Source organism: Sphaerotilus hippei (genome assembly GCF_003201595.1).
Lineage (GTDB): Bacteria > Pseudomonadota > Gammaproteobacteria > Burkholderiales > Burkholderiaceae_C > Sphaerotilus > Sphaerotilus hippei.
In genome coordinates this window covers 269,143-370,029 of record NZ_QJJS01000002.1, presented here as the reverse complement: position 1 = coordinate 370,029, position 100,887 = coordinate 269,143, and the positions used below count along the sequence as shown (strand labels likewise).

The following is a 100,887-nucleotide window of genomic DNA, read 5'->3' as shown; positions in this document are numbered from 1 at the left end:
GTCGCCAGGGCGCTCCCGCGCGCGCCAGCCAGCGCAGCGCGTTGAACACCTCGCGCAGGTCGTGGCGGCGCTGCGGCGCGTTCACATCCATCAGCGTCAGGTACGGCGCCACAAAATGCCACTCTTCTTCGCTGATGTCGCTCGGGTAGGGTTTTCTGGTCACGATTTCAGGCTAGCTCTGGCCCACCACGGCCCGGGGGAAAGTTCATAACACGCTCTAGCATGGCGACGTCATCCATCACCGGACCCTCGCCCCATGCAGCTCTACATCGGCAACAAGAACTATTCGTCCTGGTCCATGCGCCCCTGGGTGCTGATGCGCCACTTCGGCCTGCCCTTCGAGGAGGTGATGGTGCGCTTCGACGGCTTCGAGCCGGACTCGGCCTTCAAGACCACGATCGCCCGCACCTCGCCGACCGGCAAGGTGCCGGTGCTGGTCGACGACGACGGCCTGGTGGTGTGGGACACGCTGGCCATCGCCGAATACCTGGCCGAACGTCACCCGGAGCAGCCGCTGTGGCCTCAGGAGCGCCGCGCCCGCGCGCGGGCCCGCTCGTACTGCGCGGAGATGCACTCGGGTTTCGGCGCGCTGCGCCAGCACTGCAGCCAGAACCTCGAGGCCAGCCTGCCGGAGGTCGGCGCGCACCTGCTGGCCACGCAGCCTGGCCTCCAGGCCGACCTGGACCGGCTGGACACGCTGTGGAGCGAGGCGCTGCAGGCCAGCGGCGGGCCCTTCCTGTTCGGCGGCTTCGGCATCGTCGACGCCTACTTCGCGCCGGTGGTCGGCCGGCTGCGCACCTATGCGCTGCCGATGTCGCCGACGATGGCCGCCTATGCCGACGCGGTCTGGGCCTCGCCGGGCATGCAGGCCTGGGTCGCCGACGCGCTGGCGGAGCAGGACTTCATCGCCTTCGAGGAGCCGTACCGGACCGGGCGCTGAGCCCGGCGCCGCCGGCTCGACCGCGGCTCAGCGCCGCCCGCCCTCGACCAGCTGCCGCGCCAGCCGGTCGTGGCGCTCCAGCAGCGGCCCCAGCGCCAGCGTCGTGAGCTGCCCCTCGCGCACCAGCACCCGGCCGTCGACCAGGCTCCAGGCCACCTGCGGGCTGGCGCACAGCAGCAGCGCGGCCAGCGGGTCGTGCACCGCGCCCCCGGCCATGGCCAGCGTGTCCAGCGGCCACAGCACCAGGTCAGCGGCCATGCCCGGCGCCAGGTGGCCGATGTCGTCACGCCCCAGCACCCGGGCGCCGCCGCGCGTGGCGAGCTCGAGCGCATCGCGGGCGGTCATCTCCGCCGGACCGAGGTCGCAGCCGTAGCGCAGCCGGCCTTCGCCGTCGGCCTGCGGAGGCTGCATCGCCCGGCCCACGCGGGCCAGCAGCAGCGCCTGGCGCGCCTCGTTGAGCAGGTGGGCGGCGTCGTTGCTGGCGCTGCCGTCCACGCCGATGCCCACCGGCACGCCGGCGTCGAGCATGCGCCGCACCGGCGCGATGCCCGAGGCCAGCCGCATGTTGCTGCACGGGCAGTGCGCCACGCCGGTGCCGGTGGCGGCGAAGCGTGCCAGCCCGTGGGCATCGAGCTTGACGCAGTGGGCATGCCAGACGTCCTCGCCCAGCCAGCCCACGCTCTCGGCGTATTCGGTCGGCGTCATGCCGAACCTGGACTGGCTGTAGGCCAGGTCGTGGTCGTTCTCCGCCAGATGGGTGTGCAGGCGCGCGCCCAGGCTGCGCGCCAGCACGGCCGAGTCCCGCATCAGCTCGCGGCTGACCGAGAACGGCGAGCACGGCGCGGCCACCACCCGCAGCCGGCTGTAGCGGCCCGGGTCGTCGTAGGTCTCGATCAGGCGCTGGGTGTCGGTCAGGATGTCGACCTCGCGCTCGACCAGCGAGTCCGGCGGCAGGCCGCCCGCGCTCTCGCCCACGCTCATGCTGCCGCGCGCGGCATGCAGCCGCATGCCGATCGGCGCGGCCGCCTCGATCTGGTCGTCCAGCCGCACGCCGCCCGGAAAGAGGTAGTGGTGATCGGCCGTGGTGGTGCAGCCCGACAGCAGCAGCTCGGCCATCGCCACCTGGGTCGACACCCGCACCATCTCCGGCGTCAGCCCGCTCCAGATCGGGTAGAGCGTCTTCAGCCAGCCGAACAGCTCGGCGTCCTGCGCGGCCGGCACCGCCCGCGTCAGCGACTGGTACATGTGGTGGTGGGTGTTGACCAGACCCGGCGTGACGGTGTGGCGCCGCGCGTCGATCAGCTCGCCGCGGGCGCGCACCTCGTCGAGCACCTCCGGGGGCACCTCGCCGGCGGCGTAGACGGCGGCCACCGCTCGCCCGCGCACCAGCAGGCTGCCTCCGCGCAGCTCGCGGCGCTGCGCATCGAAGGTGGCGATCAGTTCGGCCTGGTGGATCAGCACCAGGGTGTCGCAGGCATCGGGGGCGGTCGGGTTCATGGCGCCAGCATGCAGCAAGGGCCGCGCCATGGTCGGGCACGCGGCCCCGCCCGGCCTCACAGGCGCGGCTGCAGCCCGTCGGCCAGCGCCAGCCGACAGGCCCGCCAGCCCGGCACCAGGCTGGCCAGCAGACCGGCCGCCAGCACCGCGCCCATCAGCAGCCACTCCTCGGGCCGCGGCGCCTCCGGCACGAAGCCGATGCCGGTCCACTGCGCCAGCAGCGGCGCCCCCAGCAGCAGCAGCGCGGCGGTCGCCAGCGCACCGAGCAGCACGCCGCAGGCGGTGACCAGGCCCCCCTCGAGGCACAGCAGCAGCAGGATCTGCCGCGGCCCGGCCCCCACCGCCCGCAGGATGGCCAGCTCGCGCCGGCGCTGCTCGAGTCCGGCCAGGATCACCGCCACCAGGCCGGCCAGGCTGACCAGCGCGACCAGGGCGCTCATCACCTGCAGCCCCTGCTCGCCGGCACCGACCACCTCCCACAGCTCGTCGAGCGCCACGCCGGGCATCACCGCCATCAGCGGCTCGGCCTCGAACTCCGCCACCGCCCGCTGCACGCCGAACACCCGGCCGCGCGACTTCAGCCCCACCAGCACGGCGGTGACCTGGCGCGGGGCCAGGTCCTGCAGCAGCGCCTGCTCGGCCGGCACCGCCCGGCCCGGCAGCGGCGCACCGGCCATCCAGTCCAGGTGCAGCGCCTGCATGCCCGCGAGGTTGATGTGCACCGTGCGGTCCACCGGCGTGCCGGTGGGCGCGAGGATGCCCACCACGGTGAAGGGCTTGTCCGCGTGGTCGTTGGCGGCGATCGCCCCGTCGCCATGGCTGAGCACGAGGCGCTGGCCCAGCCGGTAGCCCAGCGAGCGGGCCACCTCGGCGCCCAGCACGGCGTCGAACACGCCCGGCACGCCGTCCTCGAAGCGCCGCCCCTCGGCCAGCTGCAGCGGCTGCTGGCGACCGTGGCGGAAATGCTCGAAGAACGCCGCCGTCGTCGCCACGACCGCGCGGCCGCGGTGGCTGTCGCCCAGCGAGAGCGGCACCACCCAGGCCACCGAACGGTGCTCGGCCAGCGCCTGCACGCTGCTCCAGCGCATGTTGCTGGTGGCGCTGCCCACGTGGAAGACGGCGTGCAGCAGCAGCTGGACCGAGCCGGTGCGCGCGCCCACGATCAGGTCCGTGCCCGAGACCGTCTGCGCGAAGCTGTCGCGCACCTGGTGGCGGATGCGCTCGATGCCCAGCAGCAGCAGCGTCGACAGCGCGATGGACAGCACCACCAGCACCAGCGTGTAGCGGCGATTCCAGGCGCTGCGCGTGGCCAGCGACAGCAGCGCCTTCACCGCGCGCTCCCGCCCAGGTCGCGCAGGTCGACCACCCGGTCGAACGACGCCGCCAGGCTGCGGTCATGGCTGACGAACAGCAGCGCGCTGCCGGCCGCCTCGCAGGCCTGGTGCAGCAGGGCCATGAACCGGTCGCGGGCCTCGGCATCGAGCGCGGAGGTCGGCTCGTCGGCGATCACCAGCGCCGGGCGGCCGATCAGCGCCCGAGCCGCGGCCACACGCTGCTGCTGGCCCACCGACAGCACCGAGGCCGCACGCGACCACAGCGCAGGCTCGAGCCCGACCTGGGCCAGCAGCGCCTGCGCCTGCTCGCGCCAGGCCGCCTCGCCCGCGCCACAGCGTTGCGCGCGCACCGCGGAAAAACGGCAAGGCAGCATCACGTTCTCCAGCACCGGGCAATAGGACAGCAGGTTGAACTGCTGGAACAGGTAACCGGCGTGATCGGCCCGCCAGCGGTCGCGCCGGGTGGCCGACAGCTCGCGCCAGTCCTGCCCCAGCAGCGCCACGCGGCCCTGCGGCGCCACCAGCACGCCGGCGCACAGCGACAGCAGCGTGCTCTTGCCACAGCCGCTCGGGCCATGCAGGAACAGCGACTCGCCGGCGGCCAGGCTCAGCTCGCCCACCTCCAGCGCCTGCGCGGCGCCCGGCCAGCGGAAGACCAGATCACGGATCTCCAGCACCGGCGCCGGCACGGCCCCGGCCCCAGTCACGGACGACACGGCACCGGCCATCGCCTCAGCGACCCCAGGTCAGCTGGCGGGCGGCGCCGCGCGCGAGCGTGCGCTTGAACTGCCCCTGCGGCGCGACGATGCCGGCCTCGATCTGGCGGATGCGGCTGTAGCGGTCCAGCAGGCCGCCGACATCGACCGCACGCAGCGCCTGCGTGGTGGTGCAGCGGAACTCGAAACGGGCGTCGACGTCGGCGTGTTCCACCGTGCGGGCGGCGCCGGCCGGCGGCTCGAGCGCCTCGGACGTGGCGCTGGCGCCCTGCAGGAGGCAGCCGGCCGCCGGATCGAAGGCGAACAGGCCCTGGCCCGAACGCAGCGCCTGCAGCAGCGCCTGGGCGGCCTGCTTCTCGGCGGCGCTGCGGGGCGCACGCTCGAAGCCGAGCAGGCTGTCCAGCGGGGCTTCCATGCCGATGGTCACGACCCCCGGCTCGACCACGATCTCCAGCGGCACCAGACCATGCACATGGGCGGCGGCGTGGCCCTGCCCGCCGGCCTGGGCCGTCAGCGCCAGCACGCCGAGCAGGCCGGCGAGCAGCCCCCCGCGCGCACCACGACGCCGCACCGGGGCCGAGCCCGCGGGCACGACACGATCACCATCAGAAGAACGGGACATCCAGGTTTCCTGCAAAGCACCGCCACGGCGGCATGGACCTTAATGATAAACGGTTCGCAATAAAGCACCAGACCCTGCGGAGCATCGGCCGCACCTCGGCGACCTGAATGAGGCGGCACAATCCGGTCATGGAACGATCTACCCGCCAGCGCTCGGCCATCCGCGACGCCATCACCGCTGCACAGCGGCCCCTGTCGCCCCAGGAGGTGCTCGACGCGGCCAAGCAGCAGGTCCCGGCCCTCGGCCTGGCGACGGTCTACCGCAACCTCAAGCTGCTGGTCGACGAGGGCGAGGTGCACGCGGTCACGCTGCCCGGCGACAGCCCGCGCTACCAGCCGGCCCGCCACGAGCACCACCACCACTTCCGCTGCACCGGTTGCCACAAGGTCTTCGTCGTGCACGGCTGCCCGGGCAACCTGGGCCACCTGGTGCCCCCGGGCTTTCGCCTCGAGCAGCACGACATCACGCTCTACGGCCTGTGCAGCGACTGCGCCGCGGCCTGAACGGCCCGGCGGCCCCGCCCGCTCAGCGCGCGGCGGGCGGCCCGCCCAGGGCCCGCACCAGCATGTCGACGTTGTGTGCGTACATCTTCAGGAAGGTGTCGGCCGCGGTGCCCGGTGCCGACAGCGCATCCGAGTAGAGCGTGCCGCCGACGGTGGCACCGGCCTCCCGGGCCAGGCGCCGGGCCAGGCGCGGATCGCTGATGTTCTCGATGAAGACGGCGCGGGCGTGCTGGCGGCGGATCTGCGCGATCAGCCGGGCGATGTCGGCCGCGGACGCCTCGCTGTGCGTGTCCCAGCCCTGGGCGGCGAGGAACTCGATGTCCTGCGCCCGGGCCAGGTAGCCGAAGGCGTCGTGCGTGGTCACGACCCGGCGATCGGCCACCGGGATCGTGGCCAGGCGCGCGCGGGTGTCCCGATCGAGGGCATCGACCTGCGCCAGGTAGGCGCGGGTGCGCTGCTGCATCAGCGCCGCCGATTCCGGTCGCAGCCGGGCGAAGCCGGCCTGCAGGTTCAGCAGGTAGCGGCGCACATGGGCCAGGTCCTGCCAGGCGTGCGGGTCGACGGACGGGCCCAGCCGGCGGGGCGTGATGCCCTCGCTGGCGACGATGACCGGGCCGCGGAAGCCGCTGGCGCGGATCAGGCGGTCGATCCAGCCCTCGAAGAACAGGCCGTTGACGACCACCGCGTCGGCACGCGCCAGCCGCATCACGTCCTGCGGGGTGGGCTCGAAGACATGGGCATCGGCATCGGGGCCGACCAGCGCATGCACCTCGCTGTCCGGTGGCGCCACCTGGCGTGCCAGGTCGGCCAGGATGGAGAAGGTCGCGACCACGCGCAGCGGCGGCGAGGCCGCCCGGGCGGCTCCAGCGACCCCCAGGCCGCACGCGGCAGCCGCCGCGATCAGGCAGTCCCGGCGGGACCGCCACCGAGCACCGACCATGTCAGGCCTCCCGATGCAGACGCTGGCGCAGCCAGACCCAGAGCAGGCCCTCGCGTGCGCCGAAGAACACGGACAGGGCGTAGAGCGCCCCGGCCACCAGCACGATGGCCGGCCCGGACGGCCAGCGCACATGGAAGGACAGCAGCAGCCCGCCGAGCGCCGAGACCACCGCCATCAGCATCGCCGCGGCCATCATCGTCACGACCTGGCCGGCCCAGAAGCGGGCGGCGGTGGCCGGCAGCATCATCAGCCCGACGGCCATCAGCGTGCCCATGGCCTGGAAGCCGACCACCAGATTGGCCACGGTCAGCACCAGCAGCAGCGTGTGCATGGCCGCGCCGCCGCCCTTGACCGCCCGCAGGAAGCCGGGGTCGAAGCTCTCGACGACCATCGGGCGAAAGCACAGCGCCACCAGCAGCAGCGTGACCGAGCTGACCCCGGCGATCAGCAGCAGCGCCGGCTCGTCGACCGCCAGGATGCTGCCGAACAGCACGTGCATCAGGTCGACGCTGTTGCCGCTGCTGGAGATCATCAGCACGCCCAGCGCCAGCGCGATCAGGTAGAAGGCCGCGAAGCTGGCGTCCTCGCGCTGGCCGGTCGAGCGCGTCACCGCGCCGGCCAGCACGGCCACCAGCAGCGCGGCGGCAAAACCGCCCAGGCTCATCGCGGTCAGCGAGAAGCCCGCCACCATGAACCCCAGCGCGGCGCCGGGCAGCAGCGCGTGCGCCATCGCGTCGCCCATCAGGCTCATGCGGCGCAGCACCATGAACACGCCCAGCGGCGCGCTGCCGATGCCCAGCGCCAGGCTGGCGACCAGCGCGCGGCGCATGAACGGGAATTCGGCGAACGGAAGGATCAGGCCCTGCAGGGCCGGCCACGGCGACTCCATCGCTGGCGGCTCAGGCGGGCTCGACGCAGCGTGGCGCGGCCTCGTCCCAGGTCTGGGACATCTGGCGCGCGGCGAACAGGTGCTCGGCGCGCAGCACCTCGGCCGTCGGCCCCCAGGCGACGCAGCGGCGCGCCAGCAGCAGCGTGCGCTCGAAATGCGTGCGCACCTGGTCGAGGTCGTGCAGCACCGCGATCACCGTGCGGGCCTCGGCGTGCCAGCGGTGCACCACGCCGAGCAGGTCGGCGGTGGTGCGGGCGTCGATCGCGTTGAAGGGCTCGTCGAGCAGGATCACGTCGGCCTGCTGCAGCAGCACCCGGGCGAACAGCACCCGCTGGAACTGGCCCACCGAGATCTCGCCGATCAGCCGGCGCTCGAAGCCCTGCAGACCCACCGCCGCCAGCGCGGCCCGGACCTGCTCGCGCTGGGCCGCATCGAGCCCGCGCCAGCGCCCCAGCTGCGACCACAGGCCCAGCGCGACCACGTCCATCACCTGGACCGGGAAGCTGCGGTCGATCTGCGACTGCTGCGGCAGGTAGGCCAGGCGCAGGCCGGCGGCGCGCGTCACCTCGCCTTCGGCCGGACGCAGCTCGCCCGTCAGCGCCCCGAGCAGGCTGCTCTTGCCCGCGCCGTTGGGGCCGACGATGGCGGTCATCGAACCGCGCTCGAAGGCGCCGTCGAGGTGATGCACGGCCGGGTGGCCGCGGTAGGCCACGGTGAGGTTCTTCAGCGCCAGCGCCTCGCCGTGGGTCAGGCGATGGGTGGCGACATGGTGGTGCGGATGGGCGCTCATCGGCGGATCAGCCCAGCGCCCAGAACACGGCCAGCCAGATCAGTCCGACCAGCCCGCCCGCCCAGCCCAGGCGTTGCCACGCGCTGTTCAGCACGTCGGCCTCGCGGCGGCAGGGACATCACGGGCGGCAGGGCGGAGGCATTTCATGGCTTCATGATAAAGCAATATCAATATCGGCCCATATCCCGAAAACCGTCAGGGCCTTGTGCCCGGATCGGCTTAAGCTCGTGAACTCCATCACAGCCGAGCACCTGCCGAGCCGACACCATGGTTGAACCGCATCGCGCCCATGCCGAGATCCACGAGCGGGCCCACCTGCTGAGCGTCGAGGCGGTGGCCGCCGGCCTGGGCGTCGATCCGGGCACCGGGCTGAGGCCGGCCGAGCACGAGGAACGACTGGCCCGCCACGGCCCCAACGCGCTGCCGACGGCACGCCCCCGCAGCCTGCCGGCCCGGCTGCTCGAGCCTTTTCTCGACGTGATGGTGCTGGTGCTGCTGGCCGCCGCCGGGGTGGCCTTCGCGCTGGGCGAGCGCACCGATGCGGTGGTGATCCTGGTGATCGTCGTGCTCAACGCGCTGATCGGCCTGGTGCAGGAATGGAAGGCCGACCGGGCCCTGCTCGCGCTGCAGCAGCTGGCCGCCCCCCAGGCCTGCGTGCGGCGGGACGGCCAGCCGCAGCAGGTGCAGGCCCACGACCTGGTGCCGGGCGACCTGGTGCTGCTGGAGGCCGGCAACCTGGTGCCGGCCGACCTGAGGCTGAGCAGCGTCGCGCAGCTGCGGGTGGACGAGTCCACGCTCACCGGCGAGTCGGTGACGGTGGACAAGCATGCGCAGGCGCTGTCCCCGCCCCCGGGCAGCGACGGCGCCAGCCTCGCGCTGGGCGACCGTCTGAACATGGCCTTCAAGGGCACGATGATCACGCACGGCCGCGCCGAAGGGCTGGTGGTGGCCACCGGCGCCGGCACGCAGCTCGGCCAGGTCGCCTCGCTGCTGGGCTCGAGCGGTCGGCGCAGCACGCCGCTGCAGCGCCGCCTGGCCGCCTTCGGCCGGCGGCTGTCGGTGGTGGTGCTGGGCATCTGCGTGGTGGTGTTCTTCACCGGCGTGCTGCTGCGCGACGAATCGCCCTGGACCATGGCGCTGACGGCGATCAGCCTGGCGGTGGCCGCGATCCCCGAGGCGCTGCCGGCGGTGGTGACCGTGCTGCTGGCCCTGGGCGCGCGGCGCATGGTGCAGGGCCAGGCGCTGGTGCGGCGGCTGCCGGCGGTGGAGACGCTGGGCTCGGTCAGCACCATCTGCTCGGACAAGACCGGCACGCTGACGCTCAACCGCATGCAGGTCAGCGCCGCGCTGACCTCGCTGGACGAGGCGCCGGCCAGCCGCACGGCCGACGCCGCGCTGTGGCGCGCGGCCGTGCTGTGCAACGACGCGCAGCCGGCGCCGCACCGCCGGGCCGGCGCCGAGCGCTGGTCCGAGCACACGCCCAGCGCCTGGATCGGCGACCCGACCGAGACCGCGCTGCTCGACGGCGCCGCGGCCCGCGACCTGCCCATCGAGCCGCTGCGGGCCCGCCTGCCCCGGGCGCACGAGTGGCCCTTCGACGCCGACCGCAAGCGCATGAGCACGCTGCACCGCACCGGACACGGCTGGCTCGCCCTGACCAAGGGCGCCCCGGAGGCCGTGCTGCCGCGCTGCATCGCGACCGACACCGGTGGCGAGGTCGAGCTGCAGGCCTGGCTGGAACGCGCCCGGCAGCTGGCGGGCCAGGGCCTGCGGGTGCTGGCCCTGGCGCAGCGGCGCCATGAGGCCGACCGGCATCCGCAGGACGAGAGCGCCGACCAGGCCGAGCGGCAGCTCGAGCTGCTGGGGCTGATCGCGCTGATCGACCCGCCACGCCCGGAGGCGCGCGCGGCCGTGGCCGAATGCCTGGCCGCCGGCATCACGCCGGTGATGATCACCGGCGACCACCCGGCCACCGCGCTGGCCATCGCGGCGCAGCTGGGCCTGCTCGATCCGGGCCAGCAGCCGCCCCAGGTGCTGACCGGGGCCGACCTGGGCCGCATGGACGAGGCCGAGCTGGGCGCGCGGGTCGAGGACGTGCGGGTGTATGCGCGGGTCGACCCGGCGCAGAAGATCCGCATCGTGCAGGCGCTGCAGGCGCGGGGCCGGCATGTCGCGATGACCGGCGACGGGGTCAACGACGCCCCGGCACTGAAGGCCGCCGACATCGGCGTGGCGATGGGCCGCAACGGCACCGACGTCGCCCGCGAGGCCGCCTCGCTGGTGCTGCTGGACGACCACTTCGCCACCATCGTCACCGCGGTGCGTGAAGGCCGGCGCATCTTCGACAACATCCGCAAGTTCATCCGCTACGCGATGACCGGCAATTCGGGCGAGATCTGGACCATCTTCCTCGCGCCGCTGCTCGGGCTGCCCATCCCGCTGCTGCCCATCCACATCCTGTGGATCAACCTGGTGACCGACGGCCTGCCGGGCCTGGCGCTGGCGGCCGAGGCGGCCGAGCCCGGCGTGATGCGCCGCCCGCCGCGCCCGCCCGGCGAGAGCCTGTTCGCCCACGGGCTGTGGCAGCACGCGCTGTGGGTGGGCCTGCTGATCGCCGCGCTGTGCCTGGGGGTGCACGCCTGGGCGATCCACGACGGCCAGGCCCACGGCCAGACGATGGTCTTCACCGTGCTGACGCTGGCGCAGATGGCCCATGTGCTGGCCATCCGCTCCGAGAGCGTGCCGATGTGGCGACTGGGCTGGCGCAGCAACCTGCCGCTGCACGGCGCGGTGGCACTGACCTTCGTGATGCAGATGGCCACGCTCTACGTGCCCTGGCTGCAGGACATCTTCCACACCGAGGCGCTGTCGGCCGCGGAGCTGCTGATCTGCCTGGGCTGTGCCGCCACGGTCGCGGTGGCGGTCGAGGCCGAGAAGGCCTGGCGGCGGCGCTGAAGGATCGCGGCTCATGCATCTTTTCGCCCGGCTGCGCGCCGAACTCGACGCCAGCGCCGCACCGCACCACCAGCAGGCCGCGCTGAGGGCCCATCTGGCCGCGGCGGAGCCCGCCGACGCAGCCTGGGCGCTGTACCTGCTGGCCGGCGGCAGGACACGCCGCAGCCTGGCCCCGGCCGCGCTGCTGCGGATCGCCCGGCAGGCTTCGGGCCTGCCGGGATGGCTGTTCGACGCCTGTCACGCCACGGTGGGCGAGGTCGCGCAGACCGTCGCCCTGGTGTGGCCGGATCCGCCCCCGGCGGCGGCGGAAGGTCAAGGGGACCGGACCGAGGCCCGGGCCGCCCCCGGCCTGGCCGTCTGGATGGACGAGCGGCTGCCACGGCTGCGCGAGCAGACCGAGCCGGAGCAGCAGGCCACGCTGTGCCGCTGGTGGAACGAGCTGGACCTGGACGGGCGCCTGCTGCTGAACCGGCTGGTGGCCGGCGGCCTGCGCCCGGGCGTCAGCCCCGGGCTGCTGCAGCAGGCGGTCGCGGCCCACGCCGGGCTGGACCCCACGCTGGTCGCCCAGCGGCTGGCCCGCCACCTCCAGGGCCCCGGGCGACGGCCGGCGGCCGCCGACCTGATCGCGCTGCTGGCTCCGCCACCCGCGGCCTGCGCACCGACCGGCCAGCCCTATGCCTTCGAGGCCTTCCCGGTGCTGACCCCGGCCGACACCGAGGCGCCGGACACGCGCCTGGGCGCGCCGGCGGACTGGCGGGCCGACGGCACCCACGACGGCCTGCCGGTGCAGGTGGTCCGGCGCGCCGGCCAGGTCTGGATCTGGTCCCCCGCGCAGGCGCTGGTGACCACGCACCATCCGGACGTGGCCGGACAGGCGATGCAGTTGCCCGACGGCACGGTGCTCAGCGGCGAGCTGCTGGTCTGGCGGCCCGGCGCGCCGGCACCCGAGTCGGCACTGCTGCTGCAGCCCCGCACCCGGCGCCCACCCGGGCGACGCCTGCTCGAGCAGGCACCGGCGATGGTGCTGGTCCACGACCTGCTCGAGCTCGACGGCCTCGACCGGCGTGCACAGCCGCTGCAGCAGCGCCTCGCGGCGCTCGAGCGCCTGGCGCTGCCGGCGACCTGGCGGCGTTCGGCGCCGATCCGCTTCGAGCACTGGGCCGGGCTGCAGCAGCAGCGCATGGACCTGCGCCGGCACGGCATGACCGGGCTGCTGCTGCGCCGTGGCCACCCCTCGGCCGGCGACGGCCCGGGCCGGACCTGGCCGGCCGATCCGATGCGCGCGACCGCGGTGCTGGTGCACGCCCAGGCCGATGCCAGCGGCCTGACGGACTGCAGCTTCGCCGTCTGGAGCCACCGGCCGACCACCAGCGAGCAGGTCCGGGTCGTGCTCGAGCAGATCGAGCGGCGTGAACCCGCCGCGCCCGGGGCGCTGCAGCTGGTGACCGTCGCCAAGGTGACCGAAGGGCTGGACGAGGTCCGGCGCCGGGAGATCCAGCGTGTCGTCAAGGCCACCACGCTGGAGCGCTTCGGCCCGGTGCGCAGCGTGCGCCCCGGTCTGGTGGCCGAGCTGGGCTTCGAGTCCATCGGCCCGAGTGCGCGCCACCGCAGCGGGCTGGCCGTGGCGGGCGCACGCCTGCTGCGCCTGTGCGGCGAGCGTTCGCTGCTCGACCTCGACACGCTCGATGACCTGCGGGCGCTGGCCGGCCCTGGCATGGATTGAACGAGCGGTCCACGATTTCACGTGCAAGCGGAACTCCGTCCATTGACGCCGGCCTGAACTGTGGGGACATTCGGGACATCGTCCCGGGAGCAGAGCGTCCGCCAGCGCCGATGGAAGACCACCACGACATGCCTTCGTCCCCCGACCCGGCCTCCCCCCAGCACACGGCGGCGGCACGCCCGCCGCTGCACCTGGCCATCTTCCACGCGCTGCACGATGCCGTGCTGCTCTACGACACCGAGCTGCGCATCGTCTCGGCCAACCGGGCGGCCGAGCGCCTGTTCCACCGCCCCGGCCAGCAGATGCTGGGCCGCAACGCCGAATCGATGGGCCTGCGGCGCTTCCGGCGCGACGGCAGCGTGATGCCGGTGGAGGACCGGGCGGTCTGGCAGGCGCTGCGGGGCCGCTGCGCCGTGCCGCCCCAGATCAGCGGATTCGAGGGGCCGGGCCTGCCGCGGCGCTGGATCGAGGTGTCGGCCACCTTCGTCGAGGACATCGCCCCCGAGGTGCCCGAGGGGGTGGTCTGCACCATCAGCGACGTGACCGCCCGCATCGAGGCCGAGGACGCGCTGCGCGAGTCCGAGCAGCGGCTGCGGCTGTTCACCGAGCACAGCCGCGACATGGTCTGGATCGCCGACCGCCAGCACCACGGCCTGCTCTACGTCAGCCCGGCCTGCACGGCGCTGTGGGGATGCACGGTCGAGGCGCTGCAGCAGACGCCGCAGGCCTGGCTGGACGCGGTGCACGAGGACGATCGCCCGCGCGTGCTGCAGGGCTTCGTCCCGCTGGCCCAGGGCCGGGCGGAGGACATCGAATACCGGGTCGTGCGGCCGGACGGCTCGATGATCTGGGTGCGCAACCGCGCCTTTCCCATCCGCGACGAGCTCGGCGAGCTGATCTGCATCGGCGGCATCACCGAGGACATCACGCTGCCCCGCATGGCCGAGGCCGCACGCCGCGCGCGCCGGGAGGCTGACGCCCGGCTGGCCCGCTTCATCGAGGCCTCGCCCGCGGCGCCCTGCGTGCTCAGGCGCGACGAGCAGCGGCGCTGGCGCTTCGTGTTCATCACCGCGGCCATGGCCACGCTCTGCGGCCGCCCGACCGGCGAGCTGCTCGGGCCCGCGATGCACCTGGGCTCGCTGACCCATCCGGACGACGTCGCGGCCGTCGAGCAGGCGCTCGCGACGATGCAGGACGACCTGCAACCCTGGCGCCACGAGTTCCGCCTCATCCATCCGGAGCGCGGCGCCGTCTGGGTCGAGGCACGCGCGGTGCCGATGCGCGATGCCGACGACGCCGTCGTGATCAACGGCTACCTGCTCGACATCTCCGAGCGCAAGGCCGCCGACGACGAGGTGCGCCGGCTCAATGCCGAGCTGGAGCAGCGGGTGCGCGAGCGCACCGCCGACCTCGAGGCCAAGCGTCGCGAGCTCGAGTCCTTCACCTACTCCGTCTCGCACGACCTGAAGGCGCCGCTGCGCGGCATCGACGGCTACAGCCGCCTGCTGCTCGACGACAAGAGCCACCTGCTCGACGACGAGGGTCGCGAGTTCGTCGGCACGATCCGGCGGGCCACCGAGCACATGGCCCGGCTGATCGACGACCTGCTGGCCTATTCGCGCATCGAGCGCAGCCGCCCGGCGCTGGCCCCGGTCGCGCTGGCCGGGCTGGTGCAGGCCTGCGTGGGCGAACGGCAGGACGAGCTCCAGCGGCGGGGCGTGCGGCTGACGCTGGCGCTGGGCCCGGAGAGGGTCGTGGCCGACACCCGCGGGCTGCAGCTGGTGCTGCGCAACCTGCTCGACAACGCCCTGAAGTTCACCACCTCGCAGGCGCAGCCGAGCGTGGAGATCGGCTGCTGCACGCAGGCCGGCCACGTGCGCCTGTGGGTGCGCGACAACGGCTCGGGCTTCGACATGCGCTACCACGACCGCATCTTCGAGATCTTCCAGCGCCTGCACCGGGCCGAGGACTACCCGGGCACGGGCGTGGGCCTGGCGATCGTGCGCAAGGCGCTCGAACGCATGCACGGCCGGGTCTGGGCCCAGTCCTCCCCGGGCCAGGGGGCGACCTTCCTGATCGAGCTGCCATGCAGCGCAGACACCGGCGACAGGTACCACGAGGAACCTGTCCAGGCCTCGGCACAATAGGCTTCGACCCCATTTCCCGAAGCCTCGCCGCGCTGCACATTCCGGTCATGAACTCACAACGCCCGATCCTGCTGGTCGAAGACAACCCGATGGATGTCGACCTGACGCTGCGTGCCTTCGCCCGGCGCCACATCGTCAACCCGATGCAGATCGCCCGCGACGGCGAGGAGGCGCTGGACCTGGTCAACGCCTGGCGGGAGGGCGACCCGCTGCCAGCGGTCATCCTGCTCGACCTGAAGCTGCCGCGCATCGACGGGCTGGAGGTGCTGCGCCACCTGAAGAATCACCCGGTCTACCAGAAAATACCGGTGGTGATGCTGACCACCTCGCGCGAAGATGCGGACGTGGCCACCGCCTACACGCTGGGGGCCAATTCCTACATCGTCAAGCCCGTGGACTTCGAGAAGTTCATGGATGTGGCCACGCAGATCCAGCTGTACTGGTGCGTGCTGAACGAGCGTGCGCTCTGACCGATTCCGATCCACCGCCCCGCATGGTTGTCCACTCCCCTCCCCCCACCGGCTCGCCCCACCCGCTGCGGGTGCTCTATGTCGAGGACAACCGACACGATGCCGATCTGACCCGCCGGGCCCTGAAGGCCCATGGCGAGCACGTGGCCCTGAGCGTCGAGCCCACGCTGGCCGATGCACGCCGCGCCCTCGGGCGCAGCCGCTGGGACCTGCTGCTGCTGGACATGCACCTGCCCGATGGCAGCGGCCTGGAGCTGCTGTCCGAGCTCATGCAGGACCATCCGGACACCGCCGTGATCGTGCTGACCGGCTCGGGTGACGAGCAGTCGGCCGTGGCCGCGCTGCGGGCCGGCGCCGACGACTACGTGGTCAAGCACAACGACTACCTGCAGCGGCTGCCGGCGCTGGTGCAGGCCGTCATGGAACAGCACCGCAAGCGCCTGAACCGGCGCGAGCAGCCGCTGCGGGTGCTCTATGCCGAGAGCAACGACGTCGACATCGACCTGCTGCGCCGCCACATCCAGCGGCACGCCCCGCAGCTGCGGCTCGAGACGGTGCACAGCGCCGAGCAGGTGCTGCTGCGCCTGGACCGCTGCACCGACGCACAGGCGCTGCCCGATGTCGACGTGCTGCTGCTGGACTTCCAGCTGCCCGGCATGAACGCGCTGGAGCTGACCAAGGAGCTGCGCCAGACCCGGCGCGTCGACCTGCCCATCGTCATCCTGACCGGCCAGGGCGACGAGGAGGCGGCGATCCAGACCCTCAAGCTCGGCGCCACCGACTACCTGGTCAAGCACAGCAGCGGCTGGCAGCGCCTGCCGGTGGCGCTCGAGTCGGCCCACCTGCGGGTGCAGCTCGAACGCGAGCGGCGCGCGCTGCGCGAGAGCGAGCAGCGTTTCCGCGAGATGGCCGAGGCGCTGACCGACGTGTTCTGGCTCACCGATCCGGCCCGCCAGCGCGTGCTCTACGTCAGCCCGGCCTACGAGCGGGTCTGGGGCGGCGACGCGGCCGCGCTCTACCGGGACTGGAGCGTCTGGCTGAAGTGGGTGCATCCGGAGGACCTGTCGGTGGTGCGCGAGCATTTTTCCGAGGTGCCCTCGACGCGCGACTACGACCTGAGCTTCCGGGTGCTGCGCCGCGACGGCCAGCTGCGCCATGTGCGCATGCGCGCCTACGCGGTGCTCGACGAGCAGGGCCAGGCGGTGCGCCGGGTCGGCATCGCCCACGACATCACGCAGCAGAAGGTCCAGGAAGACCGCATCCAGCACCTGGCCTACCACGACACGCTCACCGGCCTGCCCAACCGCATGCTGGTGCTCGACCGGCTCAACCAGGGCCTGGCCCACGCCCAGCGCAGCCGCTCGGACCTGGCGGTGATCTTCCTCGACCTCGACCGCTTCAAGACCATCAACGACACGCTCGGCCACCTCGCCGGGGACACGCTGCTGCGCCAGACCGCGCTGCGACTGCGGGCGGCGCTGCGCGAGCAGGACACGGTGGCCCGGCTGGGTGGCGACGAGTTCCTGGTCGTGCTGGAGGACACGGGCGATCCGGCCAGCGTGGCGCTGGTGGCCGACAAGCTGCTCGGCACGCTGTCGCGGCCCTTCGAGCTGGCCGGCCAGGAGATCCACGTCACCGCCAGCCTGGGGCTGAGCGTCTACCCGCGCGACGCGACCGACGCCGGCAGCCTGCTGAAGTACGCCGACACCGCGCTCTACAAGGCCAAGGCCGCGGGCCGCAACACCTACCGTTTCTTCAGCCCGGGCATGGACGCCCAGGCCCACGCGCAGCTGCGCCTGGAGAACGACCTGCGCCGTGCGCTCGACCGCCAGGAACTGCTGCTGCACTACCAGCCCCAGATCAATGCGCAGGGCCGGCTGACGGGCTTCGAGGCGCTGGTGCGCTGGATGCATCCGCAGCGCGGGCTGGTGCCCCCGGGCGACTTCATCGGCCTGGCCGAGGACACCGGGCTGATCCTGCCGATCGGCGAGTGGGTGCTGCGCCAGGCCTGCCTGCAGGCCCGGATCTGGGCGCTGCACTGCGCCGCCCGGGGCCGCCCGCCGCTGCGCATGGCCGTCAACCTGTCGGCCCGCCAGCTGCAACGCCCGGGGCTCGAGGCCGTGGTGCGGCAGGCGCTGCTCGACAGCGGCCTGGACGCCGGCCTGCTCGAGCTGGAGATCACCGAGTCGAGCGTGATGGACGATCCGCTCTACACGCTGGACGTGCTCAAGGGCCTGCGCCAGCTGGGCGTGCAGCTGTCGGTGGACGACTTCGGCACCGGCTATTCGAGCCTGGCCTACCTGAAGCGTTTTCCGCTGCAGCGCCTGAAGATCGACCGCTCCTTCGTCGACGGCATCCCGCACGACGAGGACGATGTCGCGATCGTCGAGGCCATCATCGCGCTGGCGCGCAAGCTCAAGCTGCAGGTGGTCGCCGAAGGGGTCGAGACCGAGCAGCAGAGTGCGGTGCTGCAGCGCCTGGGCTGCGACGAGCTGCAGGGTTACGCCTTCGGGCGCCCCCAGGCGAGCGGGCTGATCGACCGGCTGCTCGACACCACCTGGCGGGACGGCCTGGTGAGCGCGCCGGGACTGCAGACGCCAGCAGGCCCGGCGACGGCAGGTTTATCGCTGCACTGATAGCATCCGGCGACATGACGTGATCGCCTTCCCTCCTTCGCGTCCCCTTTTCCCTGACCTCAGCATCCCATGAGCACTGTCCCCCCCTCCGTCATCGACGGTCCGGTCGTCGATGATGCGGGCGTTCCGGTCTCGCGCAAGATCCGCGAACGCATCAAGGCAGCCCAGCAGCGTTTCCACGCCAACGACAACATCTCGGCCTTCATCCGGCCCGGTGAACTCGAGGCCCTGCTCGACGAGGTGCAGGGCAAGATGGCCGGCGTGCTCGACAGCCTGGTGATCGACACCGACAGCGACCACAACACCCAGGACACCGCCCGGCGCGTGGCCAAGATGTACCTGCAGGAGGTGTTCCGCGGCCGCTACGTGCCCCAGCCGCCGGTGACCGAGTTCCCCAACGTCGAGCACCTCAGCGAGCTGATGATCGTCGGCCCGATCACCGTGCGCAGCGCCTGCTCCCACCACCTGTGCCCGATCATCGGCAAGCTGTGGATCGGCATCATGCCCAACGAGCATTCGGCGCTGATCGGGCTGTCCAAGTACGTGCGCCTGGCCGACTGGATCATGAGCCGCCCGCAGATCCAGGAGGAGGCGGTGACCCAGGTCGCCGACCTGCTCAACGACAAGATGCAGCCCGACGGCCTGGCGGTGATCATGGAAGCCGACCACTTCTGCATGGGCTGGCGCGGGGTCAAGGACATGGACTCGAAGATGATCAACAGTGTCATGCGCGGCTCCTTCCTGAAGGATTCCGACCTGCGGCGCGAATTCCTCGCGCTGCTCAGCCAGCGCAAGAGCTGACCCACGGAGAAACTCATGCTCGTCAGATTGCTTTATGCCAGCCGGGCCGACGGCGTGACCGGCGAGATGATCGACCACATCCTCGCCCAGTCGCGCAGCAGGAACCCGCAGATGGGCATCACCGGCATCCTCTGCCACAGCGGGGACGTGTTCATGCAGGTGCTCGAGGGCGGACGGGCCGTGGTCAACGGCCTGTACAACCAGATCGTGCGCGACAACCGCCACAGCGGCGTCACGCTGCTGCATTTCGAGGAGATCAGCGAACGCCGCTTCTCGAGCTGGACCATGGGCCAGGTCAACCTGCAGCGCATCAACCCGTCGCTGGTGCTCAAGTACAGCGACAAGCCGATGCTCGATCCTTTCGTCACCTCGGGCCGGGCCTCGATGGCGCTGCTCGAGGAGCTGATCGCCACCGCCTCCATCGTTGGCCGCGCCGGCTGATCGCCCGGCCCCGGGCGGCACCGACGCGCCGGCCCCGCCCGGCCTGTCGCTGCGCGGGGTCGATTTCTCCAGCCGCCCGAGCCGCCGCAAGGCCATCACGATGGCCATCGGACAGCGCTGCGGCACGCGGGTCCTGGTGGACCGGCTGCGGCGTTTCCACCACCTCGACGACTGGGCCGCCAGCCTGGACGAGCCCGGCCCGTGGCGAGCCGGCATGGACCTGCCCTTCGGCCTGCCCCGCGAGCTGGTCACCACGCTGGGCTGGCCGACCGACTGGAGCGCGCTGATGCGGCACTACGCCGCGCTCGACCGGGCCGTGATCCGCGACCGGTTCAAGACCTTCTGCGCGGCCCGGCCGGTGGGCGGCAAGTTCGCCCACCGGGCCTGCGACGGTCCGGCCGGCGCGTCCCCGTCGATGAAATGGGTGAACCCGCCGGTGGCCTGGATGCTGCACGCGGGCGTGCCGCGGCTGATCGCCGCGGGCTGCGACCTGCCCGGGCTGCGGGCGGGGGATGGACGGCGCCAGGCGCTGGAGGCCTACCCGGGGCTGCTGGCGCGCGAGCTGATCGGCCGCACGTCCTACAAGAGCGACGACCGCCAGGCCTGGACCGAGGCACGGCGCCAGGCCCGCATCACGCTGGTCAAGCGGCTCGAACAGGGCGCCGGGCGGCTGGCGCTGCAGCTGGTCGCCGAGCCGGCCCTGCGGGCCGAGCTGATCGATGACGCCAGCGGCGATGCCCTCGACGCCGTGCTGTGCCTGGTGCAGGTGGCCTGGTCGGTCACGCGGCCCGGCCATGGCTGGCCGGCCGGGGTCGATCCGCTCGAGGGCTGGATCCTCACCGCCTGAGCGGCATCTCCCGGCTCAGGCCGGCTGCTCGCAGCGCAGGCCCTGGACGACACCGCTGCGCTTGTAGGCCACCACGTGGTCGAGGTCGAGCCGGATGCCGATGCGCTCGCCCAGCGCGTGGTTGTGGTGGGACGGCACCAGCGACAGCACCAGCGCGCCGCTGCCCAGGCGCAGCGTGTAGAGGATGTCGGCGCCGCGGAAGGCCTTGCTGACCACCTCGGCCTGGATCGGACTGGCATCGTCGTGCACCACGTCGTCGGGACGCAGCAGCACGTCGACCTGGCAGCCGCTGGCGCAGAGGTCACCATGTTCGGTGCAGCGGATCGGCTGGCCGCTGTGTACCGTGCCCAGCTCCAGCCACACCTGCGACCCCTGCCCGACCTCACCCGGCAGGAACACGCCCTGGCCGACGAAGTCGGCGACCAGGCGATTGGCCGGCCGGTGGTAGAGGTTGTAGGCGCTGTCCCACTGCTGGATGTGCCCACCCGACATGATGCCGATCTGGTCGGCCACCGCGAAGGCCTCGTGCTGGTCGTGCGTGACCAGGATGGCGGTCGTGCCATGGGACTTGATGATCTCGCGCACCTCGGCGGCCAGGCGCTCGCGCAGCTCGACGTCGAGGTTGGAGAACGGCTCGTCCATCAGCAGCAGCGCGGGCTGCATGACCAGCGCGCGCGCCAGCGCCACCCGCTGCTGCTGGCCGCCGGAGAGCTCGTGCGGGTACTTGCCGCCGGACTGGGCCAGGCCCACGGTGGCCAGCATCTTGGCCACCCGCAGGTCGGCGTCGGCCACGCCGCGCAGGCCGAAGGCGACGTTGCGCTGCACGCTCAGGTGCGGGAACAGCGCGTAGTCCTGGAACACCATGCCGATGCGGCGCTGCTCGGGCGGCACATGCACCGCGGCCGAGCTGACCACCCGCCCGTCGAGCAGGATCTGCCCGCCCGACACCGGCTCGAAACCGGCGATCGCGCGCAGCACCGTCGTCTTGCCGCAGCCCGACGGACCCAGCAGGCAGCCGATGCTGCCGCGCGAGAGCTGCAGGTCCAGCCCGTCCACGATGGTCTGCGTGCCGTAGCGCAGGCTCAGGTGCTCGAGGCTCAACCAGATGTCGTTCGTGGAGGGCATGGGAGAGAGTCCGACGGCTCAGGTAATTCAATGATAATGATTATCATCCATGCACCGGCGACATCGCGCTGATTCCCGACTGTTTCGAGCCCATCCATGTCCAGCACCCCCCACGCGAAGGTCCCCGCCCTGGCTCCCCTGGAACCGGATCCGCCGGCGACCGTGACCCCGGCCCGCCGCCCTGCAGCCCCGGGCGCGCAGCGGCGACCCGGCCAGCACGGCCGCTGGCTGCTGGCGGTGACGGTGCTGATCGCGCTGATGGTGGGCGCCCCGGTGCTGTCGGTGGCCACCCACCTGCTGAGCCCGGGCACCGCCGAGACCTGGCGCCACCTGCTCGACACCGTGCTGCCCGACTACGTGCTGACCACGCTGCAGCTGTGCCTGGGCGTGGCGCTCGGCTCGGCCAGCGTGGGCGTGGGCGCCGCCTGGCTGGTCACGCGCTACCACTTCCCCGGCCGGCGCCACCTCGAGTGGGCGCTGGTGCTGCCGCTGGCCATGCCGGCCTACGTGCTGGCCTACACCTACACCGACCTGCTGCAGTTCGTCGGACCGGTGCAGACGGCGCTGCGCCACACCTTCGGCTGGACCCGCGCCGACTACTGGTTTCCCGAGGTGCGCAGCACCGGCGGCGCGGTGCTGATGTTCACGCTGGCGCTCTACCCCTACGTCTACCTGATGGCCCGCACCACCTTCCTCGAACGTGCCGCGGGCATGCTCGAGGTGGGCCGCTCGCTGGGCCTGGGGCCGTGGGCCAGCTTCTGGCGGGTGTCGCTGCCGATGGCCCGCCCGGCGATCGCCGGGGGCGTGGCGCTGGTGCTGATGGAGACGCTGGCCGACTACGGCACGGTGGCCTACTTCTCGGTGCAGACCTTCACCACCGGCATCTACCGCGCCTGGTTCTCGCTGGGTGACCGGCCGGCCGCCGCCCAGCTGGCGGTGGCCCTGCTGGCCTTCGTGGCGGTGATCCTGACGCTCGAGCGCGCCTCGCGTGGCCGCGCCCGCTTCCACGACACCACGCTGCGCCGCCTGACGCCGCTGTCGCGGCCGCTGCGCGGCTGGCGGGCCGCCGTGCTGATCGGCGCCTGCCTGGTGCCGCTGACCGGCGGCTTCCTGCTGCCGGGCGGGCTGCTGCTGCACATGGCGCTCACCGAAGGGGACGCGCAGTGGGGCTGGCGCTTCGTCGAGCTGGCGCGCAACAGCTTCCTGGTCGCGGGGCTGACCGCGCTGGCCTGCGTCGCGCTGGCCGTGCTGATCGCCTACGCCGCGCGCCAGCACCGCGGCTGGCTGCTGCGCATCGCCCAGCGCATCGTCGGGCTGGGTTATGCGGTGCCGGGCTCGGTCATCGCCGTGGGGGTGCTGATCCCGGTGGCCCGGCTCGACAACCTGCTGGCCGAGCTGATCCAGTCCAGCTTCGGCTGGAACCCGGGCCTGCTGCTGACCGGCAGCATCACCGCGCTGGTCTACGCCTGCGTGGCGCGTTTCCTGACGGCGGCGGTCCAGGCGGTGGACTCGGGCCTGCTGAAGATCACGCCGAGCATGGACGACGCGGCACGCAGCATGGGCCTGACGCCCCCCCAGGTGCTGCGCCGGGTGCACCTGCCGCTGCTGCGCGGCAGCCTGCTGACCGCCGCGCTGCTGGTGTTCATCGACGTGATGAAGGAACTGCCGGCCACGCTGGTGATGCGCCCCTTCAACTTCGACACGCTGGCCACGCAGGTCTACACCCTCGCCTCCGACGAACGCCTGGCCGAGGCCTCGACGGCCGCGCTGGCCATCGTGGCCGTCGGGCTGATCCCGATCGTGCTGCTGAGCCGCCAGATCGCCGGCAGCCGCATCGGCCACGGGTCGCGCTGACCGGGCGCCTCCCCGGCGCACGACCGGTCCGGCCCGTGCCTGCCGAGGCCCTGGCCGCGCTCAGCTCAGCCGCTTGCGGGCCATCTCGTCGAGCAGGCCTTCGAGCCGCTGCGCGGACCAGCCCGCCTACAGCGCCTGCAACACCACCGCCGGCTGGGGCCGGGGCCAAGCCGCCCACCAGCGGATCGCGGTCCAGGTTGGTCGGGAAGGCATACCCCTCGGCCGACGCCGCCACGACCCGCTCGATCCCGGGCCGGCTCAGCAGCCCGCCCTGATGCAGGGCCAGCAGGTGCGGATACAGGCGCCGCAGCATGCGGTCGCGGTCCACCGTTTCCATCGCACGACCGATCCGGGCGTTCACGCAGGCGCTGGCGCAGTGGCGACCCGACTGGCAGGTGCACGTCGAACTCGACGGCAAGGGCCTGCCGGAATCCACCGGCCGGGTCGTGTCGGCCCGGCTGGCCCGCTCACCGGGCGTGACGGCGGTGTACTCGGTCGGCGGCGCCAACCTCGCGGTGGCCCGGGCCTTCGCGGACGCGGGGCGACCGTGCCGGGCCTTCATCGGCCATGACCTGGACGCCGACAACATCGGCATGCTGCGACAGCGCCAGCTCTGCGCCGTGCTGCACCACGATCTGCGGCACGACCTGCACAGCGCCTGCCTGCAGTTCATGCAGGCTCACGGCCTGAACGTGACGGCTCCGCCACCGGCGCTGTCGCGCCCGGAGGTGATCACGCCGTTCAACCTGCCGGCGCCGTGGGCCGACGCCTGAGCGACGGCCCCGTCCGCCGCCACCTCACTTCCAGCCGGCGCGGTCGAACACCTTCTGGGCGGTGACCGCTCCCTTGGAGAGCTCGCCGATCGGCAGGCTGTCGCTCTTGAACGGACCCAGGGCGTCGAGCGCCGGGTTCTTGGGCTTCACGCCCTTGGCCGCGGGCCATTCGTTGTTGCCGTCGGCGAAGTAGGTCTGGGCCTCGTCGCCGGCCAGGTATTCCATGAACTTCACCGCCGCGGCCTTGTGCGGCGCGTGCTTGAGCACGCCGGCGCCCGAGACGTTGATGTGCGTGCCCCAGGTCTGCTGGTTGGGCCACACCACGCCCAGCGAGCGCATCACCGCCTGGTCGTCGGCGTTGCTCGAACGCATCATGCGGGCGATGTAGTAGCTGTTGGAGATCGCCACGCTGCACTCGCCGGCCGCCACGGCCTTGAGCTGGTCGACGTCACCGCCCTTGGGCGAGCGGGCGAAGTTGGCCACCAGGCCACGCGCCCATTCTTCCGCCTTGGCCTCGCCGAGGTGATGGATCACGGCCGCGCCCAGGCTCAGGTTGTACGGGTGGTTGCCGCTGCGCACGCAGATCTGGCCCTTCAGGCGCGGGTTGGCCAGGTCCTCGTAGGTCTGGACCCATTCCTTCTTCATCGACAGCTTGTTGTAGACGATGGCGCGGGCCCGGGTCGAGAAGGCGATCCAGGTCGGCGTGCGCAGCGTGTCGGGGATGCGCGCCTCCAGCAGCTTCGACTGGATGGGCTGGAACACGCCGCGGCTGTCGGCCATCTCCAGGCGGGCCGCGTCGACGGTGATCAGGATGTCGGCCGGGCTGTTGGCCCCCTCGTTGCGGATGCGCTCGAGCAGCTCGTCCTCCTTGCCGTCCAGCCGGTTGATCTTGATGCCGGTGGCCTTGGTGAAGTTGGCGTAGAGCGACTCGTCCGTCTGGTAGTGACGGGCCGAGTAGATGTTCAGGACCTGTTCCTGGGCCTGTGCGGGCCAGGCGACCACCAGGGCAGCGCTCAGGGCCAGCAGCGACGGCAGGGAAGAACGGCGATTCATCAGGGACTCCAGGGAAGAAGCGGCCACATGGCCTGATGAGGAGATGTTAACAGCAATCATTCTTATTGACGAAAAGCCGGATCCGGCTGATGCGTGCCACGCCTGCCACAATCGACGCTTCGCCACCGGGAAGTCCGCATGATCGCCACCGCTGCCGAGCTCAACGATCCCGCAGCCATGCGCACGGCCGGGCCGGAGCTGCTGTCCCTGGCCCTGATGGATGCACGCAACCGCTCGCTCGCGCTGCTGGCCGCGTTCGAGGAGGCCGGGCGGGACCACTGCGGCCATGACGAGGAGCAAGCCTCGCCGGCCTGGCTGGTCGGCGAGCTGGCCTGGTTCCAGGAGGCCTGGATCGCGCGCAACGTGCAGCGCCGCCGGGGCCGGGGCTGCGATCCACGGGTGGCCAGGCTGTCGTCGATCGAGCCGCAGGCCGATCGCTGGTGGGATCCACGCGAGGCCCCCGCCCGGCGCCTGGACCCCGGCCCGCTGCCCGACAACGGCTTCATCCGCCAGTACCTGGTCGACACCCTCGAGGTGACGCTCGACCTGCTGCACGGCAGCCCGGCCGATGACGATGCGCTGCACTTCTTCCGCGCGGCGCTGTTCCACGAGGACCTGCGCCACGAGACGCTGATCGAGGCGGCCCAGAACGCCGGTGTCGCGCTGCCCGACGGCCTGCTGCGCCCGGACGTGCCGCTGCCGCACGCCGGCACCACCTTCAGCCTCGAGCAGGGCCGCTGGACGCTGGGCGAGCCGCCCGGCGACGGCTACCGCTTCGAGGCCGAGCTGGGCCAGCGCACCGAGCTGCTGCCGCCGGGCGAGATCGACGCCCAGCCGGTGAACTGGCAGCGGTTCCTCGAGTTCATCGCCGACGGCGGTTATCGGCAGCGGCGCTGGTGGACCCCCGAAGGCTGGCAGTGGCTCAGCCAGCGGCAGCGCAAGGCGCCGCGGGCGATCGAGCGCACCGAGCCGCCGGCGGCGATGAACCGCTTCGGCCGCCTGGTGCGGGTCCGCCCGCTCGAGGCGGTGCAGCAGATCAGCCTGCACGAGGCGCTGGCCTGGTGCCGCTGGGCGGGGCGCCGCCTGCCCGGTGAGGCCGAATGGGAGCGTGCGGTCAGCCGCTTCGGCCGCCGCGGCCTGCGCCACGGCATGGTGTGGGAATGGACCGCCGACGTGCTGGCCCCGCTGGACCCGACCCAGCCCTGCGGCTGGCCCGGCTCGGTCAGCGACAGCGGCCCGTTCCGCCCGGCCTGCGGCCGCCATCAGGTCGTGCGGGGGGGCTCGCGGGCCACCCGGGAGCGGCTGGGCGGACTGCACCGCCGCCGCCACCTCGACCCGGACGACGACCAGGCCTTCTGCGGCTTTCGCACCTGCTCGCTCTGAGCACCAGGGCGGGCGGCGGCACAGGTGTCGCGTTTTGACGCACCGGCGGTGCTCCAGCGGGTTTGTGCCGACTGGCCCGGGGTGCCTGCGGCGCGGTACACCTCGAGACATGCCGTCCGGTGCGCCTTCGCCGCCGGAGCTCCCAGCGACACCGCCCAAGCAGATGACCGACTCCTCCTCCCGCCTTCCGGTGCGCCGCGCCATCGCGCTGGCCTGCAGCCTCACGCTGTGCGGTCTCACCCTGCCCGCCGTGGCCCAGTCCGGCGCGCCCCCGGCCGCCGAGGCACCGGCGCTCGATGGCGTGATCGTCTCGGGCAGCGCCCGGGCCCGGCGCCAGGCCGAGGCGCCCTACGCCATCAGCCAGGTCGGCAGCACCGAGCTGCGCGACAGCGGCCCGATGCTCAACCTGTCCGAGTCGTTGGCACGGGTGCCCGGCCTGAACGTCGCCAACCGCAACAACTACGCCCAGGACCTGCAGATCAGCTCCCGCGGCTTCGGGGCGCGGGCCGGCTTCGGCGTGCGCGGCCTGAGGCTCTACAGCGACGGCATCCCCGCCTCGATGCCCGATGGCCAGGGTCAGGTCGGCCACATGGACCTGGCCGGCGCCGACCGCGTCGAGGTGCTGCGCGGGCCGTTCTCGGCCCTCTACGGCAACAGCTCGGGCGGCGTGATCGCGCTGTTCTCCCGACCGGTGCGCCAGGCCGAGGCCGAGCTGGCGCTCGACCGCGGCAGCGACGGCCTGTCGCAGTGGCGCGCCCGGGTGGCCACGCCGCTGGGCCAGGGCATGGACCTGAGCGCCAGCCTGGGCGACACCCACCTCGACGGCAGCCGGGCCCAGAGCGAGGCGCGCCGCAGCCTGGTCAACCTGCGCCTGGGCTGGCGGGGCGAGCAGGACCGGCTGACGCTGACCTACAGCGACCAGCAGCAGCGCGCCGACGACCCGCTGGGGCTGGACCGCAGCCAGCTGAACCAGGATCCGGAGCAGACCACGTCGCAGGCCCGGCTCTACGACACCCGCAAGTTCATCCGCCAGGACCAGGTCGGCGCCAGCTGGGAGCATGACCTGGCCGACGGCGGGGCGCTGAGCGAGCTGCGGGTGGCCGCCTACGCCGGCACCCGGGGCGTGATGCAGTCCCAGGCGATCGCACCCTCCACGCAGGCCAATGCACGGCACGGCGGCGGGCTGGTCGATTTCGACCGCAGCTACCACGGCATCGACGGCCGGCTGCTGTGGCGCTGGAGCGCGGTCGACCTGGTGACCGGCCTCAACGTCGAGCGCCAGAAGGACGACCGCCAGGGCTACGAGAACTACACCGGCACCGGCACGGCCCAGGTGCTGGGCGTGCAGGGCCGGCTGCGCCGTGACGAGCTCAACACCGCCCTCACCCAGGAGGCCTACGCCCAGGCGGAGTGGCGCCTGGCCCCGGCCTGGCGGGCCAGCGCAGGCGTGCGCACCGGGGTGGTCGGCATGGAGGTCGAGGACCGCTACCTGGCCAACGGCAACGACTCCGGCTCCCGCGACTTCCGCTACACCAGCCCGGTGCTGGGCCTGAGCTGGCAGCCGGCGCGGGAGGTGACGCTGCACGGCGCCTTCTCCCGCGGCCATGAGACGCCCACGCTGGGCGAGCTGGCCTACCGGTCCGATGGCACCGGCGGTCTCAACACCGAGCTGCAGGCCCAGACCAGTCGCCAGATCGAGCTGGGCGCCAAGTGGCGCCAGGCCGACTGGGCGCTGGACGCGACGGTGTTCCGCATCCGCACCGACGACGAGATCGGCGTGGCGACCAATTCCGGCGGCCGGGCCAGCTACCGCAACGTCGGGCGCACCCGCCGCGACGGCGCCGAGCTCGGTGCGACCTGGCAGGCCCTGCCCGGCCTGAAGGCGCAGGTGGCGCTGACCTGGCTGCGCGCCCGTTATGCCGACGATTTCCTGGTCTGCGCCGGCATCCCCTGCAGCGCGCCGACCGTGCCGGTGGCCGCAGGCAACCAGATCGCCGGCACCCAGGACCGCAGCGCCTACGCCGAGCTGGCGTGGACCCCGGCCTGGAGCGCACGCGCCCAGGCCGCCATCGAATGGCGCGGCCAGGGCCGCACGGCGGTCAACGACACCAACAGCGACTTCGCGGACGGCTACGGACTGGTCAACCTGCGCTACCGCCAGCGCTTCGCGCTCGACCGCGACGGGGACATCGAGGTGCTGGCCCGCATCGACAACCTGGCCGATCGTCGGGTCGTCGGCAGCGTCATCGTCAACGACGCCAACGGGCGTTATTTCGAACCGGCCACCGGCCGCAGCGCGCTGCTGTCGCTGCGTTACCTGCGCCGCCTCTGACCCCCTGGCGCAGGAGCCTGCCCATGCCTGATTCCCCTTCCCGCCGGCGGCTGCTGGGCGGCGGCCTGGCGCTGCTGGGCTCGGCCCTGGGCACGCCGCTGCACGCGGGCGACGACTTCGAGGGTGACCCCTTCCAGTCGCTGCCCTGGCCCGGCATGCGCCGCGAGTTCCTCGGCACCGGCACGGTGGTGTTCGACGAACGGGTGCAGGTGCGCGGCCCCGCCTTCGCCGAGGACCCGATGAACGTGCCGATCACGGTGTCGGTGCGGGCGCTCGACGCGGTCGACCGCATCCTCGTGCTGGTCGACCGCAACCCGATCCGCCGGGTGCTGGAATACCGGCCGCGGCAGGCGCTGCCGGCGGTGTCCTTCCGATTCAAGCTGGAACAGGCCAGCCCGGTGCGGGCCGCGGTGCGCACCGCCGATGGCGTCTGGCACGTCGGCGGCACCTGGGTCGACTCGGCCGGCGGCGGCTGCACCGTCAGCGGCGCCACCCGCAAGGACGGCAGCTGGTCACAGACGCTGGGCCTGGTCAGCGCCCGCGTGTTCGAGGCCAGCCCCGACCCCTCGGGCACCGGCGCGTTCGACACCACCGGCGGTCAGGCACGGGTGCGCGTGCGGGTGATGCACCCGATGGACACCGGGCTGGTCAACGGCATCCCCGCGTTCTACGTCAGCCGCCTCGTGCTGCGTGACGGCGACGACCACGAGCTGATGCAGCTCCAGCCCTACGAGCCGGTCAGCGAGAACCCGGTGTTCTCCTTCGATTTCACCCGGCGTCCGGTCGGGCCGCTGCGGCTGACCGGGATCGACAACAACGGCAACCGCATCGACAGCCGCATCGATTGACGACCGCAGGAGCTCCCGATGAGTGAACGCCCCCACCCGCGCCGGGCCCGCCCGCGGCGCTGCATGGCCCTGGCCGTCGGCCTGTCCTGCCTGGTCCTTGCCGGCCCCCTGACGGCCCAGCAGCCGCCCGGCCACGACCAGCCGGCCGGCCCGCGGACACAGCCGGCCCGGCTCGACCACGGGCTGTCGGCCCGGCCGCTCGCGCCCGGGGTGTACGTGGTCGAGGGCCACAACGCGGACTTCTCGCCGGCCAACGGCTGCAACATCATCAACACCGCCTTCGTGACCACCGGCGAGGGCGTCGTGGTCATCAACACCGGACCGAACCGGCGCTACGGCGAGCAGCTGCGCGCGCTGATCGCGCGGACCACGCCGGAGCCGATCCGCCAGGTGCTGCACCTGAACCTGCATCCGGACTACTTCCTGGGCAACCAGGCGTTCGCCGACGTGCCGCGCCTGGCCACCCGCGACACCCGGGCCGGCATGGCCCGCGAGGCGGCGGCCTACGAGGACAACCTCTACCGCCTCTGCGGCGACTGGATGCGGGGCACCGAGGCGCTGCTGCCCGACCAGGCCGTGGAGTCGCTGGGCGTGCCCGTGCCGGCGACGGCCGGCCGTCCCGCGCTGCGGCGCTGGACGCTCGGCCAGCGCCAGTTCGACCTGATCGAGCTGTCGGGCCACACCGACTCCGACCTGGTGCTGATCGAGCGCGGCAGCGGCACGGTCTTCGCCGGTGGCCTGGTGTTCGTCGACCGCATCCCGACGACGCCCCATGCCCGCATCCCCGCCTGGCTGGACAGCCTGGATCGCCTGCAGGCGCTGCTCGATGCGGGCCCGCCCGGCGTGCTGGTGCCCAGCCACGGCCCGGTCGAGGCCGGCGTCGGCGGGCGAGGCATCGAGCAGACCCGCCGCTACCTGCGCTGGCTGCACGGCCATTTCAGCCAGGCCGCCCGCCGGGGCTGGGACATGGGCGAGCTGCTCGCCGCCGACGTGCCGGCCGAGTTCCGCGACTGGGCCGCGAGGCGGACCGAATACACCCGCAACGTCGCCCACCTGTATCCGCGCTACGAGCGTGAAGCGCTGGAAAAGCCGCCGGCAACACCGGCAGGCGCGCCACGGTGACTACCCTGCCTGTGTCGCGCAGGCACACGCGACAGCCCCGCGCAGGCACGGGAACACCCTCCGTCCCCGCTGTGCGAGCCTGGAACACCATGCCCTCCGAAACCCTGACGAAACAAGGGGAAAACGGCCTCCGGAGGCGCTTCTTCACATGGCATGCAGCTTGCCGGGAATAGTTCCCGACAGCGCCCACCCGCTGCTTCGTGTGACAGCCTTTCCCCCCATAAGGAGACATTCCATGCGTTTGAAACTGCTGGCTCTGATGATGAGCCTGGGCCTCGGCTCCGCTGCCCACGCGGTCGTGACCGACCAGATGATCAAGAACGACGCCAAGTCCACCGGCGACGTGCTCAGCTGGGGCCTCGGCACCGACGGACAGCGTTACTCGCCGCTCAAGCAGATCAACCCGTCGACCGTCAGCAAGCTGGTGCCGGCGTGGTCGTTCTCGTTCGGCGGCGAGAAGCAGCGCGGGCAGGAATCGCAGCCGGTGATCCACAACGGCAAGATGTTCGTGACGGGCTCCTATTCGCGCATCTACGCGCTGGACGCCAAGACCGGCGCCAAGCTGTGGAAGTACGAGCACCGCCTGCCCGAAGGCATCATGCCCTGCTGCGACGTGATCAACCGCGGCGCGGCGCTGTTCGACAACCTGGTCATCTTCGCCACGCTGGACGCGCAACTGGTCGCCCTGAACCAGGACACCGGCGACGTGGTCTGGAAGGAGAAGATCGACGACTACAAGGCCGGCTACTCCGCATCCGCCGCACCGCTGATCGCCGAAGGGCTGCTGCTGACCGGCGTGTCGGGTGGCGAGTTCGGCGTGGTCGGCCGCGTCGAGGCACGGGACCCGAAGACCGGTGCGATGGTCTGGTCGCGTCCGACCGTCGAAGGCCACATGGGCTACAAGTACGACAAGGACGGCAACAAGACCGAGAACGGCGTCTCGGGCACGCAAGGCCAGACCTGGCCGGGCGACCTGTGGAAGACCGGTGGCGCGGCCACCTGGCTGGGCGGCACCTACAACGCCAAGACCGGCCTGGCCTACTTCGGCGCCGGCAACCCCGCACCGTGGAACAGCCACCTGCGCAAGGGCGACAACCTGTTCTCCTGCTCGACGGTCGCCATCGACGTCAAGACCGGCCAGATCAAGTGGCACTACCAGAACACGCCCAACGACGGCTGGGACTTCGACGGTGTCAACGAGTTCGTGACCTATGAGGACGGCGGCAAGGTCCTGGGCGGCAAGGCCGACCGCAACGGCTTCTTCTACGTCAACGACGCCAAGACGGGCCAGCTGCTCAACGCCTTCCCCTTCGTCAAGAAGATCACCTGGGCCACCGGCATCGACTTGAAGACCGGCAAGCCGAACCTGATCCCCGAAGGCCGCCCGGGCGACCCGACCGCCGGCGCCGACGGCAAGAAGGGCCAGAGCGTGTTCTCCGCCCCCAGCTTCCTGGGTGGCAAGAACCAGATGCCGATGGCCTACAGCCCGGAGACCAAGCTGTTCTACGTGCCGGCCAACGAATGGGGCATGGAGATCTGGAACGAGCCGATCACCTACAAGAAGGGTGCGGCCTACCTGGGCGCGGGCTTCACCATCAAGACGCTGCACGACGACCACATCGGCGCCCTGCGTGCGATCGATCCGAAGACCGGCAAGATCGCCTGGGAAGTCAAGAACGGTGCCCCGCTGTGGGGTGGCGTGCTGACCACCGGCGGCAACCTGGTGTTCTGGGGCACGCCGGAAGGTTATCTGCAGGCCGCCGACGCCAAGACCGGCAAGGTGGTCTGGAAGTTCCAGACCGGCTCGGGCGTGGTCGCTCCCCCGGTCTCGTGGGAAGAGAACGGCGAGCAGTACATCTCCGTGGTCTCGGGCTGGGGCGGCGCCGTCCCGCTGTGGGGTGGCGAAGTCGCCAAGAAAGTCAACTACCTCGAACAGGGGGGGTCGGTCTGGGTGTTCAAGCTCGCCAAGTGAGCCTGGATCCCGCGCAATGAAAAGGCCCCGCGATGCGGGGCCTTTTTCGTGCGGGGCCGGGAGACGGCCGCCAGGGGCATGACGGTGGCGGTGTCAGGCCGCCTGGCGCTGCTCGATGCCGGCCGCGGACGTCGCCGCGCCCCCCTGTGCAGCCGCCGGCGAACGCCCCAGCAGCAGATTCGTGATCGGTGCACCCAGAACGGGGCGCAGCTGCTCGGGCCGGTAACCGGCCTTCGTGAACATGCGGATCAGCATCGCCACCCCCATGCGGGCCGTGTTCAAGGGCAGCTTGGACTTGCGGACCATGCCGAACAGCTGCAGCCCGTTGCGCAGTTGCGCCTCGAAGCCACCGACCTTGCGACCGTTGGCCAGCACGCCGCCGTAGACCAGCATCGCGCCGGGCATGTTCTCGAAACTGGCCGTCAGCGTCGCCAGTTCATTGCGGGGATCAACCCCTTCCTGATAGCTGGAATAGAGCGGCCCGCTGTAGAGCGGCCGGGTGTGGGTCATCACCACGTCGTCGATCACGGCCGCCTGGTAGGAAGGATCCTCCATCAGCATGGTCCAGATCATGTCCGTGCCCCAGCCGGTGTAGTGCTGCTCGAACATCGGCAGCAGCTTCTTCAGGTAGGACGACTTGATGCAGCAGGCCATCGACTCGACGAAATTCACGTAGCGGAGCTTGAACTGCGAACTGCGCAGCAGCACCGGCCACGAGATGTAGCTCTCGATCGACAAGGCCGGCTGGGCCATCGTCAGGCCGTTTTCCACGACGATGTCGAACAGGCGGTTGATATCCCGGGCGGTCATCAGCAGATCGTCGTCGGGCAGCATCACATACTCGTAGCGATCGAGCAGTTCGGGCTGGGCATTGAAATGCCGGGCGATGCTGTCCCACTTGGTGCCGCGGTCGATGACCGGTGGCAGATCACCATCCTGGATGCGGCTCTCGTCCTTGCCGTAGGCATTGAGCTGCAGATCCCAGTTGCGATCGCAGGACTGATCCTCGATCCAGCTCTTGTGCAGGGACTTGTCGCCGACACGTCCCAGCACGAGAAATCGCCGTGATGACTGTTCCATGGTATCTCCCTTGAAACGGCATCCGGTCGAATCCCCGACCGCATGCCGCCCTGTACAACAACGGATGATCAGAAGATCGGCGGGGCACCGGCTTCGAGGAAAGGCCAGGCGGCGTCCTTGTCGGAGATTCCACTGACCGGCAGCGGCCAGGTGATGCCGAGCAGCGGATCGCAATACCGCAGGCCACCTTCCGCCGACGGGGTATAAGGCGACGACACCAGATAACTGACCTCGACGTCATCCGTCAGGGTCTGGAACGAATGCGCGAAACCCGGCGGCACATACAGGTGGCGACGGCTCTGGTCATCCAGCTCGAACGCCTCGTGTTTCATGTAGGTCGGCGAATCACCGCGCAGGTCGACGATGATGTCGACGATCCTGCCACGCAGGCAGCGCACCAGCTTGGCTTCGGCGGCATCACCGCGCTGGAAATGCATGCCACGCAAGGTGCCCTTGTCGGCGGAAAACGAGGTGTTCTGCTGCACGAACGTCGTCACGAGGCCGTGCGCGGCAAATTCCTTGGTGCACATCGTGCGCGCGAAAAAACCGCGCGAATCGCCACGTTTCTCGAGATCGAGCAACCAGGCGTCTTTCAGGGTGGTCGGGGTGAAGATCATGTCGGGTTATCTCCTGTGGATCCTGCGATTCAGGCGACGGCCTGCGGGGCGAACACGCGCTCCTGCTCGGCATACAGTGCATCGATGATGCGGCCCTCGGGAATGATCAGGTCGTCGAAAGTCAGCGGGGTGTCCTTGGCCACCGGTCGACGCACGACACAACCCAGCGCCAGGCCGATCGGAATCAGCGATTCCTCGCGGATGGCCTCGATGTTGTCGGCCACGCCATAAGCCTCGTAACCGCCGAATTCCTCGATCACGTCGCCCGGCACCAGGTCCTTCTTGGCCACGGCGATGACTCCGACCTCGGGGCCGGCCTTGGGCGCCAGCACGGCGTCCTGGAACAGCACGGCACGCGCCACCGACGTCGGCACCTCGAAATGGCAGAGGTGATAGGGCGTGTAGAAGCAGTAGTAGGGTCCGGTGCCCAGCTTGTAGAGGTTCAGGTAGTGCTGCTGGCGCGGGTTGTCGATGGTGCCCAGCACGAACACGCCCGGACCCGGCCGGGCGCCGACGACGTAGTCGACGATCGGCGGGCCGCCACGGTCCAGGTGCTCGGCGAACGCCGCCACCGTCTCTTCCAGCGGCACCAGCGGCGCCCCCGGATTGCCGCCCGAGAAATCCGGGCCCAGCATGCCGCGACGCGCCACCTTCATGCCGGTGCCGTTGGCGACGATCGCCTGCTCGAAGGAGATCTTCGTGCCGTCGGCGAACGAGGCGACCATGGCCGCCTTCTGGCCCCACTTCTCGGCAAAGGCCTTCTGGGTGGTCGGGTTGCGGTAGGGGTCGTGCAGCCCCTTGATGTTGCCGCACAGCACCGGCGTCACGCCCAGGCCCTTGACGAAGCGGTACAGGTTCATCTCCACGCCGGGCTGGTCGCCGTCGGAGAAGGTGTAGACCACGCCACGCTGGTCGGCCTTGTGCTTGAGGATCGGGCCGACCGTGCCGTCGAGCTCGGCATTCATCTGCACGACGTGCTTGCCGGCCTCGATGGCGGCGAGCACCGCGGCGGCGGCGTACTCGAGCGAGCCGGTGACCTCGATGATGGCATCGAGCCCCTCGGCACGGGCCAGCGCGATCGCGTCCGTCGTCACGGCCGGCTGGCCGGCGGCGATCGCGGCCTCGAGGGCCTGCTGGTCGTCACAGGACACCGGCTCGACCCCGGCGTCGGCATAGACCCGCCGGGCAGGCTCGATGTTGCGGTTGGCCACCGCGCACAGGCGCATGCCCGGCGTGGCCGTCAGGATCTTCAGCGCGATGCCGCTGCCCTGGAAACCGGCTCCGATCATGCCCACCTTGATGGGCCGGCCTTCTGCTTCGCGCTTCTCGAGCGCGGTATCGACGATGATCATCTTGATTGCTTTCGTGTTGTTCTTGTGGGGTGACGGTGCTCAGTCGGACCAGACTTTCCAGGGCGCGTTGCCCTTGGCCCAGATGCCCTCGAGCATCTGCTTGTCACGCAGGGAATCCATGCTCTGCCAATAACCGGTGTGGTGGTAGCTGGAGAGTTTTCCCTTCTCGACCAGCCGGGCCATCGGCTCTTCTTCCCACATCTGGTGGTCACCATCGATGACGTCGAAGATCTCCGGCTCGCAGACGAAGAAGCCGCCGTTGATCAGGCCGCCATCGGTCGCGCCCTTTTCACGGAAACCACGCACCTGGCGACCGTCATCGGTCAGGTGCAGCGCACCATAACGCCCGGGCTGGGTGACCGCGCTGAGCGTGCACCAGCTGTCGGTGGATTTGTGGAATTCCATCAGCTTGCCGACATCGACGTCGGCCACGCCGTCGCCGTAGGTCAGGCAGAAACGGTCACCTTCGAGGTGCTTGCGGGCGCGTTTGATGCGGCCGGCCGTCATGGTATCCAGGCCGGTATCGAGCACGGTCACGCGCCAGTTTTCCGACTTGGCTTCCAGCCAGTCGACCTTGCCCGTGCCCATGTCGATCGTGAAGTCGGTGGATTTCGACTGGTAGCTCAGGAAATAGTCCCGGATGAAATCGACCTTGTATCCCCCCAGCACGACGAAGTCGTTGAAGCCGTAATGGGAATAGATCTTCATGATGTGCCACATGATCGGCTTGCCACCGATCTCGACCATCGGCTTGGGACGCACCGACGTCTCTTCGCTCAGACGTGTACCCAGTCCACCTGCCAGCAACGCAACCTTCACCATCTTGGTTCCCTCTTTTTCAATCCTCGAATAGACAAGCTGCCGACCGCCGATGCCAGCACAGGCAGATCGACGGGTCGGCAGGCATCTTTCATCACGGCATTCCGGCCTGGTCGAGGCGACCGCGCCTCAGGGCCGCGCCCTCGACCGGGGGCTGCACAGTATCCGGAAGAGATACAGGTCCCACACCTTGGCGACAGGATCGAGCGCATGAACTCGTGCCTACTTCACGAAGCAGAAAATCAGGCCGGGAACAATGCGGAGAATCCCCTGTCATTGCCTCGATCAGCGGGCACGATGACATGCATGCCGTCACGGGGACACGGCGACCGCGCAGGCGAACAGTGGCGCTGCGCTGCGTCCAGCGCCGCCTCACCGCACCGACACCGTCGCCTGCAGCGAGGCCTGACCAGGCGGTCAGGCCTCGCTGCCAGGCGAAGGAGTTCGGGCCGATGGGTGCGTGAGACGTCATCTTCAGGCTTGCCCCTGCGGATCGCCGGGCGGACCCGATCAAGCCTGCTGCCAGTCCAGGTCCAGGTTCAGGCGCTGCTCGGCGATGTGACCCTGCAGCACCTTCAGGCGCATCAACTGCGACGAGCGGAAGTTGCCATCCTTGAAGTCCATGCGCTTCAGGCCGGCGATCAGGTTCTGGATCGATTGGGCCAGATTGACCTGCGGCTGGTGGTCGGGCGCCAGCGAGCGGTACAGCGCGAAGTTGACCTGGTAGGAGCGGCTGTCGGCCGGAGCGGACAGGTTGACCGACACCTTGGTGCCGGGGATGGCTTCGGCCACCGCGGCGGCCAGGTCACGGACCTGGTAGTTGCGGTCGTCCGAACCGGCGTTGACAGCCAGGTAACGCCCGCCGTTGTCGGCCGCACGCGACACGCCCCAGTCGATCGCACGGGCCATGTCGGCCACGTCGATCAGCGGACGCCACGGCGAGCCGTCCGACAGGATGGTGATCTCGCCGGACGACAGTGCGCAGGCGACGAAGTCGTTGAGCACCAGATCCAGGCGCAGGCGATCGGACATGCCACAGGCCGTCGCGAAGCGCAGGCAGGTCACCGTCATGTCGGTTTCCAGCTCGGCCAGCTCCTGCTCGGCGCCGATCTTGGACTTGGCGTAGGCGGTGATCGGGTTGAGCTGGTCGCTTTCCTTGCGGGGACCGCCGGCGGCCACGCCGTAGACGCTGCAGCTCGAGGCAAACACGTAGTTCTTGACCCCTGCGGCCGCGGCGGCCTTGGCGATCGAGACGCTGGACTTCTGGTTGATGTCGATCGTCACGGCCTCGAACTGGTTGCCCATCGGGTCGTTGGACACCGCGGCCAGCTGCACCACGGCATCGTAGCCCTTGAGCATCTCGGGCGAGATCGAGCGCACGTCACCGAAGAACTGGGCATCGAGGTGATGCTCCGGCAGCGTCGTGGCACCGGTCAGGCAGTGCGCAAAATACCCATTGTCGTATCCGTGGATCACTGCACCGGGGCGCGCGGCCCGCAGATACTTGACCACTGCCGGTCCGACGTAACCCATATTCCCCGTGATCAGAATCTTCACAAGATATTCCTTTTGTTGAATTTGAAAGCCAGAAACAAGATCGGGACCGGGTCAGGCCCGAGGGCCGCCCGATCGCCTCCAGACGTGCCTTCGAGTTGCGCCCAACGGACTGGATTGGAGCCCATGAGCTGACCAACTCACAAGAACCTGCCCCTGAAACGAGGCCGCCCAGTCGTGACAGAGGCGAAAAGTCGCCACCTGACAGCGAGGGCTGAGCGACGCGAACGTCACAACGCACCAATTCGGTGCACCAAGACCTCGCAGCCATTCCCTTGAGGTGGCTGATGCACCACGCCCTGCATGACCAAGCCCAGCGTTGACCTCGGTCACCGCTTCATCCACTGGATTGAACCCGAAAAACCGTTCATATCTGAAGGTTACGGTCTGACTTTGCTTGTGTCAAATTGATGCCGGATCGGGCTGAAGAATTGGCGTTGCATTTTTTCAAATCGGATCATCTGAAGCGTCACCTCGACGGAAAAATTTCACGCGGCACCCCATTACGTACATGTACTCGGGATCGTGCAGACGGACTTCGTGGCCAACAGCACAGACGACGCCTGACCCGATTCCGGGACAAATTCCGCCCCATCATCAGAAAATTCCGAGTGGATCAGAAGCGTTCCAGACAAAACGAAAATAGGACCGCTTCTGCAGATTCTCGACGCACCTGCACGGATCGCTTCCTTGGCAGCCGCGTCATCGCCGACATGGCCATCCCGCGACCCCTTGGAAAGATCGGCGCGCGATCGCCCGAATCGGCTCGATCGGTCTGAGAAAATCGACCCATGTCCTCGAATCACTGGCTGCAGGCCACCCTGGTCTATCTGTGCGCGGCGATCATCGCCGTGCCGCTCGCCCGCAAGTTCGGGCTCGGCTCCATCATCGGCTACCTCGCCGCGGGCATCACCATCGGCCCGTTCGGGCTGGGCCTGGTGCGTGATCCGGACTCCATCCTGCATGTGGCCGAGTTCGGCGTGGTGCTGATGCTGTTCCTGATCGGGCTGGAGCTGGAGCCCCCGCGCCTGTGGGCGATGCGGCGGCCGATCTTCGGCTGGGGCAGCGCGCAGCTGCTGGGCTGCGCCGGCCTGCTGGGCGGCCTGGCCGTGCTGCTCGACGTGCCGACCGACATGGCGGTGATCGGCGCGCTCGGGCTGGCCCTGTCGTCGACCGCCGTGTCGCTGCAGGTGATGCAGGAACGCCACCTGCTGCCCACGGCCGGCGGACAGGCGGTGTTCGCGATCCTGCTGTTCCAGGACGTCGCCGCCATTCCCATCCTGGCGCTGATTCCACTGCTGGGGCGCGAGGTCCAGGCAGCGGGCAACCACACCCAGGAGGCGCTGCGAGCGCTGGCGGTGATCGTGGGCATCATCATCGCCGGCCGGCTGCTGCTGCGCCATGCGCTGCGCTGGGTGGCCCGCAGCCGCTCGACGGAGATCTTCACCGCCGCATCGCTGGCCCTGGTCGTGGGCCTGGCCAGCCTGATGGAGGCCGTCGGCCTGTCGATGGCGCTGGGCGCCTTCCTCGGCGGGGTGCTGCTGGCCGAGAGCGAATACAAGCGCCAGCTGGAGACCGACATCGAGCCCTTCAAGGGCCTGCTGCTGGGCCTGTTCTTCATGGCGGTGGGCATGGCCATCGACTTCGAGGCCCTGGCGCAGCAGGCCTGGCTGGTCGCCGGGCTGCTGGGCGGCTTCCTGCTGATCAAGTCGCTGGTGCTGTGGGGGCTGGCCGGGGCGGTGAAGGTGCCCTCCGCGGAGCGACCGGTGTTCACGCTGCTGCTGGCCCAGGGCGGCGAGTTCGCGTTCGTCGTGTTCCAGCAGGCCGAGAGCGCCGGCATCCTGACGGCGCAGCACAGCTCGGTGCTGATCGGCACGGTGGCACTGTCGATGCTGATCACCCCGCTGCTGCTGGTGCTGATCGACCGCTGGGTGCTGCCGCGCCAGGCACGCAGCCAGGCCCCGTCGCCCCATGCCCTGGCCGAGCCCCAGCAGGCGCCGGTGATCATCGCCGGCTTCGGGCGCTACGGGCAGGTGGTGGGCCGGCTGCTCTATGCCAACGGCCTGAAGGCCACCGTGCTGGACCACGATGCCGAGCAGGTCGAGACGCTGCGGCGCTTCGGCTTCCGCGTGCACTACGGCGACGCGACCCGGCTCGACCTGCTGCGCCTGGCCGGTGCCGGCCAGGCCCGGGTGCTGGTGGTGGCCATCGACGACGTCGAGCGCAGCCTGCGGCTGGTCGACGTGGCGCGGGCGCAGTTCCCGCACCTGCAGATCGTGGCACGAGCGCGCAACGTGCAGCACTACTACGCGCTGCGCGACCGCGGGATCACGCTGATCGAGCGCGAGACGCTGGACTCCGCGCTGATGAGCGGGCGCAGCGTGCTCGAGCTGATGGGCTGGCAGCCGTTCCAGGCGCGGCGCCTGGCACAGCGCTTCCGGCGCCATTCCCTCGAGCAGCTCGATCGCATGTGGCCGCACCACCAGGACGAGAAGGCGCTGGTCTCGATGGCCCGCCAGGGTCGCCAGCAGCTCGAGGAGCTGTTCGCGCAGGAGCGCGAGGCCGCCGCGCAGCGGGTCGCCTCCACCTCGGCGCAGCCCCCGAGCCCCCCGTGACCACGACGGCGCGGCCCACCCGGTGAACCCCGTTACAGCGGGGCCGTCGTTTGGCGGTACGCTTCGTGCCCCTCGCGACCTCCGAACCGCTGCATGTCACTGAAACCGCCCGCCTCGACCGACGCTCCCGCCCCGCCGGCCCGTCCCGCCCGGCCCCGCTGGCAGCGCCGCCTGGCCGCCACGGTGCTGACCCTGGCCGGCCTGGCCCTGCTGTGGACGCTGGTGCTCACGCAGTGGCTGCCCGGCTGGGCCCGCCAGCGTGTCGAGGCCGAGGCGGCACAGGCGCTCGGCACGCCGGTGAGCCTGGAGCGGATCGACCTGCACCCCTGGACCCTGACGCTGACGCTCAAGGGCCTGCGGGTGGGGCCGGCGGACGACCCGCTGCTGAGCCTGGCCGGCGCGCAGGCCCGGCTGTCGCGCGAGACCTTCTGGCGGCGTGCGCCCGTGCTCGAGCGCCTGAGCCTGGACCAGCCGCGGCTGTGGATCCGCCGCGAGGCGGCGCAGCGCTTCAACTTCAGCCCGGTGCTCGAGCACCTGCGCGCCCGCCAGGCCAGCGAGCCGCCCGCGCCCCCGGACGCCGAACCGGCCCGCTTCGCGCTGCACAACATCGAGCTGACCGGTGGCCGCATCGATTACGACGACCGGGTGCTCGGCCAGCAGCACCGGATCGAGGCGCTGTCGCTGGGCCTGCCCTTCCTCTCCAACCTGTCGAGCGACGTCGCGGTGGACGTGCTGCCCCGCCTGGAAGCACGCATCGACGGCAGCCCGCTGACGCTGCAGGGCCGCACCCGCCCGTTCGCGCCCGGCCAGCCCACCCGGCTCAGCCTGGGCTGGCAGCAGGTCGACCTGCGCCCCTGGGACCGCCTGCTGCAGGCCACGCTGCCCGCCGGCACGGCACCGGCCCTGAAGGCCGGTCAGCTGGACACCGAACTGGACATCGACTTCGAGGCGGCCACCGCACCCGCGGTCCCTCGCCTGGTCGTGCGGGGCTCGCTGGAACTGCGTGACATCGACCTCGACCTGCCCGCCCAGGGTGCCGGCGCCCGCTGGACCTCGCTGCGGCTGAAAGGGCTGGACCTGGCCCCGCTGCAGGGCCTGCACTCGCTGGAGGCCCTGGAGATCGACGGCCTGAAGGCGCGCTACACGCTGGCCGCCGCACGCTCGCCCGCACCGGCCGCGGCGCCCCGCCCGGCCCGCCCGCCGGTGTCGGCCGCCGCCAGCGCGTCCGGCCCCCCGGTGGCGGCCACTGCGGCCGAGGCCGCTCCTGCGCTGCGCTGGAAGATCGGCACGGTGCGCTGCACCGACTGTCTGGTCCAGGTGCGTGACGGCAGCCGCCAGCCGGCCACCACCTTCGAGCTGCAGCGCACGAACCTGACGCTGGAAGGCCTGTCCGAGGACCCGACCCAGGCCCTGCGCTACACGATCGACGGCGCGCTGGCCTCCGCGGCCGGCCCGACCGCGGGCGCCGCCGGGCCGATCCGGCTGCAGGGTGAACTGCGCCGCTCGCCGCTGGACCTGGACACCACGCTGCAGCTCGCGGGCATCGACCTGCGGGTGGCCCAGCCCTACATCGCCCCCCAGGTCAATCTGGTGCTGGGCGCGGGCACGCTGGCCGCCCAGGGCCGGCTGACGCTGCAGCAGGTCGGTGACGCCCCGCTGCAGCTGCACTACACCGGCCGCGCCGGCGTGGCCGGGCTGGACACCCGAGACAGCGTCACCGGCGCCGATTTTGTCGGCTGGAAGCAGCTGGGCTTCGACGGGCTGGACATCGACTGGCGGGCCGCCCGCCTGAACGCCGACCTGGGACAGATCAGCCTCGACGGCCTGCAGGCCCGGCTGATCCTGCACCCCGACGCCCACCTCAACGTCAGCGACATCGTGCGCCACGACGAGCAGGCCGCACCGAAGTCGCTGACCACGCCGCAGGCGGCCTCGGCGCCCGCCAAGGCCGCGGCCCCGGCCGACACCCGCCCGGCCAACGGCCCTCAGCTGCGCTGGCAGGGCATCCGCATCCAGCGCAGCGCGGTGCATTTCAGCGACTTCTTCATCCGGCCCAACTACTCGGCCCGGCTGACGAAGCTCGACGGCAAGGTGTCGGCGCTGAGCTCGGCGGCCCTCAAGCCGGCCCGCGTCGAGCTGGCCGGCGCGCTCGACGACGGCGCGCCGCTGCGCATCGCCGGCACGCTGCATCCGCTGGGCGCGCAGCTGCACACCGATATCGAGGCCAGCGCCCGGGGCATCGCCCTGCCGCGCCTCAGCCCCTACGCCGAGCGTTACGCCGGCTACGGCATCGACAAGGGCTCGATGTCGGTCACGCTGCGCTACCGCATCGACGAGGGCCGGCTGCAGGCGGACAACCAGGTCTTCCTCGACCAGCTGACCTTCGGGGCCGCCGTCGACAGCCCCGACGCCACCCGGCTGCCGGTGCTGCTGGCGGTGTCGCTGATGAAGAACCGCCGCGGCGAGATCGACCTGCAGCTGCCGGTCTCAGGCTCGCTCGACGACCCCCAGTTCTCGGTGGGCGGCGTGATCTGGAAACTGGTGCTCAACCTGCTGACCCGCGCGGCCACCGCGCCGTTCGCGCTGCTGATGGGCGGTGACGGCGAGGAGATGGCGCAGGTCGACTTCGCCCCCGGCTCGGCCGAGCTGGACGCCCCCGCCCGCGAGCGCCTGGATCGCCTGGCGACCCAGCTCGCCGACCGGCCGCAGCTGAAGCTGGAGGCCACCGGCCAGGCCGATCCGGCACGCGACGCCGACGCCCTGCGCGACCAGGCCGCGCGGACCGCCAAGGCCACACCCGCAACGACACCCGCGGTGGCTCCAGCCACCACGGCAGCCGCAGCCTCGGCACCGGCCCGGGCCGCCTCGGCCGCCGCCACCGAGGTGCCGACCGCCGCGCTGCTGGCGCTCGCCGATCGCCGCGCCGACCAGGTCATGGCCTACCTCGTCAGCCGCCTGCCGGCCGAGCGCATCCTGGTGAACCGGTCGCAGGTGGCGGCCGTGGGCGCCTCCGCCGAAGTCAGCACCCAGCCGCGGGTGCAGTTCATGCTGCGCTGAACCGCCCCGGAGGGCGGTGGGCCTCAGAACAGCTCGCCTTGCGGATCGACCGGGCGGCGGACATCGACCGCAAGCCGCGGCGCGACGAAGGCACGGCCGTCCAGCGCAGGCGCCTCCAGCGCCAGGCCCAGGCGCTGAGCCACCTGGCGCAGGCGTGTGGCCAGGGCCTGCGCCCAGGGGCTGCGGCCGTGCCATCGTGGATCGGGCGGATCGGGCGGGCCCGCCTGCGCCGCCGCCGGCTCGTCGGGGTCGGGGTTCGGGTCCAGGTCCAGCCACTGCGGCTGCAGCGCCAGGGGCGCGAGGGCCGGATCACCGTCCGCCTCGGCACCTGCGGCCACCGGTCGACCGGCCTGCACCCCATCGACCGCATCACCCAGCGCCGCCAGGCCGCACGCCGGGCGCTGCAGCACCGTCCAGTGCAGCGACCGGGCCCCCGCACGGGCGGCCGCCTCGACCAGGGTCTCGATCCCGTGCTCGTTGACGCCCGGCATCAGCGGTGACAGGTTCAGCCCCACCGGCACGCCGGCGGCGGCCAGCAGGCGCAGCGCAGCCAGCCGGTCCGCCGGCGGGCTGGCGCCGGGCTCCAGCGCCCGGCAGAGCCCCTCGTCGAGCGTGGCCAGGCTGATCAGCACCCGCACCTGGCCGCGGGCGGCCATCGGCGCGAGCAGGTCGAGGTCACGCACGATGCCGGCCGAGCGGGTGGTGATGGCCAGCGGATGCCCCGCCTCGTGCAGCACCTCGATCAGCGCGCGGGTCAGGCGCAGCGGGTGTTCGGCGGGCTGGTAGGCGTCGGTGTCCGAGCCCAGGCTGATCGGCCGGGGCCGGTAGTTCGGCCGGCGCAGCTCCTCGCGCAGGCGGTCGGCGGCGTTCACCTTGACCTGCAGGCGCATCGGCGCGCCGCCCGCCGCCGCGGGCTCGGCGTGGCAGAAGACGCAGGCATGGGAGCAGCCGCGGTAAGGGTTGATCGCCAGCGCCAGGTCGACGTCGGGCCCGTCGTTGACCCGCAGCAGGCTGCGGCAAGGCTCGGGCTGCAGGCCGATGCCGACCTGCGCCTGGGCGTCCTGCTGCCAGTCGTGTTCAAGGCGCCGCCGCAGGGCCCGCCCCGGCAGGCGGGCCACCGCCGTCGCCACCGGGCCGTCGATCGCCAGCGCCACGCTGCGGCCACGCCCGGGCCGGGGGCGTGGCGGCGGGGGCGGCCGATCGACACCGCAGGCATGGGCCTCGAACAGCTCCAGCGTGATCGTCGCGGGTCCGGCGAGGGCCGGTGCCTCGCCCGGGGCAGGTGAACAGGACATGCGATCCAGTGTGCCACAGACACTGTGAATCCATCCAGCTTCAACACTTTGCACCAGGTCGGGGCGAACGGCGGAACAGACCGGTTTTTCGCGTTTCAGTTCATCCATCAAGCCATGAGGGTCTCTCTAGACTGCGCCGGACAACTCCAACCACGAGGGCTTCATGAAAAAAGCGGACGATCTGGTCGTGCACATGCGACGGGTGCAGGCGGCCGAGCGTGATCTGCGCGACCTGGGTGTGGTGTGGCAGATGATCGAGTCCAGCGCCGCCATCAGCTGCCCCGACGCGGTCGAGAACATCCTGCCCACGCTGGTGCGGACCCGTGAACGCTTCGATGATCTGCAGGGCCGCCTGATCGACCGCATGATCGAGGAGAACCACGCCGAGCTGGCCGACGACCTGACCGCCAAGGCCCAGTGCGCGATCGACATCCTGGTGCGCAACCTCTACGAACGCACGGCCGACGTCGGCTTCCTCGCCACCGACGACGTGGTGCGCGATTTCTGCAGCGCCGACGCCGGCTCGCGCGCCGCGCTGCGCACGGCCATGGTCCAGCGCCTGCGGGACTACCGCGCCAAGTACACGGTCTACGACGACGTGATCCTGCTCGCGCCGTCGGGCGAGGTGCTCGCCCGCCTGGACGAGCAGGCCGGCCTGACCCGCTGCACCGACGCGCTGCTGGCCCGGGCCCTCGAGCGCGACGGCCACGTCGAGCAGTTCCGCCTCAGCGACCTCGGCGGCGACACCCCCGCCCTGCTCTACGCCCACCGCATCAGCGATGCCCGTGGCCACCCGGTGGGGGTGCTGGTGCTGCGCTTCCGCTTCGCCGACGAGATGGGCCGCATCTTCCGCGACGTCGACGACGGCCGCCACCACCTGGCGCTGGTGCTGATCGGCGACGACCACCGTGTCATCGTGAGCAACGACGAGGCCCACGTGCCCGTCGGGGCGCTGATGCGTCCGGTGCCCGACGACCGCATCACGCTGACGGCCTTCGCCGGGCGCGAGTACATGACGGTGGCCTGCCCCTCGCACGGCTACCAGGGCTACCGCGGCCCGGGCTGGCGGGCCCAGGCGATGGTGTCGCTGCTGACGGCCTTCCGCCAGCACCACGACGACAGCGAAGTGATCGACAACGTGCCGCTGGACAATCCGGAGCTGGACACGATCTGCCGCGACGCCGACGCGATCAACCGCGACCTGCGCCGCGTGGTGTGGAACGGCCGCCTCGACAGCGGCGACCACGTCCGGGCCGGCGATCCCCGCGCCGATGCCTCCCGCCTGAAGGCCGTGCTCAGCCAGGTCAGCGTGGCCGGCCAGCGCACCCGCGAGCGGGTCGACCGCGCCACCAAGGACCTCTACCGCACCTCGCTGTCACGCTCGCGCCTGCAGTCGGTCGACCTGGCCCGCATGGCCGCCGACGTGATGGACCGCAACCTCTACGAACGCGCCAACGACTGCCGCTGGTGGGCGCTGTCGCCCGCCATCCAGCGCGCGCTGGCCGGCGAGCCCGGCAGCGCCTGCACGCAGGCGCTGGCCCCGGTGCTCGATCACATCAACGGCCTCTACACCGTCTACAGCCGGCTGGTCGTGTTCGACGCCCACGGCGTGATCCGCGGCTGCTCGCGGGCGGACGAGGCGAGCGGGCTGGTCGGCAGCCCGGTCGACCCCGAGTGGCTGCAGGCCGTGCGCGGCCTGGGCGATCCGCAGCAGTACGCGGTCAGCCGCTTCGAGGACACCGCGCTGCACACGCAGGGACCCACCTATGCCTACCTCGCCGCCGTGCGCAGCGGGGAGCCGGGCCGCGAGGCGCTCGGCGGCATCGCGATCGTCTTCAACGCCCGCCGCGAGCTGCACGCCATGCTGGGCGAGATCATCGCCGACCGCCAGGGCTTCGCCGCCTTCGTCGACGACAGCGGCCTGGTGCTGGCCTCCAGCCACCCCGAGCTGTGCACCGACCGGACCCTGGGCTTCGCCGGCGAGCGGGCCATCGTCGAACACGGTGGCGTGCACTACACCTGCGCCCGGGTGCGTGCCGGGGGCTACCGGGAGTTCAAGACCACGGACGGCCACAAGAACCAGGTCAGCGCCGTGGTCGGCCTGCGCCTGGGCAACACCGAACGGCGCCACTCGGCCATGAGCGACCTGACGCTGCGCATGGCGCCGGTCACCCGGCGCGAGCAGAGCATGGACGTCGCGATCTTCCAGGTCGGGCCGGCCCGCTACGCGCTGCCGGCCGCCGCCGTGATGGAGGCGATCTCGCCCCGCGGCCTGGTGCGCACGCCGGGCACGCACCCCTGCGCGGTGGGACTGCTGGAGGTCTCGTGCCACCAGCAGCCGCAGCTGGTGCAGGTGCAGTGCGCACGCCGCCACTTCGGCGTCGACTACCCGGCCCGGGCCACCGACGGGGTGGTGCTGGTGCTGCGCTCGCCGCAGGCGCCGGAGCAGCCCGTGCTCGGACTGCGGGTGGACGACGTGCTGGCGGTGATGTCCGTGGACCGCCATCGCCTGCACGTCGCCCCGGAAGGGGTCAGCAGCTTCGCCCCGTGGATCGGCGGCCTGCTCGATGCGCAGGTCATCGACGGCACCCGCCACGCCGACGTGCTGATCCAGCTGCTCGATCCGCAGGCCATGGTGGCCGAGGTGATGGGGCGCACGATGCCCGCGATGGCCCTCGCCTGACCCGGAGCGTGGTCGGCTCAGGTCCTGTGGGGCGGCTCGGCGAGGTACTCCTCGATCAGACGCTCCCAGACGATCTCCAGCTCCTGGTTCATCGAATGAGCCAGTCCATCCAGATCGGGCAGCAGCGTGGCGTGGGTGATGTTCATGCGGTAGAGCTCGCGCATGGCCCGGGCGCGCAGGCCGTGCGGCAGCACCAGCTGGATCAGCAGCGACGGCCCCTGGTCGCTGTACTGCCTCAGCAGCTCGTCGAGCGGCGCCTCCAGCCGCCCCGGCACGACGAACAGCCCCGACTGCGCCACCAGGCGCCGGTCCATCTCGGAGGGCTCGCCGAACCAGACCAGCGGCTCGCGGTTGTCCAGGAAGTGGCGCTCGAAGTGGCCCGGCTGGCGCGGATCGATCACCTCGCGGGTCAGCTCGGGCGCGAATGCCGGCCGTGCGCTCCACAGCGTCGTGGTGTCGAGCGCGTAGACGGCCGCGTCGTCGGTGGCCGACTCCATCGCGAAGAAGGCCGCCACGAACGGCGACTTGGTGAAGTCCAGCAGCCGGGTCGCCGCACCGTGGTGCTGCATCATCGCCAGGCAGCGCAGCGCGTCGTCGAGGGCCTGCGGATGATCGAGGTGCACATGGGCCTTGCGCCGGAAGACGCGCATCGCACGCGCCTCGCGCAGCGGCCACAGGCGCTGGTCGGGGCAATAGGCCAGCAGCCGGCGCGACAGGGAGCTCAGCAGCGGCCAGCTGGCCGAACGCTGGCCGCGGAAGGCCCAGCCCTCGAGCCGGCCGGTGTGGTCGAGAAAGTCCTGCCAGCTCTGCAGCATGATCACCCGCATCGTATAGATCTCCTGCCATGTCCGGCCCCATCATGACCGGCGGCCATGACAGGCGATCCGACCCGACAGGGCCCGTCCGGTCGGTGCGGTCGCCATCCGACGCGCGACACCCCGTGCTCAAGGGTATGCAGCCGCACCAGCAACACCGAAAATGCACAAACTGAAACCCATCGGATCCAGCTGAACGATCTCCCCGATCCGGATCCACGCCCTTGGCCCTGCACATGCCCGTCCTCCCTCCGATGTCGCCACCGCACCCGCCCCGCCGACCCCTGACCGGCGCCACCCTCCTTGCGGCCAGGCGGCCCCGGCGACGGGTTGGCGCCGCGATCCTGGCAGGAACGCTGCTGATCGGCTGCGCGGGCGGGGACATGGCCGATGACGCCGTCGCCGGCACGGCAGCCGCGTCCACGACCTCGGCCGGCACCACCTGCTCGATCACCGGCTTCCAGGCCACGATGCTGCAGGCGATCAACACCCGCCGCGCCACGGCACGCAGCTGCGGCACGTCGGGCAGCTTCGCCGCCACCACCGCGCTGGCCTGGAACGCGAAGCTGTTCTCGGCCGCCGCCGCCCACAGCGGCGAGATGGCCCGGCTGGGCCGGACCGAACACCAGCTCACCGGCGAGGCCGCGCTGGGTGCCCGCATCACGGCAGCCGGCTACGGCTGGTCGGCCGTGGCCGAGAACATCGCCTCGGGTTACGGCAGCATCGACACGGTGATGAGCGGCTGGATGGACAGCGCCGGCCACTGCGCCAACGTGATGAACCCGGCGCTGACCGAGGTGGCCGTCAGCTGCGTGGCCGCCAGCGACGGCACCCTCTACTGGACGATGGACCTGGCCGCGCCGCGCTGAGGCCGATGCGCCCGGATCGAGGATCGGCTCAGCGTGGCGTCGCGCCGGGCACCTCAGACCAGGCGGGAGTCTCCACGTAGCGGCGGATGGCCAGGATGGTGGCCTCGTCGAGCCGATCCTTCCAGGGGGGCATGTGGACCAGGCCAGCCCTCACCTTGCCTTCGCGCACCGAGTGCACGAAGTAGGCATCGACATCCGATCGGCAACGCAGGATCAATGCCGGCTCGCTCAACCGGCGGCAGAAGCTGTCCAGGCGACGCAGGTCGGGTGCCTCGGGCGACGTCTGGCCCGGTGGTGCATGGCAGCTGCTGCAGTGTTGCTCGTAGGCCTGTCGCCCCTGCAACAGCCGGTCGTCGGGAGCCTGGGCCCCGGCCTCCAGGCCGAGCAGCGCCAGCGCGGCAGCCAGCCCGACATTCACCGGTCGCATCCATTGCAGATCCGTCATCTCACCATCCCTCCGGACAGCCAGAACAGTCATCCATCACGGCATCCGGAAAGATGGTGTAGCGCAACATCGCTCCATCCAGCCGGGCTCCCTTGAGGTTGGCCGCGTTGAACTTGGCCTCCTGCAGGTCCGCATCGACCAACCGGGCGCCCACGAACCACACGAAGTTCAGCTTGGCCGCTTCCAGGTTGGCGGCGGTGAGGTCAGCACCGCTGAAGTCGGCACGGAACAAACGAGCCATCTCGAGATGGGCGCCCACCAGCCTCGCCTGGCGCAGCGAGGCCCCCGGCGCGTTGAGCGCGTAGGCACGCACGGCGGTCAGGTCCGCACCATCGAGCCGTGCACCGGCCAGGTTGGCCGACCGCAGATCGGCACGGGCCAGATGCGCACCCGTGAAGTCAGCTCCCCGCAGGTCCTTTCCGGCGAGGGAAGCATGGCGCAGGTCCGCACCTGGACATCGGGCATAGGGCCAGAGATGACAGCCGTTGATCACCGTCACCTCGGGCGGCGCCCGCTCGCCGGACGGACCGCCCGCCTGCACCGTCAGCACCGGCCACAGCAGGCCAAGCGCCATGAGCAGGCCGGGGCGACGCAGGCGCCCCGACCAGGCGACACCTGCGCGGCTCACTTCGTCGCCACCTTGCTGCTGGAACGTGGCAGCTTGAAGACCCAGTAGCTGCCGCCCTGCGTGACCTGCTTGGTCAGCTCGGCCATGTCGCCCCCCCACAGCGGCACCGCTCCGCCATAACCGCTGGAAAGACCGATGTACTGCTCACCATCCTGCTCCCAGGTGACCGGTACCGACACCACGCCGGAACCCGTCTGGAACTTCCACAGCTCTTCGCCTGAACGGGCGTCGAAAGCTTTCACGAAGCCATCCGAGGTGCCGGTGATCAGCAGGCCGCCCGCGGTGGTGAGCGTGCCGGCCCAGAGCGGGAACTTCTCCTTGTGTTCCCAGGCGATCTTGCCGGTCTTAGGGTCGATGGCTCGCAGCGTGCCCACGTGGTCGTCGTACAGGCGCTTGATGCGGAAGCCCTGACCGAGATAGGCTGAACCGGCCTTGTAAGTCAGGTTCTCGGTCCAGTAGTCCATGGCCCAGTGGTTGCCAGGGATGTAGAACAGGCCCGTTTCGGGGCTGTAGGACATCGGCATCCAGTTGGTGCCGCCCAGGAACGGTGGCGAGACGAAGACCGCCTTGCCCTTGTCCGAGCCGTCGACCGGCAGGGCCGGGCGCTGGCCGGACACTTCGACGGGCTTGCCTGTCTTGACGTCGATGCTGGTGGCCCAGGTGATGCCGTCGACGAAAGGCCAGGCGTTGATCAGCGCCGTCGGCTTGTTCGGATAGCCCGCGCCAGTGGCCAGCTTGGTCCGGTCGGTGACGTAGAAGAAACCGTTCCGGTCGGCGTGGGCGCTGGCCTTGACCAGCTTGCCGTCCTTGCCCTTGTACTCGAACAACACGACCGAGTTGTTGCCCGAGAAGTCCCACGCATCGTTGGGCGTGTGCTGATAGAAGCCCTTGAGCTCGCCAGTGCTGGCGTCGACATACGCCTGACCCGAGGTGAAAAGGCTGTCCCAGTTCTTCGGATCGTCCCCTTCCTTCGTGCGCTTCCAGGTGTTCCAGGGTGCGGGATTGCCTGCGCCGATGACGATGGTGTTGGTTTCCGGATCGAAGGACGCCGACTGCCATGGCGCACCGCCCCCGTGGTTCCAGGCGTCGACCAGCTTGCCCTCCTTGTCACGCGGCCAGCTCGGTGCGCTGGCGTCACCGGTCGTGGTGCCGTCCTTGCCGGCCAGACGGCCCTTGTGACCCTCGACCAGCGGTCGAGCCCAGACCTCCTCCCCGGTGTCCGGATCACGGGCATAGAGCCAGCCCACGACACCGAACTCGTCACCCGAGGAGCCATGCACGAGTAGCACACGCCCGTTCTTCTCCTTCACGATGGTCGGCGCACCGGTCATGGTGTAGCCCACCTTGTGATCAGCGAACTTCTCCTTCCACACCACCTTGCCGGTCGCCCGGTCGAGCGCGACGATGGCCGCGTCGAGCGTGCCGAAATAGACTTTGTCTCCATAGATGGCCGGGCCTCGGTTGACCACGTCACAGCAAGGGCGGATGTCATCGGGCAGACGATGTTCGTAGGTCCAGAGCTGCTTGCCGGTCTTGGCATCGAGCGCATGGAAACGGGAGTAGGAACTGGTGACGTAGATCACCCCGTCATGGACCAGTGCCTGAGCCTCCTGACCACGCTGCTTTTCCCCACCGAAGGAGAAGGACCACACCGGCAACAGATCCTTGACGTTGCTGGTGTTGACCCGCTTGAGCGGACTGTGACGCTGCGCCTTCAGCCCGAGGCCGTAACCCAGCACATCCTGGCCGGTCCTGTCGTCGTTGGCGATGTCGTCCCAGGTGACGTTGCGCACGGCCTGTGCGCTCTGGCCGGTCAGCGCCAGCAGCGCGGCAACGGCCAGGGCGACGGGCCCGGATGCCCGACGGGCGGAGTGGCGGGGATGCATGTTGGGTCTCCTCTTGAATGTGGCCTGGCTCGAAGGGATCAGGCCACGCCAGTCTAGGAATCCGTTCCCTGCCTGTATCGGGACTGCATCCCGGCAAGCCAGGGAACCATTCCCGCCAGACATCGCCATTTGGGAACACCCTTTGCTTGTTCAGCCCTGACACAAGCCGGTGTGCTGCAGGATCCCTGAAAGACGGCAGAACAGCGCCAGATCAGCCGGGTTTTCCCCCGTGTCACGCTGTACCAGGGTGATACGGCACCCTGGGAACAGCCCTTGACTGACATCACGAACAGAAGAACGAAGGAGACCCGCCCATGATCCACATCCTGCTGCTCGACGACCACGCCGTGGTGCGAGCCGGCTACCGCAAGCTCATTGCCCAGGAGCCCGACATGCAGGTGGTGGCTGAAGCTGCCACGTCCGCACAGGCTTGCGAACTGGTGCGACAGCAACAGGTGGACGTCGCCGTCGTCGATCTCAGCCTCAAGGGCGACAGCGGACTGGAGGCGATTCCTCGCCTGCGCCAGCGGTGCCCGGGCCTGCGGGTGCTGGTCTTCACGATGCACGCCCACCACGGCTTCGCGCTGCAGGCTCTGAGGGCGGGGGCCTCGGGCTACCTGACCAAGGACAGCGACCCCGACGACATGCTCGAGGCGATCCGGCTCGTGCATCAGGGCCGGCGCATCTACAGCGGCGAGATCGCCCAGGCCCTGCTGGCCGAACACGGACAGCATGAGGCGCACAGCCCGCTGACCCAGTTGACCCCGCGCGAGTTCGAGGTGCTGCGCCTGGCCGCCCATGGGCAGAGCACGGACCAGATCGCGGGAGCACTCTGCCTCAGCCCCAAGACCATCCACAACAACATGTCGCTGATTCGCCAGAAGCTCGATGCCCACAGCGACTTCCAGCTGCTGCGTCTGGCGGCCGAGCACGGTCTGGTGCAGCTGTGACGACCCCACCGCTGGACCTGCCGCGGCAGGTGATGCGACGCGCCTCCGGGGTCGCCGTGCTCACGCTGCTGGTGGCGCTGATTCTGGGGGGCCGCCAGGCAGCCGAGGACACCGACCAGGAGGTCGATGCCGCCATGGCACTGGCTCACGTGATGGCCCAGCTTCAGCCTCTGTCCACGCTCGACGACCCGAGCGCACGGCAGCGCCTGGCCAGCCTGGGCAGCACGGGGGTGCTGCGCCACCTGGAGCTGCAGGTGACCGACGAGCAAGGTCGGATGGTGCTGTCACCCGCACCTGCGCAGAAGCCCGAGGGCCCGATCTCGCTCATGATGGCACTGCACCGCCACTTCTTTCCGCCCGGCGAGCGACGCACCATCGCCTGGGCAATGCCTCGTCCGCAAGGCCGGGCCTGGACACTGTCGCTGGTGGCATCGGCGGAGAGCGAACGGGAGGAAGCGATGTCAGGCCTGCTGGACAGCATCGGACTGCTGCTGACCTGCGTGCTGGGCATGCTGGCGGTGATGCGATTCAACCTGGCATGCGCCTTCCGGCCCCTGAGGCAGCTGCTGGCCGCCATGGCCGAGCTGGAGCACCAGCGTGACGGGCCGTTGCAGCAGTTGCCCGTCATGCCCGTCCAGGAACTGGAGCAGATCCGCCTGGCCCTGCGGCAGCTGGCCAGCAGTCTGGCGGACACGGAATCGCAGCGCCGCCTGCTCAGCCACAGGATCCTCACGCTGCAGGAGGACGAGCGTCAGCACATCGCCCATGAACTGCACGACGAACTGGGGCAGCGGCTGACGGCCCTGCGTCTGGACCTCAACTGCCTGGCGCGGCAGCTGGGGCGCGAATCCGGCCCTCAACAGGCCGGCCTGCAGGACTCGGTGAACGACCTCACCCGGCATTGCACCCGGCTGCAGGCGGACCTGAGAGGGCTGCTGACCCACCTGAGGCCGTTCGGCCCCACCGGCGCGGACGTCCAGGACGGCATCAGCGTCGCCCGGCTGATCGAGCTGCTGCAGTCGCTGGTGCACAGCTGGGCCACGGTGGAGAGCGACGCTGCCAGCGATGACCCGGGGGAACGCGGCGTGCCGCGGATGCAGATGAGCGTGAGCCTGCACGACCCCCGCGGATCGGCGGGAACGGGCTCATCGCTGATCGACCTGGAGGCGGACCCCGGGCAGCGACGCTGGACCCACGGCCATCGCCTGCCGCGCGAACCGGCGCTGGCCCTTTACCGGCTGAGCCAGGAGGCGCTGACCAACGCCGTGCGACACGCCCGGAGCGCACGCACGGTCACGCTGCAGCTGGCGCTGGAACTGGCCGAGACCGCCGACACGACTGACCCTGCAAGCCCCGTGGCCCGTCCCTTGAGCCTGCACTGGACCTGTACCGATGACGGAGAAGGACTGGCCGAGGCCAGCCGAGCGACCCAGCGTGGCAATGGCATGGCGGGCATGCGCGAGCGGGTCTGGTCACTCGGTGGACGCTGGACCTGCGAGCCGGGCCCGAACGGACGCGGGCTGCGACTGCGGGCCGATCTGCACACCCGCCTGCACCGGGTCAGGCCGCATGAGGCGATGGCGTCCGCAGCCTCCTGAGCGCGATCAGGAGACCAGGCTCATCCACCCGTGGCCGGGCGGGCCAGCCCCAGGCGCTCGACCGCCCGGCGCTCGGCGGCAAAGCTCTCGCGCATCGCGTGGCCATAGTCCTCGCTGCCCAGGTAGGCCAGCTCCTGGTCGTAGCGTGCCAGCTCGGCCAGGTGCGCGGGATCCTGCATGGCGACGTGGAAGGCGTCGTGCAGCACCTTCACCACCGCCGGCGCCATGCCACGCGGGCCAGCCAGGCCGTAGGGCGATGTGGCGACGATGCCCTGCCCCAGCTCCTTGAGCGTGGGCACCTGCGGCCAGCGGCGGGTGCGGTGCTCGCCGAAGGTGACCAGCAGGCGCAGGCGGGCGCTGTCGACAAAGGGCGCGAAGCCGTTGGAGTTGACCCCGACCATGACCTGACCGGACGACACCGCCAGCATCTGCTCGGCCGTGCCCTTGTAGGGGATGTGCAGATAGCTCAGGCCGCGCCGCTCGAAGAGCTCGTCCATGACCATGTGCGGCGTGGTGCCCGCGCCGTTGGTGGCCACGGTCAGCTCGCCCGGGCGGGCGCGGGCCCAGGTGAACAGGTCCTCGAGCGAGCGCAGCGGGCTGGCCGCGGGCACGACGATGCCGAAGGTCACGCCCGAGACCTGCAGGATGGGCGTGGTGTCGCGGATCGGGTCCCACAGCACCTTCTGCAGGTGCGGCAGGCGGAACACCGGCTGAGGCATCTGGGCGATGGTGTAGCCGTCGGGAGCGGCCTGCTGCAGCACCGGCATGGCCAGCGTGCCGCCGGCACCGGCACGGTTCTCGATCAGCACCTTCTGGCCGAGCTGGCGCCCGGCCAGCTCGGCCAGCAGGCGCAGGGTCAGGTCGGTCGCGCCACCGGCCGGCCAGGGCACCCACAGCGTGACGGGACGCGACGGGAAACGCTCGCCCCCCGGCTGGGCCGACACCCTGGCCGCGACCGGGCCGAACGCACATGCGGCCAGCGCACCGAGCGCGCGCCGTCGATCCATCATTGCCATGACACCAGTTCCATCTTCATCACCCCGCCCACCAGGAAGGTGGAGCTGGCGGGTTCGCTGCGCTCCAGGCGCACCAGCCCGACCCCCGGGCAGTACCACTCGCGGGTGCTCAACGGCAGGTCCTGCCAGCCGTTGACCGGATCGGCGAACAGCCTCACGGTCGCCTGGCCACGCACCCGCAGGCAGCCCTCGTGCGATCCCGCCGCCGTCTGCACCTTCTGCTGCACCGCCTCGATGGTGTAGGTCATCGGGATGGCCGGATGACTGTGCCGGATCTCGGGCGGGAACTCGTTGCGCCGGCGCAGCAGGTAGGCGGTGGTGCTGGCCTGCCAGCTCGTGCCGACCACGAACGGCGCCTTGAGCACGTAGCGGCGCACCGCATCGGGCTGGGGCTGCGGATCGGCCTCGCTCTTGCTGGCCACCCGGTAGATGCCGGTCTCGTCGCAGCGGTGCCAGTAGTCGACCCCGGAGTCGCCGTGGCGCTGCCAGGCCCGCCCGTCCAGGCCGTCGAAGCCCTCGAGGCTGTGCTCGCCCAGCGCCTGCAGCGTCAGCGACTCCCGTTCGGGCGGGCTGCCCTCCCACTCGCTGCTCACGTCGTAAGTCCAGCGGTGGCCGGCCTCGAGCGGAAAGAAGTCGCGGCCCGGCTCGCCGCGGCCACAGCCGCCGAGGCAGGCCGCGAGCAGCAGCGACAGCCACATCGGGGCGTGCAGGCGACGCATCGGACCGAGGGTAGTCGGGATCACGGTCGGCGGGCTCATTTTTCAGGCAGCTGAGCCACCGGCAGGTCGCGGATCTTGACCACCTGCTCGTCGCTGCCCGGGCGCAGCCAGCTCGGTCCGCGCTTGCCGGCCTTGGGCTCGGCCGTGCCCAGCTGGGTCACGCCCTGGCGGGCCTTCTTCATGCCTTCGTTGAGCAGCGCGTGCAGGTCCTTGGCATAGGGCAGCTGGTAGGCCCGTGGCGCACGGGACGGCTTGCCGTTCTCGAGCGCCTGGGCCCAGACGAACAGCGCGCCCGGCGACTTCGTCGTCGGCTCCTCGATCACGGCGGCGAGCAGCACGAAGCGCTCGGGCAGTGCATCGGCGCTCGGCCAGCCCGAGAGCTGGTGGGCGGCGTCCTCGGCCCAGAAGAAGAACACCGTCACCCCGGCCACCAGCAGCGCACGCAGCCACATCGGCCAGTGCGACCACAGCAGCGCCAGCACCGCCAGCGCCGCGAGCAGCACCAGTCCCATCGTCACGGCGAGTGTCATTTCCTGTCGTCCTCAATAACGCTGCACCAGCGGCTTGGGCAGCGTGCTGATCTGCCCGACGCTGCCGTCAGGCAGCACGGTGAAGCGCACCAGCGTGGCCTCGTCGCCCTTGCGCGCCAGCGTGGCCTGGCCGTAGTAGACGACCTCGGCCCGCGGGTTGATCTTCACCACCGACACCGTGGCCTCGACCGGCTGGCCGTCCTTGGTCTCGTAGTAGTGCGCATTGATCGTGTACTCGCCCGTGGCGATGCCCCGCAGCGACACCACCTCCTGGTTGAGCGGGTTGACCACCTGCCGGCCGTTGACCACGATGGTGTCGTTGGACAGGCCGCGGTCGTCGCGGTCCAGGTGCATCAGGCCGGCCTCGCGGGCACGGAACCAGACCAGGTTGCCGGCCGGATCCTGCGCCCAGGCGTCGATGTCGTCGGGGTTCATGTCGGGCCAGGAGACGGTGACGATGTACTCGGCCTTGGCGGGGATGTCGCCCGCCTTCAGCGCCTTCGGGTTCATCGCCAGCAGCGCGATGATGAAGCAGAAGACGAAGGCGATCAGCATGTTGAACAACATGTCGTAGAACGGATCGACCTCGGCCTCCCGGCCGCCGGAGCGACCCCGCCGTCCCTGGCGCGCCATGGCTCAGTCCCCTTGCCGCGACGCACCGATCGCCAGGCCCAGGCGCTGGCAGTCGCTGACCAGCGCATCGGCGTAGCGGTCCAGCCGGGTCAGCTGCAGCCCCAGCAGGATGTTGCCCACCAGCCCGACCATGGTCGTCAGCAGCGCGACCCCCAGGCCCGAGGTCAGGCTGCGCAGCAGGTCCTGCGACTGCGCGGCGTCGAAGCTCTGCATCTGGCCGATCTGGATCGCCAGCATCGAGAAGCCGATCACCTTGCCCAGCAGGCCGAGCTTGAGCTGGATGCCGTTGACCCACCAGGCGGTGTGGTGCGGGCCCTGGGCCTGGTCGAGCAGCAGGTCCAGCGGCGCCCCGGAGTCGCGCGGCGACGCGGCCAGCGCCGCCCAGTAGGCGCCGGCCCAGCCGTCGTCGCCCGGGTCGCCGTGGCGGGCCTGGCGGGCCGCGGCCAGCATCAGCCGGCGCTGGCGCTGCAGCTCCCTCGAGCGGCTGCCGCACCACAGCGTCGCCGCGACGAACACCACCAGGATCACCAGCGTCAGCCCGGTCGGGTCGGACGTCAGCAGCAGGTGCCAGACCCCCCGCGCGCCCAGCAGCCAGGTCGCGAAGGCGAGCAGCCCGCCCAGCGTCAGCCACTCGAGCCACAGCGGCTCGTCGACCGCCGCCCGCCCGCTCCCCCCGCGCCCGCTCGACAGCAGGCCGCCCATGCCGCCGCTCATGCCGGCCCCCCGCCCCGCTTGGTCAGGGCGCCGAAGCCACGCTGCGGGTCATACCCCCAGCTGGCCACGAAGAAGCACAGCGCCAGCGTGCCCAGCACGATCCAGGGCGACAGGCCCGGATCCTTGCCGTACATCGCGTAGCGCATCCACTCGACCGCGTGCGTGAACGGGTTGAAGCGCGCGATCTGCCAGACCCAGCCCGCGCCCGACTCCTCCAGCTTCCACAGCGGATAGAGCGCGGTGGACATGAAGTACATCGGGAAGATGACGAAGTTCATCGTGCCGGCGAAGTTCTCGAGCTGGCGGATGTGCACGCTCAGCAGCAGCCCGAGCGCGCCCAGCATCAGCGCCGCGCTGACCGCCGCCAGCAGCACGTGGGGCGTCTGCGGGCCGAGCACCGGCAGCGAGGTGCCCAGCAGCGCGGCGATCACCACGAAGGCGCCGGCCTGCGCCAGCGACAGCACGGCGGTGGCCGTCAGCTTGCAGAACAGGATCCACGGCCGCGGCAGCGGCGCGGTCAGCAGCAGGCGCATCAGGCCCATCTCGCGGTCATAGACCATGGCCAGGCTCGACTGCATGCCGTTGAACAGCAGCACCATGCCGATCAGGCCCGGCGCGATGTAGAGGTCGTAGGGGATGTAGGTGTCGTAGGGCTCGGCGATCGCCAGGCCGAAGACGTTGCGGAACCCGGCCGCGAACACGGCCAGCCACAACAGCGGGCGCACCAGCGCCGAGACCAGCCGGCCGGTCTGGCGCGAGAACTTGGCCACCTCGCGCCCGACGATGGCGCGCATGGCCTGCAGCGCATGGGCGATCATGGCCGGGCCACCTTGCAGAGCTTCTCGGGCGCGTCGGCCCCGAGCGTGTCGAGGCTGTTCTTCGGGTGCTGCACCCCGTCGACCGGGGCGGTGCCGATCACGCCCTGGCCGTCGCTGAGCAGCAGCGGCTGGCGCAGCTGGCCGTCCCAGGGCCGGAAGGTCATCGAGACGCCCTTGGAGCCATCCAGCTCGGCCTCGACCAGGGCCTTCTGGAACGCGGCCGCCGGGCCCCTGGGCGCCGCCACGGCGGCCGCGGCCAGCGCCTTGCCGCCCAGCCAGGCGCTCCAGTCGTGGGCGCTCATCGGCCGGCCAGCCGACTTCGTGAAGCGCCGCGACACCTGGGGCGCGCCAAAACGGTCGTACTGGGCATGCCAGGCCAGCGCCACCAGCCCGGCGTCGCCGACGACCGGGCGCGGCGTGGCGGTGCGGTAGGGCAGGCTGCGGGCGAACTCGCCGTCGCTGTCGACGACCCACACCACGTCGTGGCCACCCTGGGTCAGCAGCAGCGGGTTGGCCAGGTCCCGCTCGCGCGGGTCACCCGACAGCTTGAACGGCTTGCTGCCCACCAGCTTGAGCCCGTAGCGCTTGATGGCCGCCTGCGCGGTGGCGCTGCGCAGCGCATCGGCCGGGCTCGGTCCGGTCAGCAGCAGCACCTGCTGCCAGCGGCGCGAGATCAGGGTCTGGGCCAGCGCGTCGGCCCGCATGCGCTCGCTGGGCGCCAGATGCAGCAGGCGTGCCCGGCAATCCTGCTGGCGCAGGCTGTCGGAGGCCTCACCGAGGTTGAGCACCGGCAGCCGGGCCGCGTCGGCGGCCGCGACGGTCCAGGCCGCCGGCAGGTCGGTTAGCAGCGCCACCGCTCCGGCCTTCTCGGCCTTCTGCGCCGCCGCGCGCACCGCCTCGAGCGTCGCCACCTCGACCGCCTCGACGCTCAGGCTGGCACCGGCGGATTCCATCTCGAGGCGGGCCTCCTTCAGCGCCGACTGGATGCCGTCGATCGCCGCCCCGGTGGGGTGGCCGAGGTAGGCGCGCTCGACGCGGCTGCGCTCCAGCCTCGTGTCGTCGGCCGGCACCAGCAGCACCGCCTTGAAGCTCACGGCATGAGCCCCTGCCGCCAGGCCGAGGCCCAGCACCAGCAGGCTCGCGGATCGACGCACCTCGCCTCGGTCCATGGTGATCACTCCACCACGATCACGCTGTGCGGCACCCGGCCGACGGGCACCGTGCGGATCGCCTTGGCCGCCGGCACGTCGACGATGCTCAGGTCGTCGGACAGGCCGTTGACCACGTAGAGCCGGTCCTGCGCCTTGTTCAGGCCGACCCCCCAGGCCCGCTTGCCCACCAGCACCAGATCGGTGGTCTTGCGGCTGGCGACATCGACGAAGGCGACATGGTTGGCCTTGCCCAGACCGACGAAGGCGCGCTTGCCGTCGGCGCTCATCGTGATGCCCACCGGCGTGATGTCGGCGGCCCGGGCGCCCTTGACCTCGAAGCGGATCGTGTCGAGCACGGTGTGGTCCCGGGTGGAGATGACGGTGACGCTGGCGCCCAGCTCGTTGGTCACCCACAGCTGGGTGCCGTCGGGTGTCATCGCGAAGCGGCGCGGCCGCTTGCCGGCCTTGACGTTCTTCGTCACCTTGCCACTGGCGGCATCGATCACGTGCACCATGCTGGCGACCTCGGAGGTGACGTAGACCGTCCGGCCATCCGGGCTGACCTTCACGCCCTCGGGCTCCTTGCCCACCTCGATGGACTTGACCCGCTTGCCGCTGGCCAGGTCGACGACACCGAGTTCGCCGTCCTCCTCGTTGCTGACGTAGAGGGTCTTGCCATCGGGGCTGAGGTCGAAGATCTCCGGGTCTTCGCCCAGGTCGATCCTGCGCACCGACTTGCGGGTGGCCAGGTCGATCACGTCGGCCTGGCCGGAATCGCCGCAGGCCACCATCAGCTGCTTGCCGTCCGGCGTCAGGACCATGTGGCGCGGACGCTTGCAGGTCGGCACGGTGCCCACGACCGCCTGGGTCTTGAGGTCGAGCACGGTCAGCGTGTGGTCCTTCTCGCTGGACACGTAGGCCACCTGGGCCGTCGCGGCCTGGGCCGCCAGCAGCGCAGCGAACGCGATGGCCGTGCGGGCCGTGTTCAGGATGTCGTGCATCATCTTCTGTCTCCTTGTGCTTGTGTGAATGGGTCGGTCAGGTTCCAGGCATCGACCCGCAGGACCCGGGCGGATCGATTCAGCCGGTGGCCCGGATGAACGCCTCTTCGAGATCAGGCCCGCCCAGCGCGGCCGTGACCTGCGCCGGCGTGCCGTCGGCCAGCAGCCGGCCCCGGTGCAGCACCAGCACCCGGTCGGCGGCCTCGGCCTCCTCGACCAGGTGGGTGGCCCACAGCACCGTGCTGCCGCGCTCGGCGACGTCGGCGCGGATGGCGGCCATCAGGTCGCGGCGCGACTTGGGATCGAGCCCGACCGTGGGCTCGTCCATCAGCACGACCCGGGGCCGGTGCAGCAGCGCGCGCACCAGCTCGACCTTGCGGCGGTTGCCGCCCGACAGCTCGCGCACCAGCCGGCCGAGGTCCTGGTCGATGCCCAGCGCGGCGCAGCCGGCCTGCAGGCGCTCGGTGGCCACCGCTCGTGGCAGGCCGTGCAGGTCGGCGTGGAAACGCAGGTTGCGCTCGACCGACAGGTCCAGGTCCAGCGACATCTGCTGGAACACCACGCCGATGTCACGCAGCGCCCGCACCGCCGAGCGGCGCAGCGACTGGCCGGCCACCTCGACCTCCCCCTCGTCGGCGACGAACAGGCCCGTCAGCACCTGGAACAGCGTGGACTTGCCCGCCCCGTTGGGACCCAGCAGCACCACCATCTGGCCGGCGGCCAGGTCCACGCTCAGCCCGGCCAGCGCCGGCCTCGTGCCGTAGCGCTTGACCAGACCGACGACATGCAACAGGGATGAGGATCCGTTCGACATGACCAGGGTTGTACCGGGTGCGTCCATCGCTGTCGGCCCCGTGTTTGTCCGCATGGCTAGAGCTCGATCTCCATGCGGTCGGCCGCGACCTCGACACCACACTGCTCCAGCCGTTGCACCTGGGCACAGGCGGGCGCCTGCTGCTCGGGGCGGCACATCAGCACCTTGCGGCGGGCGTGGATGCCCTGCATCAGGCCCAGCACGTCGATCTCGGCCGGCGCATCGACCTCGGCCATGCGGCCGGGGCGCGGGCTCTCGGGGGTGTCGCCGACCACCAGGCAGTCGGCCTCCTGCATCCACGCCGTCGCCTCGGGCCCCGCCTGGCTCAGGCCGCTGACGAGGAAGACGCGCTGGCCGGTCACCAGGTCACGCACGGCCAGCGCGATGGTCTCGCCGGTGGCCGGCGCGGCCGCCCGCGAGGCGTGCGGCGGCACCGGCCCGTCGGTGGCCAGCGCGGTGAACTCGAGCGTGGGCTGGCCCTCGACGCGGAAGACCGACTCGCGGCACTCGCCGGCCACCGGGATCACATGCCAGTGCACGCCGCAGTAGTGCTGCAGCACCGGCAGCACCGGCAGGCTGTGAGTCAACTCCTCGAACACCGCGGGCGTGGCGTAGAGGTGGATCGGCGCCCCGTCGCGCAGGCTCAGCAGACCGGTCACGTGGTCGACCCGGGCGTCGGTCAGCACCACCGCGCGGGCGCTGGCGTCGGCCAGGCCACGGTGGCGCAGCAGGCGGGCATCGGTGTTGAGCTGATGCACCACCGACGGTGACACATTGATCAGCACCCACTGTGACTGGGCCGCATCGCCGGACAGCGCCAGCGCCCCGGCGCTGCGGCTGGGCTCGGCCTGGCGGCGCCAGGCGTGCCCGTGAGGAACGGCGTCATCGCCCCCCTTGAGGATGATCAGTTTCATGACGTGGCCCCTTCGCGGGTTTGCTCTTGCTGTGCGGTCGGTGGCCTGCGGCGGCACACTGTCGGCTCGATGTGCAGGGATCACAGCAAGTCATGTGCCGGCACGATGGATCGCTGCTCCAGCACCGCACACCCCGGGGTCAGCACGTCCTGCGGCCTCCCGCCGCGCCCACGCTCGCTGGCGACCTAGGGTCTGCCCTCGGTTCCGCCCCCTTGTCCCGCAGTTGCTCCATCCTGAAACACGGCCCATGCCCGAAATGACACAAACAGCAGGACGGCGCCCGATCCTTCGGTCAGCGGTGCGTCTGGCCCTGCTGCTGGCCACGCCCGAGGCGCTGGCCCTCGCGCCGCGCCCCGGCGCCGGGGCGGCCGCGGCAGCGCCCGGTTGGCAGCCGGTGGCCCGCGGAATCTGGTCGCTGCACGGCGAGCCCGGCGACAGCAGCGCCGCCAACCAGGGCGCCACCTCGAACCTGCTCGCCGTCCGGCATGGCACCCGCCTGTGGCTGCTCGGCAGCGGACCCGACGCCCGCTACACCCGGCGGATCGCGGCACGGCTGCAGCGCCTGGCGGGCGGGCCGGTCACCGACGTGATCGCGCCCTGGCCGCGGGCCGAGCTGGTGCTGGGCCAGGCCGGCCTGTCACCGGCACGCTGCTGGGCCCATGCCGACGTGGCCGCGGTGATGCGCGTGCGCTGCCCACGCTGCGTGAACCGGCTGGCCGAACGGCGCGGCCGGCCGGCCGACCCGGGCACCGCCGTGCGCCTGCCCGACCACCTGCTGCAGGGCGCACGGGGCACGCTGGGGCCGTTCTCCTGGCAGCTGCTGCAGCGGGGTGAAGGCACGCCCGTCACGGTCTGGGCGCTGCCCCGGGCCGGCCTGGCCTGCGCCCACGGCCTGCTGTGGGGCGACGGCCCGCCCGACCTGCGGGACGCCGGGCTGGCGGAGATGGTGCAGTCGACCCGGGCGCTGCAGGCTTGGCGGCCGCAGGGCCGGCCGATCCACCACTGGCTGCCCGAGCAGGGCCCGTGGCTCGAGGCCGCCGACGTGGCTCACCATCTGAGCTACTGGCAGGCGCTGGAGCAGTCGGTCGCCGACGCGCAGGCACGCGGCCGGCTGCCCCACGAGACCGATGCGGCCGCGGCCACGCTGGCCGGTCTGTCCGCCGACCGGACCGCACACCCGCGCCACGAACTGAACCGGCAGCGGGTCTGGCGGCTGCTGGAGGACCGAGCCTTCGACACCGACCCGGCGCCGACCCGCTGAACCGTGCCGGCCCGCGCGTCAGCGCGGCACGTTCCAGCGCAGCTTGCGGTAGATCGTGTTGCGGCTGATGCCCAGCCGCTTGGCCGCCACCGAGATGTTGCCGCCCGCGGCCTCGACCGCCCGCTGGATGGTCAGGATCTCGATGTCCTCGAGCGAGCGGGACAGCCCTTCGGGCAGCGCCGCGGACGGCGGCACGACCGCTGCCGCTACCGCGGCGGCTGCGGTGGCCGGCGCCGACACGACCGCCACACCCTGAGGCATGCCCGCGGCCGCCGGCTCGGTCGGCACGGCCACCGGCGCGGCGACCTCGGCCTGCGCCGCCCCCAGCTCGGCCAGCGCCCGGCGCGCGTCCTCGAGGAAGTCGTCGGAGAGGTGATCGCGCGTGATCACCCGCTCGCTGGCGGCCATCACGCAGGCAGTGCGCAGCACGTTGAACAGCTGGCGCACGTTGCCGGGCCAGCGGTAGCCCTTGAACAGCCGCGCCACCTCGGGGCTGAGCTGCAGGCCGCGGCCGGGGCACTCGCGCTCGAGGATGCGATCGACCAGCGCCATCAGGTCGGTGCGCTCGCGCAGCGGCGGCAGGCGAACGGCCAGGCCGTTGAGGCGGTAGTAGAGGTCCTCGCGGAAGGTCTTCTGCTCGATCATCTCGCGCAGGTTGCGGTGGGTCGCGCAGACCAGCGCCACGTCGACCTGCACCGCCTTGCCGCTGCCCAGCGGCGTGACCTGGCGCTCCTGCAGCACCCGCAGCAGGTGCGCCTGCAGCGCCACCGGCATGTCGCCGATCTCGTCGAGGAACAGCGTGCCGCCGTTGGCCTGCACGATCTTGCCGACCGCGCCCTTGCGGCGCGCGCCGGTGAACGCGCCCTCTTCGTAGCCGAACAGCTCGGACTCGATCAGCGTGTCGGGGATGGAGGCGCAGTTGACCGCGACGAAGGGCTGGCGCGCGCGGTCGGAGTCCTGGTGGATCGCGCGCGCGAGCAGCTCCTTGCCGGTGCCGGTCTCGCCCAGCACCAGGATCGGGATGTCGCGGTTGACCACGCGGCGGATCTTGTCGACGACGGTGGCCACCTGCGCATCACCGGTGGTCAGGCTGGCCAGCCCGCCCTGCGGCACGGCCACCGGCGCGCGGGTGCCGATCTCGCCGCCGCCGGCCGGGCGGGGTGCCTCGGTGCCCACCGACGGCGCGAACAGCGACGGGTCCTCGATGCGCTGGATGGACTCGTCGGCGCGCACCAGCGTGGCCGTGCTGTCGTTGAGGCTGTGCCAGACCGGCCAGTTGAAGCGGGCGTAGACGTGGAACTGCCGCCCGCCCTGCATCTCGACGGGCTGGGGCGTGGACAGCGGCGAGCGGAAGCGGTCGACCAGCACCGCCACGGTGGTGCCGAACAGCGAGGAGATGTTGTGCATGCGCAGCGCGGCGCCGCTCAGGCCGAGCTGCTCCAGCGCCCCGCGGTTGGCACCGACGATGCGCCCGTCCTGGCTGATGGCGAGGATGCCCTCCATCAGCGTGCCGATGAACTCGACGCGGCTGTGGAAATGCACCCGCATGACGTTGCGGTAGTCGTCCGTCAGCCAGTGGTTCTCGATCATGCGCGCGCTCATCTTCACCAGCCCCATCGTGTGCTGGTGGTAGCTGCGCTGGTCACCCGAGACGTCGAGCACGCCCAGGATGTTGCCGCGCGGATCGAGGATGGGCGCGGCCGAGCAGGTCATGAAGTGGTTGGCATGCATGAAATGCTCGTCGGCATGCACGAGGGTCGGCGACTCCTCGATCAGCGCGGTGCCCACCGCGTTGGTGCCCTTGGACGATTCGGACCAGTTCACGCCCGGCTGCAGCGCGACCTTGGAGGCCCGGCTGGTGAACTCGGTGTCGCCGATGGAATGCAGGATCGTGCCGGTGGCATCGCACAGCAGCACCATCGAGTCGCTGTTGACGATCTGCTCGAACAGCATCTCCATGACCGGCGCCGCATGGGCGTAGAGCCGCTGGTTGCGCTCGCGCACGACCGACAGGTCGGAGCGGCCCAGCGGCGAAAAATCCGGCCGCTCGATGCGCGACAGGCCGAGCGCGTGGCAGCGATCGTGCGACTGGTCGATCTTCTCGACATGTTCGCCCGCCAGCGGCAGGGCCGAGGCGATCGGGCGCCGGGGCTCGTCCGCCCCCATGCGAAGTCGGACTCCTGCCGACGCAGGCGTGAACGGACCAGCCATGTTTCATGTCTCCTGTTCGACCCCCGTGGGCGGGTGGACGATTCTTCTGTTGTACCGAGGCGGGACGACACCTGATCTGAATCGCCGCAACAGTTGCAACAGCTGCTGACAATTCAAACAAGCGCCGCTGCACTGTGTCACCGATCTTAGAACAGGCGCGATGCTGCGCGCCATTTCAGGACAGTGCCCTCCGGACAGACCCTCGACTCGAAAGCCCCGGCACGGGCGAACACTGCTGTGGCATAGCGATTGCAGATTCGATGCCAGCAACATCAACCCACCGGAGACGAGAATCATGGCAACTGGAGACTTCCTGCGCGCTGCGGCGCTGACCCTGGCCTGCGCGGTCGTGGCCAACCTGGCCGCCGCCCACGGCGACGTCACGCCCCAGGCGGTCGACACCACCGGCCTGCAGCCCCTGGGCGCCGAATGGCGCAGCACCAACCCCTACAGCAAGAACGAGGCGGCGATCCGCATCGGCACCTCGGCGTTCAACCAGAACTGCGCCCGCTGCCACGGCATCGAGGCGATCTCCGGCGGCATCGCCCCGGACCTGCGCCGCCTGGACAACGAGTGCGCCACCGCGCCCAACGAGCGCAAGAAGACCGCCTGCGTCAACGAGATGGAAGAGTTCTTCCTGACCACGGTGCGCAACGGCCGCACCCGCAACGGCGCGGTCTACATGCCGCCGTTCGAGGGCATGATCTCGCAGGAAGGCATGTGGGCGATCAAGTCCTACCTGGAGACGCGGCGCGAAAAGCCGCTGTGAGGCCGACGGCGGGACGAGCCGCCGGCTCGCCCGCATGACCCGCCACAGCCACCGACACGATGCCACCGCCAGTGGCACGAGGAGACGACACCGATGGATCACTCGCAGAGCCAGCGCCCGCCGCGCAGCACCCCACGCCGGACCTGGCTGCGCCAGGCCGGACAGACCGCACTCGGCCTGGGCAGCTTCGCCTTGCTGGGCAGCGTGCATGCCGCCGACAGCGACGAGCCGTCGGCACTGGAGCGCATCCGCACCCGCGGCCACCTGACGGTCGGGCTCTACAACGACCTGCCGCCGTTCCATCTGCAGGGCCGCGGCATCGAGGTCGAGATGGCCCGCGCCCTGGCGCGCAGCCTCGGCGTCGCGCTGAAGATGCTGCCCTTCCCCGCCGACGACAACATGAACGACGACCTGCGCAACATGGTCTGGCGTGGTCACTACCTCGGCTACGGTCCGGCCGACGTGCTGCTGCACGTGCCGGTGGATCGCCCGCTGATGCAGGCCAATCCGCGGGTCGAGATCTTCGGGCCCTACTGGCGCGAGCGGGTGATGATCGCGCGCAACCTCGAACTGCTGCCCGAGCTCGACAGCCTCGAGCCGCTGCGCCGGCACCGGACGGCCGTGGCCGGCCTGTCGCTGGGCGGCTGGCTGATGCTGGGGGCCGACGGCGGCGCCTTGCGCGAGCAGCTGATCACCAAGGTCGGCAACGGCGTCGAGGCCTGCGAGATGCTGCGCCGCGGCGAGGTGGCCGCGGCCTGCGGCCTGCGCTCGGAACTGGAGTCCACGCTCGGCGGCGATGCCCGCTACGCCATCACCCGCCTGCCCACCCCGCGGGCACCGAGGGACGGCTGGGCCGTGGGCATGGCCGTCAAGCGCGAGGCGCAGGACCTGGCCCAGGCGCTGCAGGCCGCGCTGGAGCAGATGTCGCAGTCGGGCGAGGTGCGCCAGCTCTTCGCCCAGGGCCGGCTCGACTGGCAGCGCGTCTGATCATGGCCGGCACGGCGGGCGCCGCCCGCGGCCGCCGATAATCCGGCGATGGAATCATTTGACGCCGTCATCATCGGTGCCGGCGCTGCCGGCCTGTTCTGCGCCGGCATGGCCGGCCAGCGCGGACTGAAGGTCCTGCTGCTGGACCACGCCACCAAGGTGGCCGAGAAGATCCGCATCTCCGGGGGCGGACGCTGCAACTTCACCAACCGCGACGCCACGCCCGTGCAGTTCCTGTCGGACAACCCGCACTACTGCCGCTCGGCGCTGGCGCGCTACACCCCGGCGGACTTCATCACGCTGATGCAGCGCCACGGCATCGACTTCCACGAGAAGCACCGCGGCCAGCTCTTCTGCGACCGCAGCAGCGAGGACGTGATCACGATGCTGCTGGCCGAATGTGACGCCGGCGGCGTGGTGCGCCGCCATGGCTGCGGCGTGCGGCAGGTGCGCCACGGCAGCGGCGGCTACGAGCTCGACACCGCGCAGGGCGTGGTGAACGCCCCCCAGGTCGTGGTCGCCACCGGCGGCCTGCCGATCCCGCAGATCGGCGCCACCGACTTCGGCCTGCGCCTGGCCGAGCAGTTCGGCCACCGCCTGGTCACGCCCCGGCCGGCCCTGGTGCCGCTGACCTTCGACGCCTCGCAGTGGGCGCCCTTCGTGACGCTGTCGGGGCTGGCGCTGCCGGTGCGCATCAGCACCGGCAAGGGCCGGGGCGGCGGCGACTTCCTCGAGGACCTGCTGTTCACCCACCGCGGCCTGAGCGGGCCGGGCGTGCTGCAGATCTCGAGCTACTGGCAGCCCGGCCAGCCGATCCGCATCGACCTCGCCCCCGGGCAGGATGTCGCGGCGCTGCTGACGCAGGCCAAGCTGGGCTCCAGACGGCAGCTGGGCAACGAGCTGGCGCAGCTGCTGCCGACCCGGCTGGCCGACACCTGGCTGGCCCAGCAGGGCCTGCCGGCCCAGCGCCCGATGCCCGACTGCCGCGACAAGGACCTGCAGACGCTGGGCCAGCGCCTGCAGCAGTGGTCGCTGGTGCCGGCCGGAACCGAAGGCTGGAAGAAGGCCGAGGTCATGGCCGGCGGGGTCGACACCCGCCAGCTCAGCTCGCAGACCATGGAGAGCCAGCAGCAGCCGGGCCTGTACTTCATCGGCGAGGTCGTCGACGTCACCGGCTGGCTCGGGGGCTACAACTTCCAGTGGGCCTGGGCCAGCGCGGCGGCCTGCGCCCGGGCCCTGAAAGCATCGGATTGAAAAAGCACGTGCAGAAAATCCTGCTGTGCTTATAATCCTAGGCTTTGCTGGCAAAAATTGCCTGTCGAGTTGTCGCGAACCCATGGAAATGTCTCGAACCCATGGTTCAAGCACCTGGTTCATATAAGGGTTTCGCCCTGCGCCAGCCACCGACAGGATCAACTGAAGGATTTTCCCGTTCATGACGACCATCCGTGTCAAGGAAAACGAGCCGTTCGACGTGGCCCTGCGCCGCTTCAAGCGCACGATCGAAAAGCTGGGTCTGCTGACCGACCTGCGCGCCCGTGAGTTCTATGAGAAGCCCACGGCCGAGCGCAAGCGCAAGAAGGCCGCAGCGGTGAAGCGCCATTACAAGCGCGTTCGCTCGATGCAGCTGCCCAAGAAGCTGTACTGATCGGAAGGTCGGCGCGAGCGCCGGCTGTCTGCAGAAGCCCGCACGGGACGCCGTTGCGGGCTTCTTGCGTTTGCGCAGTGCCTGCGCACTTCTCACCCCCCCCCCGGAAGGACCCGCCATGAGCCTCAAGGAACGCATCACCGAAGACATGAAGGCCGCCATGCGCGCCAAGGACGCCGAGCGCCTGGGCGCGATCCGCCTGCTGCTGGCCGCGATGAAGCAGAAGGAAGTCGACGAGCGCATCACGCTGGACGACGCGGCCGTGATCGCCATCGTCGACAAGCTGATCAAGCAGCGCAAGGACTCGATCACCCAGTTCACCCAGGCCGGCCGCGACGACCTGGTCGCCAAGGAAAGCGCCGAGCTGGCCGTGCTGGAGGTCTACCTGCCCGCCCGCCTGTCCGAGGAGGAGGTCCAGGCCGCCGTCACCGCGCTGGTCGCCGAACTCGGCGCCAAGGGCCCGGGCGACATGGGCCGGGTCATGGGGGCGGCCAAGCAGCGCCTGGCCGGCAACGCCGACCTGGGGCTGGTGTCGGCCGCGGTCAAGCGGGCCCTGGCGCCGGCGCAGTAAGCTGCGCACTGCGGCGGGAGCGTTCCCGCCGCTGCCACCACCCAACGCGGTCCTGCCCGCCCCCGACCATGAGCACCTCCCTGCCCCTGCAAGCCATCGCGCCCGACGTCTGCGTCGCCCCCCAGCTCGAACCGTCGGCCATGGCCGAGGTCGCGGCGGCGGGCTTTCGCAGCGTGATCAACAACCGGCCCGACTTCGAGGGCGGCCCGAGCCAGCCGACCAGCGCCGAGATCGAGACCGCCGCGCGGGCCGCGGGCCTGCAGTACGCACACCTGCCGGTCGCGGGCGCCTACCAGAGCCCGCAGGAGATCGAGCAGTTCGCCCGCCTGCTGGCCGAGCTGCCCCGCCCGCTGCTGGCCTTCTGCCGCAGCGGCGCCCGCTCGACCCGGCTGTTCGTCGCGGCCTCGCAGGCCTGAGAGCGGACCGGCGCCGGGCACCGCATGGAACACGCCGTGCCCGAGCCGCCGCCGCAGCGGGAGCCGCCGGCCGATCCGGCCACCGCCGCCACGCCGCGCCTGCGCAAGAAGATCCTGCTGCTGGCGGTGCTGCCGCTGCTGGTCTCGGTGCTGGTGATCGCGCTGGCCGTGCGCTTCCAGGCGCAGGACCTGTCCAGCCAGGAGCGGGCCCTGGTGGAGTCGGCCTACCTGGCCAGCAAGGAGGCCGAGCTGCGCGGCTACGTCGACCTGGCGATGAGCATGATCGGCCCGATCTACGAGTCGGGCCGCGACGACGACGCCGCCAAGGCCGAGGCCATCCGCATCCTGAACTCGCTGCGCTACAGCAGCGGTGACGGCTACTTCTTCACCTACGACTACAGCGGGCGCTGCATCGTGCTGCCGCCGCAGCCCGAGCTGGTCGGGCGCAACCTCTGGGAGGTGCGCGACCGCAACGGCCTGCCGGTCGTTCAGGCCCTGGTCGCCCGGGCCCGCGAGGGCAAGGGCTACTACCGCTACGTCTGGAACAAGCCGTCGACCCGCCTGGCCGCCCCCAAGCTCGGCTACGTCGTCGGCCTGGAACGCTGGGGCTGGATGGTCGGCACCGGCCTCTACCTCGACGACATCCAGGCCACGCTCGACCAGCTCGAGCACCAGGGCGGCAGCAACATCCGCGTGACGATGGGCTGGATCGCCGGCATCGCGCTGCTGGCCGTGGTGCTGGTCGGGGGCAGCGCGCTGGCGCTGAACCTGAGCGAATACCGCGCCGCCGACGCGCAGCTGCGGCTGATGGCCCGGCAGGTGGTGCGCTCGCAGGAGACCGAACGGGCCCACCTGTCGCGCGAGCTGCACGACAGCACCAGCCAGACGCTGGTGTCGATCAAGCTGCTGATGGACAGCGGCATCAGCCTGCTGCAGCGCCAGGGCCAGCCCGTGCCCGACACGCTGGGCCGCGCCCGCCTGCGCATCGACGAGGCGCTGGCCGAGGTGCGCAACATCTCGCACCGGCTGCGCCCGGCGCTGCTCGACACCCTGGGCCTGCCCAGCGCGCTCAAGCAGATGGGCGAGGAGTTCGCCGAACACGCCGACCTGGCCTTCTTCCTGAGGCGCCGTGGCTCGCCGGACGAGCTGCCCGAGGCGGTCAAGACCACGCTGTTCCGCGTCACCCAGGAAGCGCTGACCAACATCGAGAAACACGCCGGCGCCACCCGCGTCGACGTGCGCCTGATCTACCTGCCCCATGGCGTGCGGCTGACGGTGCTCGACGACGGCGCGGGCTTCGACGTCGCGGCCGTGCGCCGCGACCCGCACCGGGGCATCGGCCTGCGCAACATGCACGAGCGGCTCGAGTCCGTCGGCGGCCGCCTGCACATCCGCTCCCGCCCGGGCGCCACCCGCGTCATCGCCGAGGTGCCCGCCAGCGCGCTGCGGCACCAGGGCTGAACCCCTCCCCTCCCTGCCGGAACCCCATCCCATGCGCATCCTCATCGTCGACGACCACGCCCTGGTGCGCGAGGGCATCCGGGCCGTGCTGGCGGCCCAGGCCGATCTGGAGGTCGTCGGCGAGGCCGCCGATGCCGAGCAGGCCCGCCAGCAGGTCGAGGCGCTGGCGCCTGACCTGGTGCTGATGGACGTGAACATCCGCAACGACAGCGGCATCACGCTGACCGGCGAGCTGACCGCCGCCCACCCGAAGCTGGCGGTGCTGATGCTCAGCATGTACGACAACCCGGAGTACGTGCACCAGTCCCGCCAGGCCGGCGCGCGCGGCTACGTGCTCAAGGACGCGCCCTCGGCCGACATCCTCGCGGCGATCGAGACCATCGCCGCCGGCGGGCACTACCTCAGCGCCGCCCTCGCCCGCGCCACGCGGCGCAGCGAAGAACCCCGGCCGCTGCTGTCCGAGCGGGAATGCGACATCCTCGCCTGCCTGGGCCGCGGCCTGTCGAGCAAGCAGATCGCCGCCCAGTTCGACCTCAGCGTGCGCACGGTCGAGACCCATCGCCAGAACATCCGCCGCAAGCTCAAGATCTGCGGCCAGGCCGAGCTGATCCGCTACGCGGTGCAGCGCTCGGGCTCGCCGGGTGATCCTGCCGCCACGCCGACCAGCGCCCCGCACGACGCCTGAACACGCCGGGCCGCACGGCCCCGGAATGACACGCGCGCAGCACGCCGCCGCCCCTGCGTAGTGCCGCGTAGTCGAAACACCCGATGGGATCGGCAGGGCTTTTCAGGTGTCATGTGAGCCCAGCGTCGGGGCCGTTCGGCCTGCAACGCCACCCCCGCCACGCGCCCGATTGCGTCCGTTTCCGTCCGTTTCCCGTACTTCCCCCCCGGAGGCTCTCCTTGACTGCCCTGCTGCAATTGTCCCGATGGATCGATGCGCTCAACGAGCGTGTCGGCAAGTCGGTGTCCTGGCTGGTGCTGGCCGCCGTCGTCATCTCCGCGCTCAACGCGGTGGTGCGCAAGGTCTTCAACACCAGCTCGAACGCCTTTCTCGAAATCCAGTGGTACCTGTTCGCCGCGGTGTTCCTGCTCGGCGCGGGCTACACGATGCTGCGCCAGGAGCATGTGCGCATCGACGTCGTGCTCAGCCGCTTCAGCAAGCCCGTGCAGATCAAGATCGAGATCTTCGGCATCGTCTGCTTCCTGTTCCCGCTGGTGATCGTCGTCGTCGACCTGGTCGCGCCGCTGGTCATCCAGGCCTACGTGACCCAGGAGATGTCCTCCAACGCCGGCGGCCTGATCCGCTGGCCGGTGTTCGCGCTGGTGCCCGCGGGCTTTGCGCTGCTGGGCCTGCAGGGCCTGTCGGAGCTGATCAAGCGGGTGGCCTTCCTGAAGGGCCTGGTCGAGGATCCGACCGAGAAGAAGGTCGCCAAGACCGCCGAGGAAGAACTGGCCGAGGCCATCCTCGCGGCTGAACAGAAGAAGAAGGGAGCAGCACTGTGATCGAGTTCCTGTCGGCCAACATGGCCCCGATCATGTTCCTGGGCCTGGTGTGCTTCCTGCTGATGGGCTACTCGGTGGCCTTCTCGCTGGGTGCCTGCGGCCTGGCCTTCGGCTTTCTCGGCATCGAGCTGGGCCTGCTGCCCCCCGCGCTGATCCAGGCCCTGCCGCTGCGCATCTTCGGCATCATGCAGAACGACACGCTGCTGGCCATCCCGTTCTTCACCTTCATGGGCCTGATCCTCGAACGGTCGGGCATGGCCGAGGACCTGCTCGACACGATCGGCCAGCTGTTCGGCCCGATCCGCGGCGGCCTGGCCTTCGCGGTGATCTTCGTGGGCGCGATGCTGGCGGCCACCACCGGCGTGGTGGCGGCCTCGGTGATCTCGATGGGCCTGATCTCGCTGCCCATCATGCTGCGCTACGGCTACGACCGCCGCATCGCCTCGGGCGTGATCGCCGCCTCGGGCACGCTCGCGCAGATCATCCCGCCGTCGCTGGTGCTGATCATCATGGCCGACCAGCTCGGCAAGAGCGTGGGCGACCTGTACAAGGGCGCCTTCATCCCCGGCTTCGTGCTGACGGGCCTGTACGTCGGCTTCATCGTGCTGGTGGCCATCTTCCGTCCGACCTGGGTGCCCGCGCTGCCCAAGGAAGCCCGCACCATCCGCGAGGACAACGGCGACTCCGGCCTGCCCTCGCTGGGCCTGCTGGCCTTGCTGTCGACCGCGCTGGCCGTGACCTTCGCCAAGACCCGTCCGGAAGGCACGCCGACCGACGAGCTGATCGTCGTGTCGATGTGCGTGGGCGTGGGCGTGGCCTTCGTGCTGTCGGTGCTCAACAAGGCGCTGGGGCTGAAGCTGCTGTCGAGGATGGCCGAGCGGGTCACCTTCGTGCTGATCCCGCCCCTGGCGCTGATCTTCCTGGTGCTGGGCACGATCTTCCTGGGCATCGCGACGCCGACCGAAGGCGGCGCGATGGGTGCCGTCGGTGCGCTGATCATGGCCGTGAGCCGCCAGCGCCTGAGCATGAACCTGATGCGCCAGGCCATGGACTCGACGATGAAGCTGTCGTGCTTCGTGGTCTTCATCCTGATCGGCTCGACCGTCTTCAGCCTGACCTTCCAGGGCGTGGACGGGCCGCACTGGGTCGAGCACCTGCTCACCAGCCTGCCAGGTGGCCAGGTCGGCTTCCTGATCGTGGTGAACATCCTGATCTTCGTGCTGGCCTTCTTCCTGGACTTCTTCGAGCTGAGCTTCATCGTCGTGCCGCTGCTGGGCCCGGTCGCCGACAAGCTGGGCATCGATCTGGTCTGGTTCGGCGTGCTGCTGGCGGTCAACATGCAGACCTCCTTCATGCACCCGCCCTTCGGCTTCGCGCTGTTCTACCTGCGCAGCGTCGCCCCGACCAAGGACTACAAGGACCGCGTCACCGGCAAGATGACCGCCAAGGTCACCACCGGCGAGATCTACTGGGGCTCGGTCCCCTTCGTGATCATCCAGATCATCATGGTCGCGCTGATCATCGCCTTCCCCGCCCTGGTGTCGGGCGGGCTGGGCAAGCAGGAGGCGATCAACGTCGACAACGTGCAGATCGAGGCGCAGCAGGATCCGGAAGGCGCCGTGGCCGATCCGACGCTGGGCATGGACGCACCGGCCAGCGAAGCCGGGGCCTCGGCCGCGGAAGAGGATCCGATGGCCGCCTTCAAGGACCTGCCCAAGGAGGGCAGCAAGCCCTGATCGCGGACCGGACCGGCAACCCCGGTCACGCCCTGGAAGGGCCTGCGATGCAGGCCCTTTTTTCATGGCCGGGCAGAACGGCACGACCGGGCCGCATCGATCGCCGGCGTGCGGTGACTTTGTTGCTAAGCTGCGCGCACTCGATGCATGCCCACATGGAATCTCCCTCGCTGCCACGCCGGATCGTGCTGGCCCTCGTCGCCGGACTGCTGGGCGCCTGCGCGATGACGCCGGCGCCGCTGCCCGAGCCTGCGCCGCCGCCGGCCTCGCGCTGGCAGGCGACGCTGCCGCATCAGGGCAGCCCCGGCGAGCTGGCGCTCTGGTGGGCGCGCCTGAACGATCCGGTGCTGCCGCTGCTGATCGCCCAGGCCCAGACGGCGCACCCCGCGATCGCCCAGACCCTTGCCCGGCTGCGCCAGGCCCGTGCCGCCCAGCGCAGCACCCGGGCCGAAGCCGGTCCGCGGCTGGACGGCAGCGCGCAGCTCGGCCGGGCCTCCAACAGCGGCACCAGCTTCATCGCGCTGACCCAGGCCAGCGTCGGGGCGGACGCCACCTGGGAGGTCGACCTCTTCGGCGCGGTGCGCCAGCGCCAGACCGCCGCCCGGGCCCGCGCCGACCAGGCCGAATACGGCTGGCATGACGCGCGGGTGTCGCTGGCCGCCGACCTGGCCGGCGTCTACGTCGAGCTGCGCCACGGCGAGCAGTTGCTGCGCCTGCTGGAGCAGGAGAGCCAGTCGCTGGGCACGCTCGAGGACCTGACCCGGCGCCGCGCCGAAGTGGGGTTCGAATCGCCTGCCAACGCCCGGCTGGCCGCCGCCTCGGCCGCGCAGGCCCGCGAGCGGGTGACCGCCCAGCGGGCCCTCAACGACCTGAGCATCAAGACCCTGGTGCTGCTGACCACGCTGCCCGAGACCGACCTGAGCCAGCGCCTGGCCGAGCGCCATGCCGAGCTGCCCGGTGCCACCCCCTTCGGCCTGCCCGTGCTGCCGGCGGCCGTGCTGGCCCAGCGGCCCGACATCGCCGCCGCGGAAAGCGAGCTGCAGGCCAGCGCCGCCGAGGTCGGCGTGGCCGAGGCGGCGCGCTGGCCGCGCCTGACGATCAACGGCAGCCTGGGTCTGGGCCTGGTGCGCCTCGGTGGCGACACCAGCGACGCGATGACCTGGGGCTTCGGCCCGACGCTGACCCTGCCGCTGCTGGACGGTGGACGTGGCGTCGCGCAGGTCGACGCCGCCCGCGCCCGCTACGACGAGGCCCGCGCCGGCTACGAGCTGCGCCTGCGCACGGCGGTGCGCGAGGTCGAGCAGGCGCTGGTGCGCATCACCGCCCGGCAGGCCCGCGAGGCCGACAGCCGGCTCGCCGCCGAAGGCCTGCGGGCCTTCCACGCCACCACGCTGGAACGCATGCGCCTGGGTGCGGCCAACCTGATCGAGGTCGAGGAAGCCCGCCGCCAGGCGCTGTCGGCCGAGGCGGCGGTGCTCGGCCTGCAGCGCGAGGAGCTCGACGCCTGGATCGCGCTGTACCGCGCGGCTGGCGGGGGCTGGAACGCCTCGCCCCCGAACTCCGCCTCGCGCTGAAGCGCGCCCGACCGATGTCCGCCATGCCTTCGACCCGCCACGCCTCCATGCCACGCCTGATTCCCGGGCCGCAGCCCTTGCGACCCGCCGGCGCCCTCGCCCTGTCCCTGCTGGTGACGGCAGCCCTGCTGCCGATGCCTGCCGCGCGGGCCGCCGCCCCGGCCGCGTCGTCGCCCGCCCGCGCGGCGCTGACCGTGACGGTGAGCACACCGCAGTCGAGCGCGCTGGACCGGGTGCTGGCGGCCAACGGCAACATCAGCGCCTGGCAGGAGGTGGTCATCAGCGCCGAGACCCAGGGGCTGCGGCTGGTCGAGGTCAACGTGCAGGTCGGTGACCGGGTCAGCACGGGCCAGGTGCTGGCCCGCCTGCAGCATGAACTGCTGGGGGCCGACCTGCAGACCCGCCAGGCCCAGATCGTCGAGGCCGATGCCACCCTGGCCGAGGCGCAGGCCAACGCCGAGCGGGCCCGGGCGCTGCAGCCCAGCGGCGCGCTGAGCGCCCAGCAGCTCGAGCAGTACCAGACCGCCGAAACCGCTGCGCGCGCGCGCCTGCAGGCGCTGCAGGCGCAGCGCAGCGCCGACGCGCTGCGCCTGGCGCAGACCCGCATCACCGCCCGCGACGACGGCATCATCTCGGCCCGGTCGGCCACGGTCGGCGCGATCGCCCAGCCGGGCCAGGAGCTGTTCCGGCTGATCCGGCAGTCGCGCCTGGAGTGGCGTGCCGAGGTGCCGGCGGCCGACCTCGGCCAGATCCGGCCGGGCATGGCGGTGGACGTCACGCCGGTCGGCGGGCGGCCGATCCGGGCGCGGGTGCGCTCGATCGCGCCCACCGTCGACCCGGCCACCCGGCTCGCGCTGGTCTACGTCGATCTGCCCGCCGGCAGCGCGGCGCGCGCCGGCATGTACGCCCGCGGCGAGTTCTCGGTCGGCCGCAGCAGCGCGGCGCTGACGCTGCCGCAGACCGCCGTGCTGCTGCGCGACGGCCATGCCTACGCCTTCCGGATCGGGGCCGACGGCAAGGTGCTGCAGACCCGGGTGCAGACCGGCCGGCGCCTGGGCGATCGCATCGAGATCACCGGCGGCCTCGCCGCCGACGCCCGGGTGGTGACCCAGGGCGCGGGCTTCCTGGCCGACGGCGACACGGTGCGGATCGTGGCCGCACCGGCGCCACCCGCGCCGGCCGGGAGCCGCTGATGAACGTCTCGGCCTGGTCGATCCGCAACCCGATCCCGGCGCTGCTGCTGTTCGTGCTGCTCACGCTCGCGGGCCTGATGGGCTTCCGGGCGATGAAGATCCAGAACTTCCCGGACATCGACCTGCCCAGCGTCATCGTCTCGGCCTCGCTGCCCGGCGCGGCGCCGGCCCAGCTCGAGACCGAGGTGGCGCGCAAGCTCGAGAACTCGCTGGCCACGGTCAAGGGCCTGAAGCACCTCTACACCCAGGTGCAGGACGGCTCGGTCACCATCACGGCCGAATTCCGCCTCGAGAAGCCGACCCAGGAAGCGGTCGACGAGGTGCGCGACGCGGTCGCGCGGGTGCGCTCGGACCTGCCGGCCGAGCTGCGCGACCCGGTGATCCAGAAGGTCGACCTCGCGGGCTCGCCGATCCTGACCTACACCGTGGCCTCCGACCGGCTCGACGACGAGGCGCTGAGCTGGTTCGTCGACCACCAGGTCATGCGCCAGATGCTGTCGGTGCGTGGCGTGGGAGCGGTCACGCGGGTGGGCGGGGTCCACCGCGAGGTGCGCGTCGAGCTCGATCCGGCCCGCCTGCTGGCGCTGGGTGCCAGCGCGGCCGACGTGTCGCGTCAGCTGCGCCAGGTGCAGCAGGAGGCGCCGGGCGGGCGCAGCGACCTCGGCGGGGCCGAGCAGGCGGTGCGCACCATCGCCACGGTCGCCAGCGCCGAGGAGCTGGCGCAGCTCGAGCTGACGCTGTCGGACGGGCGGCATGTGCGCCTGGACCAGATCGCCACGGTCAGCGACACGGTGGCCGAGCAGCGCTCGGCGGCGCTGCTCGACGGCCGGCCGGTGGTCGGCTTCGAGATCACGCGCTCCAAGGGCGCGGGCGAGATCGACGTGGCCGAGGGCGTGCGCTCGCGTGTCGCGCAGCTGCGGGCCGAACACCCCGAGATCAGCGTCGTCGAGGCCTTCAACTTCGTCGACCCGGTGCAGGAGGGCTACGACGGCTCGATGACCCTGCTCTACGAAGGCGCGCTGCTGGCGGTGATCGTGGTGTGGTTCTTCCTGCGCGACTGGCGCGCGACGCTGGTGGCCGCCATCGCGCTGCCGCTGTCGGTGGTGCCGACCTTCGCGGTGATGCAGCTGCTGGGCTTCACGGTCAACGTGGTCACGCTGCTGAGCCTGTCGCTGGTGGTGGGCATCCTGGTGGACGACGCGATCGTCGAGATCGAGAACATCTCGCGCCACCTCGCCATGGGCAAGACGCCCTACGAGGCGGCGATGGAGGCGGCCGACGAGATCGGCCTGGCGGTGATCGCCACCACCTTCACGCTGATCGCGGTCTTCCTGCCCACGGCCTTCATGAGCGGCGTGGCGGGCAAGTTCTTCGTGCAGTTCGGCTGGACGGCGGCCATCGCGGTGTTCTTCTCGCTGGTGGTCGCCCGGGCGCTGACGCCGATGATGGCGGCCTACCTGATGCGCCCGATCACCCATGCCCCGACGCCTCCACGCTGGATCACGCTCTACCTGCGCTGGGCGCAGTGGTGCCTGCGCCACCGGCTGGTCACGGTGGCCGTCACGGCGGTGTTCTTCGTCGGCTCGTTCGCGCTGGTGCCGCTGCTGCCCACCGGCTTCATCCCGCCCGACGACCTGTCGCAGACGCAGGTGACGGTCACGCTGCCGCCGGGCAGCACCTTCGGCCAGACCCGTGCGGCGGCCGAGCAGGCCCGCGCGCTGGTGCGCCGCCAGGCCCACGTGCGGCTGGTCTACACCACCATCGGCGGGGGCTCGTCCGGCGCCGACCCGTTCGCCCCCCAAGGGGCGGCCGAGGTGCGCAAGGCGGTGCTGACGCTGAACCTGACCCACCGCAGCCAGCGCCCCGGCATCAGCAAGCAGGCCATCGAGGCCGAGCTGCGCCGGCACCTGGAGGCCCTGCCGGGCGCGCGGGTGCAGGTCGGCTTCGGCGGCTCGAGCGAGAAGTACGTGCTGGTGCTGGCCGGCGAGAACGGCGAGGCGCTCGGCGAGCACGCCCGCCAGGTCGAGCGTGAGCTGCGGGGCATCCCGGGCATCGGCAACGTGACCTCGAGCTCCAGCCTGGTCCGCCCCGAGCTGGTCGTGCGCCCCGACAGCGCCCGCGCCGCCGACCTGGGCGTGAGCACGGCGGCGATCGCCGACACGCTGCGGGTGGCCACCGCGGGCGACTACGACCAGGGCCTGGCCAAGCTCAATCTGTCGCAGCGCCAGGTGCCGATCGTCGTGCGCCTGCCCGCGCAGGCCCGCTCCGACCTCGACCTGCTGGGCCAGCTGCCGGTGCCGGGCGTGCGCGGACCGGTGCCGCTGTCGAGCGTGGCGACGCTGGAGCTGGCCAGCGGCCCGGCCCGCATCGACCGCTACGACCGGCTGCGCAACGTCAACTTCGAGATCGAGCTCAACGGCCAGGCTTTGGGCGACGTGGAGCGCCAGGCGCTCGCGCTGCCCGGCCTGCGGCAGCTGCCACCGGGCGTGATGCAGACCAGCATCGGGGACGCCGAGGCGATGAACGAGCTGTTCGAGAGCTTCAGCCTGGCGATGCTGACCGGCGTGCTGTGCATCTACGCCGTGCTGGTGCTGCTGTTCAAGGACTTCATGCAGCCGGTGACCATCCTGGCCGCGCTGGTGCTGTCGATCCCGGGCGCCTTCCTGGCGCTGTTCGTCACGCACACGGCGCTGTCGATGCCCTCGATGATCGGCCTGATCATGCTGATGGGCATCGCCACCAAGAACTCCATCCTGCTGGTCGACTACGTCGTGCTGGCCCGGCGCGAGCACGGCCTGGACCGCTGGGAGGCGCTGCTCGACGCCTGCCGCAAGCGGGCGCGCCCGATCGTGATGACCACCATCGCGATGGGCGCGGGCATGCTGCCGATCGCGCTGGGCCTGGGCGTGGACCCGAGCTTCCGCGCGCCGATGGCGATCGTCGTCATCGGCGGGCTGGTCACCTCGACCTTCCTCAGCCTGCTGGTCATCCCGGTGGCCTTCACCTACGTCGACGACCTGATCGGGCTGTCGACCCGGCTGCGCCGCCGACCGCCCCGCGCCGCGGCGAACCCCGGGGCGGACGGCGCGTCAGCCCCCGGGCCTTGACCAGGGCTGGGCCGCACCCCGCGACGGTGGCGACGCCACCGGCCCCGGCGGGGCGGACGGGGTCGGCGGGGCCGCCAGCGGCACCTTGATCCGCACGGTGTTGGGCGCGCCATCGGTGCGCACCCAGTGCAGCGAGGCGCCATGGCGGCGGGCGATCAGGTGGCACAGCGCCAGCCCCATGCCGCTGCCCTGCTGCTCCTGGTGGCCACGGTCGAACTGGATCAGCGCGCCCTGCTGGCGGTGCACGTCGGGCGGCAGGGCCGGGCCATGGTTGCGCACGTCCAGCAGGAAGTGGCGTCCATCGCTCTGGCCGTCGACCACCACCGGCGCGCCGGGCACCGAGAACTTGACCGCATTGCCCACCAGCTCGACCACCAGGCGCTGCAGGTCGTCCTGGCCGATGCCCAGCTCGGCCGCCGGCACCTCGCAGCGGAACATGCGCCCCGCGAGCATGCGGTCGCTGTGCGGCAGCTGGGCGAACTCGGCCGGCAGCGCGGCCAGCACACGCTGGCGGAAGGCTGGATCGGCCACCTGCTCGACCAGCGCCCCCGTCGACGCCCGGTGCTGGCCCGCCAGCGCACCGGGGGCCGCCGCATTGAGCTCGGCCCACTCCATGAAGCGGCCGATGGTGCGCGACAGGCGCTGGGCCGCGCCCGAGATGTCGCGCAGCATGTCCAGACGCCGATCGCGGCCGATCTGCTCGTCGCGCTCGACCAGCAGCTGCGTCAGGCCGAGGATGGTGGTCAGCGGGGTGCGCAGCTCGTGCGGCACCGTGCTCATCAGCGCGCCGCGCAGCACGTCCAGGCTCTGGGCCGTCTCGGCAGTGTGGCGCTCGCGGCGCGCCAGCTGGCCGGAGACGGCCTCGATGAGCTCCTCCGGCGTGAAGGGCTTGCTCAGGAAATCGTCGGCACCCGCGTCCATCGCCCGGCGCATGGACTTGCGCTCGGCCATCGCGGTGACCATCAGGATGGGCACGGTGCGCAGCTGCGGGTCGGCCCGCGCGGCCTGCACGAAGCCGAAGCCGTCGAGCACCGGCATGTTGATGTCGCACAGCACGATGTCGGGCACCTGCCGGCGCGCCTGCTCCAGCCCGAGCTGGCCGTGGGCCGCCTCGAACACCTCGTAGCCCGCATCCTCGAGCACCTCGCGCATGATCTCGCGCACCACGCCCGAATCGTCGACGATCAGCACGCTCTTGTGGTTCTGGTTCATGGCTCAGCTCTTTTCCTGGTCCGGGTCGGACGGGTGATCACTGCCCAGGGGCAGGGTGACACGCACGGTGGTGCCTCGGCCGGGGGCCGAGTCGAACTCGATCTGACCGCCGGCCAGGCGCAGCAGCTGCAGCACCAGCGGCAGGCCCAGCCCCATGCCCGGCAGGTCACGCACCGCGGCGGCGCGATGGAAGGGCTCGAAGATCAGCGCCAGGTCCTCGGGCTCGATGCCCATGCCCTCGTCGGTGATGGTCAGGCTCAGCTGGCCGGCGCCGCAGGCCGCCTGCAGGCGCACCGGCAGGTGCGGCGGTGAATACTTGAAGGCGTTGTCGAGCAGCTGCGTGGCCACCTGGCGCAGCACCAGCGGATCGAGCCAGACCACGCGCTGGGCAGCCGACAGGTCCAGCAGCACCTCGCGCGGCGGATCGGCCGAGGCCTGCAGGTCGGCCGACAGCGACAGCAGCACGTCGCCAGGCAGCGTCGCGCGCGGCGTGTGCGGCTCCTCGCCCGCCGACAGGCGGCTGATCAGCAGCACCCGCTCGATGGCGGCCACCATCGACGTGGTGGCCTGCTCGATGCGCTCGCACGAACCCAGCAGGCGCTGGCGGTCACGGTCCTCGACCGCCAGGCCCACGACACGCCGGCGGATCAGGCCGGCACTGGCCTGGATCACCGTCAGCGGCGTGCGGAACTCGTGGCTCACCGTGGCCATGAGCCGCTCGCGCAAGGGCATCAGGCCATCGCACGAGGCAGGGGCCTCGCCGGACCGCAATGTGGCATCGACCTGCATGAAGACCGTCCTGGTTCTGCGCACCCGGGGACAGGACACGGGTGCTCGACCCGTGCTCATCGGCGCCGGGGCGCGGAACTTGAGGACGATCGGCGGCGGCGAGCGTGTCAGTGCATCGACGCCAGCACCCGCTCATGCAGCTTGCGGATGCCGAACCAGACCGACAAGGCGATGACCGGCACGCCCATGGCCATCACCACGTCGGGCGACAGGGGCACGCCGGCGGCCTTCAGGCCCTTGCCCAGGTAGCCGAGCAGGCCCACGCCGTAGTAGGTGATCGCCGCCACCGACAGGCCCTCGACCGCGCTCTGCAGCAGCAGCTGGGCCTCCTGGCGGCGGTTCATCGCGTCGAGCAGCGCCTGGCTGCTCTGCTGCTGCTCGATCTCGACGCGCGTGCGCAGCAGGTTGCTGGTGCGCGAGATGCGCTCGGACAGCGCCTGCTGGCGCCGGGCCGCCCAGGCGCAGGTGTGCATGGCCGGCGACAGGCGACGGTCCATGAACTCGCCCAGCGTCTGCAGCCCGTGCACGCGGTCCTCGTGCAGCTCGTGGATGCGCCTCTGCACCAGCTCGAAGTAGGCCGCGCTGGCCGAGAAGCGGGCGTGGGTGCGGGCATAGACGCCCTCCACCTTCGCGGCCAGGTGGGTCAGCTGCTCGAGCAGCCCGGGCTCGCCCTGCTTGCCGGCCGAGCGGATCTGGTTGGCCACGTCGGCCAGCTCACGCTCGGCCGAGCCGAGCGAGGCGCCGACCTCACGCGCCGCGGGCAGGCCCAGCATGGCCATCATGCGGTAGGTCTCGATCTCGAGCACCCGCTGCACCGCGCGGCCGAGCCGGCGCGGGTTCATGTCGTCGACCTCCAGCACCCAGCGACCGAAGCCGTCGGCATGCAGGCGGAAGTCGGTGTAGATGTCGAGCTGGCCGTCCATCACGCTGGCGCCCACCAGGCTGTCCTCGTCGAGGCTGCGGCGCACCAGCGTCGAGACGCTGCCCGGCTCGTCGTGCTGGCGCTGCAGCACCAGCACGTGCAGCCCCACCAGCCACTGCCCGGGCAGGCCCTGCAGCCACTCGCGCGGGGCCTCGGGCAGCGAGGCCGGGTCAAACCCGCAGTCCGGCTGCGCCAGGCTGCGCCAGAACGTGACGGTGTGGAACTCGGTGTGCTTCTCCCAGCGCAGCCGCAGGCCGCCCAGGTCGACGCTCATGTGGCTGGTCTCGTCGCCGGCCTGCGGCAGGTGGCGGCGGTGCAGCAGGTGGTTCAGGTGCTCACGCGCGGCCGGGCCGGCCGCCCCCACCAGGGCGACATGGGTCAGCGCCAGCGGCGCGACCAGGCGCTCGTGCGGGCGGGCATGGACTTCGTTGTGCAGCGCCTCGCGCTGCGGATGCACTTCGTGCATGGGTTTCCTCCGGATCGATCGGCGATCCTGCATGCAAGATGCCCGCCGTGTCACGGCGGCGACCGTGACGGATCCGTCGATCCGCCGCCGGACATGGGCTCAGAGCGGTCGCCCGTCCAGCGACATGCCGATGTAGCGGCGCACCACCGGGGATGCATCGCCGGCATGCAGCGCCAGGCGCTGCTGGCGCAGCTCGACGTCGTCGGTGGTGAAGCGCTCATGGCGCCGCAGGTGCTCGACCCAGGTCTCGTCGACGAAGTATTCGACGTGGCGACCCGGCACCTCGGTGTCGCGGAAGAGCCCCCAGGACAGCGCGCCCTGGCGCAGCCGCGCCGCGCGGGTCAGTGCCATGACCCGGGCGAAGGCCTCGAGGTCGGCCGCACGCACGTGGTATTCGACCGTCACCATCACCGGCCCCTCGTCGGCCTCGATCGGCACCGCCGGGCTGGGCTGGGCGGCCGGCTGGGCCGGGCGCAGGTCGGGCTCGACCTGCGGCTGGATGCTCAGACGGCGCGTGAGCAGCAGGCACACCGGCGCGAGGGCCGCCGCCGCCATCAGCGCGGCCGGCACGCCCACCAGCGAGGCCGTCTGTCCCCACAGCGCCGCCCCCAGGGCGCTGCCGCCCATCAGGCCCATCTGGTAGATCGACATGCCGCGCGCGCGCACCCAGTTGGGCAGCGCCAGCTGGGCCGACATCGTCAGGGTGTTGGCCGTGCTGATCCAGGCCATGCCGCACAGCATCATCACCGGGGCGGCGATCCACAGGCTGGGCGCCCAGGCCATCGCCAGCGTGGTCAGCGCCTGCACCAGCGTGCCCAGGCGCACGACGTGGTCGCGGGTGTACTGCTCACGCACCCGGTTGATCATCAGCGCCGCGAAGATCGCCCCCGCCCCCAGACAGGCCAGCAGCAGCGTGAAGCCGCCCGCCCCGCCCTTCATGCGCTGCGCCAGCAGCGGCAGCAGCGACATCACCGCACTGCTCTGCAGGAAGAACAGGAAGACGCGGATCAGCGCGGCGCGCACCGACGGCGACTGCCGCACATGCTGCAGGCCCACGCGCATCGCGCCGACGAAACGCTCGCCGGGCAGCGCGCTGCTGCGGGGAACGCTCTTCCAGCGCAGGATCAGCGCGAAGGCCACCAGCGACATCAGCGCGTTGAAGGCGAACACCGCCGGGCTGCCCAGCGTGGACAGCAGCAGCCCGGCCAGCAGCGGGCCGATGATGCGCGAGCCGTTCATCGCGATCGCGTTGAGCGCCAGCGCCGACGACAGCTGCGGGCGCGAGACGATGTCGGGCAGGATGGCGGCGAACACCGGCCAGCGCATCGCCAGGCCGATGCCGTTGCAGAAGGTCAGCAGCAGCAGGCTGTGGGCGCTGAGCACGCCGGCCAGCGCGCTGGCGGCCAGCACCAGCGCGACCACCGCCACCCACAGCTGGGTGAAGGCGAAGTAGCGCCGCCGGTCGACGATGTCGGCCATCGCGCCGCTGGGCAGCCCCAGCAGGAACACCGGCAGCGTCGACGCGGCCTGCACCAGCGCCACCAGCAGCGGGTCGCTGGTGAGCTGGGTCATCAGCCAGGCCGCGGCCACGTCGTTCATCCACATGCAGACGTTGGCGGCCAGCCAGGCCAGCCACAGCATGCGGAAGACGGGTTCGGCCAGGGGCACCAGGGCCGTCGGCCAGCGGTCGCTCGGGGAGGTCATGGGGAAAAGTCTCTCGAGGAACGAAAAAGGGCCCCACCGCAGTGGAGCCCCCGCTCAACGCGACAGGAAGAGATCAATCTCCATCCTGGAACGCTTCTTCGCGCTTGTTCTTGATCGACGGCAGCATCACCACCACGATCATCAGCAGCGAGGCCAGCAGCAGCCCGGCCGACAGCGGACGGGTCATGAAGGTCGTCCAGTCACCACGCGACAGCAGCAGCGCGCGGCGCAGGTTCTCCTCCATCATCGGGCCGAGGATGAAGCCCAGCAGCAGCGGCGCCGGCTCGCAGCCCAGCTTGTAGAACAGGTAGCCGACCGCACCGAACAGCACGCCCATGTAGACGTCGAAGTTGTTGTTGTTCAGCGTGTACAGGCCGATGCAGCAGAAGGTCAGGATGGCCGGGAACAGGAAGCGGTAGGGCACCGTCAGCAGCTTGATCCAGATGCCGATCATCGGCAGGTTCAGGATCACCAGCATCGCGTTGCCGATCCACATCGAGGCGATCAGGCCCCAGAACAGGTCCGGGTTGCTGGCCATCACCTGCGGGCCGGGCTGGATGCCCTTGATGGTCATCGCACCGACCATCAGCGCCATCACCGCGTTGGGCGGGATGCCCAGCGTCAGCATCGGGATGAAGCTGGTCTGCGCCCCGGCGTTGTTGGCGGCTTCGGGGCCGGCCACGCCACGGATGTTGCCCTGGCCGAACGGCACCTCGCCGGCGCGGCCACGCGACTTCTTCTCGACCGTGTAGGCGGCGAACGAGGCGAGCAAGGCGCCGCCACCGGGCAGCACGCCCAGCAGCGAGCCCAGCGCCGTCCCACGCAGCACGGCCGGGAACGCGTCCTTGACGTCCTGCTTGGTCGGCCACAGGCCCTTGACGTCCTTGGTGAAGACCTCGCGGTGCTCGGCCGGGCGGCCCAGGTTGGAGATGATCTCGCCGAAGCCGAACACGCCCATGGCGATGGTCACGAAGCCGATGCCGTCGGTCAGCTCGGCGATGTCGAACGAGAAGCGCGGCACGCCGGAGATCACGTCGGTGTTGATCTGGCCGAGCAGCAGACCCATCATGATCATCGCGATCGCCTTGACCAGCGAGCCCGAAGCCAGCACGACCGCACCGATCAGGCCCAGCACCATCAGCGAGAAGTACTCGGCCGGGCCGAACTTGAAGGCCAGCTCGGTCAGCGGCGGCGCGAAGGCGGCGATGATGATCGTGCCCACGCAGCCGGCGAAGAACGAGCCCAGGCCGGCGGCGGCCAGCGCCGCACCGGCGCGGCCCTTGCGGGCCATCGAGTAGCCGTCGATGGCGGTCACCACCGAGGAGGCTTCACCGGGCACGTTGATCAGGATCGCGGTGGTCGAGCCACCGTACTGGGCGCCATAGTAGATGCCGGCCAGCATGATCAGCGCCGGCGTCGCGTCCAGCGCATAGATCGACGGCAGCAGCATGGCGATGGTCGCCACCGGGCCCAGGCCGGGCAGCACGCCGATCAGGGTGCCGAGCACGGCGCCCCCGAAGGCGTACATCAGGTTGGTGACGGTGAAGGCGACGGAAAATCCGAGCGAGAGGTTGTTCAGCAGATCCATGTTCTTGTCCTCAGGCGCCGAAGACGGTCGGCCACATCGGGATGGTCAGGCTCAGGCCCTTGAAGAAGATCAGGTAGGACGCCGCGGTGAGGATGACCGCGTTGAGCACCGCTTCCTTGAGCTTGAACTCGTCGCTGGCACTGGCCGACAGGATGACCAGCAGCGGCAGCGTGATCAGCATGCCCAGGCGCGGCAGCAGGAAGCCGAACATCGCGATGGAGCCCAGGATGATCAGCAGCGGCTTCCAGGCGAAGGCGCCGACGGGTTCACCGTCGTCGGTCTCGACCGTCAGGGCCTTGAACAGCACCATGCCGCCGAGGATGGACATCAGCACGCCCAGCCCGAACGGAAAGTAGGCCGGACCCGGGCGGGCCGAGCTGCCGAAGCTGTAGTTCAGCGAGCCCCAGGCGAAGGCCACGCCGACCACGATGAACATCAGTCCGGACCAGAAGTCCTTCTGACTTTTGACTTTCACGCTGCATCTCCTCGTTATGTGAGCTGGCGCGATTCTAGGAACCGCATCCCTCGTGCCCTGTGTGGATTCCACTTAACAGGGTTTACACCGAGCCGCCAGCGCGCCGGTCAACCCGACCACGCGGGCGAGGCCTTCAGGACCTCGTCGATCGTCGTGCCGCCGGCGGCCACCAGGTCCAGGCCGGCCGATCGCAGCGGCTGCATGCCCTCGGACAGCGCCCGCTGGCGCAGGCCGTCCAGGTCGGGCACCTCCTTGACCGCGCCCCGCACCGCCTCGCTGACCGTCAGCAGCTCGAACAGGCCGCGGCGGCCGCGGTAGCCGGTCATGCGGCAGTCCGGGCAGCCCACCGGACGGTGGGGCCGGAAGGCCGCGGGCTCGGGCGGCTGCCAGAGCGGCATCACCGCCCGCAGCTGCTCGACGCCCACGCGCTCGTCGGGCTCGCGGCAGGCCGGGCAGAGCTGGCGCACCAGGCGCTGGGCCAGCACGCCGATCACCGTGGCGTTGATCAGGTAGGCCGGCACGCCCAGGTCCAGCAGGCGCGTGATGGCGCTGGCCGCGTCGTTGGTGTGCAGCGTGCTGAAGACCAGGTGGCCGGTCAGCGCGGCCTGCACCGCCATCTCGGCGGTCTCCAGGTCACGGATCTCGCCGACCATGATGATGTCCGGATCCTGGCGCATCAGCGAGCGCAGGCCGGTGGCGAAGTCGAGGTCCAGCGCCGGCTGCACCTGGGTCTGGTTGAACGCGGGCTCGATCATCTCGATCGGATCCTCGATGGTGCAGACGTTGACCTCGTCGGTGGCCAGGCGCTTGAGCGTGGCGTACAGCGTGGTGGTCTTGCCGCTGCCGGTCGGCCCGGTGACGAGGATGATGCCGTGGGACTGGCCGATCAGATGCTGCCAGCGCTCGCTCTCGCGCGCACCGAAGCCCAGCGCCTGCACCGGCTGCACGGCGGTGTCGGGGTCGAAGATGCGCATCACCAGCTTCTCGCCGAAGGCGGTGGGCAGCGTGGACAGGCGCATCTCGACCTCATCGCCACGGGCGTTGCGGGTCTTGATGCGGCCGTCCTGGGCGCGCCGGCGCTCGACCACGTCCATGCGGCCGAGCAGCTTGATGCGCGCCGTGACCGCGGCCATCACGGTCTGCGGCAGCTGGTAGACGGTGTGCAGCACGCCGTCGATGCGCAGGCGGATGGCGCACTGGTCACGCCGGGGCTCGACGTGGATGTCGCTGGCCCGCTGCTCGAAGGCGTAGGTCCAGAGCCAGTCGACCACCTGCACGACGCCCTGGTCGTTGGCATCGAGCTGCCGGTGCTTGCCCAGCTCGACCAGCTGCTCGAAGTTGACGACCGTGCTGACCTCGCCGGACTTCTGCGCCGCGCGCACCGAATGGGCCAGGCGGTAGAACTCGTCGGTGTAGCGGGCGATGTCGACCGGATTGGCCACCACCAGACGCACCGTCTTGCGGGTGTGGGCGGCGATCTCGGGCACCCAGTCGACCGCCTGCGGATCGCTGGTGGCCACGGTGATCTCGTGGGCGCCGACCTGCACCGGCAGCACCCGGCGCTTGTCGGCATAGGCCTGCGACATCACGTCGGTGACCCGGGCGACGTCGACCTTGAGCGGATCGATGCGCAGGTACGGCAGGCCCGTGCGCTGCGCCAGCCAGCGGGTCAGCGCCTCGAGGTCGAGCACCGTGCCGCTGTGGCGGTCGATCACGCCGGCCCCGCCCAGGCGCACCAGCGGATGCAGGCTGCTGCGCCCGGCCGACAGGCGCTGCGCCAGCGCCTCGGCCGCCACCGGCGTGATGCGGTCGTCCTGCACCAGCCCCTCGAGCAGGCGCTGCCAGGTCATCGGCCCCTGGTGCAGCAGCGAGGCCGCACGGGCCCCGGGGCGCGAGCCGGGTGCTGCGGCAGGACCGGAGGTGCTCATGCGGACGGGACCGGCTGCTCGTCGACGGGCCGGGCACCGGCCGCGCGCGCACGCGAGGCCGGCAGCGGCCGGATCAGGTGCACCCAGGCGCTGGCGGCCAGCGCGGTGCGGGCCTCGACCAGGCGGGCGCGGCGCACCAGCTCGTCGGGCGCGGGCAGGCCGCGGCCCTTGACGGCCAGCACGATGGTGTTGCCCTCGTCGGTCGGGCTGAGCATGACGACCACCCCGCCCTCGGCGGCGAACGCCGCCTCGATGCGGCGCGCGCTGCGCAGGAAGCTGGCGTTGCGGCCGAACAGGTTGACCGCCAGCACGCCCCCCGGGCGCAGCACGCGGTGGCAGTCGCGGTAGAAGTCCTCGTCGTCGAGCACCGGCGCGGCCGCCTGGTGGTCGTAGAGGTCGACCTGCAGCACGTCGGCGCTGGCCGCGTGCTGCCCGTCGGCCACCCAGGCGCCGGCGTCGGCCTCGATCACCTGCAGGCGCTCGTCGTCGGCCGGCAGGCGGAACCACTGGCGGCAGGCCACGATGACCTGCGCATTGAGCTCGACCGTGGTGGTGCGCAGGTGCAGCTCGCCGTGGCAGTAGCGGGTCAGCGTGGCCGCGCCGAGGCCCAGCTGCACGACCTGCAGCTCGGACCAGTCGTCGGGCTCGACCAGCAGCAGCCAGGCCATCATGCGGCGGATGTACTCCAGCTCCAGCTGGCGCGGCTTGCGCAGCCTCAGGGCGCCCTGCACCCAGGGCGTCTCGCCCAGGTGCAGGTAACGCACGCCATCGAACTCGGAAATGGTGGCCCCGGGCAGGGCCGCGCGCTTCTTGACGGTTTTTTTGCTCATGTCGGATCGTAGAGGGCGAACACCTCGCGCCAGGCCGCGAGTTTGCGCTCGAAGGACCAGCTCGCATGGGCGGGACTGGTCGAAGGCAGGCGGTGCACGGCCAGCCCGAGCCCGGCGAGGTGGGCCATGGCACGGGCCGACTCGGCGCCGTTGTGGGCCACCGCCACCAGGGCGGGCGCGCGGGCGCGCAGGCCGCTGAAGTCGTTGTACCGCGCGTCGCGGATCGCGCTGTCGAGGCTGCCGGGGCGGCGGCAGCTGGCATAGACGTCCCACAGGCCCAGGCCACGCTCGCGCACCACCTGCAGCCGCTGCGCATAGGGCAGCGCACGCAGGTCCAGGCCCCACAGGGCCGACAGCATCGGCCAGAACTGGTTGCGCGGGTGGGCGTAGTACTGCGCCGCCTGCAGCGAGGCCACACCGGGAAAGCTGCCCAGCACCATCAGGCGCGTGCCGGCGCCGACCACCGGCGCCAGGCCGAGCAGCGTGGCATCCGGCGCCATGTCGGACCCCGGGTGACGCGCCGGCCCCGCGCCCCGCTCAGGCACGATCGGCCTCCAGCGCGGCCAGCCGGGGCAGGGCCGCCACGGCATTGGCCGAGGTGATCGCGGCGGTCTGCTCGAGCGTCCAGCCACGCAGCGCCGCCAGCGTGGCACCGATGCGCGGCAGCTCGGCGGGCGCGTTGCGGCTGACGGCGCCCGCCGCCCGTTGCGCCGCGGTGCGGTAGAGCCACTGCGGCGGGATGTCCGGCGCATCGGTCTCGAGCACCAGCGCCTGCTCGGGCAGCTCGGCGGCCAGGCGGCGGATCTGCAGTGCCCGCTCGAAGGTCATCGCGCCGCCGAAGCCGAGCCGGAAACCGAGGTCGACGAAGGCCTGCGCCTGCTGCAGGCTGCCGTTGAACGCGTGGGCGATGCCACCGGCCACCGGATGGCGGCGCAGCAGCTGCAGCAGCGCATCCGCGCTGCGGCGCACATGCAGGATCACGGGCAGGCCGGCGCGCCGGGCCTGGACCAGCTGGGCCGCGCAGCAGCGCTGCTGCAGCGCGCGGTCCAGCCCGGGCACGAAGCCGTCCAGACCGATCTCGCCCACGGCGACCAGCCGGGGGTCGGTGGCGGCGTCGGCCAGGGCCTGGTCGAGCCGGTCGATCGCGTCCTCGGGCTGCTCGGCCACGAAGAGTGGATGCAGGCCCAGCGCGTAGGCGTCACCGCCCTGGTGCGCCAGCGCCTGCACGGCCGTGAAGCTCGACACCCCGACCGCCGGCAGCACCAGCCGCCCCACCCCGGCCGCCCGGGCCTGCTCACGCACCTGCAGCCGGTCGGCCGCGAACTCGGCCGCGTCGAGGTGGCAATGGGTGTCGATCCAGAGGGGCGCCATGCCGACATTGTCGCGCGCCGATGTTGCTCGCCGGTGAGTGGCTCAGGGACCGAAGCGCAGGATGGCCGCCGCCATGCGTTCGGCCGCGCCCCGGTGCTGCTGCGCGAACGCGCGGGCCCGGCGCACGGCCTCGGCATGGGCCTGCGCGTCGGCACACCATGGCAGGGCCGTGTCCAGTGCCGCGGCGAGGTCGGGCACCCGGCGGGCCGCCCCGGCCGCTTCGGCCAGCTCCGCCGCGACGGCGAAGTTGAAGGTGTGCGGCCCCATCACCACCGGACAGCCGCAGGCGGCCGCCTCGATCAGGTTCTGGCCACCCAGCGGGGCGAAGCTGCCGCCCAGCAGCGCCACGTCGGCCAGCGTGTAGTAGGCCGCCATCTCGCGCAGGCTGTCGCCGATCCAGACCTCGGCGGCCACGGCCGCGGCATGCGGATGCTCGCCGGCGAAGCCGCTGCGGCGCACCGCCTCGAGGCCGGCCGCGCGCACCAGCTCGGCCACCTCGTCGAAACGCTGTGGATGGCGGGGCACCAGCACCAGCCGCGCCGGCGCCAGCCCGTCCCGGCGGCGCTGCGCGCACAGCGCCTGCCAGGCCGCCAGCAGCGCGGTGTCCTCGCCCTCGCGCCACACGGCGGCCAGCACCACCGGCCCGGCCTGGTGCTCGTCCCAGGCCGCCCGCCAGGCCCGGCCCCGGGCGCACAGCGCCTCGTCGGGACGCAGGTCGAACTTCAGGTTGCCGCAGACCTCGACACGCGGCACGCCGGCGGCCTCGAGCCGGCAGGCATCGCCGTCGGTCTGGGCCAGCGCCAGGCTCAGCCGCCGCGCCGCGGGGCGCATCAGCGCATGCAGGCGCTGGCCCCGGCGCAGGCTGCGCTCGGACAGGCGTGCATTGGCCAGCACCATCGGCACGCCGGCGGCAGCGGCCGCGGCCTGCAGCGCCGGCCAGATCTCGGTCTCCATCAGCACACCGACCGCCGGCCGGTGGCGCGCCAGGAAACGGCGCGTCGCCCCGGGCGTGTCCAGCGGCAGCCAGCGCTGCACGTCACCGGGCTGCAGCAGCGCCGCACCGGTCTCGCGACCGGTGGCGGTGCCGTGGGTCAGCAGCAGGCGCAGGCCCGGACGGGCCTGGCGCAGCGCGGCGATCAGCGGTTCGGCCGCGCGGGTCTCGCCCAGCGAGACCGCATGCAGCCACAGCGCGCCCGGCGTCGAGGCCGCGCCGGCCCCGAGCCGCTCCATCAGCGCCCGGCCATACAGCGGCTCGCGGCGGGCCCGCCACAGCAGCCGCAGCAGCAGCAGCGGCAGCAGCAGGCGCATCAGCAGGCCATAGGCCCGCAGCGCCCAGGCGCCCTCGTGCACGGCGCGGGTGCTCATGCCGGCACGCCGGCACCGGCACGCGCGGCGCCCCGGCGCTCGCAGGCCTGGGTCCAGGCCGCCCAGACCTCGTCGAGCGTGGGCGCCCCTTCGCCCCCCACCGATACCTGATGCACATGGCCATGCGAGGGCTGCGGACCGGTGCGCCAGGCGGTCGGGAAGTTGTAGATCTGCACGTGGATCAGGTCGAGCGCGACCGCGAGGTGGGACAGCCCGCTGTCCACGCCGACGCAGCCACCGGCCCGGCCCATGCGCTCGGCCAGCGCGTTCAGGTCCATGCGTGGCCAGAGCTCGCAAGGATCGATGCCGGGGGCCTCGGGCCGCGCACAGGCGAGCCGGATGCCCTCGGCCAGGCGCCGCGCGCGGGCGCCCTCCTCCTCGCTGCCCTGCGGCAGCGCGATGCGCCAGCCGGCCTGGACCAGGCGCTGGCCCAGCGCCACCCACAGCGGCTCGGGCCAGAGCTTGTCATCGCGCGAGGTGCCATGCACCAGCACGACGGTGCGGGCCGCCTCACCCGCCACACGGGCGCCCTGCAGGCCGAAGTCGGGCGGCTCCTCGACCGGGTAGCCGAGCGCGCGGGCACACAGCGCACGCGAGCGGTCGACCACGTGGATGTGGCGCTCCATCGCGATCGGCCGGTCGGCGACCCAGCGGGTGGGCGCCTCCCAGCCGGAGCCGTCGGTCGGATGGGCCAGCGCAAAACGATGGCCGGTCGCACTGAGCCGGGCCCGCCAGGCCACCACCGCGGACTTGGTCAGTCCCTGCAGGTCGAGCACGGCGTCGTAGGCCTCCTGCTGCAGCAGCTGGCGGAAGGCCCGCTGCTCGCGCCGCACCGACAGCCGCCACCAGCTGCGCCGCCAGCGCCGCTGCGCACACTCGAGCACCCGCCCGATGCCGGCGACCCGGCGCACCAGCGGCGCGAAGCCGGGCTCGACGACCCAGTCGATCTGCGCGCCCGGGTGCACCTTCAGCAGGTCGTGCACCACGGGCAGCGCATGGATCACGTCGCCCAGCGACGACAGCTTGACGATGAGGATGCGCAAGTCAGTGCGCCGCCGCCTGCACCGCCGCCTCGGGCATCACGTCGCGCAGCGCCGCCATGAAGTCATGCTCGATGCGCTCCAGGGCCTCGGGCGTGTGGCCCTCGAAGCGCAGCACCAGCACCGGCGTGGTGTTGGAGGCGCGGATCAGGCCGAAGCCGTCCGGATAGTCGCCGCGCAGCCCGTCGATCGTGCCGATCGTGGCGCCCGGGAAGCTGGCGCGCGCGATCAGCTGCTCGACGATCTCGTGCTGGTTGCCTGCGGGCACCGGCACGTTCAGCTCGGGCGTGCTGTAGCTGGTCGGCAGGGCCTTGAGCACGGCGCTCGGGTCGTCGAAGCGCGACAGGATCTCCAGCAGGCGGGCGGCGGTGTACATCGCGTCGTCGAAGCCGTACCAGCGCTCGCCGAAGAAGATGTGACCGCTCATCTCGCCGGCGATCGGCGCACCGGTCTCCTTGAGCTTGGCCTTGACCAGCGAGTGGCCGGTCTTCCACATCAGCGGCACGCCACCGGCCTCGCGGATGCCCGCGGACAGGCGCTGCGAGCACTTGACGTCGAAGATGATGGTGCCGCCGGGGTGGCGGCTGAGGATGTCACGCGCGAACAGCAGCATCTGGCGGTCCGGGAAGATGATCTCGCCGTCCTTGGTGACCAGGCCGAGCCGGTCGCCGTCGCCGTCGAAGGCCAGGCCCAGCTCGGCCTCGGTCGCGTGCACCACCTTGATCAGGTCGGCCAGGTTCTCCAGCTTGGACGGATCCGGATGGTGGTTGGGGAAATCGCCGTCGACGCGGCTGTAGAGGTCGATCACCTCGCAGCCCAGCGCCTTCAGGATGCCCGGACCCGAGGCGCCCGGAATGCCGTTGCCGGAGTCCACCACGATCTTCATCGGGCGCGCCAGCTTGCAGTCGCTGGTGATGCGATGGGTGTACTCGGCCAGGATGTCCATCGAGGCGACCCGGCCGCCCGGCTTCTGGATGTAGTCCTCGGCCTCCATGCGCTGGCGCAGGCGCTGGATCGCCTCGCCGTGGATCGCCACGCCGGCCAGCACCATCTTGAAGCCGTTGTAGTCCTTCGGGTTGTGGCTGCCGGTGACCTGGATGCCGCTGCGGCAGCCCTTGTCGCCCCGCGTGGCGGCCACGTAGTAGAGCATCGGGGTGGTCACCGCACCGATGTCGACCACGTCCAGGCCGGTCGAGGCCAGGCCCCGGATCAGCGCGGCAGCCAGCGACGGGCCGGACACGCGGCCATCACGGCCGACGGCCACGGCCTTTTCACCGGCGGCGATCGCCTCGCTGCCGAAGGCACGGCCCAGATGTTCGGCGAACTGTTCGTCGAGCGCCTGACCGACGATGCCGCGAATGTCATAAGCCTTGAAGGCCGAAGCAACGAGTTGCATGTGTGTGTCACCCTGAGACTGGAATGCGTTGAGCAGGTCAACAAGAAGGAAATCGCGAATCGGCGGCATTGTAGGGAACCGCGCGGCGATGGCCGCCACTCAAACGGCCCCGGAGCGTGCAGAGTGCGGATCCCCCCTGCAGCTGAGGGGTTTCAGCAGGGCGTTCGACACGGGAATGCCGGAGCCGGAAACAAAAATGCCCGTCAGCGTGAGCGGACGGGCATCTTGAAGACTGGCGGAGTGGACGGGACTCGAACCCGCGACCCCCGGCGTGACAGGCCGGTATTCTAACCAACTGAACTACCACTCCCGGGTAGGTGCCAACTGCGATGGGTTGGCGACTCCTAGGGGATTCGAACCCCTGTAACGACCGTGAAAGGGTCGTGTCCTAGGCCTCTAGACGAAGGAGTCAACAGATCGAAAACAAATGCTTGGCGGAGTGGACGGGACTCGAACCCGCGACCCCCGGCGTGACAGGCCGGTATTCTAACCAACTGAACTACCACTCCGCAGTGGCGACTCCTAGGGGATTCGAACCCCTGTAACGACCGTGAAAGGGTCGTGTCCTAGGCCTCTAGACGAAGGAGTCATCAGGTAAGACTGGAAACTTGGTGGAGGTAAGCGGGATCGAACCGCTGACCTCTTGCATGCCATGCAAGCGCTCTCCCAGCTGAGCTATACCCCCAAATTTTGGCGGAGTGGACGGGACTCGAACCCGCGACCCCCGGCGTGACAGGCCGGTATTCTAACCAACTGAACTACCACTCCGCAGTGGCGACTCCTAGGGGATTCGAACCCCTGTAACGACCGTGAAAGGGTCGTGTCCTAGGCCTCTAGACGAAGGAGTCAATCTCAGGAACACCAGACGCCTTGATGGTGGAGGTAAGCGGGATCGAACCGCTGACCTCTTGCATGCCATGCAAGCGCTCTCCCAGCTGAGCTATACCCCCGACATTTGACTGTCTTCGCTGGCGTCTCGTGTTCAAGCGAGAATGCAATTATGTGGGAGATTCAAACGCATTGCAAGCGTTTGAGCACGATATTTTTATCGAGCAGCGCGAGCACTGCATCGACCGACGGCGTCTGGGTGCGGCCGAACACCAGCACCCGCAGCGGGATCGCCAGTTGGGGCATCTTGACCTTGCACTCGCCCACGGTCTCCTTGATGGCCTGGTTGATCGACGCGGCATCCCAGGCGGGCAGACGGGCCAGCCGGTCACGCAGCGCCACCAGGGCCGGGCGGGAGACGTCGTTGAGGTGCGTGGCCAGGTCGGCTTCGGCCGGCTGCACGTCGACGAAATAGACCGACAGCCAGTCGGCCAGCTCGACCGTCGTGCTGCAGCGGTCCTTGAACAGCGCGCACAAGGCCACCAGCCGGTCGTCGGCCGGCACGCTCAGGCCGCGCCGGGCGAACTGCCCGGCCACCAGGCTGGCCAGCACGGTGTTGTCGCACAGCTTCATGTGCTGGGCGCTCACCCAGCGCAGCTTGGCCTCGTCGAACTGGCCGGCGCTGCGCCCCAGGTGATCGAGGTTGAACCACTCGATGAGCTGCTGGCGGCTGAAGATCTCGTCGTCGCCATGGCTCCAGCCCAGGCGCGCGAGGTAGTTCACCACCGCGTCGGCCGGATAACCTTCGTCACGGTACTGCGTCACCGCCTTGGCGCCGTGGCGCTTGCTCATCTTCTCGCCCTGCTCGTTGAGCACGGTGGGCAGGTGGGCGTAGACCGGCGGCTCCTCGCCCAGCGCACGGAAGATGTGGATCTGGCGCGGCGTGTTGTTGACGTGGTCATCGCCACGGATCACGTGCGTGATCTTCATGTCGATGTCGTCGACGACGACGCAGAAGTTGTAGGTCGGCGTGCCGTCCGGGCGGGCGATGACCAGGTCATCGAGCTCGTCGTTGCTGATCTCGATGCGGCCCTTGACCTTGTCGTCCCAGACCACGGAGCCGCCTTGCGGCGTGCGGAAGCGCAGCACCGGCGCCACGCCTTCGGGCACCGGCGGCAGCACCTTGCCCGGCTCGGGGCGCCAGGTGCCGTCGTAGCGCGGCTTTTCCTTGCTGGCCATCTGGCGCTCGCGCAGCGCGTCGAGCTCGGCCATGCTCATGTAGCAGCGGTAGACCAGGCCCTGCTCGACCATGCGGGCCAGGACCTCCTTGTAGCGGTCCATGCGCTGCATCTGGTAGAACGGACCCTCGTCGTGGTCCAGGCCCAGCCACTGCATGCTCTCGAGGATGACGTCGACCGCCTCCTGCGACGAGCGCTCGACATCGGTGTCCTCGATGCGCAGCACGAAGGTGCCGCCGGTGGCACGGGCGTAGGCCCAGGGATACAGCGCCGAGCGGATGTTGCCCAGATGGATGAATCCGGTCGGCGACGGGGCGAAACGGGTGCGGACTTGGCTCATGGCAGGTCGATTCAGATCAGTGCGAGGCCGAGCGCGAGGTCGGCCTTCAGGTCGTCCACATGCTCGAGCCCGACGGCCACGCGGATCATGCCCTGCGTGATGCCCGCGGCCAGCCGCTGCGCTTCGGTCAGGCGACCGTGCGAGGTGCTCGAGGGGTGGGTGATGGTGGTCTTGGTGTCGCCCAGGTTGGACGTGATCGAGCAGATGCGGGTCGCGTCGATCACCGCGAAGGCGTTGGCACGTGCCGCCTCGGGCGTGTCGCCACGCACCACGAAGCTGACAACGGCGCCGCCGTTGCCCCCCTGCTGGGCCATGGCCAGCGCGTGCTGCGGGTGCGACGGCAGGCCGGGGTAGTAGACCCGGGCCACCTGGGGCTGCGCCTCCAGCCACCCGGCCAGCTGCAGCGCCCGCGCGCCTTGCGCCTCCATGCGGATCGACAGCGTCTCCAGCCCCTTGAGCACCACCCAGGCGTTGAAGGGCGACAGGCACATGCCGGCCGAGCGCATGACGGACATGAACGGCCCGTCGATCAGCGCCGCCGGGCCGCAGACCGCCCCGGCGACGACACGGCCCTGCCCGTCCAGGTACTTGGTGCCCGAATGGATGATCAGGTCGGCGCCCAGGCTGGCCGGGCGCTGCAGCGCCGGCGAGCAGAAGCAGTTGTCGACCGCCAGCAGCGCACCCGCGCCATGGGCGACATCGGCCAGCGCGCGGATGTCGCAGACCTCGGTCAGCGGATTGCTCGGCGTCTCGGCGAACAGCAGCTTCGTGTTGGGCTGCAGCGCCGCACGCCATTCGGCGACGTCGGTCTGCGAGACGAAGGTCGTCTGCACGCCGAACTTGCCGAACTCGCCCTGCAGCAGCTTGATGGTCGAGCCGAACACGCTGCGCGAGCAGATCACGTGGTCACCCGCCTTCAGCAGGCCCATGACCAGCAGCATGATCGCCGACATGCCGCTGGACGTGGCGATGCAGGCCTCGGTGCCCTCGAGCGCCGCCAGGCGGCGCTCCATCATCATCGTCGTCGGGTTGGTGAAGCGGCTGTAGACGAAGGCTTCCTCTTCCTGGGCGAAACGGGCCGCGGCGGTGGCCGCGTCCGGATGCACGAAGCTGCTGGTCAGGAACAGGGCCTCGGAGTTCTCGCCCCAGGGCGTCGAGGGCAGGCCCTGGCGCACGGCCAGGGTGTCCAGCCGGGCGTCGTCGGGCAGGTCCACCAGCGGCAGACGCTTGGGGTCGGTGTGGTCACGGCTGCGCATGGCGGGCGGTCCGGTTTCAGTGGGCGGAGGTCGGGTTGGGCAGGGCCAGGCGGGAGTGCTCGGCGCCCTCCTCGTCCTGCGGCTGCGTGGCCCGCTGGGTCTTCATGGCCTCGAAGTCGGCCGCCGACACGTCGCCGGTGATGTAGCGGCCATCGAAGCAGGACGCCTCGAGGCTGGCCAGCGCCGGGTTGAGCGCGCTGACCGCACGCTTCATCGCGTCGACATCCTGGTAGATCAGCGCATCGCAGCCGATGTACTGGCGGATCTCCTCGATCGTGCGATCGTGGGCGATCAGCTCGCTGGAGGTCGGCATGTCGATGCCGTAGACGTTGGGATAACGCACCGGCGGCGCGGCCGAGGCCATGTAGACCTTGTTGGCCCCGGCCTCGCGCGCCATCTGCACGATCTCCTTG

General features: G+C 71.0%; 84 protein-coding genes and 8 tRNA genes (1 of these 92 only partly in view). 37 read left to right on the top strand and 55 right to left on the bottom strand.

The genetic code is table 11. The features are described 5' to 3' along the window. Nucleotides 1-163 (bottom strand): transposase (locus tag C7444_RS03710; RefSeq protein ID WP_146219340.1); only part of this gene is annotated, 163 nt, incomplete at its 3' end. A 93-nt stretch (nt 164-256) separates the two neighbouring features. Here C7444_RS03710 and C7444_RS03705 point away from each other — a divergent pair. Then, entirely contained in the window at nt 257-940 is a 684-nt protein-coding gene (locus C7444_RS03705; protein WP_110399462.1) for a glutathione S-transferase N-terminal domain-containing protein, read from the top strand. 27 nt (nt 941-967) lie between these two features. Here C7444_RS03705 and C7444_RS03700 read toward each other — a convergent pair whose 3' ends face one another. The 4 genes from C7444_RS03700 to C7444_RS03685 are packed head-to-tail and all read right to left on the bottom strand — an operon-like array spanning nt 968 to nt 5,109. After that, nucleotides 968-2,437, bottom strand: coding sequence for an 8-oxoguanine deaminase (locus tag C7444_RS03700; RefSeq protein ID WP_110399461.1), 1,470 nt, complete (start codon nt 2,435-2,437; stop codon nt 968-970). 56 nt (nt 2,438-2,493) lie between these two features. Then, nucleotides 2,494-3,768 carry an ABC transporter permease gene (locus C7444_RS03695; RefSeq protein ID WP_110399460.1) on the bottom strand — a complete coding sequence of 425 codons (1,275 nt, stop codon included), beginning with the start codon at nt 3,766-3,768 and terminating at the stop codon, nt 2,494-2,496. Beyond that, entirely contained in the window at nt 3,765-4,487 is a 723-nt protein-coding gene (locus C7444_RS03690; protein ID WP_245909395.1) for an ABC transporter ATP-binding protein, read from the bottom strand. Before C7444_RS03690 ends, C7444_RS03695 begins: the two co-directional genes overlap by 4 nt. Nucleotides 4,488-4,503: 16 nt before the next feature. Then, entirely contained in the window at nt 4,504-5,109 is a 606-nt protein-coding gene (locus C7444_RS03685; RefSeq protein WP_146219339.1) for a ZrgA family zinc uptake protein, read from the bottom strand. A gap of 128 nt (nt 5,110-5,237) precedes the next feature. On the opposite strand from C7444_RS03685, the gene C7444_RS03680 reads away from it, so the two are divergent. Further along, nucleotides 5,238-5,612: a Fur family transcriptional regulator gene (locus C7444_RS03680; RefSeq protein WP_110399458.1), complete on the top strand. Its 375-nt coding sequence runs from the start codon at nt 5,238-5,240 to the stop codon at nt 5,610-5,612. A 22-nt stretch (nt 5,613-5,634) separates the two neighbouring features. Here C7444_RS03680 and C7444_RS03675 read toward each other — a convergent pair whose 3' ends face one another. The 3 genes from C7444_RS03675 to aztA are packed head-to-tail and all read right to left on the bottom strand — an operon-like array spanning nt 5,635 to nt 8,231. After that, complete coding sequence (locus tag C7444_RS03675) at nt 5,635-6,552, bottom strand: metal ABC transporter solute-binding protein, Zn/Mn family (protein ID WP_110399457.1); 918 nt, start codon at nt 6,550-6,552, stop codon at nt 5,635-5,637. Between the two features lies 1 nt (nt 6,553). Then, nucleotides 6,554-7,441, bottom strand: a complete 888-nt coding sequence (locus C7444_RS03670; protein ID WP_110399456.1) for a metal ABC transporter permease — start codon at nt 7,439-7,441, stop codon at nt 6,554-6,556. 10 nt (nt 7,442-7,451) lie between these two features. Continuing rightward, nucleotides 7,452-8,231 carry a zinc ABC transporter ATP-binding protein AztA gene (gene aztA, locus C7444_RS03665; RefSeq protein ID WP_110399455.1) on the bottom strand — a complete coding sequence of 260 codons (780 nt, stop codon included), beginning with the start codon at nt 8,229-8,231 and terminating at the stop codon, nt 7,452-7,454. Between the two features lie 267 nt (nt 8,232-8,498). On the opposite strand from aztA, the gene C7444_RS03660 reads away from it, so the two are divergent. The 8 genes from C7444_RS03660 (at nt 8,499) to C7444_RS03625 (ending at nt 20,251) form a co-directional block, all read left to right on the top strand. Then, entirely contained in the window at nt 8,499-11,186 is a 2,688-nt protein-coding gene (locus C7444_RS03660) for a cation-translocating P-type ATPase (RefSeq protein WP_110399454.1), read from the top strand. Nucleotides 11,187-11,199: 13 nt separating this feature from the next. Continuing rightward, a complete protein-coding gene (locus C7444_RS03655) occupies nt 11,200-12,909 on the top strand; it encodes a DNA ligase-like domain-containing protein (RefSeq protein WP_110399453.1) in 1,710 nt (569 codons plus the stop codon). A 128-nt stretch (nt 12,910-13,037) separates the two neighbouring features. Next, nucleotides 13,038-15,056 carry a PAS domain-containing sensor histidine kinase gene (locus C7444_RS03650; RefSeq protein WP_170130617.1) on the top strand — a complete coding sequence of 673 codons (2,019 nt, stop codon included), beginning with the start codon at nt 13,038-13,040 and terminating at the stop codon, nt 15,054-15,056. Between the two features lie 47 nt (nt 15,057-15,103). Further along, nucleotides 15,104-15,526, top strand: coding sequence for a response regulator (locus tag C7444_RS03645; protein ID WP_110399451.1), 423 nt, complete (start codon nt 15,104-15,106; stop codon nt 15,524-15,526). Nucleotides 15,527-15,549: 23 nt separating this feature from the next. Next, nucleotides 15,550-18,162, top strand: coding sequence for an EAL domain-containing protein (locus C7444_RS03640; RefSeq protein WP_110399450.1), 2,613 nt, complete (start codon nt 15,550-15,552; stop codon nt 18,160-18,162). 69 nt (nt 18,163-18,231) lie between these two features. Continuing rightward, a complete protein-coding gene (folE, locus tag C7444_RS03635) occupies nt 18,232-18,963 on the top strand; it encodes a GTP cyclohydrolase I (RefSeq protein ID WP_110399449.1) in 732 nt (243 codons plus the stop codon). A 15-nt stretch (nt 18,964-18,978) separates the two neighbouring features. Then, nucleotides 18,979-19,404 carry a BLUF domain-containing protein gene (locus C7444_RS03630; RefSeq protein WP_110399448.1) on the top strand — a complete coding sequence of 142 codons (426 nt, stop codon included), beginning with the start codon at nt 18,979-18,981 and terminating at the stop codon, nt 19,402-19,404. Next, entirely contained in the window at nt 19,388-20,251 is an 864-nt protein-coding gene (locus tag C7444_RS03625) for a DUF429 domain-containing protein (protein WP_245909394.1), read from the top strand. The genes C7444_RS03630 and C7444_RS03625 overlap by 17 nt, the downstream gene beginning before the upstream one ends. 15 nt (nt 20,252-20,266) lie before the next feature. Here C7444_RS03625 and C7444_RS03620 read toward each other — a convergent pair whose 3' ends face one another. After that, a complete protein-coding gene (locus tag C7444_RS03620) occupies nt 20,267-21,376 on the bottom strand; it encodes an ABC transporter ATP-binding protein (RefSeq protein ID WP_110399447.1) in 1,110 nt (369 codons plus the stop codon). 96 nt (nt 21,377-21,472) lie between these two features. Between C7444_RS03620 and C7444_RS03615 the strand changes: the two genes are divergently transcribed. Continuing rightward, nucleotides 21,473-23,230, top strand: coding sequence for an ABC transporter permease (locus tag C7444_RS03615; protein WP_110399446.1), 1,758 nt, complete (start codon nt 21,473-21,475; stop codon nt 23,228-23,230). A 311-nt stretch (nt 23,231-23,541) separates the two neighbouring features. Beyond that, nucleotides 23,542-24,003: a type 1 periplasmic-binding domain-containing protein gene (locus C7444_RS03610; protein ID WP_110399445.1), complete on the top strand. Its 462-nt coding sequence runs from the start codon at nt 23,542-23,544 to the stop codon at nt 24,001-24,003. A 24-nt stretch (nt 24,004-24,027) separates the two neighbouring features. Here the strand turns inward: C7444_RS03610 and C7444_RS03605 are convergent, their stop codons facing one another. Next, nucleotides 24,028-25,056, bottom strand: a complete 1,029-nt coding sequence (locus C7444_RS03605; protein WP_110399444.1) for an extracellular solute-binding protein — start codon at nt 25,054-25,056, stop codon at nt 24,028-24,030. A 138-nt stretch (nt 25,057-25,194) separates the two neighbouring features. On the opposite strand from C7444_RS03605, the gene C7444_RS03600 reads away from it, so the two are divergent. The 5 genes from C7444_RS03600 to C7444_RS03580 all read left to right on the top strand — a co-directional run bounded on the left by C7444_RS03600 (nt 25,195) and on the right by C7444_RS03580 (nt 32,713). Further along, entirely contained in the window at nt 25,195-26,439 is a 1,245-nt protein-coding gene (locus C7444_RS03600) for an SUMF1/EgtB/PvdO family nonheme iron enzyme (protein WP_110399443.1), read from the top strand. A 163-nt stretch (nt 26,440-26,602) separates the two neighbouring features. Beyond that, nucleotides 26,603-28,771 (top strand): TonB-dependent receptor family protein, encoded by a 2,169-nt coding sequence (locus tag C7444_RS03595; RefSeq protein WP_170130616.1) that lies wholly within the window; start codon nt 26,603-26,605, stop codon nt 28,769-28,771. 23 nt (nt 28,772-28,794) lie between these two features. After that, complete coding sequence (locus tag C7444_RS03590) at nt 28,795-29,619, top strand: quinoprotein dehydrogenase-associated SoxYZ-like carrier (RefSeq protein ID WP_110399441.1); 825 nt, start codon at nt 28,795-28,797, stop codon at nt 29,617-29,619. Nucleotides 29,620-29,637: 18 nt separating this feature from the next. Further along, nucleotides 29,638-30,741, top strand: coding sequence for a quinoprotein relay system zinc metallohydrolase 1 (locus tag C7444_RS03585; RefSeq protein WP_245909393.1), 1,104 nt, complete (start codon nt 29,638-29,640; stop codon nt 30,739-30,741). Nucleotides 30,742-30,976: 235 nt separating this feature from the next. Continuing rightward, nucleotides 30,977-32,713, top strand: coding sequence for a PQQ-dependent methanol/ethanol family dehydrogenase (locus C7444_RS03580; RefSeq protein WP_110399440.1), 1,737 nt, complete (start codon nt 30,977-30,979; stop codon nt 32,711-32,713). A gap of 93 nt (nt 32,714-32,806) precedes the next feature. Here the strand turns inward: C7444_RS03580 and C7444_RS03575 are convergent, their stop codons facing one another. The 5 genes from C7444_RS03575 to C7444_RS03555 all read right to left on the bottom strand — a co-directional run bounded on the left by C7444_RS03575 (nt 32,807) and on the right by C7444_RS03555 (nt 38,138). Continuing rightward, a complete protein-coding gene (locus C7444_RS03575) occupies nt 32,807-33,793 on the bottom strand; it encodes a DUF707 domain-containing protein (RefSeq protein ID WP_110399439.1) in 987 nt (328 codons plus the stop codon). A 68-nt stretch (nt 33,794-33,861) separates the two neighbouring features. Further along, nucleotides 33,862-34,410, bottom strand: coding sequence for a dTDP-4-dehydrorhamnose 3,5-epimerase (gene rfbC, locus C7444_RS03570; protein ID WP_110399438.1), 549 nt, complete (start codon nt 34,408-34,410; stop codon nt 33,862-33,864). A gap of 29 nt (nt 34,411-34,439) precedes the next feature. Beyond that, nucleotides 34,440-35,762 (bottom strand): NAD(P)H-dependent oxidoreductase, encoded by a 1,323-nt coding sequence (locus C7444_RS03565; RefSeq protein ID WP_110399437.1) that lies wholly within the window; start codon nt 35,760-35,762, stop codon nt 34,440-34,442. Between the two features lie 39 nt (nt 35,763-35,801). Beyond that, nucleotides 35,802-36,581 carry a glucose-1-phosphate cytidylyltransferase gene (rfbF, locus tag C7444_RS03560; RefSeq protein WP_110399489.1) on the bottom strand — a complete coding sequence of 260 codons (780 nt, stop codon included), beginning with the start codon at nt 36,579-36,581 and terminating at the stop codon, nt 35,802-35,804. A gap of 510 nt (nt 36,582-37,091) precedes the next feature. Continuing rightward, nucleotides 37,092-38,138 carry an NAD-dependent epimerase/dehydratase family protein gene (locus tag C7444_RS03555; RefSeq protein WP_110399436.1) on the bottom strand — a complete coding sequence of 349 codons (1,047 nt, stop codon included), beginning with the start codon at nt 38,136-38,138 and terminating at the stop codon, nt 37,092-37,094. 788 nt (nt 38,139-38,926) lie between these two features. Here C7444_RS03555 and kefC point away from each other — a divergent pair. Together kefC and C7444_RS03545 are read left to right on the top strand one after the other, a co-directional pair. Beyond that, nucleotides 38,927-40,750: a glutathione-regulated potassium-efflux system protein KefC gene (kefC, locus tag C7444_RS03550; protein ID WP_110399435.1), complete on the top strand. Its 1,824-nt coding sequence runs from the start codon at nt 38,927-38,929 to the stop codon at nt 40,748-40,750. Nucleotides 40,751-40,843: 93 nt separating this feature from the next. After that, nucleotides 40,844-43,807: a DUF748 domain-containing protein gene (locus C7444_RS03545; RefSeq protein WP_110399434.1), complete on the top strand. Its 2,964-nt coding sequence runs from the start codon at nt 40,844-40,846 to the stop codon at nt 43,805-43,807. Nucleotides 43,808-43,830: 23 nt separating this feature from the next. Here C7444_RS03545 and C7444_RS03540 read toward each other — a convergent pair whose 3' ends face one another. After that, complete coding sequence (locus tag C7444_RS03540; RefSeq protein ID WP_170130615.1) at nt 43,831-45,102, bottom strand: radical SAM protein; 1,272 nt, start codon at nt 45,100-45,102, stop codon at nt 43,831-43,833. A 163-nt stretch (nt 45,103-45,265) separates the two neighbouring features. On the opposite strand from C7444_RS03540, the gene C7444_RS03535 reads away from it, so the two are divergent. Then, entirely contained in the window at nt 45,266-47,785 is a 2,520-nt protein-coding gene (locus tag C7444_RS03535) for a chemotaxis protein CheW (RefSeq protein WP_110399432.1), read from the top strand. Between the two features lie 17 nt (nt 47,786-47,802). Here C7444_RS03535 and C7444_RS03530 read toward each other — a convergent pair whose 3' ends face one another. Then, nucleotides 47,803-48,612, bottom strand: coding sequence for an FRG domain-containing protein (locus C7444_RS03530; RefSeq protein WP_110399431.1), 810 nt, complete (start codon nt 48,610-48,612; stop codon nt 47,803-47,805). Nucleotides 48,613-48,983: 371 nt separating this feature from the next. Between C7444_RS03530 and C7444_RS03525 the strand changes: the two genes are divergently transcribed. Then, complete coding sequence (locus C7444_RS03525; protein ID WP_170130614.1) at nt 48,984-49,469, top strand: CAP domain-containing protein; 486 nt, start codon at nt 48,984-48,986, stop codon at nt 49,467-49,469. Nucleotides 49,470-49,497: 28 nt separating this feature from the next. Here C7444_RS03525 and C7444_RS03520 read toward each other — a convergent pair whose 3' ends face one another. From C7444_RS03520 to C7444_RS03510, 3 genes are read right to left on the bottom strand one after another with little or no spacing between them, the layout of a single operon-like run. Continuing rightward, on the bottom strand, nt 49,498-49,914 hold the full coding sequence (locus tag C7444_RS03520) for a c-type cytochrome (RefSeq protein WP_170130613.1): 417 nt from the start codon (nt 49,912-49,914) through the stop codon (nt 49,498-49,500). Nucleotide 49,915: 1 nt separating this feature from the next. After that, nucleotides 49,916-50,542 (bottom strand): pentapeptide repeat-containing protein, encoded by a 627-nt coding sequence (locus C7444_RS03515; RefSeq protein WP_211317470.1) that lies wholly within the window; start codon nt 50,540-50,542, stop codon nt 49,916-49,918. Further along, a complete protein-coding gene (locus C7444_RS03510) occupies nt 50,539-52,428 on the bottom strand; it encodes a methanol/ethanol family PQQ-dependent dehydrogenase (protein ID WP_110399427.1) in 1,890 nt (629 codons plus the stop codon). Before C7444_RS03510 ends, C7444_RS03515 begins: the two co-directional genes overlap by 4 nt. A 314-nt stretch (nt 52,429-52,742) precedes the next feature. Here C7444_RS03510 and C7444_RS03505 point away from each other — a divergent pair, with 314 nt between their 5' ends. Together C7444_RS03505 and C7444_RS03500 are read left to right on the top strand one after the other, a co-directional pair. After that, complete coding sequence (locus C7444_RS03505; protein ID WP_110399426.1) at nt 52,743-53,378, top strand: response regulator; 636 nt, start codon at nt 52,743-52,745, stop codon at nt 53,376-53,378. Beyond that, complete coding sequence (locus tag C7444_RS03500; protein ID WP_110399425.1) at nt 53,375-54,976, top strand: sensor histidine kinase; 1,602 nt, start codon at nt 53,375-53,377, stop codon at nt 54,974-54,976. Before C7444_RS03505 ends, C7444_RS03500 begins: the two co-directional genes overlap by 4 nt. A 20-nt stretch (nt 54,977-54,996) precedes the next feature. Here the strand turns inward: C7444_RS03500 and C7444_RS03495 are convergent, their stop codons facing one another. The 10 genes from C7444_RS03495 to C7444_RS03450 all read right to left on the bottom strand — a co-directional run bounded on the left by C7444_RS03495 (nt 54,997) and on the right by C7444_RS03450 (nt 63,286). Beyond that, entirely contained in the window at nt 54,997-55,992 is a 996-nt protein-coding gene (locus C7444_RS03495; RefSeq protein WP_110399424.1) for a tripartite tricarboxylate transporter substrate binding protein, read from the bottom strand. Then, nucleotides 55,983-56,735 carry a hypothetical protein gene (locus tag C7444_RS03490; RefSeq protein WP_245909392.1) on the bottom strand — a complete coding sequence of 251 codons (753 nt, stop codon included), beginning with the start codon at nt 56,733-56,735 and terminating at the stop codon, nt 55,983-55,985. The genes C7444_RS03495 and C7444_RS03490 overlap by 10 nt, the downstream gene beginning before the upstream one ends. 11 nt (nt 56,736-56,746) lie before the next feature. Then, nucleotides 56,747-57,241: a hypothetical protein gene (locus C7444_RS03485; protein WP_110399423.1), complete on the bottom strand. Its 495-nt coding sequence runs from the start codon at nt 57,239-57,241 to the stop codon at nt 56,747-56,749. A 12-nt stretch (nt 57,242-57,253) separates the two neighbouring features. Beyond that, on the bottom strand, nt 57,254-57,874 hold the full coding sequence (locus C7444_RS03480; protein WP_110399422.1) for a hypothetical protein: 621 nt from the start codon (nt 57,872-57,874) through the stop codon (nt 57,254-57,256). Nucleotides 57,875-57,877: 3 nt separating this feature from the next. Beyond that, nucleotides 57,878-58,588 carry a MotA/TolQ/ExbB proton channel family protein gene (locus C7444_RS03475; RefSeq protein WP_245909391.1) on the bottom strand — a complete coding sequence of 237 codons (711 nt, stop codon included), beginning with the start codon at nt 58,586-58,588 and terminating at the stop codon, nt 57,878-57,880. After that, on the bottom strand, nt 58,585-59,406 hold the full coding sequence (locus tag C7444_RS03470; RefSeq protein ID WP_110399420.1) for an ABC transporter permease: 822 nt from the start codon (nt 59,404-59,406) through the stop codon (nt 58,585-58,587). Before C7444_RS03470 ends, C7444_RS03475 begins: the two co-directional genes overlap by 4 nt. Further along, a complete protein-coding gene (locus C7444_RS03465; RefSeq protein ID WP_110399487.1) occupies nt 59,403-60,575 on the bottom strand; it encodes a type 1 periplasmic-binding domain-containing protein in 1,173 nt (390 codons plus the stop codon). The genes C7444_RS03470 and C7444_RS03465 overlap by 4 nt, the downstream gene beginning before the upstream one ends. Before the next feature lie 5 nt (nt 60,576-60,580). After that, nucleotides 60,581-61,561, bottom strand: coding sequence for a PQQ-dependent catabolism-associated beta-propeller protein (locus tag C7444_RS03460; RefSeq protein ID WP_110399419.1), 981 nt, complete (start codon nt 61,559-61,561; stop codon nt 60,581-60,583). A 76-nt stretch (nt 61,562-61,637) separates the two neighbouring features. After that, a complete protein-coding gene (locus tag C7444_RS03455) occupies nt 61,638-62,372 on the bottom strand; it encodes an ATP-binding cassette domain-containing protein (protein WP_245909390.1) in 735 nt (244 codons plus the stop codon). Between the two features lie 56 nt (nt 62,373-62,428). Beyond that, nucleotides 62,429-63,286 carry an MBL fold metallo-hydrolase gene (locus tag C7444_RS03450; protein WP_110399418.1) on the bottom strand — a complete coding sequence of 286 codons (858 nt, stop codon included), beginning with the start codon at nt 63,284-63,286 and terminating at the stop codon, nt 62,429-62,431. Between the two features lie 298 nt (nt 63,287-63,584). Between C7444_RS03450 and C7444_RS03445 the strand changes: the two genes are divergently transcribed. Next, entirely contained in the window at nt 63,585-64,547 is a 963-nt protein-coding gene (locus C7444_RS03445) for a hypothetical protein (protein WP_110399417.1), read from the top strand. 18 nt (nt 64,548-64,565) lie between these two features. Here the strand turns inward: C7444_RS03445 and C7444_RS03440 are convergent, their stop codons facing one another. Further along, nucleotides 64,566-66,713 (bottom strand): sigma-54-dependent Fis family transcriptional regulator, encoded by a 2,148-nt coding sequence (locus tag C7444_RS03440; protein WP_245909389.1) that lies wholly within the window; start codon nt 66,711-66,713, stop codon nt 64,566-64,568. A gap of 340 nt (nt 66,714-67,053) precedes the next feature. Between C7444_RS03440 and pedF the strand changes: the two genes are divergently transcribed. From pedF to C7444_RS03375, 13 genes are all read left to right on the top strand, one after another. Continuing rightward, on the top strand, nt 67,054-67,527 hold the full coding sequence (gene pedF, locus C7444_RS03435; RefSeq protein ID WP_110399415.1) for a cytochrome c-550 PedF: 474 nt from the start codon (nt 67,054-67,056) through the stop codon (nt 67,525-67,527). Between the two features lie 93 nt (nt 67,528-67,620). Next, a complete protein-coding gene (locus C7444_RS03430; RefSeq protein WP_110399414.1) occupies nt 67,621-68,514 on the top strand; it encodes a substrate-binding periplasmic protein in 894 nt (297 codons plus the stop codon). A 48-nt stretch (nt 68,515-68,562) separates the two neighbouring features. Continuing rightward, on the top strand, nt 68,563-69,768 hold the full coding sequence (locus tag C7444_RS03425; RefSeq protein ID WP_110399413.1) for a BaiN/RdsA family NAD(P)/FAD-dependent oxidoreductase: 1,206 nt from the start codon (nt 68,563-68,565) through the stop codon (nt 69,766-69,768). 181 nt (nt 69,769-69,949) lie between these two features. Then, nucleotides 69,950-70,162 carry a 30S ribosomal protein S21 gene (gene rpsU / locus C7444_RS03420; RefSeq protein WP_007833691.1) on the top strand — a complete coding sequence of 71 codons (213 nt, stop codon included), beginning with the start codon at nt 69,950-69,952 and terminating at the stop codon, nt 70,160-70,162. Between the two features lie 118 nt (nt 70,163-70,280). Beyond that, a complete protein-coding gene (locus tag C7444_RS03415; RefSeq protein WP_110399412.1) occupies nt 70,281-70,733 on the top strand; it encodes a GatB/YqeY domain-containing protein in 453 nt (150 codons plus the stop codon). A gap of 68 nt (nt 70,734-70,801) precedes the next feature. Then, a complete protein-coding gene (locus C7444_RS03410) occupies nt 70,802-71,149 on the top strand; it encodes a protein tyrosine phosphatase family protein (protein ID WP_110399411.1) in 348 nt (115 codons plus the stop codon). 24 nt (nt 71,150-71,173) lie between these two features. Then, nucleotides 71,174-72,610, top strand: coding sequence for a cache domain-containing protein (locus tag C7444_RS03405; RefSeq protein WP_110399410.1), 1,437 nt, complete (start codon nt 71,174-71,176; stop codon nt 72,608-72,610). 31 nt (nt 72,611-72,641) lie between these two features. Beyond that, the gene (locus tag C7444_RS03400; protein WP_110399409.1) at nt 72,642-73,295 is read left to right on the top strand and encodes a response regulator transcription factor; all 654 of its coding nucleotides are present in this window, start codon (nt 72,642-72,644) and stop codon (nt 73,293-73,295) included. Nucleotides 73,296-73,513: 218 nt separating this feature from the next. Then, entirely contained in the window at nt 73,514-74,116 is a 603-nt protein-coding gene (locus C7444_RS03395) for a TRAP transporter small permease subunit (protein WP_110399408.1), read from the top strand. Next, nucleotides 74,116-75,852 (top strand): TRAP transporter large permease, encoded by a 1,737-nt coding sequence (locus C7444_RS03390; RefSeq protein ID WP_211317476.1) that lies wholly within the window; start codon nt 74,116-74,118, stop codon nt 75,850-75,852. The genes C7444_RS03395 and C7444_RS03390 overlap by 1 nt, the downstream gene beginning before the upstream one ends. 155 nt (nt 75,853-76,007) lie before the next feature. Then, a complete protein-coding gene (locus C7444_RS03385) occupies nt 76,008-77,426 on the top strand; it encodes an efflux transporter outer membrane subunit (protein WP_170130612.1) in 1,419 nt (472 codons plus the stop codon). 23 nt (nt 77,427-77,449) lie between these two features. Then, nucleotides 77,450-78,619 carry an efflux RND transporter periplasmic adaptor subunit gene (locus C7444_RS03380; RefSeq protein ID WP_245909388.1) on the top strand — a complete coding sequence of 390 codons (1,170 nt, stop codon included), beginning with the start codon at nt 77,450-77,452 and terminating at the stop codon, nt 78,617-78,619. Then, a complete protein-coding gene (locus C7444_RS03375) occupies nt 78,619-81,726 on the top strand; it encodes an efflux RND transporter permease subunit (RefSeq protein WP_110399405.1) in 3,108 nt (1,035 codons plus the stop codon). The genes C7444_RS03380 and C7444_RS03375 overlap by 1 nt, the downstream gene beginning before the upstream one ends. Here C7444_RS03375 and C7444_RS03370 read toward each other — a convergent pair. The 24 genes from C7444_RS03370 to purF form a co-directional block, all read right to left on the bottom strand. Next, nucleotides 81,709-82,938 (bottom strand): ATP-binding response regulator, encoded by a 1,230-nt coding sequence (locus C7444_RS03370; RefSeq protein ID WP_110399404.1) that lies wholly within the window; start codon nt 82,936-82,938, stop codon nt 81,709-81,711. The genes C7444_RS03375 and C7444_RS03370 overlap by 18 nt on opposite strands. 3 nt (nt 82,939-82,941) lie before the next feature. After that, on the bottom strand, nt 82,942-83,727 hold the full coding sequence (locus C7444_RS03365; protein WP_170130611.1) for a sensor histidine kinase: 786 nt from the start codon (nt 83,725-83,727) through the stop codon (nt 82,942-82,944). A gap of 107 nt (nt 83,728-83,834) precedes the next feature. Continuing rightward, a complete protein-coding gene (locus tag C7444_RS03360) occupies nt 83,835-85,115 on the bottom strand; it encodes a DUF3422 family protein (RefSeq protein WP_110399402.1) in 1,281 nt (426 codons plus the stop codon). A 99-nt stretch (nt 85,116-85,214) separates the two neighbouring features. Continuing rightward, nucleotides 85,215-86,819 (bottom strand): MFS transporter, encoded by a 1,605-nt coding sequence (locus tag C7444_RS03355; RefSeq protein WP_110399401.1) that lies wholly within the window; start codon nt 86,817-86,819, stop codon nt 85,215-85,217. A gap of 73 nt (nt 86,820-86,892) precedes the next feature. Beyond that, entirely contained in the window at nt 86,893-88,407 is a 1,515-nt protein-coding gene (locus tag C7444_RS03350; RefSeq protein ID WP_110399400.1) for a tripartite tricarboxylate transporter permease, read from the bottom strand. A 10-nt stretch (nt 88,408-88,417) separates the two neighbouring features. Continuing rightward, nucleotides 88,418-88,882, bottom strand: a complete 465-nt coding sequence (locus C7444_RS03345; protein ID WP_110399399.1) for a tripartite tricarboxylate transporter TctB family protein — start codon at nt 88,880-88,882, stop codon at nt 88,418-88,420. A gap of 107 nt (nt 88,883-88,989) precedes the next feature. Next, on the bottom strand, nt 88,990-90,810 hold the full coding sequence (locus C7444_RS03340) for a GspE/PulE family protein (protein ID WP_110399398.1): 1,821 nt from the start codon (nt 90,808-90,810) through the stop codon (nt 88,990-88,992). Then, nucleotides 90,807-91,640: a spermine/spermidine synthase domain-containing protein gene (locus C7444_RS03335; RefSeq protein WP_110399397.1), complete on the bottom strand. Its 834-nt coding sequence runs from the start codon at nt 91,638-91,640 to the stop codon at nt 90,807-90,809. Before C7444_RS03335 ends, C7444_RS03340 begins: the two co-directional genes overlap by 4 nt. Beyond that, on the bottom strand, nt 91,637-92,140 hold the full coding sequence (locus C7444_RS03330; protein WP_110399396.1) for a DNA-deoxyinosine glycosylase: 504 nt from the start codon (nt 92,138-92,140) through the stop codon (nt 91,637-91,639). The genes C7444_RS03335 and C7444_RS03330 overlap by 4 nt, the downstream gene beginning before the upstream one ends. A 37-nt stretch (nt 92,141-92,177) precedes the next feature. Further along, nucleotides 92,178-93,011 (bottom strand): TatD family hydrolase, encoded by an 834-nt coding sequence (locus tag C7444_RS03325; protein ID WP_110399395.1) that lies wholly within the window; start codon nt 93,009-93,011, stop codon nt 92,178-92,180. 42 nt (nt 93,012-93,053) lie between these two features. Continuing rightward, entirely contained in the window at nt 93,054-94,376 is a 1,323-nt protein-coding gene (locus C7444_RS03320; RefSeq protein ID WP_110399394.1) for a 3-deoxy-D-manno-octulosonic acid transferase, read from the bottom strand. Next, a complete protein-coding gene (gene waaC, locus C7444_RS03315) occupies nt 94,373-95,419 on the bottom strand; it encodes a lipopolysaccharide heptosyltransferase I (RefSeq protein WP_110399393.1) in 1,047 nt (348 codons plus the stop codon). Before waaC ends, C7444_RS03320 begins: the two co-directional genes overlap by 4 nt. Before the next feature lies 1 nt (nt 95,420). After that, complete coding sequence (locus C7444_RS03310) at nt 95,421-96,812, bottom strand: phosphomannomutase/phosphoglucomutase (protein WP_110399392.1); 1,392 nt, start codon at nt 96,810-96,812, stop codon at nt 95,421-95,423. 233 nt (nt 96,813-97,045) lie between these two features. Further along, nucleotides 97,046-97,122 (bottom strand) — tRNA-Asp (locus tag C7444_RS03305). 25 nt (nt 97,123-97,147) lie between these two features. Then, nucleotides 97,148-97,223, bottom strand: a tRNA-Glu gene (locus C7444_RS03300). A 21-nt stretch (nt 97,224-97,244) separates the two neighbouring features. Next, nucleotides 97,245-97,321: transfer RNA gene (locus C7444_RS03295), tRNA-Asp, on the bottom strand. Between the two features lie 4 nt (nt 97,322-97,325). Further along, a tRNA-Glu gene (locus tag C7444_RS03290) sits at nt 97,326-97,401 on the bottom strand. 20 nt (nt 97,402-97,421) lie between these two features. After that, nucleotides 97,422-97,497, bottom strand: a tRNA-Ala gene (locus C7444_RS03285). 6 nt (nt 97,498-97,503) lie between these two features. Further along, nucleotides 97,504-97,580: transfer RNA gene (locus C7444_RS03280), tRNA-Asp, on the bottom strand. Nucleotides 97,581-97,584: 4 nt separating this feature from the next. Further along, a tRNA-Glu gene (locus C7444_RS03275) sits at nt 97,585-97,660 on the bottom strand. A 26-nt stretch (nt 97,661-97,686) separates the two neighbouring features. Next, a tRNA-Ala gene (locus tag C7444_RS03270) sits at nt 97,687-97,762 on the bottom strand. A 61-nt stretch (nt 97,763-97,823) separates the two neighbouring features. Continuing rightward, nucleotides 97,824-99,218, bottom strand: a complete 1,395-nt coding sequence (gene gltX, locus C7444_RS03265; protein WP_110399391.1) for a glutamate--tRNA ligase — start codon at nt 99,216-99,218, stop codon at nt 97,824-97,826. An 11-nt stretch (nt 99,219-99,229) separates the two neighbouring features. Continuing rightward, nucleotides 99,230-100,474 carry an O-succinylhomoserine sulfhydrylase gene (locus tag C7444_RS03260; protein ID WP_110399390.1) on the bottom strand — a complete coding sequence of 415 codons (1,245 nt, stop codon included), beginning with the start codon at nt 100,472-100,474 and terminating at the stop codon, nt 99,230-99,232. Nucleotides 100,475-100,490: 16 nt separating this feature from the next. After that, a protein-coding gene (gene purF / locus C7444_RS03255) for an amidophosphoribosyltransferase (protein ID WP_110399389.1) crosses the window boundary here: on the bottom strand, nt 100,491-100,887 show its 3' end. Its footprint extends 1,127 nt past the window's final position; only the last 397 of its 1,524 coding nucleotides appear in the window; its start codon lies beyond the right edge, outside the window — the gene reads right to left on this strand; it ends in the stop codon at nt 100,491-100,493.

Bases quoted from the DNA above. Each gene is read 5' to 3' on its own strand.
- C7444_RS03440 (WP_245909389.1), bottom strand. From the start codon at position 66,713: ATGGGGGCGGACGAGCCCCGGCGCCCGATCGCCTCGGCCCTGCCGCTG.
- C7444_RS03505 (WP_110399426.1), top strand. From the start codon at position 52,743: ATGATCCACATCCTGCTGCTCGACGACCACGCCGTGGTGCGAGCCGGC.
- C7444_RS03460 (WP_110399419.1), bottom strand. From the start codon at position 61,561: ATGATGCACGACATCCTGAACACGGCCCGCACGGCCATCGCGTTCGCT.
- C7444_RS03260 (WP_110399390.1), bottom strand. From the start codon at position 100,474: ATGCGCAGCCGTGACCACACCGACCCCAAGCGTCTGCCGCTGGTGGAC.
- C7444_RS03310 (WP_110399392.1), bottom strand. From the start codon at position 96,812: ATGCAACTCGTTGCTTCGGCCTTCAAGGCTTATGACATTCGCGGCATC.
- C7444_RS03615 (WP_110399446.1), top strand. From the start codon at position 21,473: ATGTCCAGCACCCCCCACGCGAAGGTCCCCGCCCTGGCTCCCCTGGAA.
- C7444_RS03705 (WP_110399462.1), top strand. From the start codon at position 257: ATGCAGCTCTACATCGGCAACAAGAACTATTCGTCCTGGTCCATGCGC.
- C7444_RS03465 (WP_110399487.1), bottom strand. From the start codon at position 60,575: ATGGACCGAGGCGAGGTGCGTCGATCCGCGAGCCTGCTGGTGCTGGGC.
- C7444_RS03360 (WP_110399402.1), bottom strand. From the start codon at position 85,115: ATGCACGAAGTGCATCCGCAGCGCGAGGCGCTGCACAACGAAGTCCAT.
- C7444_RS03600 (WP_110399443.1), top strand. From the start codon at position 25,195: ATGATCGCCACCGCTGCCGAGCTCAACGATCCCGCAGCCATGCGCACG.
- C7444_RS03565 (WP_110399437.1), bottom strand. From the start codon at position 35,762: ATGATCATCGTCGATACCGCGCTCGAGAAGCGCGAAGCAGAAGGCCGG.
- C7444_RS03675 (WP_110399457.1), bottom strand. From the start codon at position 6,552: ATGGTCGGTGCTCGGTGGCGGTCCCGCCGGGACTGCCTGATCGCGGCG.
- C7444_RS03450 (WP_110399418.1), bottom strand. From the start codon at position 63,286: ATGAAACTGATCATCCTCAAGGGGGGCGATGACGCCGTTCCTCACGGG.
- C7444_RS03350 (WP_110399400.1), bottom strand. From the start codon at position 88,407: ATGGATCTGCTGAACAACCTCTCGCTCGGATTTTCCGTCGCCTTCACC.
- C7444_RS03655 (WP_110399453.1), top strand. From the start codon at position 11,200: ATGCATCTTTTCGCCCGGCTGCGCGCCGAACTCGACGCCAGCGCCGCA.
- aztA (WP_110399455.1), bottom strand. From the start codon at position 8,231: ATGAGCGCCCATCCGCACCACCATGTCGCCACCCATCGCCTGACCCAC.
- C7444_RS03660 (WP_110399454.1), top strand. From the start codon at position 8,499: ATGGTTGAACCGCATCGCGCCCATGCCGAGATCCACGAGCGGGCCCAC.
- C7444_RS03700 (WP_110399461.1), bottom strand. From the start codon at position 2,437: ATGAACCCGACCGCCCCCGATGCCTGCGACACCCTGGTGCTGATCCAC.
- C7444_RS03335 (WP_110399397.1), bottom strand. From the start codon at position 91,640: ATGAGCAAAAAAACCGTCAAGAAGCGCGCGGCCCTGCCCGGGGCCACC.
- C7444_RS03325 (WP_110399395.1), bottom strand. From the start codon at position 93,011: ATGGCGCCCCTCTGGATCGACACCCATTGCCACCTCGACGCGGCCGAG.
- C7444_RS03385 (WP_170130612.1), top strand. From the start codon at position 76,008: ATGGAATCTCCCTCGCTGCCACGCCGGATCGTGCTGGCCCTCGTCGCC.
- C7444_RS03415 (WP_110399412.1), top strand. From the start codon at position 70,281: ATGAGCCTCAAGGAACGCATCACCGAAGACATGAAGGCCGCCATGCGC.
- kefC (WP_110399435.1), top strand. From the start codon at position 38,927: ATGTCCTCGAATCACTGGCTGCAGGCCACCCTGGTCTATCTGTGCGCG.
- C7444_RS03410 (WP_110399411.1), top strand. From the start codon at position 70,802: ATGAGCACCTCCCTGCCCCTGCAAGCCATCGCGCCCGACGTCTGCGTC.
- C7444_RS03585 (WP_245909393.1), top strand. From the start codon at position 29,638: ATGAGTGAACGCCCCCACCCGCGCCGGGCCCGCCCGCGGCGCTGCATG.
- C7444_RS03540 (WP_170130615.1), bottom strand. From the start codon at position 45,102: ATGTCCTGTTCACCTGCCCCGGGCGAGGCACCGGCCCTCGCCGGACCC.
- C7444_RS03520 (WP_170130613.1), bottom strand. From the start codon at position 49,914: ATGACGGATCTGCAATGGATGCGACCGGTGAATGTCGGGCTGGCTGCC.
- C7444_RS03380 (WP_245909388.1), top strand. From the start codon at position 77,450: ATGCCTTCGACCCGCCACGCCTCCATGCCACGCCTGATTCCCGGGCCG.
- C7444_RS03405 (WP_110399410.1), top strand. From the start codon at position 71,174: ATGGAACACGCCGTGCCCGAGCCGCCGCCGCAGCGGGAGCCGCCGGCC.
- C7444_RS03670 (WP_110399456.1), bottom strand. From the start codon at position 7,441: ATGGAGTCGCCGTGGCCGGCCCTGCAGGGCCTGATCCTTCCGTTCGCC.
- C7444_RS03595 (WP_170130616.1), top strand. From the start codon at position 26,603: ATGACCGACTCCTCCTCCCGCCTTCCGGTGCGCCGCGCCATCGCGCTG.
- C7444_RS03630 (WP_110399448.1), top strand. From the start codon at position 18,979: ATGCTCGTCAGATTGCTTTATGCCAGCCGGGCCGACGGCGTGACCGGC.
- C7444_RS03650 (WP_170130617.1), top strand. From the start codon at position 13,038: ATGCCTTCGTCCCCCGACCCGGCCTCCCCCCAGCACACGGCGGCGGCA.
- pedF (WP_110399415.1), top strand. From the start codon at position 67,054: ATGGCAACTGGAGACTTCCTGCGCGCTGCGGCGCTGACCCTGGCCTGC.
- C7444_RS03645 (WP_110399451.1), top strand. From the start codon at position 15,104: ATGAACTCACAACGCCCGATCCTGCTGGTCGAAGACAACCCGATGGAT.
- C7444_RS03580 (WP_110399440.1), top strand. From the start codon at position 30,977: ATGCGTTTGAAACTGCTGGCTCTGATGATGAGCCTGGGCCTCGGCTCC.
- C7444_RS03640 (WP_110399450.1), top strand. From the start codon at position 15,550: ATGGTTGTCCACTCCCCTCCCCCCACCGGCTCGCCCCACCCGCTGCGG.
- rpsU (WP_007833691.1), top strand. From the start codon at position 69,950: ATGACGACCATCCGTGTCAAGGAAAACGAGCCGTTCGACGTGGCCCTG.
- C7444_RS03685 (WP_146219339.1), bottom strand. From the start codon at position 5,109: ATGTCCCGTTCTTCTGATGGTGATCGTGTCGTGCCCGCGGGCTCGGCC.
- C7444_RS03510 (WP_110399427.1), bottom strand. From the start codon at position 52,428: ATGCATCCCCGCCACTCCGCCCGTCGGGCATCCGGGCCCGTCGCCCTG.
- C7444_RS03475 (WP_245909391.1), bottom strand. From the start codon at position 58,588: ATGAGCGGCGGCATGGGCGGCCTGCTGTCGAGCGGGCGCGGGGGGAGC.
- C7444_RS03575 (WP_110399439.1), bottom strand. From the start codon at position 33,793: ATGGAACAGTCATCACGGCGATTTCTCGTGCTGGGACGTGTCGGCGAC.
- C7444_RS03375 (WP_110399405.1), top strand. From the start codon at position 78,619: ATGAACGTCTCGGCCTGGTCGATCCGCAACCCGATCCCGGCGCTGCTG.
- C7444_RS03320 (WP_110399394.1), bottom strand. From the start codon at position 94,376: ATGAGCACCCGCGCCGTGCACGAGGGCGCCTGGGCGCTGCGGGCCTAT.
- C7444_RS03455 (WP_245909390.1), bottom strand. From the start codon at position 62,372: ATGTCGAACGGATCCTCATCCCTGTTGCATGTCGTCGGTCTGGTCAAG.
- C7444_RS03610 (WP_110399445.1), top strand. From the start codon at position 23,542: ATGCGGTCGCGGTCCACCGTTTCCATCGCACGACCGATCCGGGCGTTC.
- C7444_RS03495 (WP_110399424.1), bottom strand. From the start codon at position 55,992: ATGGCAATGATGGATCGACGGCGCGCGCTCGGTGCGCTGGCCGCATGT.
- C7444_RS03535 (WP_110399432.1), top strand. From the start codon at position 45,266: ATGAAAAAAGCGGACGATCTGGTCGTGCACATGCGACGGGTGCAGGCG.
- C7444_RS03485 (WP_110399423.1), bottom strand. From the start codon at position 57,241: ATGACACTCGCCGTGACGATGGGACTGGTGCTGCTCGCGGCGCTGGCG.
- C7444_RS03425 (WP_110399413.1), top strand. From the start codon at position 68,563: ATGGAATCATTTGACGCCGTCATCATCGGTGCCGGCGCTGCCGGCCTG.
- C7444_RS03470 (WP_110399420.1), bottom strand. From the start codon at position 59,406: ATGATCGCCCATGCGCTGCAGGCCATGCGCGCCATCGTCGGGCGCGAG.
- C7444_RS03530 (WP_110399431.1), bottom strand. From the start codon at position 48,612: ATGCGGGTGATCATGCTGCAGAGCTGGCAGGACTTTCTCGACCACACC.
- C7444_RS03605 (WP_110399444.1), bottom strand. From the start codon at position 25,056: ATGAATCGCCGTTCTTCCCTGCCGTCGCTGCTGGCCCTGAGCGCTGCC.
- C7444_RS03355 (WP_110399401.1), bottom strand. From the start codon at position 86,819: ATGACCTCCCCGAGCGACCGCTGGCCGACGGCCCTGGTGCCCCTGGCC.
- C7444_RS03590 (WP_110399441.1), top strand. From the start codon at position 28,795: ATGCCTGATTCCCCTTCCCGCCGGCGGCTGCTGGGCGGCGGCCTGGCG.
- gltX (WP_110399391.1), bottom strand. From the start codon at position 99,218: ATGAGCCAAGTCCGCACCCGTTTCGCCCCGTCGCCGACCGGATTCATC.
- C7444_RS03525 (WP_170130614.1), top strand. From the start codon at position 48,984: ATGGCCGATGACGCCGTCGCCGGCACGGCAGCCGCGTCCACGACCTCG.
- C7444_RS03430 (WP_110399414.1), top strand. From the start codon at position 67,621: ATGGATCACTCGCAGAGCCAGCGCCCGCCGCGCAGCACCCCACGCCGG.
- C7444_RS03340 (WP_110399398.1), bottom strand. From the start codon at position 90,810: ATGAGCACCTCCGGTCCTGCCGCAGCACCCGGCTCGCGCCCCGGGGCC.
- rfbC (WP_110399438.1), bottom strand. From the start codon at position 34,410: ATGATCTTCACCCCGACCACCCTGAAAGACGCCTGGTTGCTCGATCTC.
- C7444_RS03680 (WP_110399458.1), top strand. From the start codon at position 5,238: ATGGAACGATCTACCCGCCAGCGCTCGGCCATCCGCGACGCCATCACC.
- C7444_RS03545 (WP_110399434.1), top strand. From the start codon at position 40,844: ATGTCACTGAAACCGCCCGCCTCGACCGACGCTCCCGCCCCGCCGGCC.
- C7444_RS03480 (WP_110399422.1), bottom strand. From the start codon at position 57,874: ATGGCGCGCCAGGGACGGCGGGGTCGCTCCGGCGGCCGGGAGGCCGAG.
- C7444_RS03400 (WP_110399409.1), top strand. From the start codon at position 72,642: ATGCGCATCCTCATCGTCGACGACCACGCCCTGGTGCGCGAGGGCATC.
- C7444_RS03330 (WP_110399396.1), bottom strand. From the start codon at position 92,140: ATGGCGCCGGATGCCACGCTGCTCGGCCTGGCGCCGGTGGTCGGCGCC.
- C7444_RS03365 (WP_170130611.1), bottom strand. From the start codon at position 83,727: ATGCAGGTCGATGCCACATTGCGGTCCGGCGAGGCCCCTGCCTCGTGC.
- folE (WP_110399449.1), top strand. From the start codon at position 18,232: ATGAGCACTGTCCCCCCCTCCGTCATCGACGGTCCGGTCGTCGATGAT.
- C7444_RS03370 (WP_110399404.1), bottom strand. From the start codon at position 82,938: ATGAACCAGAACCACAAGAGCGTGCTGATCGTCGACGATTCGGGCGTG.
- C7444_RS03620 (WP_110399447.1), bottom strand. From the start codon at position 21,376: ATGCCCTCCACGAACGACATCTGGTTGAGCCTCGAGCACCTGAGCCTG.